This window comes from Gordonia alkaliphila (genome assembly GCF_023017165.1).
Taxonomy (GTDB): Bacteria; Actinomycetota; Actinomycetes; order Mycobacteriales; family Mycobacteriaceae; genus Gordonia; species Gordonia alkaliphila.
In genome coordinates this window covers 625,781-741,123 of record NZ_JALKBW010000001.1, presented here as the reverse complement: position 1 = coordinate 741,123, position 115,343 = coordinate 625,781, and the positions used below count along the sequence as shown (strand labels likewise).

Below are 115,343 nucleotides of genomic sequence, written 5' to 3'. Positions count from 1 at the left end.
TGCTCGATCTGGGCAAGCTCATCGCCACCGGTACTCCCGACGAGATCCGTGCCAACGCCGACGTGATCGGCGCCTACCTCGGCACCCCGGTGGCCGAAACGAACGAAGAGGTGCAGGCGTGAGCATGCTGACGTTGCAGAAGTTGGATGCGGGCTACCGGGAGGACAGCCCGGTGGTGCGCGGCATCGACCTGACCGTGGAGCGCGGCGAGATCATCGCGTTCCTCGGTCCCAACGGTGCGGGCAAGACCACCACGCTGGAGACGCTCGCGGGCCTGTACCCGCGGCTCGACGGCGAGGTGGAGGTCGACGGTGTCGCCGTGCGCTCCGGCGATCCGCGGTCCGCGGTGCGGGCCGGCCTCGTGTTGGTACCCGACGACCGGGCGCTGTTCCGCGGCCTGTCGTGCGAGCAGAATCTGCGTCTAGCGATCCGGTCGTCGCGTCGGGCGCCGGTCCGCGAGGGCCTGGACCAGGCGCTGGAATGGTTCCCGGCGCTCGGCAAGCGGATGAAAGTGGCCGCGGGGCAGACCTCCGGAGGCGAGCAGCAGATGCTCGCGATCGCCCGGGCCCTGCTGCAGAAGCCGAAGGTGCTGCTGATCGACGAGCTCAGCATGGGCCTGGCACCGGTGATCGTCGAGTCGATCCTGCCGGTGCTGCGCACCGTGGCGGAGGAGCAGGACACCGCGATGATCCTGGTGGAGCAGCACGTGCGGCTGGCGCTGGAAGTGGCCGACCGCGCGGTGGTGCTGGTGCACGGCAACGTCGCGATCGACTGTCCCGCAAGCGAACTCGCGGGCGACCTCGGCCGCCTCGAGTCCGCCTACCTGGGGGCCACCGCCTGACCCGAGCTCCATGAGGAAGGGGCCCGTCCACCGCATGAGCGGTCGGACGGGCCCCTTCTTGCTGCCGCGCGGGCGGCTACTTCTTCTTGTGCTGCTTGATCTGCTCGCCGAACATCATCGTCATCTTGGTGCCCAGCGGCCAGCCCACGTAGTAGCAGAGGAACAGGCCGATCTCGTTCAGCTCCTCCGGGGTGAGCTCACCGTTGCCGAGGGCGGCACCGGCCTGGATCTCGGCGACGTCGACCATGCCGTTGGCCGCGAGCGCCCCCAGCAGGATCAGGCGACGGTCCCGGTGGGACAGGCCCTCGCGCGACCAGACTTCGCCGAAGACCTGGTCGGCGGTGTGGGCGAAGAAGTCGCCCGGGCCGTCGGCCATCTCCCAGCCGTACACCTCCGACATCACCCGCAGGCCCTTCTGGCGCTGCGCGGACGGTCCGGTGGTCGATTCGGTCATGCCTGTTCTCCTTCGGGATGGGGGACGCCGAGGCCGGCGGCCAGGTCGCGCAGGGCGAGTTCGCCGAGCGGAAGGTCGACGCCGAGCTGCCGTCCGGCGGCGAGGGCGAGGCCGAGGTCCTTCTCGCCCAACTCGCGGACGTGGGTGAAGATCGAATACCAGAAGTCGTCCGGGTCGATCGGGGTGGTGGTCTCGCGGAGCATGATCGCGCCGGCGCCGCCGGTGATGGCATCGGTGTGCCGCACCACGCGGCCGAGCTTGGCCAGGTCGAGGCCGGAGGCCTCCGCGAGACGGGCCGCTTCGGTGGTCGCGGCGAACGAGATGAAGTGCAACAGGTTGCGCGCCAACTTCATTCGGGTACCCGCACCCACTTCACCGGCATGCACGAGCATGTCGCCGGCGAGTGTGAACGGCTCCTTGATCGACTCGTAGGCCGCGCGCGGGCCGCCGAACATGATCGCCAGGCGACCCTGTTCGGCGCCGGGCGCGCCGCCGGAGATGGGGGCGTCGAGCAGCGTCACGCCCCGTTCGGCGCAGACCGCGGCCAGCTCCACCGCGGTCTCCGGGGAGATGGTCGAATGCACGGTGAACACGGCACCGTCGCGGGCGGTGGGGAGCAGGCCGTCGACCACCGTGCGGACCTGGGCGTCGTTCACCACGCAGATGCCGATCACGTCAGCCGACGCGGCGAGCGCAGCGAGGTCGGCGGCCGCCGTCGCACCCTTGTCGACCAGCGCGGCGACGGCGTCGTCGTTCAGGTCGAAGACGTCCAGGCCGCCGGGCCAGGCGGCCAGCCGCCCGGCCATCGGAGCGCCGATGTTGCCCAGGCCGACGTAGCCGAGCCGAAGCGTGTCGTCGTTCATGAACGGATGACCTGCCCGCCGTCGACGTTGAAGATCTGGCCGGTGACCCAGTCGGCCTCGGCCGACAGCAGGAACAGGCACATGCCGACCAGGTCTTCCGGGGTTCCCAGGCGCTTGAGCGGCAGGCGGTTCACCATCTCCTGCACGATCTCCTGCGGGGTGCTGGTGCGGGTGGCCTCGGTGTCGATCGGGCCGGGGGCGATGGCGTTGACCCGGATGCCCTGCCCGCCGAGCTCGACGGCGAGTTGCTGGGTGAGGCCGTTCACGCCGACCTTGGCCAGACCGTAGAAGCCGCTGTAGAGCCAAGCGGCCGTGGAGGATTGGTTGACGATCGCGCTGCCGGCGGGCATGTGCGGGTACACCGCGCGGGTCACGTTGAGGGCGCCGTCGAGGTTCACCGACATGAACTTCTTGTAGTAGTCCCACGGCACGGTGATGAGGAAGTCGAGCTTCATGCCGCCGTAGATGGCGGCGTTGTTCACCAGCAGATCGATCTTGCCGTGGCGCTCGACGACGGCGGCCGCGAGGGCCGCCGCCGAGTCCGGGTCGGCGACGTCGGTGTGCACGTAGAGGCCGCCGATGGCGTCGGCCACGGCCCGGCCGGCTTCGTCGTTGACATCGGCGATCACCACGGCGGCGCCTTCGGCGGCCAATGCGCGGGCGTAGGCCTCGCCGATGCCGCCGGCGGCACCGGTGACGATCGCGACCTTGTCGGTGAAACGGCTCATGGGTGGGGTTCCTTTCGAAAGTGGTTGCAGCAGAAGGGGATTGGTGGGTCGGGATCAGGCGTCAGGCGGGGCGGGCGACGGCCTTGGTCTCCAGGTATTCGGCGAAGCCGGCGACGCCCATCTCGCGGCCGATGCCGGATTGCTTGTAGCCGCCGAAGGGCACGTCGGCGGAGTACCAGATGCCGCCGTTGATGCCCATGGTTCCGGTGCGGACGCCGTCGACCACGCGGTTGATCCGCGCCGGGTCGGTGCCCCAGACCTGGCCGGAGAGGCCGTAGGGGGAGTCGTTGGCGATCGCGATCGCATCGTCGTCGCCGTCGTGCGCCAGGATCACCAGCACCGGACCGAAGATCTCCTCCTGCGCGACGCGGGCGGAGTTGTCCAGGCCGGAGATCAGCGTGGGGGAGACGAAGTAGCCGTGCTCGCGGTCCGCGGGTCGGCCGCCGCCGGTCTCGACGGTGCCGCCCTCGGCCACCGCGAGGGCGATGTACTCCTCGACGCGGTCGCGTTGGCGCGCGGAAATCAGCGGGCCGCAAATGGTTCCGGGCTTGGTCGGGTCGGCGGCGGGCAGCCCGGCGAGCGCGGTGCGGGTCAGCTCGGTGGCTTCGGCGAGCTTCTCGCGCGGCACCACCAGGCGGGTGGTGATGGCGCAGCCCTGGCCGGCGTGGGTCACCACGTTGAACGCGGCCATCGCGCAGGCGGCGCCGAGGTCGGCATCGTCGAGCACCAGGAACGCGGACTTGCCGCCGAGCTCCAAGAACACCTTCTTCAACGACGCTGCGGCACTGGCCATCACCGCGCGACCGGTCGCGGTGGAGCCGGTGAACGAGATCAGGTCCACCCGCGGATCGGCGGTCAGCTGCGCGCCGAGCTCGTGGTCGGTGGAGGTGACGATATTGATCACGCCGGCCGGGATGTCGGTCTCCTCGGCGATCACCTTGCCCACCAGGGCCGCGCACCACGGGGTGTCCGGGGCGGCCTTGAGGACCACGGTGCAGCCGGCGGCCAGGGCGGGGCCGATCTTGGCGAAGTTGATCTGGTGCGGGAAGTTCCACGGGGTGATGGCGCCGACCACGCCGACCGCCTCGGACCGCAGCTCGCGATGGTTCTTGATGCCCATCGGCGACGCTTCGCCGAGGTCGACGGTCCAGTCGTAGCTCTCGGCGAGCCCGGCGAAGTAGTCGAGGTCGTTCATCGGGCCCTCCAGCTGCGGGCCGTGGGTGAGGAACACCGGGCACCCGACCTCGGCGACGGTCAGCTCGCGGAGCTCGTCGAAGTGGCCGGCCAGTGCTTCGCGGAGCTGGCGCAGGCACCGCGCGCGGAAGGCGTGGTCGCGGGACCAATCGGTGGTGTCGAAGGCGGCCCGGGCGGCGGCGATCGCGGCGTCCATATCGGCCGCGGTGGCCTGTGCCGCCTGGCCGATCACCTCCTCGGTGGCGGGGTTCACGACGTCGTAGGTGCCGCCGGAACCGGCGACGAGTTTGCCGTCGATCAGCAGGTCGGAGGCGAAATCAGGGCGAAGAGTCATGTGCTGGAACTCCATCTGGACAGGTGTCTGGACTCGAATCTGAACCTAGTGTAGCGTCGGTCACATGTCCAGCGCCGTGTCCCAGGAATCCACGCGTCGTCGTCTCACGCCGCAGCAGGCCGAGACGGTGGCCCGGCTCGCCGATGCCGCCGTCGAGGTGCTCAACGAGGACGGCTTCGACGGGCTGACGGTCCGAGCGGTGGCCAAACGCGCCGGCGTGGCGCCGGCCACCGCGTACACCTACTTCTCGTCGAAGAGTCACCTGGTGGCCGAGGTCTTCTGGCGCCGACTGGCCGACGGCGTGCCCGCGCCCGACCCGGACCTCGACCCCGTCGAGCGCGTCGCGCAGGTGCTGCGGGGGGTGTCGATGGTGGTGGCCGGGGAAGGTCAGCTCGGCGGCGCGGTGACCGTCGCGCTGCTCGGCGCCGACCCCGACGTCGAACACCTGCGACTGCGCGTCGGCGGCTTCATCCGGCAGCGCCTGGCCCAAGCCCTCGACACCGATCCGGCCGATCCGGGCCCCGTCGTCGACGCCCTGGAAATGCTCTACGCCGGTGGCCTGGTGCACGCCGGCATGGGCCACCTCACCTACGAGCAGACGTCCGAGCGGCTCGTCGCCGCCGCCCGACTGCTCTTGACCGATCAGCCCGCTCTCGATCAGGAGACCCGATGACCGCCGCAGCCGACCGGGGGATGCAGACGCGCATCCCGTTCGACCCCTACTCGTACGACCTGCACGAAGACCCGTACCCGACGTACGCGCGACTGCGCGCCGAAGCCCCGGTGTACTACAACTCCGACGGCGACTTCTGGGCGCTGGCCCGGCACGCCGACGTGGCCGCGGGCTTCCGCGACAACGTGCGCCTCTCCAACAGCTGGGGCGTGTCCATCGACCCGGCGTCGTACACCCCGCACGCGGAGAAGTCGATGAGCTTCCTGGCCATGGACGACCCGCGCCACCTGCGGCTGCGCAAGCTGGTCTCCAAGGGCTTCACGCCGCGCCGCGTCAGCGAACTGGCCGGGCGGATCGCCGAACTCACCGCGCAGCACTGGGATAAGTGCCTGCAGATGGGTCAGTTCGACTACGTCAACGACTTCGCCGGCCTGCTGCCGATGGACGTGGTCTCCGAACTGCTGGGTGTCGGCCCCGCCGATCGGGCGCACCTGCGCACCCAGTCGGACCTGCTGATCCACCGCGAGGAGGGCGTCACCGATGTCCCCGAGGCGGCGATCTACGCGTACCTCGAGCTGCACCGTTACTACACCGAGCTGCTCGCCGAACGCCGGAAGAACCTCGGCGACGACCTGGTGTCGGCGCTGATCGGAGCGGAGATGGTCGGCGACGACGGCGAACTCGCCCGGCTGACCGACGAGGAGATCATCGGCTTCATGATGCTGATGGTGGTGGCCGGCAACGAGACCACCACCAAGCTCCTGGCCAACTCGGTGTTCTGGGGCAACCGCAATCGCGGCGAGCTGGCCAAGGTGCTCGACGACCCGGGTGAGCAGCAGGTGAGCGACTGGGTGGAGGAGACCCTCCGCTACGACACGTCCACGCAGATGCTGCTGCGGCGCGTCAGCGAGGCCGTCGAGTTCGGCGGCCACCGGATCGAGGCCGGGCAGCGGATCCTGCTGCTGGTGGGCTCGGCCAACCGCGACGAAGAGGTCTTCGGGCCCGACGCCGGCCAGTTCCGCCTGGGTCGCGACGTGAGCCGCACCATCATGAGCTTCGGCCTCGGCACCCACTTCTGCCTCGGCGCGCACCTCGCGCGGCTGGAGACCAACATCGGCCTGGCCGAGCTGGCCCGGACCGTCCGCGGCTACGAGATCGACGAGGCCGCCGCCGAGCGCGTGCACTCGGTCAATGTGCGCGGCTTCGCCCACCTCCCGATGACGGTGCAGGCCCGCTGATGGCGCTGATTCCGCATCCGGAGCGTCGTCCCGTCCTGGTGGCCGGAGCGTCGTCGGGCATCGGTGCCGCCACCGCCGAATGGTTCGCCGCCGCCGGCTACCCCGTCGCCTTGGCCGCGCGTCGCCTCGACGTCCTCGAAGAACTCGCCGACAAGATCCGCGCGGCCGGCGGCGAAGCGGTCGCGGTCCGCATGGACGTGACCGACGACGCGTCGGTGGTCGACGCGGTGGCCCGTGCCAGCGAGGCGCTCGGCGGACTGGAGATCGTCGTCGCCGGTGCCGGCGACCTGGCGATCGGCCTGACCCACCAGATCACCCCCGACGAGTTCGCCGCGCAGATCGACATCCACCTCAACGGGGCCTTCCGCATCTACCGCGCGACCATCGGGCCGATGATCGAACGCGGTCGCGGCGACGTCGTCTTCATCGGGTCCGACGTCGCCAAGCGGCCCCGTCCGTGGTCGGCCGCGTACGTCGCCGCCAAGTCGGGCATCGACGGTCTGGTCGCCACCATCGGCATGGAGCTCGAGGGCACCGGCGTGCGCGTCGGCGTGGTCCGGCCCGGGCAGACGCTGACCGGGATGGGCATGAACCTCGACCAGAAACAGACCGAGGACATGCTCAACGACTGGATCAAGTTCGGGCTGGCCCGGCACGGGAACTTCCTGAGTCCCGAGCACCTGGCGCAGGGCATTCACGCGATGGTCACCATGCCGCGCGGCGCGCACCTGCGCGAACTGGAGATCGAAGCCGAAGGCGCCATCGCCAAGAAGGGAAACCACTGATGACCACGCTGCTCACCCCGCGTCGCGTTTCCGGCGGCGAGGAGTCCCACGGGCATTTGACCGAGTTGGCCACCGATCCGATCGCGCTGTTCTGGCGGGTCCGCGAGGAGTGCGGCGACATCGGCATGTTCCAGCTCGCCGACCGCGAGATCGTGCTGGTCTCCGGGGCCGCGGCGAACGAGGAGTTCTTCCGCGCGCCCGACGAGCTCCTCGATCAGGCGGCCGCGTATCCGTTCATGACGCCGGTCTTCGGGGAGGGCGTCGTCTTCGACACCAGCCCGGAGCGGCGCAGCGAGATGCTGCACAACCAGGCCCTCAAGGGCCCGCACATGAAGCAGCACGCGGTCACCATCCCCGCCGAGGTGGAGCGGATGATCGCCGACTGGGGCGACGAAGGCGAGATCGACCTGCTGGAGTTCTTCGGCGAGCTGACGCTGTACACGTCGTCGTCGTGCCTGATCGGACGCAAGTTCCGCGAGGAACTCAACGCCCACATCGCCGATCTCTACCACGATCTGGAGAAGGGCACCGACCCGATGGCCTACGTGGATGCTCACGCGGACATCGAGAGCTTCCGCCGTCGGGACGCGGCCCGCGCGGAGCTGGTGGAGTTCATCAGCGGCGTGATGGAAGGGCGGATCGCGAACCCGCCGGCCGACAAGGACGACCGCGACCTGATGGACGTCCTGGTGTCGGTCCGCAACGAGGACGGCACGCTGATGTTCAGCCCGGACACCGTCACCGGCATCTTCATCTCGATGATGTTCGCCGGTCACCACACCACCTCCGGCACCGCGGCGTGGACGCTGCTGGAACTGCTGCGCAACCCCGACTACCTCGATCAGGTGGTCGCCGAGCTCGACGACATCTACGAGGACAAGGGCGAAGGGCGCGCGGAATACTCCTTCGCCGCCATGCGCCAGATCCCGAAGCTCGAAGCGGCGCTGAAGGAGACGCTGCGCCTGCACCCGCCGCTCATCGTGCTCATGCGGGTGGTGCAGGAAGACTTCGTGATCGAGGGACATCAGGTGCGCGCAGGGCAGACCATCGCGGTCTCGCCTGCCGTCTCCAACCGTCTGCCGCAGGACTTCCCGAACCCCGACGCCTTCGACCCGGACCGCAATCTGGTTCCGCGCCAAGAGGATCTGGCCAACCGGTGGACGTGGATCCCGTTCGGGGCTGGCCGACACCGTTGCGTCGGTGCGCAATTCGCCATGATGCAGTTGAAGGCGATCTTCTCGGTGCTGCTGCAGAACTACGAGTTCGAGCTGGCGCAGCCGGCCGACTCGTACCGCAACGACCACTCCAAGATGGTGGTCCAGCTGGCCAAGCCGTGCAACGTGCGGTACCGCCGCCGGAGCGTCTGATGCGCGTCGAAGTGGATCTGGACCTCTGCCAGGGACACGGGATGTGCGAGATGGAAGCGCCGGATGTCTTTGCCGCGCACCGCGATCACGTGGAGATCCTCAACCCGAACCCCGACGAATCGCAGCGCGCCGCAGTGACCGCCGCGGTGCAGTACTGCCCCACGCAGGCACTGCGGATCGTCGAAGACTGACCCCGAAGACCGAGCCCCGAACACCCCTAAGACCTGAACACCTCAAGACTGGAGACAAGTGTGACTGACCACGGACCTTTCGATCGCGCTGAGCTCGACGAGATGGTGGAGCGCTGGCTCACGGCCAACGACGAGGCCGAGCGCGCGGGCGACTGGCGCCCGCTGTCCGAGTTCTACACCGAGGACGCCACCTACGGCTGGAACTACGGACCGCACAAGGACTTCATGGCCGTCGGCCGCGACGAGATCCGCGACCTGGCCCTCGGGCAGGAGATGGAGGGCCTCGAAGGCTGGACCTACCCGTACCAGGCGTGGGTGATCGACGAGAAGACCGGCGACATGCTCGGCCTGTGGAAGCAGGTTTACGAGGCCACCCGCGAAGACGGATCGCACTACGCGCTCAACGGCATTCAGGGCAGCTGGTTCAAGTACGCCGGGAACTTCCAGTTCTCCTGGCAGCGCGACTTCTTCGACTACGGCAACGTCAGCGCACTGTTCATCGAGCTGATGAAGGACAAGAAGATGAGCGACGGCATGCTGGCGCGCATCGAGAAGGCCGCTCCGGGGAACCTGCCCGGCTGGTACCCGATCGGCCAGGCGCCGGTCGCACTCTGGTGACCGGCATGACCGAGCGCACCACGCGCCGCGACGGCTACGCCGTCCTCGACCAGACGCAGCTCGCCACGTTGGTGCCGGAGCTGCTGCTGTCCGGACAGTTGATCGACCGCAGCGGAATGGCCCACCTGATCAGCGCGTTCGGTCGCGAGACCATGACCGCCGTCGCCATCGAGGAGTGGATGGCGTCGAGCCCGGTGTACACCAACCGGATGCGGGCCGCGCTCGGCATCGACGGCGACGGCGTCGAGGACATGTTCAAGGCCATCCAGCTCGACATCGGTGCGCCGCCGCAGTTCATGGACTTCCGCTACGAGGTGACCGACCACGACCACGGCGCCTTCGTGCTCGACCACTGCGGCGCGCTGATGGATGTGGAACCGCTCGGCGACGAGTACGTCACCGCCATGTGTCACGACATCGAGGATCCCACCTTCGACGCCACCGCGATCGCCACCAATCGGCGCGCGCGGATCCGGCCGATCCATCGGCCCCCGCGGGTGCCGACCGACCGGACCCCGCACTGCGCGTGGACCGTCACCATCGATCCGGAGCGGGCCGAGCTGCCGCTCCCGCCCGATGCCGAGCACGTGTTCACCACCCGCGCGGCGAGCGTGGAGCTGAGCCCGATCGATCCCGCCGACGCCGACGGCATGACCGACTACCGCGGCCCGCTGGTGCACGACCTCCAGTTCCGTGAGTTCTCCACCAGCGCCCTGGTGCGCATCGCCGAGGAGGTCGCGCTGCAGCACCAGCTGCTGGCGCTCGGCTTCCAGCTCAGCGTGCGACGTCGCGCGGAGAGCGAGGAGCAGGTCCGGGAGATCTTCGGCAAGCAGCTCACCGGCATCAGTGGCCTCACCGCCGAGCGGCTGCAGCGGGCGTTGGGCCTGGGGCGCGACGCGGACTCGGTGGCGCAGGTGCTGTCGCTGCATCCCATCCTCGGGCCGGCGCAGTACACCGGTGTCGAGGTGCGGGTCGACGGCGACGACGTCGTGGTCCACCTGCCCGCCGACTCGCCCGCGATGACCGACGGCGGCTGGCTGGCGCTGCTCACCGTCGACTATCTCGCACCGCTGCAGGCCATGGCCACCGCCCTCGACCCGTTCCTGGTGGTCTCCGCCACCGCGGCCGACGACGGCCTCCAGGTCCGCTTCACCCGCGGCGATCAGGAACTGCCCGAATCCGGGGAGGTGGCCATCACCCGCTTCTCCTCCGGCGCCGACTTCCGCTTCACCGACCGCGGCCCCTCCATCCCCATCACCCCCATCTGACCGCCGCTCCGGGTTCGCTCCCGCGAGAGCTCTCCGCTCCCGCGAAAGGCTTCCGTTCCCGCGGGTCACTGGAAGGCCCGCGGTAACCGAGACCTCTCGCGGGAGCGGACTCGTCTCGCGGGATGCCGACGGTGTCAGCGGCGGCGAGAGGCGGCCAGGTCGCGCCAGAAGCGGGCGCCGTCGGCGATCGCATCGAGCACCGGGCGCGGCTGCCAGCCCAGCTCGCGCTCGGCCTTGGCGTGGCTCATCGGGGGAAAGGCGTGCATGAGGCGCACCGAGTCCAGGCTGAGCTTCTGCGGCCTGCCGGTCGCCGCGGCGAACGCGGACCCGGCCGCGCCCGCGAGGTACAGCGTGGGCTTGTGCAGCACCAGGCGCGGCGGATCACGGTCGACGGCGGACGCCGCCGCGGCCACCACCTGGCCCAGGTCCAGGTAGCGCTCGGCGACGATGTAGCGCTCGCCGACCCGACCGCGCTCGGCGGCCAGCGCCAGGGCGGCCGCGGCGTCGTCGATCCCGACCGACTCGGTGCGCATGCCGCGGACGGTGAACGGCAACTTGCCCAGTGCCGCGGCGGCGACGAACGCGCCGTGCGGGGTCGGGGCCCAGTCACCGGCGCCGTAGGTGTTGGCCACGCACATCGCGGTCACCGGCACCCGGCCGTCGGCGGCGTAGCTCAGCGCCACCTGCTCGCCGGCCACCCGGGCGCGCACATAGTGCGGTGCGGACTCAGGCCAGTCGAAGGCCTGCGTTTCGTCCACCGCGGACCGGCGGTCGCCGCGCCCGATGGTCGCCAGGGTGCTGGTGAACACGAACCGCTCCAGGTCGCGGCGGGCGGCGACGTCGAGCACCGAGCGCAGCGCCTCGACGTTGGTCCGGTACAGCGGCGCGGGGTCGGTCAGCCAGGCCCGCGTATCCACCGCGCAGTGGTAGACCACCGAACATCCGTCCATTGCGGCATCGACGGCCTCGGCGTCGAACAGGTCGCCGGTGACATGCTCCACGTCCAGTCCGCCCAGCGTGCGAAGGTCGCTGGAGGCGCGAGTCAGGACGCGGACCTGCTGCCCGTCGTCGAGCAGGCGGCGCACCAGGTGCGAGCCGAGGAACCCGTTCCCGCCGATCACCAGGTGCACGGAGCAGCCCTCAGACCGCGGCGTACGACGTGGAGCGGGCGGGCCGGCTCCACAGCTGATCGTCGGTGGTCAGGCCCTGCTCCTTCAGCGTCCGCTTGAGGATCTTGTTGGTCGCGGTGGTCGGCAGATCGTCGGCGATCCGCACATGCGTGGGCCACGCCTTCGGCGACAGATCCGGTTGCGCGGCAAGGAATTCGGTGAGCTCGTCGGGGGTGAGCGAGGCGTCGTCGTTGAGGACGACGGCCGCCATCACCGCGTCGCCGACCACCTCGTCGGGCACCGCGTACACCGCGACCCGGTTGAGCGCGGGCAGCCGCTGCAGCACGCGTTCGATGGGTCCGGCGGCGAGGTTCTCCCCGTCCACGCGCATCCAGTCGCCGGAGCGGCCGGCCAGGTAGATCCAGTCGTTCTCGTCCACGTAGGCGAGGTCGCCAGACCAGTACATGCCGTCGCGGAGCCGCTCGCTGGTCGCGGCGTCGTTGTTGTAGTAACCGGTGAACAGGCCGCCGCCGTGGGTGTTCACCAGTTCGCCGGTGGCTGCTTCGGCGTTGGTCAGCGCGCCGTGCTCGTCGAACACCGCGCGCGGGCATTCGACGCCGGACTCCGGGTGGTACACGGCCACCCCGGGGAAGCCCTTGCCGATGGAGCCGGGCGGCGTCCCGGGCTCGCGCGTGATGATGATGGCCAGCTCGGTGGAGCCGAAGGCGTCCCAGACCGCGCAGTCGAAGCGTCGGGCGAACTCGTCGATGTCCCGATCGGTGGCCTCGTTGCCGAACGCGGCGCGCAGCGTGGTGTCCGCGTCGTCGGGCCGTTCGGGGGTCGCGAGAATGTAGGCGAGCGGTTTGCCGACGTAGTTCATGTAGGTCACGCCGTACCGTCGGACGTCGTCGACGAAGGTCGACGCCGAGAACGGCGTCGGCACCATCGCCGCCCCGCTCGCCAACGCCACGCAGTAGCCGCCGAGCAATGCGGCCGAATGGAACAGCGGCATCGACAGGTAGCAGACGTCGCGCTCGGTGACGCCGAACTTCTCCACCAGCGGCGGCCCCGCGAACGGAATCATCATGTGCGCGAACCGAACCGGCTTCGGCTCGCCGCTGGTGCCCGAGGTGAAGATCAGCATGAACGGGTCCATCGGCCCCGGAACCGCGTGCGGCACAAGGTCTCCGGCGGTGTCCAGCCGTTGCTGCCACTCCGGTTCGGAGACGTCGAGCACCGTGATCCCGGACAGGTCGAGGCCGTCGAGCAGTGGTCGGTGGGCAGCATCGACCAGCAGTACCTGGCAGTCCGCGCGCCGCAGATCGGCGAGCAGCTCGGCGCCGCGCCGGGTGTCGTTGACACCCACCGTCACATAGCCGCCGAGGGCGCCGGCGGCCAGCGCGATCAGCATCTGCGGCGAGTTTCCGAGGAGCACGCCCACGTGCACGGGGCGGCCGGAATCGGTCGCGCTCAGCACCGCGGCGGCGGTCCGGCGGGCGTCGGCCACGTACTCGCGCCAGGTCCACGTGCCCTGATCGGAGGCGATCGCGGTGCCGTCGTCGTCGGCGCGTTCGGTCAGCAGTCCGGTCACAGTCTCGGCCATGTCACCGAATCTAGGAGGTGTGCTGGGTCACTGCCGGTGAATCGGGTGTTTCGGGCCGGTCAGCGCCCGAACAGCGCCGCCGCGTTGTGGTGCAGCACCGAACGCATCCAGTCGTCGCCGAGTCCCAGACGCTCGCACGCCTGCAGCGCGTGGACGTAGCCGTAGGGGATGTTGGGGAAGTCCGAACCGAACAGGATCTTCTCCTGCAGCGCGGCGACCCGGGGGAGGAGCTCCGGCGGGTACGGAGCGTCTTCCTCGGAGAAGTCGGTGAAGCTCATCGTGGTGTCCAGCCGCACCTCGTCGTGCTCCTCGGCCAGCGCCAGGAACTCCTCGTACTCCGGGGTGCCCATGTGCGCGACGATCAGCGACAGCTTCGGAAAGCGTTGCAGCAGCTGGCGAATCGGCGCCGGACCGGTGAACTCGCCGGGTGCGGGCCCGGAGCCGCAGTGGATCACCACCGGGACCTGGGTCTGCTCCAGCACGCCCCACACGCCGTCGAGCAGCGGATCCAGCGGCGAGTAGGCGCCCACCTGAATGTGCGACTTGAACACCTCCGCACCGTTCTCGATCGCCTCGGCCACATAGCGCGCCGCGGTCGGCTCCGGATAGAACGTGGCGGTCTGCAGGCAATCCGCATGGCGCGCACCGAAATCCGCGCCCCAGCCGTTGAGCCATTCCGCCATGTCCGCCTTGTGCGGGTACAGCATCGAGGAGAACGTCGTGACGCCGAACGCCCGCAGCGCCGCCACCCGTCGTTCCTCGTCCGCGCGGTAGGCGATCGGCCACTCGCGGCCCAGCAGCGGGCCGGCCGAATCGAAGTACGCCCACACCTTGTCGAGCACCGGCTTGGGCATGAAGTGCGTGTGCACGTCGATCATGCCGTCGAGCCCGAGGCGCTCGGTGAACGCACGCACGGCGGCCGTTTCGGCCTCGCTGAACGGCGTCGTCGCACCGTGGCCGTCACACATCATCGGTCCAATCGACGGTCGGCAGGCGGCGGCAGAGCGTCGCCGGTGGGAAGGACGAAATCCTTGGGGCAGATCATGATCGCGTCGGCCTCGACGGTCACGCCGTCGGCGTCGGACATCGTGGCGTGCACAAAAGTCTTCCGACCTTCGCGGCCGGTCACCTCGGCCCGGGCGCTCAACGGACCGAGCGATGTGGGTCGCAGGTACTTCACCGTGAGGGTGCCGGTGAAGCTCGGCAGCCCGTCGGTGCTGGCGGCCTCGCCGACCAACTGGTCGAGCATCAGCGCCGCCACACCGCCGTGCACGCAGCCGCCCGGGCCCTCGTACGCGGCGCCGAGCACCATCTCGCATTCGGCCCGCCCGGGGGAGCGCTGGATGCGCAACGGCGGCGCCACCGCGTTGCGAGCCCCGACCGCGGCATTGCCCCACGGCATGCCGATGAATTCCTTGGTGTACCGCGTCCCGAAGCTGCCCGGCCGCTGCTGCTCGCGCAGGTCGGCGACGATCGCGTCGACCTTCTCCTTGGCCGCCGCGAGCCGCTCGTCGCTGACCTCGCTACGGATCACCGCATCGACCAGCTGCCGCACGGAATCGGTCAGCGGCTCCACCACGCTCAGGCGCCGGTCGATCTCTTCTTCGGTGATGTCTTCGATTCGGAAGTCCACGATGCGAACGATAGGGCATGCGATGCGGTGGCGGTGCCGGGGTGTTGATAGGACTAGGGGCATGACCAGCCTGACTGAGAACGATCCCTTCACCTCCTTCGGCATCGGCCGTCGCGCCGGAGCGCCGCTCGCCGACATGGTGCAGGCGCTCGGGCCGGGCGTGACCGACCACCGCGGCCTCATCGATCTGCCGGCGCTCACCGTGCTGTTCGACGACATCGGCGGCCTGTCGTTCTTCTACTCCGGGACCGGGTCGACGGTGCAGGCGCGACTGACGATGTCGATGATGGATCGGCCGACGGTCGACGAGGTGCTCGACGGCGCCTCCGAAGTGGCCATGGCGCAGGGCCCGTACGGCGTCTCGACGGTGCGCATCACCGGCGACGAGGGCCGACTGCTGTGCGCCGGTATCGCCCGCAGCGTGCGCGTCGGTCGCGAGATCGTGGTCGACGGCGACGCCGCGGAACTCCCCGAACCGGCGGCACCGGCGGCGGCCGGTGCGCTCCCGACTCCGGACCTGCAGCGCACGGGCCGGGAGATCGTCGCCGACATCGTCGACGGCACCGCGCCCATCGGCGAGCTCGGCCGCTTGCTCGGCGGCGCGGTGTCGGTCGACGACGACGGCGAGGTCCGCTTCGACAGCGTCACCGCACCGTGGATGGGCAACGTCATGGGCACCATGCACGGCGGCGTGATCGCGGCCGTCGTCGCCCAGGGACTGTCGTTCGCCGGTCAGGCCGCGGCCCCGGCCGGCGTCGAGTACCAGCTCGTCGACTTCAGTGTCGCCTTCCTGCGCTCGCCCGCGGTGGACGGGCGCACCCTGCAGGTCCGGACGAAGACCGCCAAGGTGGGTCGTCGTCTCGGGATCTTCACCGCCGAGCTGTACGACGGCGACGTCCTGCTCGCCACCGCCACCGGCGACGTTCGCTTCGACGCCTGACCGGGCAACATCCGGGGAAAACTCGGTAAACAATCAAGCGCGCTTGATTTTTTCTAGGGCCGGTGTGACACTCGTCGCATGGCTCTCATTGACGACCTGGTCTCCGCGCTCGACGCCGAATCGGACTCCCTCGACGAGCTCGTCGCGCCGCTGACCGCGGAGCAGTGGACCACGCCCACCCCCGCGGAGGGGTGGACCATCGCCCACCAGATCGGCCACCTGCTGTGGACCGACCGCGCCTCGCTGACGGCGATCACCGATCCCGATGGTTTCACCGCCGGGCTGGCCGACGCGATGGCCGACCCGGCGGGCTTCGTCGACAAGGGCGCCGCCGCCGAAGCCGAGCGCGATCCGGCCGACCTCCTCGCCGACTGGCGGGCCACCCGCGGTCGCCTGGCCGGTGCCTTCACCGCCGTCCCGGAAGGCACCAAGCTGCCCTGGTACGGCCCGCCGATGTCGGCGCCGTCGATGGCCACCGCCCGCCTGATGGAGACCTGGGCGCACGGCCTGGACGTGGCGGACGCGCTCGGCGTGGAACGCGCGAGCACCGACCGCATCCGCAACGTCGTGCACCTCGGCGTCCGCACCCGGAACTACGCGTTCATGGTCAACGGCCGGCCCGCGCCGGAATCCGAGTTCCGCTGGGAGATCACCGCGCCGTCGGGCGAGCTGTGGGTCTGGGGCCCGGTGGACGCCACCGACATCGTGCGCGGCCCGGCCGTCGACTTCTGCGAACTGATCACCCAGCGTCGGCACCTCGACGACCTCGCCCTCGAAGTGATCGGCGACGACGCCCGCCGCTGGGCCGACATCGCGCAGGTCTTCGCCGGTCCGCCCGGCGACGGCCGGCCCGCGCAGGGCTGAGCCCGGCCCGCACCACCAGACGCACCCCACCCGTCAGCAGACACACAGCAGTTAGGGACGCACATGACCGACGTCATTCGCATCGGCAATGCCTCGGGTTTCTACGGCGACCGCTTCAGCGCGGTGCAGGAGATGCTCGAGGGCGGTGAACTGGACTACCTCACCGGCGACTACCTGGCCGAGCTGACCATGCTCATCCTCGGCCGGGACCGGATGAAGGATCCGAGCACCGGCTACGCCAAGACCTTCCTGCGCCAGATGCGCGACAACCTCGCGCTGGCCCGGGACCGGGACGTCAAGATCGTCACCAACGCGGGCGGCCTCAATCCGCACGGGCTGGCCGTGGCACTCCACGAACTCGCCGCCGAACTGAACATCGACGCCCAGATCGCCTTCGTCTCCGGTGACGACCTGGTGAAGCAGGCCGCCGAACTGAACCTCGGCAGCCCGCTCACCGCCAACGCCTACCTCGGCGGCTTCGGCATCAAGACCGCGCTGACTCGCGGCGCGGACATCGTGGTGACCGGCCGCGTCACCGACGCCTCACTCGCCGTGGGGCCCGCGGCGGCCGCCTTCGACTGGGGCTACGACGACCTCGACGCCCTCGCCGGCGCCGTGGTGGCCGGCCACATCATCGAGTGCGGCGCGCAGGCCACCGGCGGCAACTACTCCTTCTTCACCGAGATCGAGATGGGGCACCTCGGTTTCCCGATCGCCGAGCTCTACCCCGACGGCTCGTCGGTGATCACCAAGCACGACGGCACCGGCGGCGCCGTGAACATCGGCACCGTCACCAGCCAGCTGCTCTACGAGGTCCGCGGCCCGCGCTACTACAACCCGGACGCCACCGCGCGCCTGGACTCGGTGCAGCTCACCCAGCAGGGCCCGAACCGCGTGCACATCTCCGCGGCCACCGGCGAGGCCCCGCCCACGGATCTCAAGGTCTCGCTGAACAACCTCGCGGGCCTGCGCAACGAGATCTCCGTGGTGCTGACCGGCCTGGACATCGAGGCCAAGGCCGAGCTGTTCCAGACGCAGTTCGAGGCCGAGCTGCCCGCCCGTCCGGCCGAACTCGAGTGGACGCTGGTGCGCCACGACCGGCCCGACGCCGACACCGAGGAACAGGCCAGCGCCATCCTGCACTGCGTCGCCCGCGACACGGACCCGAAGAAAGTGGGCCGCGCCTTCGCCGACACCGCGGTGCAGCTGGCCCTGGCCAGCTTCCCCGGCTTCACCATGACCGCCCCGCCCGGCCACGGCTCGCCCTACGGCGTCTTCGAGCCCGGTTACGTCGACGCCGCACTGGTGCGCCATCGCGTCACCCAGCCCGACGGGGTGTCGGTGGAGATCGAACCGTCGCCGGTGCGCGCGGCATTGGTGGTCGACGAGGACGCTCCGGCGCCGGCCGCGACCACCGACTGGGGGCCCACGGTGATGGCACCGCTCGGCACGATCATCGGGTCCCGCAGCGGCGACAAGGGCGGCAGCGCCAATGTCGGCGTGTGGGCGCGCGGCGACGACGAGTACGCCTGGCTCGACTCCCTGCTGAGCACCGACAAGCTCAAGGAACTGCTGCCCGAGGCCGCCGATCTGGTGGTGCATCGCTACCGGCTGCCCAACCTGCGCGCGATCAACTTCGTGATCGAGGAGATCCTCGGCCGCGGCGTGGCCGAGAACGTCCGCTTCGATCCGCAGGCCAAGGGCCTGGGGGAGTGGCTGCGCTCGCGGCACGTGCCGATCCCGCAGCGCTTCCTGGACCACTGAATCCCACGCAGCTCACGCCCCTGCGCTGACCCCCCGCAGCTGACCCTGCGAGAAGGAGACTCATGCCCATCCGCAACGCCGACTGGGAGACACCGGAACGGCTCGCCCTGCGCGAGTCGATCGCCGGCTTCGCCACCCGCCACATCCTCCCGTACCAGGATCGGTGGGAGGCCGACGGTGAGATCCCGCGCGAACTGCACGTGCAGGCCGCCGAACTCGGACTGATCGGCCTGGCCTACCCCGAGTCGGTGGGCGGTGCCGGCGGCGACGTGATCGACGCGTCCATCCTGTGCGAGGAACTGCACCAGCAGGGGGTGTCCGGCGGCGTCTTCGCCTCGCTGTTCACCAGCGGCATCGCGTTGCCCCACCTGATCGCCGCCGGTAACCCGGCGCAGATCGAGAAGTGGGTGCGCCCCACCATCGACGGCACCAAGATCGGCTCGCTGGCGATCACCGAGCCCAGCGGCGGCAGCGACGTGGGCCACCTGCGCACCAGCGCGGTGCGCGACGGCGACCACTACGTGGTCAACGGCGCCAAGACCTTCATCACCTCCGGTGTCCGCGCCGACTTCGTGGTGACCGCGGTGCGCACCGGCGGCCCCGGCGCGGCCGGTGTCTCGCTGCTGGTGATCGAGAAGGGCACGCCCGGCTTCACCGTGGACCGCAAGCTCGACAAGATGGGCTGGCGTGCCTCGGACACCGCGGAGCTGTCCTTCGTCGACGTCCGCGTGCCGGTGGAAAACCTTGTCGGCGTGGAGAACTCCGGGTTCGCGCAGATCGCGCAGGCCTTCGTCACCGAGCGCGCGGCGCTCGCCGTGCAGGCCTACGCGCAGGCGCAGCGGTGCCTGGACCTGACCCTCGACTGGGTGCGCAACCGGGAGACCTTCGGCCGCCCGCTGATCTCCCGGCAGAGCGTGCAGGACTCGGTCACCGAGATGGCGCGCAAGATCGACATCGCCCGCGTCTACACGCGCGGCGTCGTCGACCAGTACGCCGCCGGCGAGCAGGACCTCATCGCCGAGGTCTGCTTCGCCAAGAACACCGCCGTCGAGACCGGCGAATGGGTGGCCAACAAGGCCGTCCAGCTGTTCGGCGGCATGGGCTACATGACCGAATCCGAAGTGGAGCGGCAGTACCGCGACATGCGCATCATCGGCATCGGCGGCGGCACCAACGAAATTCTCCTCGGCCTGGCAGCTAAGCGATTGGGGTACCAGCAGTGACCGTCTTCACCAGCAAGATCGACACGGCGTCGGAGGAGTTCGTCGCCAACGTCGAGGCGATGAACACCAAACTCGCCGAACTCGACCTGGAGTTCCGCAAGGTGCTCGACGGCGGCGGCGAACGCGCCGTCGCCCGACATCGCAAGCGCGACAAGCTTCTTCCGCGTGAACGCATCGAGATGCTGATCGATGAGGACTCGCCGTTCCTGGAGCTGTGCCCGCTCGCGGCCTACGGCTCCCAGTTCGCGGTGGGCGCCTCCGTGGTGGCCGGCATCGGTGTGGTGGAGGGCGTCGAGTGCCTCATCGTGGCCAACGACCCGACCATCAAGGGCGGCACCTCCAACCCGTGGACGCTGCGGAAGATCCTGCGCTGCAACGACATCGCGATGGAGAACCGCCTGCCGGTGATCTCCCTGGTGGAGTCCGGTGGCGCCGACCTGCCCACCCAGAAGGAAGTCTTCGTTCCGGGTGGCCGGATGTTCCGCGACCTGACGCGCCTCTCGGCGGCCGGGATCCCGACCATCGCGTTGGTTTTCGGCAACTCCACCGCCGGCGGCGCGTACGTGCCGGGCATGAGCGACCACGTGGTGATGATCAAGGAACGCTCCAAGGTGTTCCTCGGCGGCCCGCCGCTGGTCAAGATGGCCACCGGTGAGGAGAGCGACGACGAGGAGCTCGGCGGCGCCGAGATGCACGCCCGCACTTCGGGTCTGGGCGATTACCTCGCCGCCGACGAGCAGGACGCGCTGCGCCTCGGCCGCCGCATCGTCGCCCGCCTCAACTGGCGCAAGAAGGGCCCCGCGCCCGCCGCGCAGGTCCGCCCGCCGCGGTACAGCGAGGAGGAACTGCTCGGCATCGTGCCGCCCGATCTGAAGGTGCCCTTCGATCCGCGCGAGGTGATCGCGCGCATCGTCGACGACAGCGACTTCGACGAGTTCAAGCCGGAATACGGTCCGTCCCTGTGCACCGGGTGGGCCACCATCCACGGCTACCCGGTCGGCATCCTGGCCAACGCGCAAGGCGTGCTGTTCAGCGCTGAGGCGCAGAAGGCCACCCAGTTCATCCAGCTGGCCAACCAGACCGACACGCCACTTCTGTTCCTGCACAACACCACCGGCTACATGGTCGGCAAGGAGTACGAGCAGGGCGGCATCATCAAGCACGGCGCGATGATGATCAACGCGGTGTCCAACTCCACCGTCCCGCACCTGTCGGTGCTCGTCGGCGCCAGCTACGGCGCCGGGCACTACGGCATGTGCGGCCGCGCCTACGATCCGCGCTTCCTGTTCGCCTGGCCCAGCGCCAAATCGGCCGTGATGGGCGGCGCCCAGCTGGCCGGCGTCATCTCCATCGTCTCCCGCGCCTCCACCGAGGCCCGCGGTGGCGTCGTCGACGAGGAAGCCGACGCCGGTCTGCGCGCCATGATCGAGGCGCAGATCGAAGCCGAATCGGTCCCGATGTTCCTGTCGGGCATGTTGTACGACGACGGGGTCATCGACCCCCGGGACACCCGCACCGTGCTCGGCCTCAGCCTGTCGGCGATCGCCGGTGCCCCGATCGAAGGCGCCGCGAACTTCGGCGTCTTCCGGATGTGAGGAACACATGACCGACCACATCACTTCCGTCCTCGTCGCCAACCGCGGCGAGATCGCCTGCCGCGTCTTCGCGACCTGCCGCGAGATGGGCATCGGCACCGTCGCCGTGTACTCGGACCCGGACGCCGATGCGCCGCACGTGCGCGCCGCCGACGCCGCCGTGCACCTGCCCGGCGCCACCTCCGCCGAGACCTACCTGCGCGGCGACCTGGTGATCGCTGCGGCCCAGCGGGCCGGGGCCGACGCCATCCACCCGGGCTACGGATTCCTGTCCGAGAACGCCGAATTCGCGCAGGCGGTGATCGACGCCGGGCTCACCTGGATCGGTCCGCCGCCCGCGGCCATCGTCGCGATGGGCTCCAAGGTCAACGCCAAGGAGGCCATGAAGGCGGCCGGCGTGCCGGTGCTGTCCGACCTCGACCCGAGCGCCGTCACCGCGGCCGACCTGCCGCTGCTCATCAAGGCCTCGGCCGGCGGCGGCGGACGCGGCATGCGCATCGTGCGGACGCTCGAGGAGCTCGACGACGCCGTCGCCGCGGCCCGCCGCGAAGCCGAGTCGGCCTTCGGCGACCCCACCGTCTTCTGCGAGCCGTACATCGAGCGTGGTCACCACATCGAAGTCCAGGTGATGGCCGACGAGCACGGCGGCGTGTGGGCGGTCGGTGAGCGCGAATGCTCCATCCAGCGCCGTCACCAGAAGGTGATCGAGGAGGCCCCGGCCCCGCTCGTCGAGCGCATCGGCGCCGACATGCGGTCGGCGCTGTACGACGCGGCGCGCACCGCGGCGTCGTCGATCGGCTACACCGGCGCAGGCACCGTCGAGTTCCTGGCCTCCGGCGACGGCCGGTTCTTCTTCCTGGAGACCAACACCCGCCTGCAGGTGGAGCACCCGGTCACCGAACTGACCACCGGCGTGGACCTGGTGGCCTGGCAGCTGCGCGTGGCGCAGGGCGAGCGGCTCGACGGCCCCGAACCCACCGCCGCCGGTCATTCGATCGAGGTCCGGCTCTACGCCGAAGACCCGGCGCAGGACTGGCAGCCGCAGTCGGGCACGGTGCACCGCATCGACATTCCGGCCGACGTGCACTTCGGGCTGCTGCATCGCCCGGGCGTGCGCGTGGACTCCGGCGTGGCAGACGGCAGTGAGATCTCCACCTACTACGACCCGATGCTCGCCAAGGTGATCTCGTGGGCGCCGACCCGCCCGCGGGCCGCCGCCATGCTGGCGCGCGCGCTCGCCGACGCGCAGATCCACGGCCTGGTGACCAACCGGGACCTGCTGGTGAACATCCTCCGCGAGCAGCAGTTCGGGTCCGGGGACACCGACACCGCCTACCTGGACACCGTTGGCCTGCAAGGGCTTTCGGCGCCGCTGGCCGACGAGCGCAGCGTGCAGGTGGCGGCCGCGGCCGCCGCGCTGGCGCAGTCGGCCGCCAACCGGCGGTCGGCCACCGTACTCGGCGGGCTGCCGTCGGGCTGGCGCAACATGGCGTCGGGCAACCAGCGCAAGACCTATCTGTCGACGCACGCCGGCGAGAGGACCGAAACCACGGTGCAGTACCGGATCGACCGCGGCGCCGTGGAACTCCCCGACCTCGAGGGCGTGCAGGCGGTGTCGTGGACGCCGACCGAGTCCGTCCTGCTGGTCGACGGCGTGGCCCGGCGCTACCGCGTGTCCGTGGTCGGCGAGCAGGTCTTCGTCGACTGGCCGGGCGCCGGTGTCGCGTTCACTCGTGCACCTCGCTTCGTCGATCCGTCGACGGTGGCCCGCCCCGGGTCGCTGCTGGCGCCGATGCCCGGCGCGGTGATCCGCGTCGCGGTGGCCGAGGGCGACCGGGTCACCGCCGGTCAGCCGCTGCTGTGGTTGGAGGCGATGAAGATGGAGCACACCATCAGTGCGCCGAGCGACGGCGTGGTGGCGGTGCTCGCCGTGACCGAGGGTAAACAGCTGTCCGTCGGCGACGTCCTCGCCGTGATCGCTGCCGAAACCGAAGAATCCACTCCCGAACAGAATGAGGCGTAAATGAACTTCGTCGAACCCGCCGAGCACGCAGAACTGCGCGCGGCAGTGGCCGCACTCGGCGCCAAATACGGACCGAAGTACTTCCAGGACTGCGCCCGCCAGGGCCGCAAGACCGATGAGCTGTGGAAGGAAGCCGGCGAACTCGGTTTCATCGGCGTGAACCTGCCCGAGGAGTACGGTGGCGGCGGGGCCGGCATGGCCGAGCTCGCGATCGTCATGGAGGAGCTCGCCGCCTCCGGCACCGGCCTGCTGATGCTGGTGGTCTCCCCGGCGATCTGCGGCAACATCATCGCCCGGTTCGGCACCGACGAGCAGAAGCAGCGGTGGCTGCCCGGCCTGGCCGACGGCACCATCACGATGGCCTTCGGCATCACCGAGCCGGACGCGGGCTCCAATTCGCACATGATCACCACCACGGCCCGCCGCGACGGCGACGAGTGGCTGCTGTCCGGTCAGAAGGTCTACATCTCCGGCGTGGACCAGGCCCAGGCCGTGCTCATCGTGGCCCGCACCGAGGACGCCAAGACCGGCAAGCTCAAGCCGGCCCTGTTCATCGTGCCCACCGACGCGCCCGGCTTCGAGGCCAAGGTCATCGAGATGGAGCTGGTGAACCCGGAGAAGCAGTTCGCCCTGTTCCTCGACGACGTCCGCGTGCCCGGCGATGCCCTCGTCGGCTCCGAGGACGCCGGACTGTCGCAGCTGTTCGCCGGTCTGAACCCGGAACGCATCATGGCGTCGGCCTCGGCGGTCGGCATGGCCCGCTACGCGCTCGACAAGGCCGTCGCATACGTCAACGACCGCACCGTGTGGAAGGCGCCGATCGCGACGCACCAGGCGATCTCGCATCCGCTGGCGAAGATCAAGATCGACACCGAGATGGCCAAGCTGATGATGCAGAAGGCCGCCTCGCTGTACGACTCCGGCGACGACTGGGGCGCCGCGGAGGCCGCGAACATGGCGAAGCTGGCCGCGGCCGACGCCGCGGTGGCCGCCGTGGATCAGGCCGTGCACTCGATGGGCGGCAACGGCCTCACCGTCGAATACGGCGTGGCGCCGATGATCGCGCTCTCGCGCATCGCCAAGATCGCTCCGGTGAGCCGCGAGATGATCCTCAACTTCGTCGCGCAGGCCAGCCTGGGTCTGCCGAAGTCGTACTGAGAGAAGCGGATTCGTCCATGTCCGAGACACCCGAACTGTTGGTCCGCACCGCCACCGAGGCGGCGGTCACCACCATCACGCTCGACTCACCGCACAACCGCAACGCCCTCAGCTCCACGCTGGTTCGGCAGTTGCGGGAGGCGATCGAAGCGGCAGGCGCCGACCCCGCCGTCCGCGCGGTGGTGGTGACCCACACCGGTGGAACCTTCTGCGCCGGTGCGGATCTGGGTGAGGCGGTGGGCCGCGGGCTCACGCCGGAGGAGGCCACCGCCGAGGTCGGCAGCTCCATGTCGTCGCTCATGCGGTCGTTCCTGGACCTGCCCAAGCCGGTGATCGCGATGATCGACGGCCACGTCCGCGCCGGCGGTTTCGGTCTGGTCGGGGCGGCGGACATCGCCGTCGCCGGCCCGCGGTCGACGTTCGCGCTGACCGAGTCGCGGCTGGGCCTGGCCCCGTCGATGATCTCGGTGGTGCTGCTGGCCAAGATGACCGCGCGCTCGGCGGGACGGTATTTCCTCACCGGCGAGAAGTTCGACGCGGCGACCGCGGTGGCGAGCGGATTCCTCACCGCCGCAGCCGATTCGGTGGAGGACCTGCAGGCGCAGGTGGCGGCGATCTGCGAGAGCGTGCGCAAGGCATCCCCGCAGGGCCTGGCGGCGTCGAAGAAGCTGACCACCGCCGACCTGCTCGACGGCTTCGACGAAGCCGTCGCGGCGCGGGCGGCCGAGTCGATGGCGTTGTTCGGCTCCGACGAGGCCCGCGAAGGCATGACCGCGTTCCTGTCCAAGCGGCGCCCGGCCTGGGACGCGAGCGCATCGTGACCGTCGCGCCGCGGGAACCCCGCCAGGAACGCTCGCGTCAGACGCGCGAGCGGTTGCTGGCGGCGACCGTCGACATGCTGGCCGTCAAGGGGTGGTCGGCCACGACGGTCACCGCGGTCGCCGAGGCGGCCGGGGTCTCCCGCGGTGCGGCCCAACACCATTTCCCCGCGCGCGAGGATCTGATCACCGCGGTGCTCGAGTCGATGTTCGAGGTGATGACCGCCGAGGCGGCGCAGACCCTGGAGCACCTGCCCGACGGCCCGGAACGGATCGACGCCGTGGTCGACCGCGCCGTCTCCATCTACACCGGCCGCCAGTTCAAGGCGGCGCTGCAGGTGTGGGCGGCGGCCGCCTCCGACGAGACCCTGCGCGAGCTGATCCTGCCGCTCGAAGCCAAGCTGGCGCGGGCCGCGCACAAGCTCACCGTGGCCGGACTCGACCCGACCGGCGAGCACGGGTCCACCGCGCACCGGCTGGCGCAGATCACCCTGGACCTGGCCCGCGGTTTCGGCCTCGCCGACACCCTCTCCGACGACTCGCAGCGCCGCGCCCAGGTCACCGCGGCGTGGGTCCAGCAAGTGAAGGCGGCGCTGGATGTCTGATACTCCCGCTGGACTCCTGGGTATCCGGGAGGACCTGCTCGCGGTACTGGCGCGTCGTGCCCTCACCGAGGATGCCGCCCGCCCGGACGCCGTCGCCAAGCTGCACCGACGCGGCGGCCGCACGGCGCGCGAGCACATCGCCGCCGTCGTCGACCCCGGCTCCTTCGTCGAGTACGGCCGGTTCGTGACCGGCGCCCAGGAGGATCGACGGTCGATCGACGAACTGCTCGACCGCACCGCCGCGGACGGCATCGTCGGCGGGATCGCGACCATCGACGGCCGCGGCTGCGCGGTGCTGTCCTACGACTACCTCGTGATGGCCGGCACCCAGGGCATGCGCGGGCACGTCAAGACCGACCGCCTGCTCGACGTGATCGCCCGCCTGCGGCTGCCGACCCTGTTCTTCGCGGCCGGCGGCGGCGGACGCCCCGGCGACACCGACATCCCGCTGGCCTCCGCCCTGGACACCCCGACCTTCGCCGCCTGGGCGCGGCTGTCCGGCACGGTCCCGCGGATCGCGGTGGTCGACGACAACTGCTTCGCCGGGAACGCCGTGATCGCCGGGTGCGCCGACCTGATCGTCGCCTCCGAGCGCAGTTCCCTCGGCATGGGCGGACCCGCGATGATCGCCGGCGGCGGCCTCGGTGAGGTGGCCTCCGCCGACGTGGGCCCGCTCGAGGTGATGGCCGCGGTCGGCGTCGTCGACGTCGCCGTCGACCATTCCGAGGTCGAAGCCGCCGCCCGCGAGCTGCTCGAGTACTTCCTCGGCCCGACGCCCGCGTGGTCGGCGCCGGACCAGACGCCGCTGCGTGACGCGGTGCCGGAGACCGAGAACGTCGCGTACGACCCGATCGGCATCGTCGAGACGCTGTGCGACGTCGACTCGGTGACCGTCCTGCGCCCCGACTTCGCCCCCGAACTGTTCACCGCGCTCGGCCGCATCGAAGGTCGGACCGTCGGCCTGCTCGGGAACGACACCCAGCACGTGGCCGGTGCGATCACCGCCGACGCGGGCGACAAGGCCGCCCGGTTCCTGCAACTGTGCGAGGCCAACCGCTTCCCGGTGGTCTCGCTGGTCGACACCCCGGGCATGATGGTCGGCCCCGACGCCGAGGCCACCGCGATCGTGCGGCACAGCTCGCGCCTGCTGATCGCCGGGGCGGCGCTGACGGTGCCGCTGATCGGCGTGGTGCTGCGCCGCGGCTACGGGCTCGGCGCACAGGCCATGCTCGGCGGCAGCACCCGCGAGCCGCTGATGACGCTGGCCTGGCCCGGGGCCCACCTGGGGCCGATGGGACTCGAGGGCGCGGTCCGTCTGTCCATGCGCGCGGAGCTGGCGGCCATCGCCGACGACGCCGAGCGCGAGCGCACCGTCGTCGAACTCACCGCGCACCTGCGCGAGCACGCCTCGGCGCTGAACGTGGCCCGCTACGGGGAGATCGACGACGTGATCGATCCGGCGCAGACGCGCGAGGTGATCGTCCGCCTGCTCGACGCCGCCGCCACGGAACCGCGGACGATGACCGGACGCCCCGTCGACGCCTGGTGATCGGGCTCGGGTCGATCAGTCGGCCGGGCCGAGCGGTGCCGTGCCGCCCGCTTCGGTCTGCCCGGAATCACTGAGCGGGGCAGGCTCCTTCAACTCCACGAACAGCACGCGGGTGGGGGAGTCGCCGATGTTCTCGCCGGCGTGCTCCTGCGCGGGCAGCCAGCCGACGAACCCGGCGGGCATGTCCACGTCGCGGGAGGTGTCGCCACTGATCAGTCGTCGTCGGAAACTGCTCAGGGTGTACATGACGCTGTCCGGGTGCCGATGGACCGTCGTGCGATGGCCGGGTCGATCGGTGTACTCCAGCACTCGAACCCGGTCGTTCTCGAAGACGACCTTGTAGACATCCCCATTGCTGACCGCCGGATCACTGGTCATTCTTCGACGATACGCCCGCCTTGACCTGCGAACAATGCCCCCGTCAGGCCGAATTTCGGCGGGGAGACCGGCGGGGATACCGTGGGGGCCATGCGAGTGGTGACCTGGAATGTGAACTCGGTGAAGCCGCGGATTCCGCGCCTGCTGCCCTGGCTGGACGAGCGTGCACCGGACGTGGTGTGCCTGCAGGAGACCAAGGCCACCGACGAGGCCTTCGCCGCTGAACTCGGCGACGAACTGGCCGCCCGCGGCTACGAGTTCGCCCACTTCGGGCAGGGCCAGTGGAACGGCGTCGCCCTCCTCAGCAAGGTGGGGCTCGACGACGTTCGCATCGCGTTCCCGGACGCCCCCGGCTTCCCCGATCCGGCATCCGCGCCCGAAGGGCGGGCGATCTCCGCGGTGTGCGGCGGCGTGCGCATCTGGTCGGTCTACGTGCCCAACGGGCGCGAGGTGAACTCCGACCACTACCGCTACAAGCTGAACTGGCTGAGCGCGCTGCGGGCCGCGGTGGCCGACGACGCCGCGCAGACCATGGTGTGCGGCGACTTCAACATCATCCCGGCCGACCAGGACGTGTTCGACCCGGCGGCGCTCGTCGGGCACACCCACGTCACCGAGGCCGAGCGCGCCGAACTGGCCGGCCTGTTGGATCTGGGCATGGTCGACGTGCAGCGCGCCCACTGGCCGGACGCACGCATCTACTCGTACTGGGACTACCGGGCCGGGATGTTCCACCAGGACCTCGGCATGCGGATCGACCTGATCGTCGTCGGCGAACCGATCGCCGAGCGGGTCCAGGCCGCGTGGGTCGACCGCAAGGCCCGTAAGGGCACCAAGCCGAGCGACCACGCGCCGGTCGTCGTCGACCTCGACGACGCGCCCGACGGCGACGCCGGCCCCATGGTCCCGCCGCCGTCCCGCCCGGCCACGGTGAAGCCCGGCGCGGTGAAACTGCCGCACACGATCGCCGACTGAACCGAAGGGGCGCGCCCACCGACCCCGGGGGCGGGTCGATGGGCGCGTCGGTGCCGAACCGGGGGGAGTTCGGCGGGCTGGGTCAGGAGGCGTGGTCGATGACGCCGCGGATGTTCTTGCCGTCGCGCAGATCCTGGTAGCCCTCGTTGACCTGGTCGAGCGTGTACCGCGTGGTGACGAGCTCGTCGAGCTTGAGTTCACCGGCGTCGTACAGGCGCAGCAGTTTGACGATGTCGTACTGCGGGTTCATCGACCCGAACAGCGTGCCCATGATCGTCTTCTGGTTCAGCGTGAGGTCGGTGCCGGAGACCTGCACGGTCAGCTCGGCCGGGTTCGCCAGGCCGGTGATCACCACGCGCCCGCCCTTGCCGATGACGGCGGTGGCGTTGCTGACCACGTCCTTGTCGACGGTGCCGACCAGAATGAGCGCCGCATCGGCGCCCTGGCCCCAGGTGAGCTCGTTGACCTTCTCCGCGGCCTCCTCGGCGGTGGCGAAGGCGTGGGTGGCGCCCATCTTCAGTGCGGCGTTCCGCTTGAGCTCCACCGGATCGACGACGACGACGTACTTGCAGCCGGCCGACACCGCGCCCTGGACGGCATTGATGCCCAGACCGCCGATGCCGTAGATCACCGCGGTGTCGCCGGGACGGAGGTTGCCCGCGTTGACGGCGGTGCCCCACCCGGACGGGACGCCGCAGCCGACCAGGACCGCGGTCTCCAGCGGCAGCCAGTCGTCGACCTTGACCACCGAATGCTGAGAGATGGTGGCCCGTTCGGCGAAGGTGCCGAGCATGCACATCGCGCCGAAATCCTCGCCGTCCGGGCCGTGGAAGCGGAAGGTGCCGTCGGGCATGGAACCTTCGAGGATCGTCGCGCCCATGTCGCACAGGTTCTGGCGGCCGGTGGAGCAGTAGCGGCAGGTGCCGCAGTTCGGGATGAAGCTGCAGACCACGTGGTCGCCGGGCTTCACCTTGGTGACGCCCGGACCCACTTCTTCGATGATGCCCGAGCCCTCGTGCCCACCGACGATCGGATAGCGCGGCGGCAGATCACCGTCGGTGAGGTGCAGGTCCGAATGGCACAGGCCGGCGGCGGTGTACTTGATGAGCACCTCGCCGGGGCCGGGCGGATCCAGCTCGAGCTCCATGATCTGGAACGGTTCGCCCGGGCCCAGCAGGACGGCGGCTTTGGTCTTCACGGTGATCTCCTTGTGTCGGTGTTCGGGTGGGGATATGCGGTGATACGGGTGGTGTTCGGTGCGGAAGGACGCGGGTTCTACAGTGCGATGTTGACGGCCTTGACCTGGGTGTAGGCGTCGATGGCGGAGTCGCCGAGCTCGCGGCCCCAGCCGGACTGCTTGAAACCGCCGAAGGGCAGCGCGGTGTCGAAGCCGTTGTACTGGTTGACCCAGACCGAGCCGGCCTGCACGGCGGCCGCGGTGCGGTGCGCCTTGGACAGGTCCTTGGTCCAGATGCCGGCGGCGAGTCCGTAGATGGAGTTGTTCGCCGCGCGTGCGACGTCGTCTTCGTCGTCGAACGGCAGCGCGGCCACCACCGGACCGAAGATCTCCTCTTCGACGATGGAGTAGCTCGGCTCCACGTCGACGAAGACGGTCGGCTCGATGAAGTAGCCGCGCTCGCCCCACCGGTTGCCGCCGGTCAGGGCGCGCGCGCCGGAGGCCAGGCCCTGCTGGATGTAGCCGTTGACGCGGTCGAACTGCTCCTGAGAGACCAGCGGGCCCAGTTCGGTGGTCGGATCCAGGCCCGGGCCGATCTTGGCGGCGGCGGCCGCGTCGGCGACCGCCTGCGTGAAGTCGTCGAAGATCTCCCGCTGCACGAACATCCGAGTACCGGCCACGCAGCACTGGCCGTGGTTGAACATCCAGGCGGCGACCGAACCGGCGACGGCGGCCTCCAGATCGGCGTCGGCGTAGACGATGTTCGGGCTCTTGCCGCCGAGCTCGAGGGTGACCTTCTTCAGGTTGACGGTGGCGGCCTGCACGATCTTCTTGCCGACCTCGGTGGAACCGGTGAACGCCACCTTGTCCACGTCCATGTGGGCCGAGAGAGCGGCGCCGGCGTCGCCGAAACCGGTGACGATGTTGACCACGCCGGGCGGGAAGCCGGCCTCTTCGAAGACCTCACCGAGCAGCAGGGCGCTGAGCGGGGTCTGCTCGGCGGGCTTGAGGACCACGGTGTTGCCCGCGGCCAGCGCGGGCGCCAGCTTCCAGGTGGCCATCAGGATGGGGAAGTTCCACGGAATGATCTGGCCGCACACGCCCAGCGACTCGCGACGGGTGTAGGCGTGGAATTGGCCGTCGGGCGCGAACGGCATGGACGGGGTGATCGACGCTCCGGTGATCTTGGTGGCCAGGCCGGCGTTGTAGCGCCAGACGTCGGCCGACCAGCCCACGTCCACGGCGGTGGCGATGGCCACCGACTTGCCGTTGTCGAGGGCTTCGAGCTGGCCGAAGATCTCGGCGCGCTCGGACAGGATGTCGCCGACCTTCCAGATCAGGCGTTCGCGCTCGTTGGGCTTCATCCGCGACCACGGGCCCTCGTAGGCGGCGCGGGCGGCGGCGACGGCGCGGTCGATGTCTTCGGCGGTGCCCTTCGCGACGCGGGTGATCACCTCGCCGGTCGCCGGGTCGACGGTCTCGAACTTCTCGCCGGAGGCCGCGTCGACCCACTGCCCGCCGATCAGCAGCTGTCGATCACGGGAGACGAAGTCGGCCACGGCGGGCAGGAGTGCGGGGGTCAGTACGGCGGTCATCGGATCCTCCTCCCGGCCGCCTCGGGGGCGGACCGGCGTTACGGGCATATGAGAGCTGCGCCACAGTGGCGCAGATCTCAGTGTGCTCCGATTCGCTGAGGTCGCGCTGTTCGGAAACTGAACAGCGCCGGTGGACAACCGTGAACAGCTGTGGATCGGGTGCGGTCAGTGCCCGATGTCGAGGGCCCGGATGCGGGCGTACAGGGTGGTGCGACTGATGCCGAGGGTCTTGGCGGCGTGACTCTTGTTGCCGCCGGCGGCGTCGAGGGCGTCGACGATCGCCAGGCGTTCGGCGTGCTCGAGACCCAGGAGGCGGGATACGCGCGCGGAACCGCGGTAGTCGTGCGGCAGATCGTGCACGTCCAGCGTGCGCGACCCGCGGGCGCGGGCCACCGCGGCGGCCTGCTCGAGCACCATCGCCAGTTCGGGGAAGTTGCCGGGCCAGTCCTGCGATGCCAGCGCGTCGGCGGCGTCCGCACCCAGTTCGAGGCTGTCGGCACGCAGGAACTCCTGCGCGAGCGCGGCCAGTTCGGTGCTGCGCTGGCGCAGCGGCGGAAGGGTGGTGCGGTGGCGGCAGCGCGCCACGAGGGCCGCCGCGCCGGGGCCGAGTGCGTCGGGTGGTCCGGTCACCACCACGATCGGCGGTTCGGCGCCGCTGCGGGCGCTCACCGCGGACTGCAGCAGCGCCAGGGAGCGTTCGTCGAGGAGGTCGGCGCCGTCGATCACCACGCCGTGGCCGCGGCTGCGAGCCAGGCGCAGCGCGGCGGCCAGGTCGATCGGGGCGTCGTCGATCAGCGCAGCCGGCACGTCGATCACCACCGCGGCCTCCCGGTCGGCCACCGTGAATGCGCGGGCGGTCCGGCCGGTGCCGGGCTCGCCGCAGATCGCTACCGTGGGCGCGCCGGCCGCAGTGCTGCGCGAGGGCGACGACGCCGGCGACAAGTCGGACAGCTGCGGACGGAGGCGGAACACCGCGGCGTGCCGGACGGACGGCACGCGCACGGCCTGCACCGCCACGGTGACCCCGGAGAGCAGAGTGATCGTCGGCGGCACGTCGTTCTGTTCCACCAGCAGTCGCAGGGTGCCGAAGTCGCCGGGCGCCAACAGTTGCGCGGCCAGGGAGTTGGACAGCTGGAGATCGTCGCCGAGGGCGGCGACCGCGGTGTCGCGTCGTTCGGCGGCCTTCTCGTAGGCCGCGATCACCCGGCGGTGGTCCGACGACGCGCGGGACAGCAGCCGATCGGCGATGTCTTCGACCACCCCGCGGACCAGTGGCACCGACAGTGGATTCAGGCGCGGCGCGGCCTGGGTCATGCACAGGATGCCGGCCACCCGGCGGGTGGTGGGATGGATGATCGGCTGCCCGAAGCAGCTCAGGAATCGGAACTGCTCCAGGTAGTGGTCCTCAGCGTTGATCACCACCTCGCCGCGCACCTCGGCGACGGTGCCCAGCGCGGTGGTACCCATCGCGGCCTCGGTGAACGTGGCGCCGGTGACCGCACCGGCGTCGGCGAGGGTGCGCTCCAGGGACGCGTCGGCACTCACCCGCGCCACCATCCGGCTGCGGTGGTCCACCAGCAGCAGCGCCGCCGGGGTGCCGTGCAACTGCTCGGCGGCGCGGGCGAGGATCGGCCGGGCCGCGTCCAGCAGCGGATCCGACGACGAGATGTCGGCGAGCACCGGATCGGGCCGGGCGTCGGGGGCCAGGCCGCAGTCCCGCGCCCGTTGCCACGAGGCGGCGATGACCTGTCGTTGGGGCAGCGAAGTGGTCACAGTCTCCACTGTTACACGGCGGGCAGGCTGTCCTCCAGGAATCGCGGTCGGCAGATCACGTAGCCGCCGATCAGCATCAGGCAGGTGGCGACGACGAGCAGACTCAGCGAGAGCCCCCAGCCGCCGCTCACCTCGCGCAGGATGCCGAACAGGAGCGGCCCGGCGCAGGCCAGCAGGTAGCCGAGGCCCTGGCCGAAACCGGACAGCGACGCCGAGCCCGCCGCGGTGCGCGTGCGCACGTTGATCAGCGTCAGGGCCATCGGGAACGAACTCACGCCCAGCCCGGCCAGCAGCACCCACGCGATGGTCCCGGTCAGCGGGGCCCAGTACAGCCCGGCGAGACCGCTGAGCATGCAGGCCGCGAATCCGACGATGAAGCCGTAGGGGTTGGCGAAGCGCAGGCACAGCCACGGCGCCACGAAGGTCGCCAGGAAGCCGACCCCGGCGAACGCAGCGACCGCCGCCCCGCCGAGGGCATCGTCGGCGCCGGCGTCGGCCAGCAGCTCGGGGATCCAGGTCAGCAGGGAATAGGTCATCAGCGACGTCATGCCGAACAGGAACACCAGGCCCCACGCGATCGGCGAGCGCCACACCGGAAGCCGCGGGGTCGCGGCGGTCTCGATCTCACCGGATGTCTCGGCGCGGCGTCGTCGTGCCACCGCGATCCACGGCACCAGGGCGAGTAGTGGAATCGCCGCCCAACCGGCGAGCGCCCACCGCCAGCCCGCGGCGTCGGCGGCCGGCACCGCCAGTGCGGCCGGAACCGTGGTGCCCAGCTGCACGCACAGGATGTAGGCGGTGCTGCTGGCCGCGATGCGGTGGGGGAAGTAGCGCTTCACCAGCGGCGGGATCAGCACGTTGCCCAGGCCCATGCCGAACAGCGCCACCGCGGACAACGCCATCAGACTCCACGTGTCGCCGGCCAGACCGCGCAGGCCGGTCCCCGCGGCCGTCACGATCACCGCGCCCACCGTGGCGATCTCCAGGCCGAATCGCCTGCCGAGTCCTGCGCCGACCAGTCCGGCGACACCGAACATCAGGGTCGGCAGCATGCCGATCGCGCCGATCGCGGCGTTGCCGAAACCGAGGTCGTCGGAGACGCGGCCCAGCAGCGGCGTCAGGGAGGTCACGGCCGCCCGCAGGGATAGAGCGAACACCAGGATCGCGAGCAGCACGAGGACTTGGCCGCCGCGGTGCGAACCGCGGGAGAGGGTGCGCATCAGCAGCGCGCCGGGAAGAGGTCGAGGGTCACCGGACACCTGTGTCATGGTGGCAGTCGACGGTGCGTCACGCGACCCGATAACGGTGCGATCAAACCCACGTCCATCATTTTGACCTGTCGAAACTCGGGCGGTAGAGTAGACCGTCGGTGTCCAGCACGCTGGATGCCGCCCGCCCGAAATCGGATTCACCTTCGGTTGCGGGGTGGGGGTCGTGAACACGTCGTACCCCGTACGACACGCCCGACTACGGGTGCAGAATAACTCATTGACCAGGGCGGAAGTCCTGGTGGGGCGAGTTGCGGAAGTTGCTCAGAGTGCCGTTTAGGTGCGGTGAGCTTCCTGCCCGGAGCACCAACCGCGACGAAAGACAGGCCGACACCACGTCGGCCACGAGGAGAAAGAACCTAGTGCCAACTATTAACCAGCTGGTCCGCAAGGGCCGCAAAGACAAGGCTTCGATCAAGAAGACCGCAGCCCTGAAGGGCAGCCCGCAGCGTCGTGGCGTGTGCACCCGCGTGTACACCACCACCCCGAAGAAGCCGAACTCCGCTCTCCGGAAGGTCGCCCGTGTGCGTCTGACCAGTGGCGTCGAGGTCACCGCTTACATCCCGGGTGAAGGCCACAACCTGCAGGAGCACTCGATGGTGCTCGTCCGCGGTGGTCGTGTGAAGGACCTCCCCGGTGTTCGTTACCGCATCGTCCGCGGCTCGCTCGACACCCAGGGTGTCAAGGACCGCAAGCAGGCTCGCAGCCGTTACGGCGCAAAGAAGGGGAACTGATCCATGCCTCGTAAAGGACCCGCACCCAAGCGCCCGCTGATCCAGGACCCGGTTTATGGTTCCACGCTGGTCACCCAGCTGGTCAACAAGATCCTGCTGGACGGCAAGAAGTCGACCGCCGAGCGCATCGTGTACCAGGCTCTCGAGCAGACCCGCGACAAGACCGGCACCGATCCGGTCATCACCCTCAAGCGCGCGCTGGACAACGTCAAGCCGACGCTCGAGGTCAAGAGCCGTCGCGTCGGTGGCGCCACCTACCAGGTGCCCATCGAGGTCAAGCCGGGCCGCGCCAACACCCTGGCCCTGCGTTGGCTGGTGACCTTCAGCCGTCAGCGTCGTGAGAAGACCATGGTGGAGCGTCTCGCCAACGAGCTGCTCGACGCCTCGAACGGTCTCGGCGCCGCTGTGAAGCGTCGCGAGGACACCCACAAGATGGCCGAAGCCAACCGCGCGTTCGCGCACTACCGCTGGTGACAACCCTGCGCAAGGCTGATCCAACGATTAGCCTTGCGCAGTGGCCACCGCCGCGGCTCGCCTGAACCGCCGGCCTTCTCCGCAGACCTCTTTCCGCTGACTCCCCGAAGGGAATCCCATGGCACAGGAAGTGCTGAACGACCTCACCAAGGTCCGCAACATCGGCATCATGGCGCACATCGACGCCGGCAAGACCACCACCACCGAGCGCATCCTCTACTACACGGGTGTGAACTACAAGATCGGTGAGACCCACGACGGTGCGTCGACCACCGACTGGATGGAGCAGGAGAAGGAGCGGGGTATCACCATTACCTCGGCCGCCGTCACCTGTTTCTGGGATAACAACCAGATCAACGTCATCGACACCCCGGGCCACGTCGACTTCACCGTCGAGGTCGAGCGCGCGCTCCGCGTGCTCGACGGCGCCGTCGCCGTCTTCGACGGCAAGGAGGGCGTCGAGCCCCAGTCCGAGCAGGTCTGGCGCCAGGCCACCAAGTACGACGTCCCCCGCATCTGCTTCGTCAACAAGATGGACAAGATGGGCGCGGACTTCTACTACACCGTGCAGACCATCATCGACCGTCTCGGCGCCACCCCGCTGGTGCTGCAGCTCCCGATCGGTGCCGAGGATGCCTTCGACGGCGTCGTCGACCTGATCGAGATGAAGGCCCTGCTGTGGCCGGGCACCGTCGCGATCGGCGCCGAGGCCACCGTCGCCGAGATCCCCGCGGATCTGCAGGAGCGCGCCGAGGAGTACCGCGAGAAGCTGCTGGAGAAGGTCGCCGAGTCCGACGAAGCTCTCATGGAGAAGTACTTCGCCGGCGAGGAGCTCTCGATCGATGAGATCAAGGGCGCCATCCGGAAGATGACCATCAACTCCGAGGTCTACCCGGTGCTGTGCGGCACGGCGTTCAAGAACAAGGGCATCCAGCCCATGCTCGACGCCGTCGTCTCGTACCTGCCGAACCCGCTGGACATCGGCGAGATCGAGGGCCACGTTCCGGGTGACGAGGAGGAAGTCCTCACCCGTAAGCCGAGCAAGGACGATCCGTTCTCGGCGCTGGCGTTCAAGATCGCCGCGCACCCGTTCTTCGGCAAGCTCACCTTCGTGCGCGTCTACTCCGGCCGGGTCGATCCGGGCACCCAGGTGCTCAACGCGACCAAGGGCAAGAAGGAGCGCATCGGCAAGCTCTTCCAGATGCATGCCAACAAGGAGAACCCGGTCGACGACGCGGTGGCCGGCCACATCTACGCGATGATCGGCCTGAAGGACACCACCACCGGTGACACCCTCTGCGACATCGCCAACCCGATCGTCCTGGAGTCCATGACCTTCCCGGACCCGGTCATCAACGTCTCGATCGAGCCGAAGACCAAGTCGGACCAGGAGAAGCTGGGCACCGCGATCCAGAAGCTCGCCGAAGAGGATCCGACCTTCTCGGTGCAGCTCGACGAGGAGACCGGCCAGACCGTCATCGGCGGCATGGGCGAGCTCCACCTCGACATCCTGGTCGACCGCATGAAGCGCGAGTTCAAGGTCGAGGCGAACGTCGGTAAGCCGCAGGTGGCCTACCGCGAGACGATCCGTAAGATCGTCGAGAAGCACGACTACACCCACAAGAAGCAGACGGGTGGCTCGGGCCAGTTCGCGAAGGTCCAGATCAAGCTCGAGCCGTTGGTCGACGCCGAGGACGGCGCGACCTACGAGTTCGACAACGCCGTCACCGGCGGTCGTGTCCCGCGCGAGTACATCCCTTCGGTGGATGCCGGTGCGCAGGACGCGATGCAGTACGGCGTCCTGGCCGGCTACCCGCTGGTCAACCTGAAGGTCACTCTGCTCGACGGTCAGTACCATGACGTCGACTCGTCGGAAATGGCCTTCAAGATCGCCGGTTCGCAGGCTCTGAAAGAGGCTGCACGCATGGCAAGCCCCGTCATTCTGGAACCGATCATGGCCGTCGAGGTCACGACTCCGGAGGACTACATGGGCGACGTCATCGGCGACCTGAACTCCCGCCGTGGTCAGATCCAGGCCATGGAGGAGCGCAGCGGTGCCCGCGTCGTGAAGGCTGCGGTGCCGCTGTCGGAGATGTTCGGCTACATCGGAGACCTGCGGTCGAAGACTCAGGGCCGAGCAAACTACTCCATGGTCTTCGACTCGTACGCCGAAGTTCCGGCGAACGTGGCGAAGGAGATCATCGCGAAGGCGACGGGCGAGTAATTCGCCCGCCCGCTTACGCGGCCCGCGCTGCGGCGCAATAAACTGTCAATCACTTCTGCCGAGATCGCCTCGGCAGACCAGAGTCCAGGAGGACACAAGTGGCGAAGGCGAAGTTCGAGCGGACCAAGCCGCACGTGAACATCGGCACCATCGGTCACGTCGACCACGGCAAGACCACCACGACGGCGGCCATCACCAAGGTGCTGGCTGACCAGTACCCCGACCTGAACGAGAGCTTCGCTTTCGATCAGATCGACAAGGCGCCGGAGGAGAAGGCTCGTGGTATCACGATCAACATCTCCCACGTCGAGTACCAGACCGAGAAGCGTCACTACGCTCACGTGGACGCCCCCGGTCACGCCGACTACATCAAGAACATGATCACCGGCGCTGCCCAGATGGACGGCGCGATCCTGGTCGTGGCGGCTACCGACGGCCCGATGCCGCAGACCCGCGAGCACGTGCTGCTCGCTCGCCAGGTCGGCGTGCCCTACATCCTGGTCGCCCTCAACAAGGCCGATATGGTCGACGATGAGGAGATCATGGAGCTCGTCGAGATGGAGGTCCGCGAACTGCTGGCCGCCCAGGAATTCGACGAGGATGCCCCGGTCGTGCCGATCTCGGCGCTGAAGGCACTCGAGGGTGACCCCAAGTGGGTCGAGTCGGTCCAGAAGCTGATGCAGGCTGTCGACGACTCGGTGCCGGACCCCGTCCGCGAGACCGAGAAGCCCTTCCTGATGCCCGTCGAGGACGTCTTCACCATCACCGGCCGCGGCACCGTGGTCACCGGTCGTGTGGAGCGCGGCGAGGTCAACGTGAACGAGGAAGTCGAGATCGTGGGTATCCGCGAGGGCTCGACCAAGACCATCGTCACGGGCATCGAGATGTTCCACAAGCTGCTCGACTCGGCACAGGCCGGCGACAACGCCGGTCTGCTGCTGCGCGGCCTCAAGCGTGAGGACGTCGAGCGCGGTCAGGTCATCGTGAAGCCGGGCACCACCACCCCGCACACGGAGTTCGAGGGCCAGGCGTACATCCTGTCGAAGGACGAGGGCGGCCGTCACACCCCGTTCTTCAACAACTACCGTCCGCAGTTCTACTTCCGTACCACGGACGTGACCGGCGTCGTGACCCTCCCCGAGGGCACCGAAATGGTCATGCCGGGCGACAACACCGAGATGCTGGTCAAGCTGATCCAGCCGGTCGCCATGGACGAGGGCCTGCGCTTCGCTATCCGCGAGGGTGGCCGCACCGTCGGTGCCGGCCGCGTCACCAAGATCATCAAGTGATCATCTGATCATCTGATTTTCTGATCCGAGGCACGCTCGCCGAGTCACTGGCTCCTGAGCTTGTCGAAGGGTCATTGAGAACCCGCTCCGCCGCAAGGCGGGGCGGGTTCTCTGCATCTCGGGCCGACCGTCTGGCGGGAATCGGGACGAGTGGATCAGTCGGCGACGCGATGCAACGCCGCGCGCAGATGATGGGTCATCGGCACGTCGGCGAAGGACATCCACATGTCGTAGGAGAGGGTGTCGCCGTTGAGCACGAAGCGGCGCCGCACCGCGTGCACGTCCTTCGCGTCGGGGGAGGCGCCGAGGATCACCTCGGTGAAGTCGAGGACGCCGTCGACGAGGGCGGCGCGCTGGATCTCGACGAAGCCGGTCGGTTGGGTGATCAGCAGTTCGACGGCGTCGCCGGCGGGACGCAGATAGCCGGTCTCGGTGTGCAACGGACGGCCGTCGTCGCCGGCCTTGGTGCGTGAGCGGTAGAACAGGAACGGCTTGCCCGGCACCGGGGAGAGTTCGATCTCCTCGGTGTAGGTGAAGTCGTCGATGGTGGGGTAGTGACCCTCGCCGGCGCCGCGCCAGAGGCCGGCGAAGGCGACGAGCGGGTCGGTGGGCGAGGGTGCGGACTGCGTGGGCTGGGACATGCCCCTGACGTTAGCGACTGCCACGGATGAAGGCGGAGTCAACGGGTCTCGAGGGTGTTGCCGGGTGCCGGGTCCCGAGGAATAGGGTGGTCGTCGTGCGTGTACTCGGTGGAAACGGCAGCGGCCCCGACCTCGCGGTGCAGATCGCCGGGCGAAGTCCGGGGTCGGCGGAGCCGCCGGTGCTCCTGGTGCACGGAATGGGCGGCGACCACACCACGTGGCGTCGACTGTCGGGTACCCTGACCGCTGCCGGGCGCGAGGTGATCGCGGTGGACCTGCGCGGGCACGGCCGCAGCGGCCGCGCACAGCGGTACCGCCTCAACGACTTCCGGGACGACCTGGCCACCGTGCTCGACGGTCTCGACCTGGACCGGGTGGACGTGGTGGGCCACTCCCTCGGCGCGCACTCGGCGCTGCGGCTGGCGATGACCCAACCCGAGCGTGTGCGGCGCCTGCTGGTGGAGGAGCCGCCGCCGATGCCCCGCGATGCCGCGGACCTGGCCGAAGCCATCACACCTACCTCGACGCTCGCGGGGCGCATCCGCGGACTCGCGATGCTGGCCGCCGATCCCCGGCCGTTCCTCCGGTTCGACCGCAGCATGCCCGAGGTGGTCGGCGTGCAGTTCGAGCAGGCGGATCCGCACTGGTGGGACGGCCTGCAGGCGGTGCCCGCGCCGACCCTGGTGATCTCCGGCGGCGACCGCAGCTTCCTGCCGCCGCGCCACCTGCGCAGCCTGTCCGAGGCGCTACCCCGCGGGGAGTTCGCCACCATCGACGCCGGCCACAGCGTCCACCGCGACCGACCGCGCGAGTTCCTGGCCGCCGCCACCGCACATCTGACCGCCCCCTGACCCTTCCCGCGGGGATCCGCGGCGGGTGCCGCGAGACTGTTGCGCTTGGTGTGCTGTGACCATCAAGTGCGTCGGTTTCGCGGCGCGGGGTAGCAGGTCGAGTTGGCGGCGTGCCGAATGCGCGAGTTCGCGGGCTTGTGATGGGTCGCGATCATGCGCGGGGCGCCTGATCCCCTTCTCGTCTTGTCGCTGGCGGTGGGTGCCTGATCTGTGTTGGGGCTCCGGGCGGCTTGCGTGTGCTTCCGGGAGGCGGCGGGGATCGGCGGAATCGTTCGGTCTCGCGCTGGTCGCCGGGATCCGGGGCGGGTGTCGCGAGACTGTTGCGCTTGGTGTGCTGTGACCATCAAGTGCGTCGGTTTCGCGGCGAGGGGAACCGGTCGGGTGGTTGCTGCGTCTAAAGCACATGGGGGAGAGCGGAGAACTGGCGCGGATCTTTGCCGACCAGGACGGGGTGATCACCACGGTGCAGGCGCTTGGGTGCGATCTGACCCGGAGCGAGATCCACGGGCGGGTGGCGCGCGAGGAGTGGCAGCCGGTGGCGCGCGGCGTGTATCGGTTGCAGTCACACGCCTACACCGAACACGCGATGGTGCGTGCGGCGGCGTTGGCGTGGCGGGGCGTGCTCGACCGCACCACAGCCGCGTGGTGGCACGGACTGCTCGAGCACCTGCCGCAGCCGCTGACCCTGTCGGTGCGCCACGCTGTCCGGGAAGACCCGTGGGAACACGGTGCCGCGGACGTGGTGCGCCGCCGCTTCTGCGCCGAAGACCTGACACAGGTGCGCGGCGTGGACGTCACCGCGAAGGAACTGACGGTGCTCGGGTGCGCGGGACTGGTCGAGGATCAGTCCCGCTTCCTCGACCGCGTGCTGCAGCGAGGCGAGGTGACGTTGACCGGGTTGCAGGCCTGCTTGGAGCGCAATCCCCGTGCACGGGGCATGACGTCGGCGCGGAAGCTGGTGGCAGTTCTGGATTCGGACACCGAGTCGGCGGCCGAGCGACTCTTCATCCAGCTGTTGCGCGCCGAGAACATCAGCGGCTGGGTGCAGCAGTATCCGTTCCAGGGCTGGTTCGTGGATGTGGCGTGGCCCGACTGGAAGGTCGCAGTCGAGATCGACGGCTGGGCCTTCCACCGCGATCACAAGAGTTTCCGGAGAGACGCGAGCAAGCGCAACGCGCTGGTTCGCGCCGGCTGGCTCCCGTTGAGCTTCACCTGGCACGACGTCCACGACGAACCGGCCGCCACCACCGAGACCCTGACGGCGGTGCTCGTCGACCGCGCCCTGGCGGCGGGATGACGCCGGGCGACGAACGGCGAGACGATCAGGCGGGCGTGTTGTGCAGCGGTCGGGGATCGATACCGGTGCGGGCCCAGCCCTCGAAGGCCCACGGCACGTACAGGACGCGCACCGGCAGCTTGTTGACCACCGGGTTCACCGCCCGCATGAAACGCGCGAAGCGGTCGTAGCGGCGCTGCTTGCGCTCGTCCCACGGCAGCTCGCACACCGCGCGCATCTCGGGCGGCAGGGTGCCGGTGATGACTGTCTGCAGGAACCCGTTGAGCGGAAGGGCCGCCACGCGCCACAGCGGCGCGGGCAGCCAGGCCGGGCCGGGCACCCCCTTCCGGAGATAGCCGGTCGCGTAGACGATGGTCCGCGTGGGCACGAACTTCTCGCACATCGACTGCCAGTAGTCGCAGAACTCCTCATACGTCTGCGGCTGGCTGCGCGGGCTCACCCCGTACAGCTGGTACCAGACCTTGCTCTCCTCGAAGATCTGGACCTTCTCCTCGTCAGAGAGCCGCCGGACGAAGGTGTCGGTCATGGTCAGGACCTGATCGACGAACGTCGCATGCGCCCAGTAGAAGAGCTCGGGGTTGAGCGCGTGATAGCGGGAGCCGTCGGCGATGGTGCCCTTGATATCGCGGTGGAAATCGCGCACCCGCCGCCCCCAGCGCTGGGGCTCGTCCGAGTACACGGTCCGCATCACCGGCGGCCCGGTGCGTCGCGCCCGACCGAGGAAGTCGCTGAAGATGATCGAATGGTCCTCCACTCCCTGGGCGAGCTGCTCGATGCAGTTCTCCGTCCCGGCGAGACGCTGGAATCCCAGGATCATGCGCACATCGCCGGCGTACTTCCAGAGCAGGGAGTCGGCACCGAGGCGCAGGGGCAGTGCGTCGAGATCGTCCTCGTCGACGATGCCGGGTTCGGCCTCGCGGACACCGGTGGAGAAGTCGGTCGTCATGGGGACAGCCTACTCAAGTTAGACACAAATGGAATAACTTGTGTCTAACTGGCCGGGGAGGTTCCCGCAGTAGGCTCGGGTCAGTGTGAGAGTGATGGCACCGCACCTGTTGCGGTGGTTGGATCCTGATCATCTGGTGTCTGGCTCATAGGCTCGGTGCCGCCCCCGTGCGGGGGGTTGGCGAGCATGCGTTTTGTCGGCATCAGATGTGACGGACCGGCCGGCGTGACTTGATAGGAGCGTGGCAACCGCCCCCACTGAGATGTGTCCGCCGACCGGCCCAACCGTCCAGTCACCTATCAGTGAAGGAGGGCAACCACCATGGTTGTTGTTGGCGCCGATGTACACAAGCGGTCACACACATTCGTCGCGGTCGTTGAAGTCGGCCGCGAACTCGGACACAAGACGTTCCCGGCGACCACGCCTGGGCACCAGGACGCGGTGCGCTGGGTGCGGCAGCGGTTTGGTGCGGAGGTGGTGTGGGCGATCGAGGACTGCCGGCACCTGTCGGCACGCCTGGAACGCGATCTGCTCGGTACGGGCCAGTCGGTGGTGCGGGTACCACCGAAGATGATGGCCGAGCAGCGTCGTGTCGCTCGGACTCGCGGCAAGTCCGACCCGATCGATGCGCTCGCGGTCGCCCGCGCGGCTCAACGTGATCCTGACCTTCCTGTCGCCTCTCACGACGCGACGTCACGGGAGTTGAAACTGCTGGTCGACCGGCGCGAGGACCTGGTCAAGGCCCGGACGGCGACGATCAACCGGCTGTTATGGCGAGTCCATGAACTCGACCCGTCGTGGGCGCCGCCGAGCAAGGGCCTGGACCTGGCCAAGCATCAGCAGAGGCTAGCTGACCATCTTGACGGCGTCGGCGGGATCGTCGCTGAACTCGCCCGCGACGAACTCGCCGAGATCATCGAGTTGACCGGGAAGATCAACGCCCTGGCCACCCGCATCGGCAAGCGTGTGGCGATCGCCGCCCCGACGTTGTTGGCCATGCCCGGCGTGGGTCCGATGACTGCGGCCAAGCTGGTGGGTGAGTCCGCGGGGATCTCCCGGTTCAAGTCCGAAGCAGCCTTCGCCCGCCATGCCGGGATCACACCGATCCCAGTGTGGTCGGGCAACACCGCCGGCCGAGTCCGTCTGACCAGATCAGGCAACCGCCAGCTCAATGCCGCAGTGCACCGGATCGCCGTGACCCAGATCCGCATGGACGGATTGGGCAAGATCTACTACCAGAAGAAGAAGGCTGAAGGCATGTCCACACCCGAAGCACTACGGTGCCTCAAACGACGCCTGGCCCGCGTCGTCTACAACCACCTGCACACCGATCAAGACGCTGCTCGGACTTGCCATCCGGTAGCCGCTTGACATAGGAGAAACACATGGTCTATCAGCCCGGCAACAACAATCCGTTCGCGATTCCGAGCAAGCACGGCGAGATGCCGACCTTCGTGGTGCGGGCGAGCAAGCCACAGTTGCCGCCCGTGGACGTGATCCTGGAAACCGCCGAGGTGGTGTCACTGCCGATGCGCACGCGGTTCCGCGGCATTGCGGTGCGGGAGGCGATGATCTTCCGCGGTCTCAAGGGTTGGGGCGAGTTCTCGCCGTTCCTCGAGTACGACGACGTCGAGTCGGCCAACTGGCTCGCGGCCGGCATCGAGGCGGCGTGGCAGGGACCGCCGCCCGCCGTGCGCGACACCGTGCCGGTCAACGCGACCGTGCCGGCGGTGCCTGCCGACCAGGTCGCCGAGATCCTGGCCCGCTTCCCGGGGGCGACGACGGCCAAGGTGAAGGTCGCCGAAGCCGGGCAGACCCTGCACGACGACGTCGAGCGCGTCGCCGCCGTCCGGGAACTGATTCCGCGCGTGCGGATCGACGCCAACGGTGCGTGGGACGTCCCGACCGCGCTCGAGGCGATCAGCGCCATCGGCGACGTCGAATACGTGGAGCAGCCGTGCGCGAGCATCAAGGAGCTCGCCGCGGTCCGGCGCGTGGTCGATGTGCCGATCGCGGCCGACGAGTCGATCCGCCGCGCCGAGGACCCGCTGCTGGTGGCCCGCGCCGAGGCGGCCGACATCGCGGTCCTCAAGGTGGCCCCGCTCGGCGGCATGCGCAAGGTCCTCGCGCTCAACACCGCCCTCAAGATGGACGTGGTGATCTCCAGCGCCCTCGACACCGCCGTCGGCATGGCGGCCTCGGTGGCGACCGCGGCCGCTCTCCCCATGCTCGACCACGCCTGCGGGCTGGGCACCGGCGTGCTCCTGGAGCGCGACGTGGCGCCCTCGTTCGTCCCGCGCCACGGCGCGGTGAGCCCGCGACTGGTGACGCCCGACGACGACCTGCCGCTGGCCGCGCCGGACCGCATCGCCTGGTGGGAGGCGCGGCTGCGCCGTTGCCACGCCGTCCTCATGGCCCGCTGACCGGGCCGGGGCACGCGCGGAAATCGGAGGGACTCTAGAAACAAAACAAAATATCTGTTCCAATGGAGTGAGCTGCGGCACTCGCGGCACGACTTCAGGAGGAACCATGGCCATGCCCGTGCTCGCTCAGCCGGAAGTCGGCAGCGACCTGCGTCCCGTCCCGGTCAGCACCCGCAACGGGCTGCTCGAGATCCTCACCATGCGTCGCGATCCGTTCGACTTCTCGCAGAAGCGGCTGGAACAGTACGGCGAGGTCTTCGCCATGAGTGCGCTCGGCACGCGATTCGTCACCGCCCACGGCGCGGAGGCGGCCAACGAGATCCTGATGAACAAGGACCGCGCCTTCGCCAACGCCCCGGCCTGGAGCTACTTCATCGGCCCGTTCTTCAACCGCGGCATCATGCTGCTCGACTTCGACGAGCACCGTCACCACCGGCACATCCTGCAGCAGGCGTTCGCGCCGAAGGTGCTCAAGGGCTACTTCGACGAGATGCAGCCGGTGATCGTCGACCGCGTCGCGAAGTTCCCCACCGGCGAGGTGAAGCTGTTCGAGGAGTTCAAGGAGCTCACCCTCGACATCGCGCTGGAGATCTTCCTCGGCCTGGAACTGAGCAAGCCCGAAGCCGACCGCCTCAACAAGGCGTTCATCGAAACCGTCCGCGCCGGCGTCGCCCTGGTGCGCAAGCCGGTGCCCGGCGGCCGATGGTGGAAGGGTCTGCGCTCGCGCAAGATCCTGGAGGAGTTCTTCTACAAGCACCTACCGGCCAAGCGGGCGACGGCCACACCGGACCTGTTCTCGGTGCTGTGCCACGCCGAGGGCGACGACGGCGAGCGATTCACCGACGAGGACGTGGTGAACCACATGATCTTCGTGCTGATGGCCGCCCACGACACCACGACCATCACCATGACCCAGATGGCCTACCGGATGGCCGAGCACCCGGGGTGGCAGGCCACGGCGCGCGCCCAGTCGATGGAGCTGAACGCCGAGCTGACCTACGACGACCTGGCCGGTATGACCGTGATCGACTCCATCATGAAGGAGTCCCTGCGGATGTGTCCGCCGGTGCCCGCGCAACCGCGCATGGCGATCAAGGACACGCAGATCCGCGGACACTTCATTCCGGCCAACACCATGGTCACCATCCCGCAGCTCGCGAATCACCGGGACCCGCGGTACTTCACCGATCCCGACGTCTTCGATCCGACCCGCTTCGGACCCGACCGCGCGGAGGACAAGGGTCACCGCATGGCGTGGATGCCGTTCGGCGGCGGCGTGCACAAGTGCATCGGTCTGTACTTCGGTCAGATGGAGATCAAGACGATCATGCACAACCTGCTGCGCGACTACGAATGGTCCGTGCCCGCGGGCTACCGTCTCCCCATGGACTACAGCGCGTTGCCGGTGCCGAAGGACAAACTTCCCGTGACGTTGGTTCGACGCTGATGGCGGCTGCGCGCAAAACCCGCGTCACCACCACTCCGGAGGAACAGGAAGCGGCGATCCTCGCCGCCGCCGCGGCCGAGTTCACCGCGGTCGGCCTGCGCGCCGCGAACATGGATCAGGTGGCCAAGGCCGCGGGGGTCAGCCGATCGACGCTGTATCGGCGCTTCCCGAGCAAGGACAACCTGGTGATCGCGCTCGCGAACGCCACCTTCGAGCGCGGCATGGCCGAGTTGGAGGAAGCGGTGGCCGGACAGAGTCCGGCCGACGCCGTGGTCGAGGCGTTCGTCACCGGCGCCACGCTGATCGACACCGATCCGCTGCTGCACCGCATGGTGATCGAGGACGAGGAGATCCGCAGTCTCACGTCGTCGATCACCTCGCTGTTCATCGACATGGTGATCGAGCGGGTCGCCGGCGCGCTCCGCACCTGCGGCGCCACCATGCCCGACGAGTTGCTGCGCCGCGCCGTGGACATCCATGTGCGCCTGGTGATCTCGTACCTGGAGGTCCCCGCCTCCGACGACTCGCTGCGCACGCCCGAAGCGGTGCGCAGCTTCGCCGCCACCTTCCTGGCGCCGATGGTCTACTGACCCACAACTTTTCGCACGCGAGGGAGCAAGCGATGCTGTCCACTCTTCTGTCGTCCCGTCGTGCCCGCGCCGATCGTCGTCTCGCCGACGTCCGGAAAGCGTTGGCGGGCAAGGTCATCGCCGTCACCGGCGGTGCGCGCGGGATCGGCTTCGAGACCGCGACGGCATTGCTCGCGGCCGGAGCGCACGTCGTGCTCGGCGACATCGACGCCGACGCGGTCGGCAAGGCCGCCGCCGATCTGGGCGTGGAGGGCATCGAGTTGGACGTGACCGACGCCGCGTCGTTCACGGCCTTCCTCGACGAGATCGAACGCCGCGTCGGACCGCTCGACGTGCTGGTGAACAACGCCGGGATCATGCCGGTCGGCTCCTTCCTCGACTACAGCGAGGCGCTGATCCGGCGCACGGTGGAGATCGACCTGATCGGCGTGATGCTGGGCAGCCAGGCTGCGGCGCGAAGGATGGTCGACGGCCGCGGCGGACAGATCGTGAACATCGCCTCCGTCGCCGGGCGACTGCCGAATCCGGGCCTCACCGTCTACAACGGCGCCAAGGCCGCGGTCATCGAGTTCTCCGAGGCGCTCGACGCCGAACTCGCGCCGCGCGGCGTACGCGTCAGCACCGTGCTGCCCACCTTCACCACCACCGGGCTGATCGACGGCCTGGAGACCAACGCCATGGTCGCGGCGGTCGGACCCGAGCAGGTCGCGGCCCGCGTGGTGGAGGTGATCGCGCACCCGCGCGTCCGCGTCACCGCGCCGCGGTCGATGGGCTGGGTGGGCGTCAACACGATCCTGCCGCACCCGGTCAAGCAGGCGCTGCGGCGACTGATCAAGACCGACACCATCTTCCTGAACCCCGATCACGACGCGCGATCGGACTACAACACGCGCATCGGCCAGTAGCCGGCCACCGCGCCCCGCGTAGGGTCGAGCCGTGGCAAGAGGTGCGGATCCGGCGGTGACGCGATGGCGGGCGGCGCGTGCTGCCCGCAAACAGGCGTATGCGCGATTGGCGGAGGCGGAAGTCGATGCCGGTGTGCGCGAAGGGCTGACGCGCAGCGTCCGGCTCACCCTGGCGGTGGTCGCCGTGCTGGCGGTGGTACTGGCCGGGCTCGCGGTGTGGCAGGCGCAGGAGCGGGGAAACGGGTACAGCGACGCTGAGCTCGTCGACGCCGCGACCGCACGCGTGCAGGTGCTGCTGACCGCCGACGCCGACAACGAGAATCGGGTGCGGCAGATCCTGGCCGGCGCGACCGGCGAGTTCTACGACGAGTTCTCTCGATCGGCGGAGGCCTACAGCGAGTTCGTGCGGGAGCAGGGCAGCGACGGCCGCGCCTGGGTCGACGGCGCCGGCCTGGCGGGTCGCAGCGGCGACCGCGGCGTGGTCCTGGTGGCCGCCGCCGTCGCGGTCAAAGCCGACGGCAGCTCGGGCAAGATCCGGCGCCCATTGCGTTTGCGGGTCGTCGTCGAACCGGACGACGGCCGGCTCAAATTGTCGGGGGTGGCCTTCCTGCCATGACCGAACGTACGGAAACCCCGAGGAAGCAGAAACTGATCGACCGCCTCGAGGCGCCGCTGAGCCCGCGGGCCGCTGTGGTGCGCGGCCTCGTCACCGTGCTGCTGTTCGCTGCCGCGGCGACCGCGTTCGGCGTGGCCGAGGAGCGGCGGGCACCGGTCGTCGAACGCGTCGACACCACTGCGCAGCTGCAGGAGCAGGCCGGTCGGATCGTCGCCGACGTGTTCTCCGCGCGGGCCGCCAGCTGGGAGCAGGACCGGGCGCACGCGCGCACCCTCATCACGCCGTCGTTGGCCGCATCGGTGGCCACCGCGCTGTCGGCGCAGCCGCCGGCGGGTACGCGGTCGGTGCGCTGGGAGCCGCGACAGGTGGGCGTGGTCGACGCGCACGAGGACTCCGGGACCGCGCTGGTGGTGGTCGACGTGGTGGTGACCTCGGATCGCGGGGAGCCCACGGTGCGCACAAAGTCGGTGAACGCCGAGTTCCGGCGCTCCGGCGATCGCTGGCTGTTGAACGGATTGGACGAGTTGCAGTGACGGGCACGACGGAGACGGCGACGGGGGAGAAGGCGGCGCGGGAGCAGAGCACACGGCTCACCGCCGCGCGGGAGGCCTATGCCGCGGCCGAGCGCGCCGAGCGGGAGGCGCGGATCGAGGCGGCGCCGGGGTTGCGGCGCGTGGCCCGACGTCGTCGCGCCGGGCTCCGGCTGCTGATGATCGCGGCTCTCGTGGTGGCGGTCGCCCTGGTCGCGGCCGCCGTGTGGGCGTCGGTCGATCGCACCTCGGCGCAGGAGACGCTGAATCGGGATGCGGCTGTGCGCACCGCCGCGACCGAGGCCATCGAGGTGATGCTGTCGGCCGATCCGCGGGCGGCCGACGAATACGTGGACCGGGTGCTCGCGTTGAGCACCGGCGCTCAGCACGACCGGCTCTCGAAGGCCCGCGACGACCTGCGCGCCGCCGTCGCCGGCTTGGGCGCTCCCAGCACCGGACGGGTGATCTCGGCCGGCGTGCAGCCCGAGTCCGGGGACACCGTCCCGGTGCTGGTGGTGGCGCAGGCGACCGCGCCGGAGCTGGTCGGCGGCGCCCCCGGTACCGATCGGGTCGCGGTGCGCGTGCTGATGACCCGCTCCGGCGACCGGTGGCTGGTGCAGGACACGGAGCGGGCCTCATGATCGCCCGTCGACTCACCGTGCCCGCGGATCGTCGTTTCGTGTCGATCTGGGCCGTGGTGACCAGCGTGGCGGTGATCGTGGCCGTGGTGGCCGGCGTCCTCGCGTGGCGCGGCACCTCGGTCGACGATGCCGCCGCACCGATCCGGCAGGCCGCGGCGATCGCCGTCACCGACCTGATGAACTTCAGTCCCGATGACGACGCGGCCGATCGCGCACGGGTGGCCGAACGGCTGACCGGTGCGCTGGCCGCCGACTATCTGACGCGCGGACCGGACGTGGTGTTCCCCGCGGCCACCACCTCGCGCGTGGAGATGGCGGCGGTGGTCCTCGACGTCGGCGTCACCGAGCGGACCGGCAGCCGGGCGCGGGTGCTGGTCTTCGTCGATCAGTCGATCGCCCTGCAGGGCGCGCCCGGTGAGCCGGAGCGGATCGGCGTCGCGCGCTGGGCGACGATGACCGCCGAGAACGGCCGCTGGCTGTTGGCACGGTTGGAGCCGGTCTCGCCGCAATAGGGACGACGACCGTCAGTAGACTCGTCCCATGCTGATCGATCGGATGGCGAAAGCACTCTCGGGACTGCTGATCTTCATGGGCGTGCTGCACTTCGTGGCGCCCAAACCCTTCGACGGGATCATCCCGAAGGAGATCCCCGGAGATCCGCGGCAGCTGACCTATGCGTCGGGCGCGGCGGAGATCGGCATCGGCGCGGCACTGCTGCCGACGCGGACCCGGCGCGGGGCCGCGGCGGCGGCCGCTGCGCTGATGATCGCGGTGTTCCCGGCGAACCTCAACACGGTGCGCCTGGTGGCGGACCGTAGCCCGGCGGTCAAGACCGTCGCCTGGGCTCGGCTGCCGCTGCAGATCCCGCTGATCGCCGCCGCGATCACCGTATGGCGCAAGAGCCCGGGGACGGGCGCCGACTGACCGAACGGTCCGCCGACGGCGTGGGTCAATGCGGGCTGCGTAGTGCTCGGTACCGGGTGCGCTGCTGGGCGCTGAGGTGCTCGGTCGCGTAGCTCAGCGCGGTGCGGCCCATCGCGTGGGCGTGCGCATCCAGGTAGCCGAGCAGCAGGCGGCGGTCGACGCGTTTGCCGAGTTCACGCAGCATCCAGCCGAAGGCCTTCTGGATCAGGTCGCGGCGGTCGTCGATCACCAGCGGCGCCACGTCCAGAAGTGCGTGCGGCTGTTGGGCTTTGAGGAAGGCGAAGGTGCCGAGGAGGCCGACCCGGCGTTCCCATAGGTTCTCCGAGCGGGCCCACGTCAGCAGCTCCCGGTGGTCGCCCTGCTCCACCAGCCAGGCGCCGAGGATCGGGTCGGCGGAGAGGTCGACGAGGTCCCAGTTGTTCACGCGCCCGGCCCGCACCGCGTCCCGGTACAACTGCACCCAGGCGGCGCGCCCGGCCGGATCGGCCGCGGCGAAGTTCGCGGTCGCGGTGAACAGCGCGACCTGTCGCACCTCGTGCACCGGATCGTCGAGCAGCGTGCGCACCACGTCGACGGGCAGCCCGCGCAGCGATTTCGTCAGCGCGCGGAGCTGCGGCACCCGGACGCCGACGAATACGTCGCCCTCGCCGTATTCCCCGGGGCCGGTCTTGAAGAACCGGCTGTTCCCGACGGCCCGCTCCGGGTCGCCGAGGGCATGGACCGCTGCGACGACTTCGGCGGCGGTGGCCGTCGAAGTCACGTGCGGGCCAACGCCGTTCACCCCAGCAGGTCGGCGATCGGCGTCTCGGTGAGCAGGTGCGGTCGCGTCTTCATCAGCTTCCCGACACGGCCGGCGCCGACGACGCCGGTGAGGAGGCCGTCGCGGCTGTAGTAGGCCAGGAACTTGCGGCCGTCGTCGTCGACCACGTGCACCTCGTCGTCCGGCCGCGGGGAGCCGAGCAGCTGGACCTTGAGGTCGTACTGGTCGCTCCAGAAGTACGGCACGGTCGGCGCCGGCAGCGCGTGCTCTTCGATCTCGGCGGCCACCGTGACCGCCTGCTCCACGGTGTGGTTCCAATGCTCCACGCGCTGGCGATCGCCGTGCGCGTCAGCCCAGTTCGCGGCGTCGCCGATCGCGAAGACGTTCGGTGCACTGGTGTGGCCGAGGTGGTCGCACGCGATACCACCGCCGGTGGCGCGGTCGGCCAGCGCGATGTCCGAGCCCTCCAGGTAGGTCAGGTCGGGGTAGCCGCCGATGCCCACCACTACGAGATCGGTCTCGAGCACGGTGCCGTCGTCGAGTTCGGCCGCGGACACCCGGCCGTCGGTGCCGAGCAGGCGCGTCACGCCGACCCCGGTGGTCATCTTCACGCCGGCCTCGGTGTGCAGGCGCGCCACGAACTGTCCGATGACCGGGCCGAGGGCGGCGGCCAGGGGAGTGGGCGCGGGTTCGACCACGCTCACGTCGAGGCCGCGCTTGATCAGACTGGCAGCGGCCTCGCAGCCGATGAAACCGGCGCCGATCACCACGGCGGTGCGGGCACCGCCGATCTCTTCGCGGAGGGCCACGGCGTCGTCGAAGGTGCGGATCACGTGCACGCCGGCCAGGTCGCCGCCCTCACCGGGGAATGTGCGTGGGCGCAGGCCGGTGGCGAGCACCAGGGTGCCGTAGGGAACCTCGGAACGCTCGCCGTCGAGCGTTTCGACGACGACGTGCCGGTCCGCGGTGTCCACGGACACCACACGTGCGCCGAGGCGGACGTCGATGTCGGCGTCGGTGTAGAACTCGGCCGGCTTGAGGTCGACGCGATCGGCGTCGTCGGTCAGCGTGACCTTGGACAGCGGCGGGCGGTCGTACGGCAGGTGCGCCTCGGCCGACAAGATGGTGATGGGCGCGGCGAACTGGTTCCCGCGCAGGTTCTCGGCGAGGCGGGAGGCTCCCAGTCCGCCACCGACGATGACGACGGAATCGCGCATCAGATCAGAACTCCACGGAGAGGTTGTCGCTGGTGGGCCGGGCCTGGCAGCCCAGGATGTAGCCGTCGGCGATGTCGTCGGGATCCAGGGCGCCGGAGTTCTCCATCTCCACCGTGCCCTCGACGAGCGTGCACGCGCACGATCCGCATTCGCCTTCCTGGCAGGAGTACGGCGCGTCGAGACCGGCGGCCAGCATCACGTCGACCAGGGTGCGCGAGCGCGGCCACTTCAACGTGTGCGTCTCGCCGTCCAGCTCCACCTCGACCTCGGCGGCCGCGGCGGCCTCCTCGTCGCTGACCTCTTCGAGTTCGATGTCGACGAACGGGTCGCCGGCGAGGGAGTTGTAGACCTCGGTGTGCACGTTGTGGTGGTCGAACTTGGCCTTCGCCAGTCCGGCGTGCACGGCGTCCATGAACGGGCCGGGGCCGCAGATGTAGGCGCTGTGCGTGGTGGCCATCGACGCGAAGCTGGTGGCCAGCGCCTTGGCGGTGGGACGGCCCTGCAGCGACTCGAGCCAGTGGATCACGGTGAGGCGGCCGGTGTGCTTGGCGGCCAGGTCGCGGAGCTCGGCCGCGAAGATCACGTCGTTCTCGCCGCGGTTGGCGTAGAAGAAGGTGATCGGACCGGTGCCCTTGGCCAGGGCGGTCTTCAGAATCGACATCACCGGGGTCACGCCGGATCCGGCCGCGATCAGCAGCAGCGGGGCGTGGATGTTGGCCGGGATGAAGACGCCCGACGGCGGCAGCGATTCGATCTGGACGCCAGCGGCGAGGTTGTCGCAGATCCAGTTGGAGCCGTAGCCGTCGGCGGTGCGCTTGACGGTGACCTTGGGCAGTTCGTCGGCGCCCGGCGCCGACGACAGCGAGTAGCAGCGGGCCACCGAGCCCGTCTGGTCGCTCGGGATGCGCAGCGTGAGGAACTGTCCCGATTCGTAGTCGGTGAACTTGTCCGCGTGCACGTCCGGCACGTGGAAGACGATGCTGCGGGCATCGGGCGTCTCGTCGATCACCTCGGCGACCGTGAGGATCGCACTGCGTGCGGAGTGCGGCGTCAGATCCGTCATCGTGGACTCTCTGTGGAATGGGCCCGGCGTCGCCGCCGGGAAACTAGAACAGGTTCTAATACAGAATATCAGGACTCGAGCGCGAGTCTAGTTGCGCCCGGTGTGCAGCTCGACGGCCTCCGGTGGGAGGCCGTGGGTCACCACGGTGCAGCCCTCGTCGAGCAGTTCGAGGAGGTCGGTGGACGGGTCGGCCAGCCACTGCTCGTAGGCGGCGAGCGAGGCGCCGAGCAGTTGCCACGCGATGGTCTGCGGCAGGTGTGCGGTCGCCGGCAGGCCGAGGCGTTCGGCGACGTGCTCGGCCACGATCTGCCGCCATTCGCCGTACATCAGCATCGAATGCGCCTGTAGCGCAGGAACTTCCAGAAGCAGTTGCATGCGACGTCGGTGGTGTTCGTGCTCCACCTCGGGGACCTCGTTGAACGCGATCAGCGCCAGGCGCAGGCCTTCGCCGAGCGGCTGGTCCGGGTGGGCGCGCAGCTGTAGGCGCATCTTGGCCAGGTGGCCGTCGAAGTCGCCCCAGGGGATGGAGTTCTTGGAGGGGAAGTAGCGGAACAGGGTGCGGCGGGCGATGCCGGCCGCGGCGGCGATGTCGTCGACGTTGGTCTGATCGAAGCCGTTCTCGGTGAACAGGTCGATGGCGAGGGTGCTGAGTTCGGCGCGCGTGGTCGATTGTGGTCGCCCGGCACGCGTCATCCTGCTCATCTCCTGCGGTGTTCTGGCCGCGGTCGGCGGTGTCGCCGGGCCCCCTTGATTTTGCACCTGGTGCCATTATAGTGTGTCGTGAACCACAAACAAACTCGAAGGAGGTTGGTTCACATGGCAGAGGACACTCAGGAACTCGTCACGGAATCGCTGGTGGAGGAAGTCTCCATCGACGGGATGTGCGGCGTCTACTGATGACCACCGCGTCGACTAGTGCTTCCGGTGACCTCGCGGTCACCGGAAGCACGTCCTTTTCTCTCACGCTGCCCTGGCGGCTCAATCCGTCGGTGGCCCTGCGGCCGGAACCGTTCGGTGCGCTGCTCTATCACTTCGGGACACGCAAGCTGTCCTTCCTCAAGAACCTCGTCGTCGTCGACCTGGTGCAGTCGCTGGCCGATCAGCCCAGCGCGGAGGCGGCCCTGATCGCCGCCGGCATCGCCGACGCCGACCGTCCGATGTACGTCCAGGCGCTGACCGCGCTGGCCGACTCCGGGATGATCACCGCCCGCGACCAGGAGTGAACTCATGACCACCCTTGAACCCCGGATCGACGACCTGCCGTCGACCACCCCCCGCCTCGACCTCCCGACCGTCGCCGCGGCGCCCCCGAAGGTGGGTCGGCTGGTGGACCAGTTCGAGCGTGGTCTGGACGCGCCGATCTGCCTCACCTGGGAACTGACCTACGCCTGCAACCTCGCGTGCGTGCACTGCCTGTCGAGTTCGGGCAAACGTGATCCGCGCGAGCTGAGCACCGAGCAGTGCAAGGCGATCATCGACGAACTGCAGCGCATGCAGGTCTTCTACGTGAACATCGGCGGCGGCGAGCCGACCGTCCGCCCGGACTTCTGGGAGCTCGTCGACTACGCCGTCGACCACCAGGTGGGCGTCAAGTTCTCCACCAACGGCCTGCGCATCAGCCCGGAGGTGGCCCAGCGCCTGGCCGCCACCGACTACGTGGACGTGCAGATCTCGCTCGACGGCGCGACCGCCGAGGTCAACGACGCCGTGCGCGGACCCGGCTCGTTCGACATGGCCGTGCGCGCCCTGCAGAACCTGTCCGACGCCGGCTTCGCCGACGCCAAGATCAGCGTGGTGGTGACCCGCCAGAACGTGACCCAGCTGGACGAGTTCAAGGCGCTGGCCGACCGCTTCGGCGCCACGCTGCGCATCACCCGGCTGCGTCCGTCCGGCCGTGGCGCCGACGTCTGGGACGAGCTGCATCCGCTGCCGGAGCAGCAGAAGGAGCTCTACGACTGGCTTGTCGCGCACGGCGATCGGGTGCTGACCGGCGACTCCTTCTTCCACCTGTCGGCCTTCAGCAGCGGCGGCGGCAGCGGTCTGCCCGGCCTCAACCTGTGCGGCGCCGGACGCGTGGTCTGCCTCATCGACCCGGTCGGCGACGTCTACGCCTGCCCGTTCGCGATCCATGAGAACTTCCTGGCCGGCAACATCACCGAGACCGAGGGCGGCTTCCAGGAGATCTGGCAGCGCAGCGACCTGTTCACCGAACTGCGCGAGCCGCAGAGCGCCGGCGCATGCAACTCGTGCGCGCACTACGACGCCTGCCGCGGCGGCTGCATGGCGGCCAAGTTCTTCACCGGACTGCCGCTGGACGGCCCCGACCCCGAGTGCGTGCAGGGCTACGGCGAACAGTTGCTGGCCGGCGAGCGCAGCAAGCCCACCGCCAACAAGGACCACTCGCGCGGCACGCCGCTGACCCTGATGACTCGCCCGCCCTCGCGCGACTGCGACGAGAACCCGCTGGCCGGCTTCATGCCGACGACGGCCACCGGCTGCTCGTCGTCGAACTGCTGTTCCTGACATCCGCCGGTCGGTCCGTCGTCGACGATGGGAACGACCGTCGAGTCTTCACCACCCCAATTGATCGAGAGTTAGAAACATGTCCAAATTCTCTGAGCTCGCGGAAAAGAATCCGTGGCGCCGCAACCCGTGGTTCGAGACCGTGGGCGAGGCCCAGCGGCGCGCCAAGAAGCGCCTGCCGAAGACCATCTACTCGTCGCTGGTCGCCGGCACCCAGGCCGGTATCACCGTCAACGACAACGTCGACTCGTTCGGTGAGCTCGGCTTCGCGCCGCACGTCATCGGCGCCACCCCCGAGCGCAACCTGAGCACCACCGTGATGGGACAGCACCTGCCGTTCCCGGTGATGATCAGCCCGACCGGCGTGCAGGCCGTGAACCCGGACGGCGAGGTGGCCGTGGCCCGCGCCGCCGCCGCCCGCGGCACCGCGATGGGCCTGTCGAGCTTCGCGTCCAAGCCGGTCGAAGAGGTCACCGCCGTCAACGACAAGGTGTTCTTCCAGATCTACTGGCTGGGCAGCCGCGAAGACATCCTGGCGCGCGCGAACCGCGCCAAGGAGGCGGGCTGCAAGGGTCTCATCGTCACCACCGACTGGGTCTTCAACGTCGGCCGCGACTGGGGCAGCCCGGAGATCCCGGAGAAGGTCGACTTCAACGCCGTCGCCAAGCTGGCGCCGGAGATGATCACCAAGCCGCGTTTCGCAATGAGCTGGTTCCGCGACGGCAAGCTGCTGATCCCGGACCTGAGCGCCCCGAACATCGCCCACAAGGGCGAGCCCGGGCCCACCTTCTTCAACGTGTACGGCCAGTGGATGAACACCCCGCCGCCCACCTGGGAAGACCTGCAGTGGCTGCGTGAGCACTGGGACGGCGAGTTCATGGTCAAGGGCATCACCCGGCTCGACGACGCCAAGCGCGCCGTCGACATCGGCGCCACCGCCATCTCGGTCTCCAACCACGGCGGCAACAACCTCGACGGCACCCCGGCCACCATTCGCGTGCTCGGCCCGATCGCCGACGCGGTAGGCAAGGACCTCGACGTGCTGCTCGACGGCGGCATCCGCCGCGGCAGCGACGTGACCAAGGCCCTGGCGCTCGGCGCCAAGGCCGTGATGATCGGCCGCGCCTACCTCTGGGGCCTCGCCGCCAACGGGCAGACCGGCGTGGAGAACGTCCTCGACCTGCTGCAGATGGGCCTGGACTCCTCGCTCATGGGCCTGGGCAAGTCCGACATCGCCGACCTGAGCCGCGACGATCTGATCATCCCCGAGGGTTTCGAGCAGTCCTTCGGCGGCTGATCGTCACCGCCCGAACACGGTTCCCCGTCCGGGGTCGGCCGCGCTGTCACCAGCGTGCCGACACCGGGCGGGGAACCGTTTCGCATCCCCCACCGTGGGGGACGGGAAGAGGCGTCGGGCGCGACCGTCGCCCAGACTAGAACGTGTTACAGTTCGGCGACTACGTGTGCTCTAGAAAGGCGTTTCGGTAATGGGACAGTTCGACGGTCAGGTTGTGTACATCACGGGTATCGCCCGTGGTCAGGGGCGTAACCACGCCATTCGTTTCGCGCGCGAGGGTGCGTCGATCATCGGCATGGACATCGCCGACCGCGTCGCCGACCACACGACCTATCCGCCCGCGACCGCCGACGATCTCGCCGAGACCGTCCGCCTCGTGGAAGAGGCCGGCGGCACGATTCTGGCGCGCCAGGGCGACACCCGCGATCTGGAGTTCCAGCGGCAGCTGCTCGCCGACGGCGTCGAGCGGTTCGGGCGCCTCGACCACGTCATCGCGAACGCCGGCATCCTCACCTGGGGCCTCACCTGGGAGATGACCGAGGAGCAGTTCACCGACGTGGTCGACGTGAATCTGGTCGGCACCTGGAAGACGCTCAAGGCCGCGATTCCGGTGATGCTCGAGGCAGGCAACGGCGGCAGCATCGTGATCGTCTCGTCGTGTGCGGGCATCAAGGCGATGCCGGTGCAGGCGTCGTACTCGGCGTCGAAGTTCGGCTTGCGCGGCCTGGCGCAGACCGCGGCCAAGGAGCTCGGCCCGGAGAAGATCCGCGTCAACACCGTGCACCCCTACGCCGTGCACACGGCGATGGGCCTCGAAGACACCGAGGCGATCAAGGCCTTCCAGAACTGGGGCCGCCACTTCCCGTCGATGATGGACCACTACCCGGTCGCCAGCGTCGACGACCTCACCGACGCCGTCTTCTACCTGTCGACCGCCGCCGCCATCACCGGTTCGGAGCTCGAGATCGACATGGGTGCGACCAAGGTCTAGCACTTCGCTAGTGCCCCGTATGACACCGGAAAGGCCCGGACCGCGTCGCGGTCCGGGCCTTCCTGGTCGATCAGTCCGTGCGTCAGTCCTGCCAGACGGTGGCCGGGTCGGTGGCCTCGCGTGCCGGGGCCTCGGGGGTCTCGGTGGCCGAGCGGCCGAAGCGCGGGGCCACCTGGGCCTGCATCACGCCGTCGATCTCCACCAGCGAGCCGCGGGCGGCCAGGTGCGGATCGTTCGGGGCCTCGGTGAAGTCGAGGATGGCCGAGACGCAGGCATCGGTGCCGTCGAAGATCGCCGCCCACTCGTCGCGGGTCTTGGTGGCGAAGACCTCGATGAACTTCTCCTTGAGCTCCGGCCAGCGCGACATGTCGAGCTGATTGGGCAGCGACTCCGGATCCAGTTCGAGGCCGGCCAGCAGCTGCGCGTAGAACTGCGGCTCGATCGCGCCGACCGCCATCCACTTGCCGTCCGAGGTCTCGTACACCTCGTAGAACGGTGCGCCGGTGTCGAGCAGGTTCACGCCGCGCCGGTCCTGCCAGAGGCCGGTGCCGCGGAAGGCCCACATCATCTGGCCGAGCACCGAGGCGCCGTCGACCATCGCGGCGTCGATCACCTCGCCCTTACCGGAGATGCTGCGTTCGACGAGCGCGGCCAGGACGCCGACCACGAGGAACATCGAGCCGCCGCCGAAGTCGCCGACGAAATTCAGTGGGGGAGTGGGCTTTTCGTCCGCGCGGCCGATCGCATGCAGCATGCCGGTGAGCGAAATGTAGTTCATGTCGTGGCCGGCGAGCTCGGCGCGCGGGCCGTCCTGGCCCCAGCCGGTCATGCGGCCGTAGACGAGGCCCGGGTTCACCGCGGCGAGGTCGTCGGGCCCGAAGCCGAGACGTTCCATCACGCCGGGGCGGAAGCCTTCGATCACCACGTCGGCCTTGGCCACGAGGTTCAGGATGGTCTCGCGGTCGGCCGGGTTCTTCAGGTTGGCCTCCACCACGCGGCGACCGCGCAGCAGGGCGTCGGCCTTGCGGCCTTCCTTGGGGAGTTCGCCGGGACGCTGGACGCGGATCACGTCGGCGCCGAGGTCGGCCAGCAGCATGGCCGCGTGCGGGCCCGGGCCGATGCCGGCGAACTCGATGACGCGAATGGCGGCGAGGGGGCCGGAACGACCCGAGGAAGGACGGCTGGGCGTAGTCACTGCGAAGTACCTCCGAATTGTCACAAGCGAATTCTCACGAGCGGTGCGGGTCATCTGACCGTTGACTTCAGCATTACACAACTGTGAGGCAGGCAACTCCTGTGGTCTCTGGTTCTGGCGGTGCGCGCAGCGGGGCGAACATTGGACGGTGGGGTTCACCGGGGGCGGGCGCGTCGGTAGAGTCGGTGCAATGAATGCCGTCCCGCGACTCGCCTCGACGGTGTGGCCCGACCTCGCCGGTGCCGCGGTGACGCTCGTGGTTCCCGTCGGCTCGTTCGAACAGCACGGGCCGCACCTGCCGTTGGACACCGATTCCCGCATCGGCGAGGCGGTGGCCGCCCGCGCGGTGGCGGCACTCGGTACGGCCGCCCCCGCGGCGCCGCGGGTCCTGCTGGCGCCGACCGTGGAGTACGGGGCCTCGGGCGAACACGAGGGCTTCCCCGGCACCATCTCGATCGGCACCGAGGCGCTGACCCTTCTGCTGCTGGAGTTCGGGCGCAGCGCGTGCCGGTGGGCGCAGCGTCTCGTCTTCGTCAACGCGCACGGCGGCAACGGCGCCGCGGTGGTGGCGGCGGTGGCGCAGCTGCGCGCCGAGAGTCGGGACGCAGCGTGGTTCCCGTGCGCCTTCCCGGGTGCCGATGCACACGCCGGACGCACGGAAACCGCTGTGCTGCTGGACATCTCGCCGGAGCGCGTGCGGATGGATCGGGCCGAGGCGGGGAACACCGCGCCCATCGTCGAACTGCTCGACGACTTGCGGGCCGTCGGCACGGCCGGGGTCAGTCCGAACGGGGTGCTCGGTGATCCGGTCGGCGCCGATGCGGCGCACGGGGCGCGGGATCTCGAGGAGGTCGCCGCGACGTTGACTCGCGCGCTGACCGAGTGGACCGTCGACGACGCGGGGCGGCTGCGGTGACCGGGCCCGCCGAGACGGCGCTGCCGGACGGCTTCGAGGTGCAGATCGACCGGCGGTGCGTGCGCAACGGCGACCTGCGCTACCTGGTCGGGGGCTCACCCACCCGCGTCCTCAAGCTCTCCGATGCGGCGCTGGGCATGACCTCGGCGGACGGCCGGATCTCCGTGTACGACGCCGCCACCCGCGGGCTCGCGCGCACCCTTCTGGACTCCGGTATCGGCTTGCCGCGCCCGATGAACGGACCGAACACCGATGCGGTGACCGTGGTGATTCCGGTGCGCGACAACCAATCCGGCGTCGACACCATGCTGGCGGCCCTCGCCGACCGACGGGTGATCGTGGTCGACGACGGTTCCGCGGTGCCGCTGCGGGTGCCCGACGGCGTGACGCTGATCCGCTTCGACGTCAACCGCGGCCCGGCCGCCGCGCGCAACGCCGGACTGGCCGCCGCGCAGACCGAGTTCGTCGCCTTCCTCGACTCGGATACCGTGCCCACGCGGGACTGGCTGATCATCCTGCTCGGGCACTTCTCCGATCCTAAGGTCGCCATCGTGGCTCCCCGCGTGGTGGGCCGCCGCCTGCCGTCGGGCGGTTCGGTGGTGGCCCGCTACGCCAACGCGCACTCCTCCCTGGACATGGGGCCGACCGAGGCGCCAGTCGCACCCGGCACGGCGCTCGCCTACGTCCCCAGCGCGGCCATGGTGGTCCGTAGGTCCGCCTTCCTCGGCTTCGACGAGTCGTTGCGAGTGGCCGAGGACGTGGACCTCTGCTGGCGCACCCACGCCGCCGGGTGGCGCGTGTACTACGACCCGATCGCGCACGTCCGCCACGATCATCGCGAGTCGCTGCGCGAGCTGCTGAACCGTCGGCGCTACTACGGGACCGGTGCCGCCCAGCTGGCCGGCCGGCACGGCACCACGGCGGCACCGGTGATGGCGACGGCAGCGATGGCGCTCGCGGTGGTCGGCCTGATGACTCGCACGCGGATCGGCCTGCTGCTGGCGTCGGTGGTGGCGCTGTACTCCATGTACCGCACCCGGCAGCTGCTCGCCGGGGTCCCCGGGCGCGACGTGATCGCCGCGTCCGCGACCGGCCGCGGCATCGGGTGGGGCCTGCTGCAGGCCAGCCAGGCCCTGTTGCGGCATTACTGGCCGCTCACTCTGCTGGCGGCACTGGTGATTCCACGCTTCCGTCGGGTGGTGCTGCAACTGGCGGTGGCCGAGGGCGCCGTCTGGTGGCTGCGCGATCAAGTGCTGCAGTCGAGGCCCCCGGCGGTGGGACCGCTCGGCTTCGTCCTCATGCGCAGACTCGACGACCTGGCCTACGGTGCGGGCCTGTGGCAGGGCGTGCTGACCGCAGCCAGTCCGGCGGCCCTGGTTCCGGTCCTGAGGCTCTGACCGATGGCCGCGCAACCGCCGGCGTCGGTGGACGTGGTGGTGGTCGGTGCGGGTACCGCGGGCGCCATCGTGGCCGGTCGGCTGGCCGCGGCCGGGGATCGGTCGGTACTGCTCGTCGAACGCGGCCCCGGGCGGCTGCCGGATCCGTCGATCACGGCGCTGACCCGGCTGCCCCTCGATGATCCGGAACGCAGTGCACCGGTGGCCGAGATTCGTCGTCGACCGGTGGTCCGCGGCCGCGGGCTCGGGGGATCGGCCGCGATCAACGGCGGCTACTTCCTCCGGCCCCACCTCGTGGACCTCGACGAGTGGCCCTCGTGGTGGACCACCGAACGGTGTGCCGCGGCCTTCACCGCGCTCGACGGCGGTGACGTCGGGGGCGGGGCCATGAGCGTCTCGTCCTTCGCCGACGACGAACTCGGCGACGTCGCCGCGGCCTTCGAACAGTACTGGACGCCGCGGCTGGGCCCGCCGACACGCGGCGCCTGGTCGCGCCCCGGACTGGTTCGCGTACGGAGCAATCGGCGCGCGGGCCGCCGGTTCACCGCCGCCGACGCCTTCCTGTCGTCGCCGACGCCCGGGCTCACGGTGCTCGGCGAGACGACGGTGGCGGAGATCGTGCACGACGGCCGGCGTGCGCACGGGGTACGGATCGGCGGCGAGACCGTCGCGGCCGGTGAAGTGATCCTCGCCGCCGGCACTCTCGGCACCGCGGACCTGCTGCTGCGCAGCGGGGTCCTGCACGCCCTCGGGCTGCCGCGCTTGCCGACCCACGAGCATGCGGAGCGGCTGGTGCGGTTCACGCCACGGCGGAGCCTGCGGGCGCCGGCGCTGCTGCAGTCGGTGGTGCACACCGACGACGGCCTCGAGATCCGGTGCTACAGCGGCGATTTCGCGCGTTTCCTCGGCGGGCACGCGGAGCGCGGGGTGCCGATCGGCGTGACCGACATGCTCGAGCCGACCCGCGGTGCGGTCGACCAAGTAGGTCTGGATCTGGGTGCGCCGACCCCGGAGTCGCTGGCCCGGATGGACCGCGGCGCAGCGCAGGTCGCGCAGATGTTGGCGGCGGCGGAGTTCGCCGAACTCGTGGTGCCCGGCTCGATCGAGATCGATCCGACGATCGGCATGTCCCAACATGCGACGGGCACCCTGCCACTCGGTGGACCGGACGTGGACCACCTCGGGAGCTTCCGCGCACTGCGCGGGCTGCGTGTGGTGGACGGGTCGGTACTGCCCGGGCCCGTCCACAGCGGCCCCCACGCGACCAACGCGATGGTCGCGTGGGCGATCGCTGAAGGACTAACCGGTCAGAACAGAGTCTTCCAGTAGTACCAGAACCGCTCACCGGCGGCGATGATGACGATCAGGTACCAGGCGGCCAGCACGATCCACGAGGCATCGCGCACCAGCGACAGGCGCGGGCCGTCGCCGAGGGCGCGCGAGAGGCTCAACACCAGAATGATCGGGGTGACCGTCCAAACCACCATGCAGTACGGGCAGAGCGCGCCGATGCGGTAAATGCTCTGGAAGGCAAGGTAATTGACGAACACGAAGCCGACCGCGGTGATCAGGGTCTGGCCGATCCAGTACCAGCGAGGCAGCGCGATCTTGCCGAGCGAGAGCAGCGCCGTCACCAGGATCACCGCGAACGCCGGGAGTCCGAGGAACGGGTTCGGGAAGTTCAGGAACTCGGCCTGCTCGGTCTTCATCACCGACGTGCACGACAGCACCGGGCTGAAATTGCACGACGCCGAGTAGGCGGGGTTCTTGAACAGTTCGACGCGCTCGATGGAGAGCGCCGCGGATCCGGCTATGCCGAGGATGCCGCAGACCAGCATCACCCACGAGGCGACGGCGCCGATCGGGCGCAGCTCCAGCAGCTTCTGCGTGACGGACGCGTCGGGCTGGGCGACCGGAGCGGGGTCCGCTCCGGGGTCGCCGCCGGTGTCGGCGTCCACCGTGGTGGTCACTTAGCGCCCTCGAGGATGGCGTCCACCTTGGCCTGCAGGTCGTCGGGGGTGCTCAGCTGCACCACGTCGCCGTTGATGCGGACGCTCGGGGTGCCTTCGAAGCCGGGCTGGCTCATCGCCTTCGCCGAGGTGTCGTCGATCCAGTTGCGGTACTCGACGTTCTTGATGCAGCTGTCGATGCCCTCGACGCCGGACTCCTTGGCGATCGAGATGATCTGCGAGTCGGACAGGCCGGCGCCGCCCTCGGCGGGCTGCGAGACGAACAGCGCGTTGTGGAACTTCATCCAGGTGGCGAAGTCGCCGTCCTTGCCGGTCTTCTCGGCAACGCACATCGACGCGTTGGCCGCGCGCGTGGAGTACTCGGTCGACGACATGCTGTCGAGCATGTTGATCGTCACGTAGTCGACGGCGACCTTCGGGTTGTCCGTGAAACCGTTCAGCGTCGGTCCCATGAGCTCTTCGAAGCTCTTGCACGCCGGGCACTGGAAGTCCTCGGTCACGGTGATGACGACCGGCGGAGTGCTGCCCGCCGGTGCAGCGGAGATACGGATGGCGTTGTCGGTGGTGACCCCCGTCGTCGGCACCGCGGTCCCGCCGCTGCCGCTGTCGCCGCGGTTGACCGCCCAGATGATCACACCGGCGGCGATCACCACGAGCGCCATGACGGCGGCGAAGGTGATGAGGAGGGAACGGCGCTTTTCAGCAGCGCGCGGATCGATCACACGGTTGGCACTCAAGGCATTGGTCCTTCGTCACGTGTACGCCCCGCGGAAACGACGGGGGAATTGTCGCGCATAACACTACTTGTCGTACCTGAGAGCAGCGTAGGGCCGGGGTCAGGCGCGGGTGACCCACGTGGTGATGTCGGCGTGGACCACTTCGGCGCCGCCGGTGTCGCAGATTCGAATGCTCACCACCACCTCGGCGCCGTCGTCGATCGCCGCGAAGTCGATGGGCTCGGCCAGCTCGGCGTGCGCGGTGAGCCGGGTCTTCGCCTTGGCCAGGTACTGCACGTTCATCGCCTTGGGGATCCAGCGGTGGCTGGTGGGCGTCGTCGCCTCCATCAGCATGCCCATCGCGGCCTCGGCGAGGTTGCAGGCGGCGATGGCGTGGAAGGTGCCGAGGTGGTTGTGCACGCCGAACCAGTTCGGCGACGACACGCGGCAGTAGCCCGGCCGCATCTCCTGGACCATGGGCAGCACCGTGCCGAAGTAGGGCACCCGCGCGACCATGCCGAGCGAGAACAGGGTGTTGCCGAGACGATTCGCGGGCAGGCGCTTACGCAGGGAGTACGTCGGGGATTCGGTAGCCATGGGCCTACCTTACCGGTCAGTCAGGTCGACGGCGGAAGGCCGCGCGCACAGCCTCCCGATTCACCGCGGCCACCGCGGACAGGTCGATGTCCGCCGGGCAGACCTGCGCGCATTCGCCGAAGCTCGAGCACGGGCCGAAATCGTGGTCGAGGCTGCCGGCGACCGCGCGGGCGCGGCGACCGCGCTCCTGCTTGCCGTAGCTCAGCTGCGACAGGTGGAGCAGTTTGGCGCCGGCGAACAGGTGGGCCGAGCCGTTCGGGCACGCGGCCACGCACGCGCCGCACCCGATACAGGCGCCGAAGTCGAGGGCCCGCTCGGCGGTGTCGTGGCCGATCAGTTCGGCGTCGGCGTCGGCGGCCTGCCCGGTCATCACGTCCACGTGGCCGCCGACCTGGATCACCCGGTCCAGTGCGGATCGGTCCACCGCCAGGTCGCGCACCACCGGAAAGGCGTGGGCGCGGAACGGCTCCACGCGCAGGTGCGTGGTCTCCGGGAACTGCGCGAGGTGCTGCAGGCACGTCGGCGTGTTCGGCACCGGGCCGTGCGGCCGGCCGTTCACGGTGATCCCGCACGCGCCGCAGATGCCCTCCCGACAGTCCGAGTCGAAGGCGACGGGCTCGTCGCCCGCGGCCACCAGCTGGGAGTTCAGCAGATCGAGCACATCGAGCAGCGACATCTGCGGCGTGACGCCCGTGACCACGTAGCTCTCGAAGCGGCCGGGGGCGTCCGGGCGGTCCTGGCGCCAGGCTTCGACGGTGATGTCCACGGGGCGTCCTATCGGTAGTTGCGGGTGGTCAGGCCGACGGCGTCGAAGGTCAGTGGCTCGCGGTGGCGCACCGCGGTCCCGTCCGGCGTGGTCTCCCAGGCCGAGGCGAAGCACCAGTCGTCGTCGTTGCGGAGGGCCTCGCCGTCGGCCGTCTGATGCTCGGTGCGGAAGTGTGCGCCGCAGGACTCGTCGCGGTCGAGCGCGTCCAGGCACATCAGTCGCGCCAGTTCGAGGAAGTCGGCGACGCGGCCGGCGTGCTCGAGCTGCTGATTGAACGCGCCGGTGCCGCCGGTGACTCGCAGGTCCGACCAGAAGCGACGGCTCAGCGCGTCGATCTCGTCGAGGGCGGTGCGCAGGCCGGCGGCGCTGCGGGCCACGCCGCAGCCGCGGTAGAGGATCTCGCCGAGCTCACGATGGAACACCGCGGGCCCGGTGGTGCCGCCGATCCCGGTCAGCGCCTCGATCCGTGCGTGCACATCGGTCGCGGCCTGCCGCACGGCGTCGTGGTCGGACGCCAGCACCGGCTCGCCGAGCAGACCGGCCAGATAATTCGGCACCGAGTAGGGGAGCGTGAACCAGCCGTCCACGCACGCCGACAGCAGCGAGTTGGCGCCGAGCCGGTTGGCGCCGTGATAGCCCCACCCGGCTTCGCCGCCGACGAAGAGCCCGGGGATCGACGTCATCAGGTCGTAGTCCGACCACAGTCCGCCCATGGTGAAGTGCGCCGCCGGCGCGATCCGCATCGGCACCTCGTAGGGGTCCTCGCCGGTGGCGTCGCGGTACATGTCGAACAGGTTGCCGTAGCGCTCGGCGAGCACGGCCTTGCCGAGGCGGGCGCGGGCGTCGGCGAAGTCGAGGTAGACGCTGTTGCGCAGCGGCCCCACGCCGTGCCCGGCCTCGATCTGCTCGCGTGCGGCCCGCGACGCCACGTCGCGCGGGGTGAGGTTCCCGTACGTCGGGTACTTGCGTTCCAGGTAGTAGTCGCGCTCGTCTTCGGAGATGGTGTTCGCCGGGCGGTCGTCGCCGGCGCGGCTGGGCACCCAGATCCGGCCGTCGTTGCGCAACGATTCGCTCATCAGCGTGGTCTTGGTCTGCCACGGTGCGTTCACCGGCAGCGCCGTGGGATGGAACTGGACGAACGACGGCGAGGCCAGCAGCGCCCCGCGCCGGTGCGCGCGCCAGGCGGCGGTGGCGTTGGAGTTGCGTGCCAGCGTCGACTGGAAGAAGACGGTGCCGTAGCCGCCGGTGGCCAGCACTACGGCGTGCGCGGTCTGCGCGCCGATTTCTCCGGTCACCAGGTCGCGCACCACGATGCCCTGGGCGCGGCCGTCGGCGACGATCAGGTCGAGCATCTCCTGCCGAGTGTGCAGGGTGACGTTGCCCGCCGCGACCTGGCGCTGCAGGGCGCCGCTCGCGGCCACCTGCAGCTGCTGGCCGGTCTGCCCGCGCGTGTAATACGTGCGCGAGACCTGCACGCCGCCGAAGCTGCGGGTGGCCAGCGCGCCGCCGTACTCGCGCGCGAAGGGCGCACCGAGGGCGTTGAGGTGGTCGATCACCCGCACCGACTCCTCCGCCAACCGGAAGGCGTCGGCCTCGCGGCCGCGGAAGTCGCCGCCCTTCACCGTGTCGGCCACGAAGCGCCGCACCGAGTCGTTGTCCACTTTGCGGGCGCGTGCGGCGTTGATGCCGCCCTGCGCGGCCACGCTGTGCGCGCGCCGCGGGGCGTCGTGGAAGGTGAAGGCATGCACGCGGTAGCCGAGCTCGCCCAGTGCAGCGGCGGTGCCGGCGCCGGCCAGTCCGGTGCCGACCACGATCACCGAGAACTTGTGGCGGTTCAGCGGGCCGACGAGCCGGTAGTCGTCGCGGCGGCGGGCCCAAGCGGTGGCCGGGTCGCCCGCGGGTGCGCCGGAGCGGAGCAGTTCGTCCATGTCAGCCCACCCACCCGGCCAGGACGGCGATCGGAATGCTCAGGTCGCCCAGTGCCACCGCGCCGGCGACGACCAGCGCCACCAGCGCCCACACCTGTCGGGTGCGTTGGCCGGTGACGCCGAAGTCGTTGGCGAGGGTCCACAGTCCGTGCACCAGATGCAGAAACAGCATGGCCATCACGAACAGGTAGAACACCGCCATCGGCCAGCGCTGCAGACTCTCGGTGAGGTTCTGGTAGGCGTCCGAGGAGGTCTGCGTGGGGTCGACGAACCCGGCCGGGGCCACCGGTCGGGTGCCGGTGGTCAGGTCGAGGATGTGCACCACGATGAAGACCAGCAGGACCAGCCCGGTGTACGGCATCAGGGTGGCCGGGATCCGTCGCCAGCCCATGCCGGTGCGCCGCACCCGGCCGCGCGCGCGGCGGGCGCGCACCACGATCAGCGCCGAGGCGCCCACGTGCGCCACCAGGCAGGCGAGGAGGACCACGCGGAAGATCCACAGCGCGCCCTCGTAGGGCAGCAGGGGTTCGGCCAGCGTCCGCAGCCAGTGCGCGTAGGCGTCGAAATGCTCGGCCCCGGTGTAGACCTTCAGGTTTCCGATCATGTGCACCAGGACGTAGAGCGCGAACACGGTGCCGGTGAGCGCCATCGTCACCTTGAGGGTCACGGTCGACGGCCGCGGCGCGCGCCGCCGCGGCGCCGGCGTCGTCGACCGCGGTGCCGGCACCGCTACCGGCGGCAAAGACGTTCCCATGTCGCCGACGCTAGCCGACCGCGCGCGCTCGCGGGCGAGCCCGCGCCGTTCCCGCGAGACGAGTCCGCTCCCGCGGGTGCCGTGGGCACCCGCGGGAGCGGGAATCTTTCGCGGGAACCGAGTCGACTCGCGGGAGTCAGGCCTCCAGCGGGCCGGTCGGCAGGAGGCGGCGGACCAGCTTGCCCGTCGGGTTGCGCGGGAGATCCTCGATGTAGACGACGTCGCGCGGCACCTTGTAGCGCGCCAGGTTGGCCTTCACATGGGCGCGGAGAGCGTCCGGATCCTCCGGTGCACCCTCGGCCAGGACGATGAAGGCGCGCAGGCGGGTGCCGTACTCGTCGTCGTCGACGCCGATCACCGCGACGTCGTCCACGTGCGGGTGCTCGGCGAGCAGGTTCTCCACTTCCAACGGGTACACGTTCTCGCCGCCGGAGACGATCATGTCGTCGTCACGGCCGGCGATGAACCACAGGCCGTCGTCGTCGACGTAGGCCATGTCGCCGCTGGACATGTAGCCGTCGATGAAGTCCTTGTTGCGGCCGTCGGTGTAGCCCTCGAAGGGGGCTCCGGTGCGGACGAACAGGCGGCCCTTGGTGTTGGTCGCGGTGATGCGCCGGCCGTCGTCGTCGAAGAGGGCCATGTGGCTGGTCACCGGCGGCTTGCCGATGGTGCCCGGCGCCCTGCGCAGCTCGGCGGGTTGCGCGACGGTGGCGACGCCGACCTCGGTGGAGCCGTACAGGTTGTACAGAACGTCGCCGAAGGCGTCCTGGAACTCCTCGCACAGCGTGGGGGAGAGCGCCGAGCCGGCCACCACGACCGTCTCCAGGCTGCTCAGGTCGTACTTGCCGATCACCTCCGGGCCGAGGGCGATCATCCGGTGCAGCATGGTCGGCACTGCGACCAGTGCCTGCGAACGGTGCCGCTCGATCGCGGCGAGCGTCTTCTCGGCGTCGAACCGCCGCATCAGGACCGTCTCGTTGGCCAGTCCCAACCCGACGCCCCAGAGCGCGAAGCCGGTGGAGTGGAAGATCGGGGACACGATCACCATGGAGCCGTTGCGCGGGAGCGGGATGCGATCGAGGATCAGGGCGCTGGCGAACGGGGCGAACTTGTTGCGGCTGGCGCCCTTCGGCAGGCCGGTGGTGCCGCTGGTGAGGATCACCATGCCGCCGAAGGCCTCCGGCATCGGCGGCGGCGTCGGATCGCCGGCGGCCACGATGTCATCGAGGGTGCGCGCGTCGGCGCGGATCGGCTGCTCGCCGTCGGTCCAGGTGACGATGCGGAGCAGGTCGTCGGGCAGGGTGTCCGCGAGCTCGCTGAACTCCTCGTCGTAGAGAATCGCCTCGACCCCTTCGCGGGTGGCGACCTCCGCGAACTGGGTAGCGCCGAAGCCGGTGTTCATCATGGCCAGGCGCACCCCGCTGCGTCCGGCGGCGCACAGCGCCATCGGCACGGCCCGATGATCGCGGGCGATGATGCCGACCACCGAGCCCGGTCGCAGGCCCGCGCCCAGGAAGGCGTTGCCGAGCATGTTGACCTGCGCGTCGAACTCCGCCCAGGTCAAGGTGCCGTGCTCGTCGCTCACCGCGGGGGCATCCGGGATGTCGATCGCCTTGTGTGCCAGCACGGTGGCGGTGGGGCCGATCAGCTTGTTGGACTTGACCATGCCGATCACGCGCTTCGGGTTGCTCAAGTCGATGGCGCCGGAACCGCTCATCACCTTCACCGCCCCGACGGCGTCCGACAGTGACTCGATGATCGTTCCGAGCTTCGACATGGATCCCCTGACTCCCGGCTCACGCCGCGTCTCATTGTTTGCACCTAGTTGTGTGCTGGCTCACGTTACTGTGACCGCGCGTCGCGCACCAGGGCCTTCGTCGGATTCTTCCGTTGTGGTGCGGCAACGCTGTGCGACCCTGAATGGCATGGCCGACAAGGAATCTGACCTGTACGCCTTCTTCGCTCGACTGCACGCGGGCTTGCCCCGGCAGGCGCCCGGCTCGGCGGCGACCACCGACCTGCTGCTGCGCCTGGCCGGGCCACTGGCGCCGCGCCCGTCCTCGACATCGGCTCCGGGCCGGGGTCGTCGACGATCCGGCTCGCCGAGCTCACCGGTGGCACGGTGACCGCCGTCGACACGCACCGGCCGTTCCTCGACGAGTTCGCGGCACAGGGCGTCGACGACGATCTGCTGGCGTCGGCGCGGGCGGAGATAGCGGTGCGCCGCGACTACGGTGGGGAGTACGGCTACACCGCCTACGTGCTGCGGCGGGTGTGACGCAGTCGACCCGATTCCGCTCCGGCAGGGATTTGTGCAGGCTGGCGGCGTGGTGCATACTAGTCAGGTTGCCTCCTCGCGAGGCGATGACACTTCTCCGGGACACGAAACGTGGACCCGGGCGTGTAACGCGTGCTTCGTCTCGAAGCTACGGACCGACACGCCCGACCGCGGGTGCCGGGGAAACCGGCTGGTGAATCACCAGCGTCGGACCTTCGGGTCCGGCAGCGTACAACGACGAAAAGAACAGCGTCGATCGCGCCCAAGTCAAACGGGTGTTGGTCATGTGTGGCTCCGTTGCCGCCCGCATCGATATGAGCGGGTGTTGAGTCCACGCGGTGTTCTGTTCGTCGAGAGACATAGAGACGGAAGAGGACACAAGCGTGGCGGGACAGAAGATCCGCATCAGGCTCAAGGCCTACGACCACGAGGCGATCGACGCTTCTGCGCGCAAGATCGTCGAGACCGTGACCCGTACGGGTGCACGCGTGGTCGGCCCGGTGCCGTTGCCCACCGAAAAGAATGTGTACTGCGTTATCCGTTCGCCGCATAAGTACAAGGACAGCCGCGAACACTTCGAGATGCGCACGCACAAGCGACTCATCGACATCCTCGATCCGACGCCGAAGACGGTCGACGCGCTGATGCGCATCGACCTCCCGGCCAGCGTCGACGTCAACATTCAGTGACGGGGGATTAGACAATGAGCAACCAGATTGCAAAGAAGGGTCTGCTGGGCACCAAGCTCGGTATGACTCAGGTATTCGACGAGCAGAACCGGGTCGTCCCGGTGACGGTCATCGCGACCGGCGGCAACGTCGTCACCCAGCTCCGCACCGACGAGCGCGACGGCTACAGCGCCGTGCAGCTCGCCTACGGCGCCATCGACCCCCGCAAGGTGAGCAAGCCGGTCGCCGGCCAGTTCGCCAAGGCCGGTGTCACCCCGCGTCGCCACCTCGCCGAGATCCGCGTCGCGGATGCCGCGGCGTTCGAGGTGGGTCAGGAACTGGGCGCCGACCTGTTCGCCGACGGTGTCAAGGTCGACGTGACCGGCACCTCGAAGGGCAAGGGCTTCGCCGGCGTCATGAAGCGTCACGGCTTCGCCGGCATGAATGCCACCCACGGCGCGCATCGCGTGCACCGTGCACCCGGCTCCATCGGTGGCTGCGCCACCCCGGGCCGCGTGTTCAAGGGCATGCGGATGGCCGGTCGTATGGGTAACGACAAGGTGACCACGCAGAACCTCACCGTCTACAAGGTGGACGCCGAGGCCGGTCTCCTGCTGATCAAGGGCGCGATCCCCGGCCGCAAGGGCGGCATCGTGGTGGTTCGCGACGCAGTGAAGGGTGGCGACAAGTGAGCACCGAAACCGCAACCAAGCTGACGCTGGACGTCCGCGCTCCGGGCGGTGCCACCAACGGCACCGTCGCGCTGCCGGCCGCCCTGTTCGATCAGACCGCCAACATCGCGCTGATGCACCAGGTCGTCATCGCCCAGCAGGCCGCAGGCCGCCAGGGCACGCACTCGACCAAGACGCGCGCCGAGGTCCGCGGCGGCGGCGTGAAGCCGTACCGCCAGAAGGGCACCGGTCGCGCCCGTCAGGGTTCGATCCGCGCACCGCAGTTCGTCGGCGGCGGCATCGTGCACGGTCCGCAGCCGCGCGACTACACGCAGAAGGTCAACAAGAAGATGAAGGTCGCCGCACTCCGCGGTGCTTTGTCTGACCGTGCGCGTAACGAGCGGATCCACGTGATCACCGAACTGGTGGCCGGCCAGGTGCCGTCGACCAAGTCGGCACGCACCTTCCTCGAGGAGCTCAGCGCTCGCCGCAAGTTCCTCGTGGTCATCAGCCGCGAGGACGACGCTGCCCGCAAGAGCATCGCGAACCTGAAGAACGTGCACGCGATCGCTCCGGATCAGCTGAACACCTACGACGTCCTGGACGCCGACGAGATCGTGTTCAGCGTCGAGACGCTGAACGCCTTCATCGAGGCGAACACCAAGAAGGAGGCCTGAGAATGGCGACCCACGCTGATCCGCGTGACATCATTCTGGCACCGGTGATCTCGGAGAAGGCCTACGGCCTGCAGGAAGACAGCCAGTACACCTTCCTGGTCCACCCGGATGCCAACAAGACCCAGATCAAGATCGCGATTGAGAAGATCTTCGATGTGAAGGTCGACAGCGTCAACACCGCCAACCGCCAGGGCAAGCGCAAGCGCACCCGCTCGGGCTACGGCAAGCGCAAGGACACCAAGCGCGCCATCGTGACGCTGCGTGACGGCAGCAATCCCATCGAGATCTTCGGGGGCCCGGTCTCCTGACCGGCGCGCTCTGAGAGAGGGACTTAAGACAAATGGCTATTCGTAAGTACAAGCCGACAACGCCGGGCCGTCGTGGCTCCAGCGGTGCCGACTTCTCCGAGGTCACCCGTGACCATCCGGAGAAGTCGCTGATCCGCCCGCTGCACAGCACCGGTGGTCGTAACGCACACGGCCGGATCACCACCCGGCATCGCGGTGGCGGGCACAAGCGTGCCTACCGCCTGATCGATTTCCGTCGTAATGACAAGGACGGCATCAACGCCAAGGTCGCTCACATCGAGTACGACCCGAACCGCACTGCGCGGATCGCGTTGCTGCACTACGTCGATGGCGAAAAGCGCTACATCATCGCCCCCAAGGGCCTGACGCAGGGCACCATCGTCGAGTCCGGCCCCAACGCCGACATCAAGCCCGGCAACAACCTGCCGCTGCGCAACATCCCGACCGGTACCCAGATCCACAACGTGGAACTGCGCCCGGGCGGCGGTGCGAAGATGGCTCGCAGTGCCGGCGCCTCGATCCAGCTCCTCGGCAAGGAGGGTCCGTACGCGACCCTGCGTATGCCGTCGGGCGAGATCCGTCGCGTCGACGTGCGCTGCCGCGCCACCGTCGGCGAGGTCGGCAACGCCGAGCAGGCGAACATCAACTGGGGCAAGGCCGGCCGTATGCGCTGGAAGGGCAAGCGCCCGACCGTGCGTGGCGTCGTGATGAACCCGGTCGACCACCCGCACGGTGGCGGCGAGGGCAAGACCTCGGGTGGTCGCCACCCGGTCAGCCCGTGGGGTCAGAAGGAAGGCCGCACCCGCAAGAACAAGGCCAGCGACCAGATGATCGTCCGTCGTCGTCGTACCGGCAAGAACAAGCGATAACTAGGAGGAGGTAAGAAATGCCACGTAGCCTGAAGAAAGGCCCGTTCGTCGACGACCACCTTCTGAAGAAGGTGGATCTGCAGAACGAGAAGGGCACCAAGCAGGTCATCAAGACCTGGTCCCGCCGTTCGACCATCATCCCCGACTTCATCGGTCACACCTTTGCGGTCCATGACGGTCGCAAGCACGTGCCCGTGTTCGTGTCGGACTCGATGGTGGGCCACAAGCTCGGCGAGTTCGCCCCTACCCGCACCTTCAAGGGTCACATCAAGGATGACCGGAAAGCGAAGCGCCGGTAATCATGAGTACTCAGACTGAAAACGAAGTGCAGAGCGCACGCGCAGTTGCCAAGTTCGTGCGTGTCACGCCGATGAAGGCTCGTCGCGTGATCGACCTGGTCCGCGGCAAGAACGTCGACGAGGCACTGGACATCCTGCGGTTCGCTCCGCAGGCCGCCAGCGAGCCGGTCGCCAAGGTGCTCGCCAGCGCCGTCGCCAACGCCGAGAACAACCTCGGCCTGGACCGTCGCACCCTGGTGATCACCGAAGCGTTCGCCGACGAAGGCCCGACCATGAAGCGGTTCCAGCCGCGTGCTCAGGGTCGTGCTTTCCGGATCCGCAAGCGGACCAGCCACATCACCGTGGTGGTGTCGAGCGTCGGCGAGGTCGCCGATCGCAAGCGCTCGCGTCAGCAGAAGAAGAAGGGAGCCTGAGCATGGGCCAGAAGATCAACCCGCACGGCTTCCGCCTCGGCATCACCACCGACTGGAACACCCGGTGGTACGCCGACAAGCAGTACGCCGAGTACGTCAAGGAAGACGTCGCGATCCGCAAGCTCCTGAACACGGGCCTCGAGCGCGCCGGCATCTCCGGTGTCGACATCGAGCGCACCCGTGACCGGGTCCGCGTCGACATCCACACCGCCCGTCCGGGCATCGTCATCGGTCGCCGCGGCGCCGAAGCCGATCGCATCCGTGGCGAGCTGGAGAAGCTCACCGGCAAGCAGGTGCAGCTGAACATCCTCGAGGTCAAGAACCCCGAAGCGGATGCGCAGCTCGTCGCCCAGGGTGTCGCCGAGCAGCTGAGCAACCGCGTGGCGTTCCGTCGCGCAATGCGCAAGGCCATCCAGTCCGCCATGCGTCAGCCGGGCGTCAAGGGCATTCGTGTCCAGTGCTCCGGTCGTCTGGGCGGTGCCGAGATGAGCCGCAAGGAGTTCTACCGCGAGGGACGCGTGCCGCTGCATACGCTGCGCGCCGACATCGACTACGGCTTCTTCGAGGCGAAGACCACCTTCGGTCGTATCGGCGTCAAGGTGTGGATCTACAAGGGCGACATCGTCGGTGGACGTCGCGAGCAGGCTGCGGCCGCTCCGGCAGCCGAGGACCGTCGTTCGCGTCGGCCGAGCCGCCCGCGTCGCAGCGGTGCGTCCGGCACCACCGGTACCAGCACCGAGGCCGGCCGCGCTGCGGTCACCGCGGAAGCCACCGCGCCTGCTCCCGAGCAGGCCGAGAACCAGGAGGGCTGAGGCATGTTGATCCCTCGTCGGGTCAAGCACCGCAAGCAGCACCACCCGAGCCTCAAGGGTCGGGCCAAGGGCGGCACCAAGGTCACCTTCGGTGACTACGGTATCCAGGCACTGGAGAGCGCCTACATCACCAACCGTCAGATCGAATCCGCTCGTATCGCGATCAACCGCCACATCAAGCGAGGTGGCAAGGTCTGGATCAACATCTTCCCGGACCGTCCGATCACGAAGAAGCCGGCCGAGACCCGCATGGGTTCCGGTAAGGGTTCGCCCGAGTGGTGGGTCGCCCCCGTCAAGCCGGGTCGCATCCTGTTCGAGATGACCTACCCCAATGAGGAGACCGCTCGCGAGGCCCTGCGTCGCGCACAGCACAAGCTCCCCATGAAGACCCGGATCGTGACCAGAGAGGAGCAGTTCTGATGGCACTCGGAATCGCTGCTGGTGAGCTCCGTGAGCTCAGCGACACCGATCTGGTCGACCGCCTGAAGGAGTCGAAGGAAGAGCTTTTCAACCTTCGTTTCCAGATGGCCACCGGCCAGCTCGACAACAACCGCCGCCTGCGGACCGTGCGTCGCGAGATCGCACGTATCTACACCGTCATGCGCGAACGTGAGCTGGGCTTGGCGTCCGGTCCGGAAGGTGACGACGCATGAGTGAGGACCAGAACGTGAACGTGGAAGAGCGCAACCGCCGCAAGGAGCGGATCGGTTACGTCGTCAGTGACAAGATGGACAAGACCATCGTGGTGGAGCTCGAGGATCGCGTGAAGCACCCGCTTTACGGCAAGATCATCCGCACCACCAGCAAGGTCAAGGCGCACGACGAGCAGGAGACCGCCGGCATCGGCGACCGTGTTCGTCTGATGGAGACTCGTCCGACGAGCAAGTCCAAGCGCTGGCGCCTGGTCGAGGTGCTGGAGAAGGCCAAGTAAGGTCGTTTTCCAGCAGTCTCTGTTGAGTAGTCTGAGAGGCTCGGTTCCCTGTTTGGGGCGCCGAGCCTCTCGGCGTTCGCGCCTCTCGGTGCACGCTCGGGATGTGTTTGGACAGCGGTCCGATTCGGGTGACGTCGTGGTCCGCGAGGTCCCCAGGGAACTGTTGCCCTCATTTGAGTGTCACTTGAACGTAGGAATCTTCCTCAATTGAGCCTTCGTGATTATTTCGTGTCATGACCGTCCCGGTAACGTAACCTTTCAATGAAGACGGATCTGTGCGAGCTAGTTGCGGCATACGATCGATGATTGAGAGTGGGCTTCGATGAAATCTACGCTACGAGTGCTGCTGCGCCGGGTGGTCCTGATCGTGTTGGCCGTGGTGGTTGCGCTTCCGTTTGCGCAGGGAGTCGCCCGTGCCGAGCCCGACGGCGCAGTACGGGCTCAGGCGGAGCGCCATGAGGACAGTGTCGAGTTCACTGTCAGCAATGGCAGCGTTGCGGTCGAGGACGGTTACCTGGTCGTCAAGAATCGCGCGGGAAAGACCGTCGACAAGTACAACCTCACCTTCGTCGCCCCGGACAAGTCCGAGTACGACGTCGCCGCGATCGTCAAGGGCAAGACTGCCACGCTGACTCCCTCGCGTGTGGCGCGCACCCAGGTGGCCAAGAAGCGCAAGCCGGGCCAGATCGTCTGTGGGCCGGCCACCAAGGCGCAGCGCGACCATGAGGCATTGGAGACGCTCAATAGCGAACTGGCCACCTCGGTCACTATCGGAGCGCTGGTCGGCGCTATCATCGGCGCCGTTATCGGAATCGTCGGAATCGTGACCATCCCGATCGGCGGTGCCATCGGTGGGCTCATCGGTGCCGGAATCGGACTTGGTGGGGCGGCAGCGAACGGCGCGTTCGCGCGATACTTCGCGACGGTCAATTCGAAGTTCACGCCGAAGTGGTGCTGACACAATCGTCACGGCCGGAAGTCGGTTGACACCGCACGGTGACTCACAGGGGTGGGCCTGCCTTCCGGGCGCGCTAGATGCGTGACCACGCGGCGACATGTCATCTGATCAGTCTCAACTTCGACACCGATGGACAGCGGGTGCGCAGGTGTCGATAGCCTCACATGAGGGAGTGGTTCGCGCTCCCTTTGCTCGGTGTGCACCCGAACGCGCTGAAACCGGCCCCTGCAGCTGACAAAGGACGACATGACTGACCGCGACCAATCGCCCACTGCAGGGACACCCGCTCGTGCCGCATTCGACCAGGACGCGGCGGCGGTCAAGCCTGCGGAGCCGGACGACTCGGTGCCGACTCGATCACGCTCTGCCGGGGCGCATCGGCTCGAACGGTCATCGCGAGAGGTCGCAAAGCCCTGGGTGCCGAGTGATGACCCGACGCTCGCGCAGTTGCGGGCGTGGCGAAGTGAACTCGACAGTGAGACCGGAGGTTCCGCTCGTGCGGAGCGAGCCGGCGGGCATCGCCTCACCCGTAATGCTGAGCGTGAGGAATTGAGCCGGTGGGTGATTCCGGGTTCCGCGCGGCCGCGCGCCATGCCCGAACCGCTCGTCGAAGAGCGCGCCCCAACCGTGCGCCGGATGCCGGCTCCAGAACGCATCGGCTGGGACATTGCAACGGCAGCGGTCGCCAACCCGCCCGCTCCCATCGGATCGCAGGCTGAATTCGAAGCCACACAGGTGGAGACGACCTCGTTCGCTGCGCTCGACGCGGTGCCGATCCCCCCGGCCGAAGACCTCGAAGTCGCGATCGAGGCCCGCGGATTGAGGAAGGAGTTCAAGGGCTTCACCGCAGTCGATGACGTGAGTCTGCGGGTTCACAAGGGCCGGATCGTCGCGCTTCTGGGACCGAATGGCGCCGGCAAGACGACGACGGTCAACATGCTCACCACCTTGCTGAAGCCCGACAGCGGGACCGCCTCGGTGGCCGGATACGACGTAGTTCACGAAGCGCCCGCCGTACGCCGGGCAATCACGCTGACCGGACAGTTCGCTGCGCTCGATGAACAGCTCAGCGGGCGGGAGAACCTGGTGATGTTCGCCCGGCTGCTTGGGCTCAGCAAGAAGGCGGCGCGCGCGCGTGCGGCCGAGCTGCTCGAGTCGTTCGGATTGGTTGCGGCGGCAGAGAAAAAGGTGCGCGAGTATTCGGGAGGTATGCGCCGACGAATCGACATCGCCTGCGGGATGGTCACCATGCCCGAGGTGGTGTTCCTGGACGAGCCCACAACCGGTCTGGATCCGCGCAGCCGCCAGGATGTGTGGGCGTTCGTCGAAGAACTGCGGTCGCAGGGTGTCACGATCCTGCTGACCACCCAGTACCTCGAAGAAGCCGACGTGCTCGCCGACCGGATCGTCGTGATCGACAAGGGCAAGGTGATCGCGGAGGGGACCTCGGACGAGTTGAAGGCTGCTACGGGTGCCGCCTATTGCGAGGTGACACCCGTGCACCCGGCGTATGTGCCTCGGCTGCGCGCTGCGCTCAGCGATCTTCTCGGCTCGGCAGCCAGCGACGAGGCTGCGCCGGATGGGACACTGTCGGTTCCCGCGCCGAACGGCCCGGAAACCCTTGCGGAGGTCCTCCGGCGCACCGAGCGGGCACAGATTCCCCTCTCGGACGTCATGCTGCGCCGGCCGTCGCTCGATGAGGTCTTCTTGAGCCTCACCGAACCGCGAAACAAGGACGCCGAGGGCGCCGTCGAGGAGGGGAGCCGATGACGGCGGTCGCGGAGACGCCGCGATCGATCGTTGCGCCTGAGACGCAGCCGCAGCCTCAGGGGTTCCGGCAGTGGTGGGTGCTGACCGCGCGCGGAATCCTGAATGCCTACCGGAACGGTGAGTTCATCTTCGCGTTCGTGTCGCCGGCGATGCTGGCGATGTGTTTCTATCTTCCGCTCCGCAAAGTCGTCGATGGCGTGACGGGTATCGACTATGCGCAATTCTTGATGCCCATAATCATGCTGCAGGCGATGGCGTTCGTGGCATCCTCCGCGGCACTGAAATCGGCGATGGACGGCCACGCCGGGGTGCACGACCGCTTCCGCTCCCTGCCCATGCCTGCGCTCGTCCCGTTCCTGGCACGCACCGCCACCAACACGGTGCTGCTGTTCGCCGCGCTGGTCTTCGGTTTGATCTCGTGCCTCCTGATCGGGTGGCGCCCGGTATCGGTCGCCGACGGCGGGGGAGGATGGCAAGGGGCTCTGTTCTCCGTGCTCATCGTCGGCGCGATCGGTGCCGCACTGGCCTTCGTCTCCGATGGCATCGGCATGGTCAGCGACAGTCCGACGATCACCAGTCAGCTCGTCGCCTTCCCGACCCTGATTCTCGGCATGCTCTCCAACGGTTTCATGCCGCTCTCGCAGTTTCCATCCTGGATTCAGGGGTTCGTCAGGAACCAGCCGATCTCCCAGGTGGTACTCGCCATGCGCGGAGCTACCGATGGAAACCTGACGTGGCAGATCCTGGCTCCCACGGTCTGGTGGATCGTCGGCTTGGTGGCTGTCGGTGTAGTGCTGTTCGCGATCGCGTCGAGGAAGAGCCGGTAATGAGGGTCAATACTGAACTCGCTGCCATACGACCCGATGAGATCGTCGCGCTGCCTGAGCGATCTTTCGCGGCGTGGTTCCGGCAGACCTCGGTGCTCGTGGGGCGCCAGCTGCTCGTCGCCTTCCGGGATCCCGCGACCGTGATCCAGGTGGTGATCTTCCCTGCGTTGACGCTGCTGATGTTCAAAGTGGTCCTCGGGGACGTGGTGAGTAAAGCGACCGGCCACGACAGCGTGTACGGCACGGTCCCACTGGTGTTGCTCACCAGCACCATGTTCGGCTCGGGCGTCGCGGCGATCCGGCTGGTGATCGAACGCGGCTCCGGGTTGCTGAGTCGGCTCTATGTGCTGCCGATCAATCGCATTGCGGACTTCTCGGCCCGCGTGCTCTCGGAATCCCTCCGCGCGCTCCTCACGTCAATCGTGTTGGTAGGAGCGGGATTCACCATCGGCTTCCGCTTCACTCAGGGGATCGGGCCGGCTATCGGACTGTTCGCGGTCGCCGTCATGTACGCCACGGCATTCGCCATGCTGACGCTCGCTACTGCGGTGATCTCCCGCCCGGGCCTGCCCCTGGTCGCCTACATCGGTCTGCTGACGACGTTCATGATGTTCTTCAACTCGGGATTCTCGCCGATCGACGGTTATCCGGGGTGGCTGCAGCCGATCGTCGCCAACCAGCCGATGACCCCGGCCATCGAAGTGATGAGGTCGCTGGCCCAGGGCGGCCCGATCGCCGCCGACTTGATCAAGGTGATCGTCTGGACCGTCGTGATCATGGTGCTGTCGGCCTATCCGGCTTTGCGCGGCTATCGAAGGGCGGCGGTCGGCGCATGAGATGTCCTCCGAACGGATGTATTTATTCCGACAAGGTCACAGGGGCCACAGCAGGATTCCCTGGTCACCTGGAGTCGATGGGTGGTGGCAGACAGCAGCGTAGTGCGATGTGGTTCGCCAAACCGATTTGAACGGTCACAATGGAGGTTGTTCCCGTCGCCCAACAACCAGGCGCATGGTCGGAGCCGCTGTCGGCGCAACGGGATGAAATGTAACGAAACCGGCGGTGAAAGAGACTTAAATGGGAGGAGGTTCGGTGGTGCAGCGAGAAGTTGAGTCGGGTGGCGAAGGCGACGAATCCGCCGAACCCAGTGCGCGACACGAGTTGCTGCCGTTGACCCCTGCTCAGCGCGGGATCTGGTTCGCCGAACAGCTCACGCCCGACTACTCCGTCTGTATCGCGCAGTACATCGACATCCGTCATGCCCCCGGAGACCTCGACTTCGATCTGCTCGCAGAGTGCACGGAGGTCGTGGGGCGGGAGATCGAGTCTCCCTATCTTCGGATCACGGAGGTCGACGGCGTTCCGATGCAGTACTACGACAGCGAGTACGACCAGACGGTCGAACGCGTTGATCTCCGCGCACACCCCGAACCTCTCGTTGAAGCGAAGCGCTGGATGCTCGCCGAGCACCGACGCACGATCGACGTACTCGATGAACCGCTGGCAGCCGCTGCCGTGATCAGGGTCAGCGACGACCACACGATCCTTTACCAGCGTGCGCACCATCTCATCATTGACGGCTATGGCGCGCTGACGATGCTCAAGAGAGTGCTGCGGCGGTACAACGCACTCCGTGCCGGTGAGGAGCTCAATGGCAAAGCGGCGGCGACGCTGGCAGAAATCGTCGACTACGCAGCCTCTTACGAGACGAGTTCGAGGCGGGACAAGGATCGGCAACACTGGCTCGAGCGAGCAGACGATCTTCCTGAGGGAGTGACCCTCGCCAGCCGCAAGGCGGCGGCCACACCGTCCTTCGACAACGTAGTCAGCGAACGAATCCTGCCTTCGGACCTGCAGAATCGCATCGAGGCGGTGGCCCGAGCGCATTCGACCTCTCCCGCCGTTGTCGTCACCGCAGCATTCGGCGCCTACTTGGCGCGGGTGTCCGGCAGCGGTGACGTGGTCTTGAGCCTTCCGGTGACCGGGCGCCTGAATGCGAAGCTCAAAGACTCCGCCGGCATGGTGTCCAATGTGGTGCCCATTCGGTTGCAGGCCGGTGCGGCCGTCACCGGTGCGGACCTAGTGAAGGCGGCGCAACTGGAGTTGACCGGAGCGCTCCGTCATCAGCGCTACCGGTCCGACGACATCCGGCGGGATGCAGGCTTGTCGAGCGCCGCTATGTCGTTCGGACCGACCGTCAATATGATCTTCTTCGACGAGCCGCTGGCCATCGAAGGCGGCGAACTGGAATATCACATCCTCGCAGCAGGTGCGCTCGAGGATCTGCTGGTCATGCTCTATCAAGCCGGCCCGGATGCTCCGCTGTCGGTCGACCTGCACGGGAATCCGAGTCTCTACAGCGAGTCGGATCTGGCATCGCATCACGAGCGATTCACCGGATTCCTCGACCGCTTCGTCGAGATGATGCTCGACGACCCAGATCGTCCCCTCGCGACCCTCAGCCTGCAGCCAGGCCACGAGAGTGATGCAGTGGCCGTGTCTGCGCGCGGGGCAGCGCCATCGACGTTGCGAGAGATTCTGCTGGACGGCGAGCGCCAGCGAGTCCCTGGCTCTGTCGCAGTGAGCGGTGATCGGATGGTCACTCAGCAGGAATTCGAGCAGACTACCAATCGCCTGGCCCGTGAGTTGATCGCCAAGGGTGCGGGTCCGGGATCCGTCGTCGCCGTGGACATGGCTCGGTCTGCCTGGTCGGTGATAGCGTGCGCCGCAGTCGCGAAGAGTGGGGCAGCCTTTGTCAGCGTCGATCCCCGGCACCCGTCCGAACGTCGCGAGTTGCTGCTCGCGGACGCCGGGGCCGTGCTCGGACTTGCGCTCAGTGGAGTCGGTATCGAATACCACGCGGGGACCGAGTGGATCGTCCTTGATGATCCGCAACTGGAAGTTACGCTCAGTGGACGCAGTGCTGCGCCGATCGTCGAACATGAGCTGCGGAGGACACCTCATCTGGACGATCCGGCGTATCTGATCTACACATCCGGTTCGACGGGAACGCCGAAGGCGACCGTTGTTCCGAATCGCGGTATCGCCAATCTCGTCGCGAATCAGCAGCGGTTGCTCGGGCTGTCTCCCGAGTCGAGGGTCCTGCACGTGGCGTCGCCGAGCTTTGATGCCTCGGTCTTCGAACTGCTCATGGGTCTTGCGTCGGGGTGCCGGATCGTTGTCGCCGACAGCGATACCTACGCCGGTCCGGATCTCGAACAGCTCATCGTCGAAAGCGGCGTGACGCACATCGTGATGACACCGGCGGCATTGCAGACGATCAACCCGGACGCAGTTCCGTCCGTCGAGATGACCCTGAGCGCCGGTGAGACGTGCCCGCCAGAACTTATGCGCCAGTGGGTGGACGCCGGCCGGTCGTTCTTCAACCTCTACGGCCCCACTGAAGCGACGATCTGGGCGACCGCCGACGGCCCCTACCAGCCAGCGGATGAGATCACCATCGGTCGTGCGCTCGACGGTGTCGGCGCACTGGTGCTTGATGCTGCGCTGCATGAGGCGCCGGTCGGTGCTGCGGGAGACCTCTACCTCATCGGTGAACAGGTAGCTCTCGGATATCTTCATCGCCTGGGACAGACGGCAACGGCCTTCGTGGCGTGTCCGTTTGTGTCGGGCACGCGGATGTACCGCACAGGTGATCGCGCAGTGCGCCGGGCCGACGGGCGACTCGACTTCCTCGGCCGAAGCGATTTCCAGCTGAAGATTCGCGGAATCCGGATCGAACCCGGTGAGGTGGATTCGGCACTGGTGGCGCACCCGGCGGTCGCCAATGCGATGAGCCTTGGGGTGAAGGGGCCCGCCGGTGAGATGGTGCTGGTCTCGTACGCGAGCCTGACTGGGGGCGCGCAGGCCACCGGTGACGAACTGGTGGAATTCCTTGCCGAACACCTCCCGACGCACATGGTGCCTAGCAGCATCGTGGTGATCGATGAGTTCCCGACCACTCTGGTGGGCAAGATCGACCGCCGAAGGCTGCCGGCCGTGGAATTCCGGCCGTCACGGTCGGAGTACGTCGCGCCGCGTCCCGGGCTGGAGGAGACGATCGCCCGGAGCTTTGCCGAGATCCTCGAAATCGATCAAGTCAGCACCGAAGACAGCTTCTTCGAGTTGGGCGGCACCTCGCTGTCCGCAGCCCGGCTGGCTGCTCGGCTCTCCGAGGTTATCGGCCGCAAGGTCACCGTCCGGACCATCTTCGACGGCGACAGTGTGACCGGGATTGCCGCCGAGGTGGAGAAACTAGTCGAGGTTGAAGACGGTCCGGAGTTGGTTGCCCTCGACCACACCGGACCTGTTGAGATCTCTGAGGCCCAGCGTGGGATGTGGCTGCTGAATCAGGGCGATACCGGATCGGCCGCCTACAACCTGCCGCTGGTACTCCAACTGAGCGGTCCGCTGGACCTGCCGGCATTGAGATCTGCTGTCGCGGACGTGCTGGAGCGGCAGGCAGTGCTCCGCACCCGGTACCCGATGGTCGACGGCGAACTGATGATGGTCACCGATTCGGTCGCGGATGCGATGGCTGGATGGGACATGGAACCGGTCGCCGTCCTCGGTTCGGTCGAGGATGCGGTCCGCGAGGTCACCGATCTCGGCTTCGATGTCTCGGCTTCGGTACCGGTTAGCATTCGTCTCCTGCGTGTCGCTGCGGATGAACACATTCTTGCCTTGGTAATCCATCACATCAGCGCCGATGGGGCCTCTATGGTTCCGTTGGCCCACGATCTCATGGTGGCGTACAGCGCACACCACACCGGTCAGACAACGCAATGGCATCCGCTGGCGGTGCAGTATCGGGACTTTGCGGTCTGGCAGCAAGGGCGCCTTGCCGTCGTCGACGACAGCGGCCTGGCGATGCGTGACCGGCAGCTCGACTACTGGCGATCGCGGCTATCAGGGGCACCGGAGTCGATCGATCTGCCCATCGATCGTCCTCGGCCGGCCGAGCCGAGTGGTCGAGGAGGGACGGTGCACTTCGTCCTGCCCTCCGATCTAGTCGTGAGTCTGGAGAAGATCGCACGCCAACACAATTCGACGCTGTTCATGGTCACCCATGCGGCGTTGGCGATACTGTTGGGCCGTTTGAGCGGCGCACAGGACGTGGTGGTCGGCACGCCGCATGCCGGACGCGGCCTTGCTGCCCTTGACGAACTCGTTGGCATGTTCGTGAATACTCTCGCGCTGCGCACCGCCATCGATTCGGCGATTCCGTTCTCCAGCTTCCTCGAGCAGGTCCGCGATGAAGATCTGGCGGACATGGCAAATGCAGACGTGGCTTTCGAATCGGTGGTTGCTGCAGTAGACGCACCGCGGTCGAGGGCGTTCAACCCGGTCTTCCAGGTCGTCTTCTCGTTCCAGAACCTGGAGTTCCCTGCGATGACGCTCGACGGCCTGACCATTAGCGCCGTGCCCGAAGCGGACACCCCCGCGAAGGTCGACCTGCAGCTGACGCTGTTTCCCAACGATCCTATCGCGCTTGGCGCACATGCTGTCGATGACTCAATCCGGGCAGAGTTGCTGTATTCGGCCGACCTGTTCGATAGGGACACCGTTCAGGTGTTCGCTGATCGGTACCTCAGCGTATTGCGTGCAATTGCGGAGGATCCGGAGGCGATTCTCGCTGATCTGTCTATCGCCACCGTTGACGAGGTGAACCGTGCGAAGGCAGAGGAGTCCGACGTGGAGACGGCGTTGTGCGACCTCGTGGCCGATGCCGCGGTCGCTGCACCCGACAAGATCGCGGTCGACGCGAACGGCGCCGTCATCGATTTTTCGACCCTTTGGGGAATGGCCTCGGTGATGGCCGTGTCTATGACCGACGCTGATTCTGCGCTGACGACGGCTCTCCTGGCGCTCGCCCCCGGTGTTGCAACGGCTGGCCCGGAAGTGCTGGGCACAGTGTTGACGGAGCTGCGGCACCGGGCTCTGGAGGCCACCGGAGTTATGGAACCGGAGGAGTCTCGGACGATATGACGATCCCAGTTGGCACAACTGAGTTCGTGCGGGTCTGGGGCAGTTCACCGAGCGTTATCGACCAGATCGCGTACGTCGCGGCAATCGATCCTGCGCGAGTAGCAATAGACCGTCCGGATTCGCCGGTCACCTTTGCTGAACTGCACGCGCAGGTGTCGTCGACCGCCGCCGTACTGGCTGTGCAGGGGCTCGACGCGGGAATATCAGTCAACGCGGCAATCACCAGTGCGTTGCCGGTGTCCGAATTGGCTCCGGCCGAGATCGCTGCGCGTTCGGAAGCGGTGATCGTGGGCATCGAGCGTGCGGTGCACGAGGTCGCAGGTACCGAGGATCTCGGGACTCTGCCGGGGATCCTCCGCAGCGTCAGCCGGCGCGAGCCGGATCGCATCGCCGTGAACGATCTTGACGGAGGCCGGCTCACCTACCGTGAACTCGACGAGCGCTCCGACGCGCTGGCCGCGGGACTCATCGCGGCCGGTGCCGGACCGGAGCAACGGGTGGGTGTGGCACTGCCGCGCACCGTGGACCTGATCGTCGCGTTGGTTGCAACGGTGAAGACCGGTGCGGCATACCTGCCGTTGGACAGTTCCCACCCGATCGACCGGATCCGGTCGATCGTGGACGAGGCGGTGCCGGTGCTGATCCTTGCCGAGCCGGCGACCATCGACCGCTGGGAGGAACTCGGATCATCGCTGGCCACTCCCGGCGAGACGGCGGGGAATGCGACGGAGTCGACACGCACGGCGCTGCCGCGCCGCATCGATCCGCGACATCCGGCTTACGTCATCTACACCTCTGGTTCCACCGGAAAGCCCAAGGGCGTCGTCGTGACTCACGACGATGTCGTCACCCTGTTGTCGGCGATGGCGCGCGAGTACGACTACTCGCCCGACGACGTGTGGACGATGTTCCAGTCGTACGGCTTCGACCTTTCCGTCGGAGAGGTCTGGGTGGCCCTCGCCTTTGGTGGGCGGCTGGTCGTACTCGACTACCTGACCACCCGGGCACCGGACGAGTTCGTCGATGTGCTCGATCGGGAACAGGTGACAGTCGTCAATCTGACGCCCTCTGCCTTCTACCAGCTGGCTGCGGCGGTGCGTGAGCCCGCGCCGGGTCGACTCTCGCAGTCGCTGCGGTCGATGATCTTCGTCGGTGAGGCACTCGACTTCGCACAGGTACGTCGGTGGTTCGAGGACCGCCGACGATACGACGGCAACGACGGCCCGCAACTGAACAACATGTACGGCCCGACCGAGGCGACGGTCTATCTCACGCGCCGGGAGCTCACACCGGAGTTCGTCGATTCGACACTGGCCAGCGATATCGGCACCGAACTGGCGCAGTCGCGGTTGTACGTCCTCGACTCACGGCTCAAGAAAGTTCCTGACGGGGTCCCGGGCGATCTCTACCTCGCCGGCGGTCAGCTTGCGCGGGGGTACGACGGACGCTTTGGACTCACCGCTTCCCGTTTCGTTGCCGACCCCTTCGGTGCTCCGGGCGACCGGATGTATCAGTCCGGGGATCTGGCGATTATCCGCGGCGGGGGGCTGGAGTTCCTCGGGCGCGCAGACGACCAGGTGAAGGTCCGTGGTTACCGCATCGAACTCGGCGAGGTCGAGTCGGCGCTGGAGACGGCCGAAGGCGTCAACGCCGCCGCCGCGGCAGTGAAACAGCGCGACGGATTCCCCGAGCAACTCGTCGGTTACGTTGTCGGCGCGATGCCGGACGGCAGCCCACTGGACGTGGCGCATGTGCGGAGCGCCGCAGCGTCGAAGGTTCCGGACTACATGGTTCCGGACGTCGTGATGGTTCTCGAGCAGATGCCGCTGAACGCCAGTGGCAAGCTCGATCGGCGCGCGCTCCCCAAACCCGTGCTCGCCTCGCAGGCTCGGTATGTCGCACCGGAGAACGAGACCGAGGAACAGCTCGCGAAGATCGTCACCGAAGTGCTGGGCCTCGAGCGGGTCAGCGTGACCGAGTCGATCTTCGAACTCGGCGGTAATTCGTTGCTGGCCGCGAAGATCGTGGGCCGTGCTAGCGACACCCTCGGCGTGTACGTCAACATGCGCGATATCTTCGCCGCGCCCACGGTGCGTGCGCTGGGCGCGAGGCTCGGCGAGTTGGGGTCGGCGTTGCCGGCGTTGACCGCGCCGGAGACCCGGCCGGACCTGCTGCCGCTCTCGCTGGCGCAAGAGCGGATGTGGTTCATCAACCAGTTCGATCGTGACGATGCGGCGTACAACATCCCCATGACGTTGCGGGTCAGCGGTGACCTGGACCTCGACGTGCTCCGCGTCGCTGTCGGTGATGTGATCGCCCGGCATGAGGTGCTGCGAACGGTGTTCGCCGACGTCGACGGTGTCGCGGTGCAACGGATCTCTCCGGCATCGGATATCGCCGCGAAACTGGATTGGCGTGTCCTGGACTCGGAGGGACAGTTCGCCCGAGCTGCCGCCGAGGGCTTCGACGTCACGACGTCGTGGCCGATCCGTGTGCTCGTCTGGCAGACGGCGTCCGACGAGCACATCCTTGGGCTGATCACCCATCACATCGCCGCCGACGGTGAGTCCCTGCTGCCACTGGTGAGCGATTTGGTTACCGCGTACACCGCGCGCCGCAGTGGGAAGGCCCCGCAGTTCGCGCCCCTGGAGATCCAGTTCGCCGACTTCGCACTCTGGCAGCGTTCCGCTCTGGGCAGTCCCGACACCCCCGGCACAGTGCTGGGCGATCAGCTCGCCTACTGGCGTGAGCAACTCGACGGACTCCCGGACGTCCTCGAACTGCCTGCCGATCATCAGCGGCCCGCGCGAGCTACGCATCACGGCGAGCAGATCGACTTCGGGATCACCCCCACTGTGGCCGATCGGCTGACCGCTCTTGCACGCGAGGCGGACGCGACGCCCTTCATGGTGGTGCATGCCGCGCTGGCAGTGTTGCTCGCTCGTTTGTCGGCGACCGATGACATCGCGATCGCAACGCCTACTGCAGGTCGAGGGCAGGACGTACTCGAGCCGCTAGTCGGCATGTTCGTGAACACGCTCGTGCTTCGCGCGCGGGTGGATCCGGCGATGTCGTTCCGGGAGCTCGTGGAGCAGGTGCGCGCCGACGACCTCGATGCCTACGCGAATGCGGACATCCCGTTCGAGGCGCTGGTCAATGCCTTGGACCCGGTTCGCAGCGAGGCGTTCTCCCCGCTCGCACAGGTCATGCTGTCGTTCGATCCGGCGGCTTCCGCGGCTACCGCCGGCCTCGAAGTCGCCGGGCTGACGATCGCCTCGGTGCCCTCGCCGGTGATTCCGGCCCAGGTCGACCTGACGGTGACCATCGCAAGTGCCCCGGAGTCCGAGCCGTGGTCGGGTGCGGTCGTCTACGCAACCGATCTGTTCGCGCCGTCGTCGGCGCAGCGGCTCGCCGACCGATTCGTTCGCCTCCTCGGAGAATTGACTGCTGCGCCGGATCGGCCCGTCGGTGACGATCCGATACTGCTCGACGGAGAGCTCGCGTCGCTCAAGGAGCTCTCGTCTGGTCCGACGGTCGATGTCGCGGTTGGATCGATCGCGGATGCTGTTGCGGCGCACGTCGTTTCGACACCGGAAGCCGTGGCGGTCGTATTCGATGGTCGTGAGGTCACCTACGCCGAGTTCGGTGCGCGGGTCGCGACGCTGGCGCGCGAGTTGATCGCTGCCGGGGTGGGCCCGGAGACGGCTGTCGGCGTGTGCATCGACCGCAGCGTTGAATTGCTGGTGGCAGTACACGCGGTGACCGCTGCGGGAGGCCAGTACGTGCCGGTCGATCCGGGTGCTCCAGCCGAGCGCACGCGTGTGATGCTGGAGACCGCGGACGCAGAGTTTGTGCTGGTGGCCACTGGAGTCGTGCCCGCGCCGGTATCGGGTTTGCCGGGTGTGCGGGTGGTTGAGGTCGACGCTTCCGGCGAGGTGGCAGCGGCCGCGGCTGCGGTCACCGATGCCGACCGCTTGGCGCCGGTGAGTGCGGACAATGCGCTGTACACACTGTTCACGTCGGGATCTACCGGTGTGCCGAAGGGCGTCACGGTCTCGCACGGGGCTGCTGTTAACCTGCTGGAGTGGATCTGCGGTGCGGCGATCTCACCGGACAGCCGAGTGTTGCTGAAGACCCCGGTCACGTTCGATGCGTCGGTGTGGGAACTGTTCGCGCCGTTGATGGCGGGGGCGACGACGGTCGTTGCGCGGCCGGATGGTCATCGCGATCCGGAGTATCTGGCGCAGGTGATCGAGGCGCAGCAGATCACGGTGGTGCAGTTCGTTCCATCGTTGTTGGCGATCTTCGTCGAAGATCCTTCAGCGAGTCGGCGGCTCGATTCGCTGCGCATTGTGCTCAGTGGGGGCGAGGCGTTGCCGCAGACGGTGTTCGAGCGGATCGCTTCGATCGCACCGAAGTCACAGATCATCAATCAGTACGGTCCGACTGAGGCCACGGTCGATTCGGTGGTCGCCTTCCTGGAACGGGGCCGCCGGGTGGGGATCGGCCTGCCGACCCCGAACACGCAAGCTTATGTGCTTGATGACCGGCTGCAATTCGTGCCCGAGCAGGTCCCGGGAGAGTTGTATCTGGGTGGCGCACAGCTCGCGCGCGGATACGCTGACGCGCCCGGGTTGACCGCTGAACGGTTCGTCGCCGACCCGTTCGGGGCGGAGGGTTCGCGGTTGTACCGCACCGGTGACCTGGTCCGGCGGCTGGCCGACGGTTCGCTGGAGTACCTGGGACGTACCGATTTCCAGGTGAAGTTGCGGGGTCAACGCATCGAGCTCGGCGAGATCGAGTCGGTGATCGCCGCTGGCGCGGGTGTGGTGCATGCGGCGGTGACCGTCACGCAAGCACCGACGGGTGGCGAGTTCCTCGTCGCTTATGTCTCGCCGGCGTCGGTGGATGTCGAGGCGTTGCGGGAGCATGTGGCGGCGGCGTTGCCGGAGTACATGCAGCCGTCGGTGTGGACGGTGCTGGACGAGGTGGTGCTCAATACCGCGGGCAAGCTTGATCGGCGGGCGCTTCCGGCTCCGGACTTCAGTGCCGCCGAGGGTGAGTATGTGGCTCCGGTGGGTGCGGCAGAGGAGCAGCTGGCAGCCATCGTGGGTGGTCTGCTCGGTGTCGACCAGGTATCGGTGACGGAGTCGTTCTTCGCGCTGGGTGGCGATTCGATCATGTCGATCCGGTTGGCGTCGGCGGCGCGGGCAGCCGGCTGGGAGCTGTCGCCGAAGGATATCTTCGAGAGTCGCACCGTGCGCAAGATGGCGGTGATGGGCGCCGACCCGAACCGCGGCGTGTCGCTGCTCGAAGAACCGCCGGGTGGTGGTGCGGGACCGTCGGTCATCCGGCCCGCGGTGTCCTGGATGGTGGAACTCTCCGACACCGCGCACGACTTCGCCGACTTCTCGCAGTCGGCGGTGCTCGTTGCGCCCGAAGAACTCACCGCACAATCGCTCAGTGAGGTGCTGGGCGCCGTGGTCGACGTGCATCCGATGCTGTCCGCGCAGCTGCGCGAGGTGGACGGCGAGTGGTCGCTAGACGCCGGCACCGGTTTCGACGTCGACGGTGCGGTCATCGAAGTCACCTCGCCGCACCGGATCGAGTCCGCCGACTTCGATGCGGACCTGCGTACCGCATTCGACACGGTCGCGGGGAGGCTCGACCCGTCGCGCGGGCGACTCGTTCAGGCGGCGTTGGTTCGCGACGCTGACGACCGCGCCCGGATCGTGCTGGTGATTCATCACATCGGGGTTGACACGGTCTCCTGGCCGGTGATCATCGAGGACCTGATCACCGCCTGGGCCCAGTGGCAGGACGGTGTTCCATTCGGGCTTCGCGCCGAGGAGACCAGTGCGCGGGCCTGGGCGGCCGCGGTCGCGCGCCGCGTGGACACCTTTGCGGACCAATATGGCTACTGGCTTCAGCGACTTCCGGAGCGGCCGACCGATCTCGGCGCCGAGTTCGATCGCGACAGGGACCGGGACAGGACCGCGTCCACGGTCCTGCACCACGTCGCCGCCGATGTCACCGACGCCGTTCTCGCTTCGGCGACCCAATCGTTCCAAGGCAACGTCAACGACGTCCTCCTCGGCACCTTCGCGCGTGCCGTGCGACGTTGGCAGGAGTCGTGCGGGATCGCCGACGAGGCGCCGGTGTCGGTGCTCGTCGAGGGTCACGGCCGCGATGAGGAGATTCTCGAGACCGGTCCCGAGCCGGTCCGTGCCGACCTGTCGCGCACGGTGGGCTGGTTCACCACCCTGATCCCGATGAGCCTCGATCCCGCGGGCGATGTGGTGCACGCGATCAAGGCGGCCAAGGAAGAACGCCTCGGGATCCCTGACCATGGCGTCGGCTTCGGTGAACTGCGGTACCGATCCGGCGGCGAGTTGGCCGCGCGGCCGCTGCCGACCATCCTCTTCAACTACCTCGGCTCGGTGGCTGAAAGCCGCAGCGAGACCGAGCTTCCGCTCACCCCAGTGGGCCAGGCGCTGGAATTCCCCGTGTCGCCGGCCGGCAGGATGGCCATGGCCGCAGGACTGGTGATTGACGCGGTAGCCGTCGCGGACGGAGGCAGTAGGCAGCTGCGGATCCGTTTTCGGTTCGCCGAGGCACTGCTGTCGCCTGCCGAGGTGCAGGATCTTGCCGAGCGTTGGACGAGTGAACTCGCTGACGCGGTGACAGCGGCCGACGCCGGAGTCGGCTTGTCGCCGTCGGACGTGCCGGGGTCGGGAATCACACAGCAGGAACTCGATCGGATCGCGGTGGAGGTTCCGGACGCTCAGGTCTGGCCGTTGACTCCACTGCAGACTGGATTGTTCTTCCAATCCGGGATGGTTCGCGACGGCGAGCTGGATGCCTATCACGTTCAGGTGCGCGTGCAGTTCGGCGGTCAAATCGACGGCGATCGTCTGCGAGCGGCGATGGAAGCTCTGGTGGGCCATCACGACGTACTGCGGTCGGGCTTCCGGCAGATCAGTGCCGGGGTGGTGGCGGTGGTCCCCGGGGAAGTCTCGGTGCCGTTGCGCGAGGTGGATCTCACCGACCGGGATGACCTCGCCGCGCACAGGTGCCTGGAGGAGATCGCGGAGGCTGAGCGTGCGGCGCGGTTCGACTTGTCGTCGCCGCCGCTGATGCGGGCGGTCCTGGTCCGCCACCACGACGGCGCCGACCTGGTGGTCACCTCGCATCACATCCTGTTTGACGGCTGGTCCGGTCCGCTGGTGCTCGCGGATCTTCTCGCCGTCTATGCCACGGGGACGCCATACACTCCGGTACACGAGCACGGCTTCGCCGATCATGCGCGCGCCGTTGCGCGCACCGATGCCGCTGCCAGCGCCGCCGCTTGGCAGGAGACGCTGGCACCGGTGGACGGTCCGACGCGGATCGCACCGGCCGGAAGCACCGGGATAGATCAAGCGCCGCGCGAGGTCGCCTTCGCCCTGTCCGAACATACGTCCGCGGAGATCCTGCGCTTGGCACGGGAATCCGGGGCCACCCTGTCGACTGTCTTGCAGGCGGCCTGGTCCGTGCTGCTGTCCCGTCTGACTGGCAACCGCGTGGTTACCTTCGGTGAGACGGTGTCCGGGCGGTCGGCCGATCTCGATGGTGTCGACACCATGGTCGGCTTGTTCATCAACACCCTGCCTGTGGTCGCCGACGTCGATCCGTCGGTGACGTTCAGAGAAATGCTCGCGGCGCTGCAGCGCGACAAGGTCCGGGTGCTCGATCACCAGCATGTTGGGCTGCCGGACCTTGCCCGAATCTCACCGCAGGCGCTCGAATTCGACACGCTGTTTGTCCATGAGTCGTACCCCGTCGATACTGAGTCGATCTCGGCGGTCCGGTCGGATGGACTGGAGTTGCGTGGGCTCTCGATGCGGGACGCCTCCCACTATCCGGTCGGCTTCATCACCGAAGAACGCGACGGGGTGATTCGCGGGCATCTGAAGTACCTGCCGGGTGCGTTCGACGAAGCGCAGGTTCAGGTCTTTGCCGATGCGATCACCGAGATTCTCCGGGCCGGTGCTGCGGCGCCGGACCAGGTAGTGGCCGACCTGCCACTGCTCGACTCCGATGAGCGCGATCGGGTTCTGGCGGCGTCGTCGGGCCCGGTGACCCCTCGACAGGCGCGGGGAGCGGGAGGCGCCGCCCTTGCGGATGCTGTTGCGGCGCAGGTGATTGCTTCTCCGGAAGCTGCGGCTCTGGTGTTCGAGGGTCGGGAGGTGTCGTACCGCGAATTCGGTGCGCGCGTGGCGACGTTGGCGCGTGAGTTGATTGCTGTGGGCATCGGCCCGGATGTTGCGGTGGGTGTGTGTATCGATCGCTCGGTGGAACTGTTGGTGGCGATTCATGCGGTGACTGCGGCTGGTGGTCAGTATGTGCCGGTCGATACGGTGGCGCCGGCCGAGCGTGCGCGGGTGATGTTGGCGACTGCCGGCGCCCAGGTCGTGCTGGTTGCTGGCGTGGCACCCGAGGCGGTCGCTGGGTTCGAAGCCGTGACTCTCATTGAGGTGGATGCCTCGGGTGAGGTGGATCTGGCTGTCGCTGCGGTGACTGATGCTGATCGGCTTGCTCCGCTGCACGCCGACAACGCGCTGTACACGTTGTTCACGTCGGGTTCGACCGGTGTGCCGAAGGGTGTGACGGTCTCGCGTGCTGCCGCAGCGAACCTTCTCGAGTGGATCAGTGCTGCGGTGGTGTCACAGGACAGTCGTGTTCTTTTGAAGACTCCGGTGACCTTCGACGCGTCGGTTTGGGAGTTGTTTGCCCCGTTGATGGTGGGGGCGACGATGGTTGTTGCTCGCCCTGATGGTCATCGTGATCCTGCGTATTTGGCGCAGGTGATCGAGGCTGCTGCGGTGACGGTGGTGCAGTTTGTTCCGTCAATGTTGGCGGTCTTTGCCGATGATCATGCGTTGGGTGAGTACCTCGGTTCGTTGCGGACTGTGTTGTCTGGTGGTGAAGCGCTGCCAGAGGCAGTGTTCGAGCGGATCGCGGCGCTCACACCGAATGCTCAGATCATTAACCAGTATGGCCCGACCGAAGCCACGGTTGATTCGACTTTCTCGGTGTTGGAACGCGGCCGTCGTGTCGGTATTGGCTATCCGGCTCCGAACACGTGTGCATACGTCCTCGATGATCGATTGCAATTGGTGCCAGAAGGTGTGCCGGGCGAGTTGTATTTGGGTGGAGTCCAGGTGGCGCGGGGTTATGCGGCTGCGCCTGCGTTGACTGCGGAACGTTTCGTCGCGGATCCGTACGGTGAGCCGGGTTCGCGTCTGTATCGCACCGGTGACCTGGTCAAGCGCCAGGCCGGTGGCGATCTCGAGTACTTGGGTCGTACTGATTTCCAGGTGAAGTTGCGTGGTCAGCGTATCGAGCTGGGTGAGATCGAGTCGGTGATCGCGGGTGCTCCGGGTGTGGTGCATGCGGCCGCGATGGTCGCTGCGGCTGCGGCTGGTGGGGAGTTCCTGGTCGGTTATGTCTCGCCGGCGTCGGTGGATCTGGATGCGGTGAAGGCTCATGTGGCTGGGGCGTTGCCGGAGTACATGCGCCCGAGTGTGTGGACGCTGCTCGATGAGGTGACGCTCAGCAGTTCGGGCAAGCTGGATCGCCGGGCGCTGCCCGAACCCGACCTCTCGTCGGCGGCAGTGGAGTATGTGGCACCCGAGGGGGAAACCGAAGAGGTCCTCGCTGCGGTGTTCGCTGATGTGCTCGGTGTGGAGCGCGTGGGTGTCACTGAGTCGTTCTTCGATGCGGGTGGTAACTCGCTGTCGGCGATGCGGGTGGTCGCTCGGGCCGGTGAAGTGCTCGGTGTGGACCTGTCGATCCGCGACCTTTTTGACCACCCGACGGTTCGGGAACTCGCCGCGGCGTCGGTTGGCCGCGCGGCAGCTCTGCCTCCGGTGACGGCGGTGGTGCCGCGCCCGGACCAGATTCCGTTGTCGTTTGCGCAGCAGCGGATGTGGTTCATCAACCGTCTGGAACCGGACGCGCCGACGTACAACATTCCGGCGGTGTTGCGGCTGGCCGGCGATGTCGACATTGCTGCGTTGCGCGCTGCTGTTGTGGACGTGGTTTCGCGTCACGAGGTCCTGCGGACGACGTTCCCGGACGTTGCCGGTGCACCAGTCCAGCTGATTGCGCCCACATCTGCAGTGGCTGCGAACCTTGCCTGGACCGACGCTGCGTCCATTGACGACTTCCAGTCTGCAGTTGCGGCCGGCTTCGATGTATCGACCCAGTGGCCGATCCGTGCTGTGGTTCACCGTGACGGTGATGACGTTCTGTTCGCGGTGGTGGCGCACCATATCGGTGCGGATGGCGAGTCGATGCTGCCGTTCATTACCGACGTGTTGGTCGCATATGCTGCCCGCGCGGCCGGTGAGCTCCCGGTGTTTGCGGACCTGCCTGTGCAATTTGCCGACTACGCAATCTGGCAGCATCGGGTGCTCGGCGAACCCGACGATCCAGACTCGGTGGTCGGTCGCCAGATCGGCTTCTGGACCGAGCAGTTGGCTGGGATGCCAGATGTGTTGGAGTTACCGGCAGATCGCCCTCGCCCGGCAATCGCCTCCCACGTGGGTGATGAGGTTGGCTTCACGATCCCAGCTGATATCGGTGCGCGGATTCTGGGCCTAAGCCACGAGTCCGGCGCGACGCCGTTCATGGTCTTGCACGCCGCGCTGGCGGTGTTGTTGGCGCGTCTGACTGCGACCGAAGACATCGCTATCGCTACGCCGACGGCTGGTCGTGGTCAGGCTGAGTTGGACGCACTGGTGGGCATGTTCGTCAATACCTTGGTGTTGCGGACCCAGGTGGATTCGGCGGAGTCGTTCGCGGATCTCCTCGCCCAGGTACGGGCGACCGATCTGAATGCGCTGGCGCACGCCGATGTGCCGTTTGAGTCGGTGGTCGAGGCTGTCGATCCGGTGCGGTCGGAGGCGTTCTCGCCGTTGGCGCAAGTGATGCTGTCGGTGGATGCCGCCGCGTCGGTGGCGCACGCAGACCTGCAGATCGCCGGGATTACTGCGCAGCCGCTTCCGGCTCCGGTGATCCCGGCGCAGGTGGATGTGACGTTTAACGTGTATTCGGCTCCGGTCGACGCCGATTGGGTCGGCGCTGTGACCGTTGCTGTCGACCTGTTCGACCAGTCGACCGCCCAATCGCTGGCTGATCGTTTTGTCGCCCTGCTCGATGCGTTGACCGCTGACCCGCGGGCAGCAGTCGGCGACGCGGCACTTCTGTCGTCGGCGGAGTGGGCGGCGGCGATTGAACTGTCGGCCGGTCCGGTGGTCGCTACGCCGGCGGGGTCGGTTGCTGATGCGGTGGCTGTGCAGGTGGCTGCGACTCCGGATGCTGCGGCGTTGGTGTTTGCCGGTCGTGTGGTTTCGTACGGCGAGTTCGGTGCCCGGGTTGCGGTGTTGGCGCGTGAGTTGATTGCTGCGGGTGTGGGCCCGGATGTTGCGGTGGGTGTGTGTATCGACCGCAGTGTGGAGTTGCTGGTGGCGATTCATGCGGTCACTGCCGCGGGTGGTCAGTATGTTCCGGTAGATACCGGCGCTCCTGCTGAGCGTGCCCGCGTCATGCTTGAGACCGCCGGTGCTGGTGTGGTGCTGGTGGCTGCTGGAACCAGCCCGGAGCCGGTTGCTGATCTCGTTGGGGTGCGTCTGCTGGAGGTGGATGCTTCCGGTGAGGTCGACCTGGCGGTTTCTCCGGTGGCTGATGTTGAGCGTTTGTCGCCGGTGCGGCCGGAGTCGGCGTTGTACACGTTGTTCACGTCGGGTTCGACGGGTGTGCCCAAGGGTGTGACGGTGTCGCATGGTGCGGTGCTCAACCGACTGCGGTGGGGCTTGGCTGCTTTCCCGTGGACATCCGGTGATCGAATCATTTTAAAGACGCCGTACACCTTCGATGTGTCGGTGCCCGAACTGTATGCCCCGTTGATGGCCGGTGCGACCGTGGTGATTGCGAAGCCGGATGGTCACCGCGATCCGGGCTATATCGCTGACCTGATTGTCGAGTCGCAGGCGACGTCGGTGCACTTTGTGCCGTCGATGTTGTCGGTGTTCCTGGATGTGGTGGATCGGGAGAAACTTGCGTCGTTGACGTCGCTGCGGTGGTTGTTTGCTTCGGGTGAGGCGTTGCCGCCGGCGACGGTGAAGGCTGCGCACGAGATCTGGCCGGGCATCGGGATTCATAACCTGTTTGGTCCGACCGAGGCTGCTGTGGAGGTGGGTTGGGCTGATGTGTCTGACGCACCCGATGTGGTGACGATCGGGCGTCCGGTGTGGAACACCTCGATGCTGGTCTTGGATGATCGTCTGCGGCCGGTCCCTGATGGTGTGCCGGGTGAGTTGTATTTGGGTGGTGTGCAGGTGGCGCGGGGTTATGCGGCTGCGCCTGCGTTGACTGCGGAACGTTTCGTCGCTGATCCGTTCGGTGAGCCCGGTGGACGTTTGTACCGGACCGGTGACCTGGTGAAGCGTCTGCCGGGCGGGGACATCGAGTATTTGGGTCGTACTGATTTCCAGGTGAAGTTGCGTGGTCAGCGTATCGAGCTGGGTGAGATCGAGTCGGTGATCGCGGGTGCTCCGGGTGTGGTGCATGCGGCCGCGATGGTCGCTGCGGCTGCGGCTGGTGGGGAGTTCCTGGTCGGTTATGTCTCGCCGGCGTCGGTGGATCTGGATGCGGTGAAGGCTCATGTGGCTGGGGCGTTGCCGGAGTACATGCGCCCGAGTGTGTGGACGCTGCTCGATGAGGTGACGCTCAGCAGTTCGGGCAAGCTGGATCGCCGGCCGCTGCCCGAACCCGACCTCTCGTCGGCGGCAGTGGAGTATGTGGCACCCGAGGGGGAAACCGAAGAGGTCCTCGCTGCGGTGTTCGCTGATGTGCTCGGTGTGGAGCGCGTGGGTGTCACTGAGTCGTTCTTCGATGCGGGTGGTAACTCGCTGTCGGCGATGCGGGTGGTCGCTCGGGCCGGTGAAGTGCTCGGTGTGGACCTGTCGATCCGCGACCTCTTTGACCACCCGACGGTTCGGGAACTCGCCGCGGCGTCGGTTGGCCGCGCGGCAGCTCTGCCTCCGGTGACGGCGGTGGTGCCGCGCCCGGACCAGATTCCGTTGTCGTTTGCGCAGCAGCGGATGTGGTTCATCAACCGTTTCGACCCGTCGGCGCCGACCTACAACATTCCGGGCGCATTTCGCTTGCGCGGACCGGTCGATCTGGATGCCTTGCACAGTGCCTTCGTCGACGTGGTTCAGCGACATGAAGTATTGCATTCGGTGTTCCCCGACATCGACGGCCGACCGTTCCAATCCATCACGCCTATCGAGGGTGTTGAGCGTGCGCTCGATTGGCAGATCGTGGACACCCCGGAGGCCGTGGCCGCCGATCTGAGCCGCGGCTTTGACGTCACCCTCGACCTGCCATTGCGTGGGCGCGTCCTACGCGAGGCCGAGGATTCGTTTGTGCTCGCGGTGGTGGCACATCACATCGCCTTCGACGGACAGTCGTTTGCGCCGATGGTGGCCGATGTCTTGGCCGCGTATGCAGCCCGGACCGCGGGCGAAACGCCGGTGTTTGATCCGCTGCCGGTGCAGTACGCCGACTATGCAAGCTGGCAGCACGACGTCCTGGGTGCCCCGGAAGATTCCGAGTCGGTGATCGGCGGTCAGCTCGACTACTGGCGGAGTGCGTTGGCCGGTGCGCCGGACGTCATCAACCTGCCGATCGACCGTCCGCGGCCACCGGTGTTCTCGTCGCACGGCGATCACGTGCAGTTCCCGATTCCCGCGGAGTTGGGCTCGCGCATCGACGAGTTTGCCTCGCGCTCGGGTGCAACGCGCTTCATGGTGCTGCACGCCGCGTTCACGGTGCTCCTCTCCCGGATTACCGGTTCGGACGATGTGATGATCGGTACCCCGATCGACGACCGCGGACGACGCGATCTGGGCGCGTTGGTCGGCATGTTCGTCAACACCCTGGTGCTGCGGAACCACGTGGATCCGGGTGAGTCGTTCACCGATTTCCTGACGCGTGCCCGTGCGGCAGACTTGGAGGCTTTCGCTCACGCGGATGTGCCATTCGAGTCCGTTGTCGAAGCCGTTGATCCGGTCCGCAGCGAAGCTTTCTCGCCGCTGGTTCAGGTGATCTTCTCTGTTGATCCGCTGAGTACCCCGTCGCAGGGTTCGATTGCCGGAGTCACGATTGAGGCCGTCGATCCACCGGAGACCCCGGCGCAGATGGATCTGAACCTGACGATTTCGGCCGGTGAACCGTCGCAGGATTGGTCGGGCGCATTGACGTACGCCACTGCGATCTTCGACCGATCGACGATCGAGAAGCTGGGCGAACGATTTGTTGCTCTGCTAGGCGATCTGCTTTCCGCGCCGGAACGGCCCGTCGGCGACGTGGCGGTGGCCGGTGCGGAAGAGCTTGATCGGGTGATGGCCGAATCCGTGGGGTCGGTGGAGCCGACCCTGGACGAGACGATCGCCGATGCGGTCTTGGCTCAGGTCGAGGCCCGCCCGGATGCGCTGGCTTTGGTGGCAGGGGAGCGCGAGTTCTCGTACGGCGAGTTCGGTGCTCGGATCGGTGAGTTGGCGCGGGCGTTGATCGGTGCCGGGGTTGGCCCGGAGACCGCGGTTGGTTTGGTGATGGACCGCAGCGTCGAGTTGGTGACCTCCGTCCACGCCGTCCTGGCTGCCGGTGGCCAGTACGTGCCGATTGCGATGGATTCGCCGGCCGAGCGTGCCGAGTATGTGGCGACCACCGCGGGCGTGAAGCTCGTGTTGGTTGCCAAGGGTGCCGCGGTTCCTGAATTCGTGGCCGGCCTGAACGTCCCGGTACTTGAGGTCGATTGCTCGACCGAGCTGCCTGACAAGGTGAAGCCGCTGGATCCGTCCGAGCGCCTCGCGCCATTGCGGACTTCCGATGCGGCGTACACGCTGTTCACCTCGGGTTCGACGGGCCTGCCGAAGGGTGTGACCATCCCGCATGGTGCGGTGCGCAACTTTGTGGCGTGGTTCGACCAGACCGTTCCGACCGGCGATCAGCGTTTGTTGTTCAAGACTCCTCACACGTTCGACGCGTCGGTGTTGGAGTTGTTCTGGCCGTTGGTGGCGGGCCAGACGATGGTGATCGCTGATGCCGGGGGCGAACGCGATCCGCAGTACCTCGCTGACGTGATGAACGCTGCCGACGTGAGCGTTGTGCAGTTCGTCCCGTCACTGCTGGCTGCGTTCTTGGACATCGTCGGCGATGAGTCGCTGTTGCCGAAGCTGCAGGTGTTGTTCTCCGGTGGTGAGGCGTTGCCGCCGGCGGTGGCGAAGGATTTCCGTCGCCGGGTGCCGCAGGCGAAGGTGGTGAATCTGTTCGGTCCGACCGAGGCTGCGGTGTACACGATGTCGGCAGTGCTCGATGAGGTCGGTCAGGTGGTGCCGATCGGTGCGCCGATGGCCAACACCACGGCTTTCATCTTGGATTCGCGTCTGCATCCGGTTCCTGATGGTGTGGCCGGTGAGTTGTATCTGGGTGGTGTGCAGTCCGCACGCGGGTACGCCTCGCGTCCGGATCTGACCGCCGAACGCTTCATCGCAGACCCGTTCGGCGGGGACGGCGCGCGTCTGTATCGCACCGGTGACGTGGTCAAGCGCAGCACTGCTTCCGGTGAGCTCGAGTATCTGGGCCGTACCGACTTCCAGGTGAAGCTGCGAGGCCAGCGACTCGAGCTCGGTGAGGTCGAGTCCGCGATCGCCGGAGTCGGCGGCGTGGTGCATGCCGCGGCCCGCGTGGTTGAGGGTCCGGCCGGTGACCAACTGGTCGGCTATGTGGCGCCCGCATCGGTCGATACCGGGCAGGTGGCAGTTGAACTCGCGAAGCATCTGCCCGAATACATGGTGCCGACCGCCTGGGTCGCTCTCGAGCAGATGCCCCTTAATGCTGCGGGCAAGGTGGATCGCCGCTCGCTGCCCGATCCGGAGCTCGCAGCCGCCGAGTATGTGGCTCCGGAAACGGCGGAGGAAGAGACCGTGGCAGCGGTCTTCGCCGATCTGTTGGGCGTCGATCACGTCTCGGTGATCGAGAGCTTCTTCGATGCTGGTGGTAACTCGCTGGCCGCGATGCGACTGGTCGCCCGTGTCGGCGACGCACTCGGTGTGCAGGTATCGGTGCGTGATGTCTTCGATGCGCCGAGCGTGCGGGAGCTGGTCGCCGCCGTCGCCGGCCGTGCCCCGGCATTGCCTCCGGTTGCCAAGGTTGAGCCGCGCCCGTTGCATATCCCGTTGTCGTTTGCGCAGCAGCGCATGTGGTTCATCAACCAGCTCGATGGTGCCGCGGCCACGTACAACATTCCGCTGCTGCTCCGTTTGCGCGGCGAGGTCGACAGCGCTGCGCTGGAGGCCGCGTTAATCGACGTCGTCGCCCGCCACGAAGTGCTACGCACCACGTTCCCGGCCATCGATGGTGTGCCGACACAGCGCATCCATTCGGCCGATGACGTGCGCGGCCGACTGGACTGGGCGGTCACCTCGGATTCCGCCGAGCTCGAGCGTTCGGTTGTCGAAGGATTTGACGTCACCACCGAATTCCCGGTGCGTGCACGCCTGCTGACCGTCGACGACGATGAATCGATCATCGCGGTGGTGGTGCACCACATCGCCTTCGACCGCGAGTCGATGACACCGTTCGCCACCGATCTGCTGGCCGCCTACGCTGCTCGGGTTGCAGGTTCCGAGCCGGTGTTCGGCGAGTTGCCGGTCAGCTTTGCCGACTATGCGATCTGGCAGCACCAGACGCTCGGCTCGGTGGGCGACACAGCCTCGATAGTGTCGTCGCAGCTCGACTACTGGAAGACCCAGCTCGCCGGACTCCCGGACGTTCTGGAACTTCCGGCCGACCGGCCGCGACCGCAGCATGCCAGCGGATCCGGTGCAACGAGGCCCTTTGCGATCCCGTCTGAGCTCTCGGTGGCGATCAGCGAGCTGGCTGCTCGCCAGCAGGTCACTCCGTTCATGGTGTTGCATGCGGCATGGAGCGTCGTACTCGCTCGCCTGAGTTCCACCAACGACATCGCCGTCTCGACTCCGGTCGCCGGCCGTGGTCAGGCCGAACTCGATGCGCTGATCGGCATGTTCGTGAACACCCTGGTGCTGCGGACGCAGATCGACTTGGACGAGTCGTTCGAGGCGCTCGTGGATCGCGTGCGGGACATCGACTTGGCGGCCTTCGGAAACGCCGATGTGCCGTTCGAGTCGGTGGTCGAGGCGGTGAGCCCGGTCCGTTCCGAGGCCTTCTCGCCGCTGGCGCAGGTCTCGCTGACCTATCAGGATGTGCGCGCCGACGCCGACCGGCCCACGGTCATCGGCGGCATCGAGGCCTCGGCCGTCGATGTGCCCAATCCCCCCGCGCAGCGTGACCTCGCGCTCACGATTCAGAGTCGGGGCGATGATGACTGGTCGGGTTCGATCCTGTTCGCCACGGACCTGTTCGATGCGGAGTCGGTGGCCATTCTGGCGGAGCGCTTTGTACACCTGCTGCAAGAAGTGGTGGACAACCCGCAGCGCGCGGTCGGCGATGCCGATCTGCTGACCGCGGCCGAGCACGCGCTGCTGGATGCCGATCTTTCCGGGGAATCCTGGGTGGCCGGTGCGGACGTGGAGGTCGGCGCACCGGACACCGGAGCCGACCTGGTCGCCATCGCGGCAGCAGCCAGCCCGGAACAGACCGCCGTTCTGTACGACGGGGCGGAGATCACCTACCTAGAGTTCGCCCATCGCGTCGCCGAGCTCGCCCGAACTCTGATTGCTCACGGTGTCGGCCCGGAGACGGCCGTCGCGGTGCGCATCGATCGTTCCGTTGAGCAGTACCTGGCCGTTCATGCGGTGGTCGCTGCCGGTGCCCAGTACGTTCCGGTCGATCCCGCCTTCCCGGCGGCCCGGGTCGACTACCTGATCGGCACGTCGCAGGCCCAGGTCGTGTTGGTCGCTGCCGGGAGCGAGCCGTTCGAGGCCTCCGACGAGAGCCTGCTGGTTCTGACTGTGGACGCATCATCGGAGCTTCCCTCCGACGCCGCGCCGCTGGCTCCGTCCGAGCGGCTGGGTGAGGTGCTCCCGGAGAGCGCCGCCTACACGATCTTCACGTCGGGTTCGACGGGTCAGCCCAAGGGCGTGACCGTGACCCATCGCGGTCTGCGGAACATGCTCGGCTGGTTCACCGAATCGAACGGCGACCAAGCTCATCGTTTCCTGCTGAAGACGCCGTTCACCTTCGACGCTTCGGTGTGGGAGCTCTTCGGCCCGGTGTTCGCTGCCGCGCCGGTGGTGATTGCCGAAGCCGGCGGACACCGCGATCCGCGCTACCTGGCCGAACTGATCCGCGACAACGCGGTGACGACGGTGAAGTTCGTGCCGTCGATGTTGGCCGCGTTCCTGGACGGCGCCACCGGTGTCGACGTCACGAGCATCGGCTCGCTGCGACGCATCTTCTCCGGCGGCGAGGTGTTGACGCCGGCACTCGCCGCGGGCCTGATCGACGCTGTCCCCGAAGCTCACGTGATCAACCAGTACGGCCCCACCGAGGCCGTCGTCGACATCACCTACCGGCGGGCCTTCGGCACCGAGGACACCATTCCGATCGGTTCCCCGGTGTGGAACTCCACCGTGTACGTGCTCGACGACCGTTTGAACCCGGTACCCGAAGGGGTCGTCGGCGAGATGTACCTCGGCGGAGAGCAGATCGCCCGCGGATACGCGTCGCGACCGGGCCTGACGGCAGGCACGTTTGTGGCGAACCCCTTCGGGCCGCTCGGCTCGCGGCTGTACCGCACTGGTGACCGTGCCAAGTGGACTGCCGGCGGTGAACTCGAGTACTTCGGCCGCGCCGACTTCCAGGTGAAGCTTGGTGGTCAGCGCATTGAACTCGGTGAGATCGAGGCGGTCGCCGCGACGGTTCCCGGTGTGTTGCTGACTGCGGTCGTGGTGGCGAAGGCGCCCGGCGGAGTCGACCAGTTGGTTGGCTATCTGTCTGCGCGTAGCGGCGAGACCGTCGACGTCGACGAGGTCCGCGTGACGATGGCCCGGTCGGTGCCCGAGTTCATGCGGCCGCGCACCTGGATGGTGCTCGATGAGCTCCCACAGACCACGTCGGGCAAGGTCGACCGCCGTGCGCTGCCCGCCCCGGTGTTCGCCGAGCAGGAGTATGTGGCACCGGAAACTCCGGAAGAGGAGGCCGTTGCTGCGGTCTTCGCCGACCTGCTGGGCCTCGACCAGATCGGTGTCACCGACGACTTCTTCGACGTGGGCGGTAACTCACTGAGTGCGATGCGTCTGGTCGCACGGGTGTCCGACGCACTCGGCGTGGAGGTGTCGGTGCGCGATGTGTTCGCGGCACCGAGCGTGCGTGCGCTGATCGAGGAGACTCGCGGACGGATGCCGGCGTTGGCCCCGGTGACCGCGGTGGAGCCGCGGCCGGAACGGATCCCGCTGTCCTTCGCGCAGCACCGGATGTGGCTGATCAACCGACTCGATCCGACCACACCGATGTACAACCAGCCGACAGTACTGCGCGTGACCGGCGACCTGGACGTGGACGCGCTCCGCGCCGCCATGGTCGATGTGGTGGTGCGGCACGAGGTGCTGCGGACCACATTCCCGACGCACGGTGCCATGCCGTACCAGCAGATCGGCGACGTCGACTCGGTGCCGGACCAGCTCGACTGGAAGGTGGTCGATTCCGAAGACGAGATTCGGGCCGCGGCTACCACCGGCTTCGATCTGGTGCGCGAACGCCCGATTCGGGTTCGCGTGTGGGAAGCGGCCCCCGGCGAGTTCGTCGTCGCACTCGTAACCAACCACATTGCCTCCGACGGTGAGTCCAGGCTGCCGCTCGTCACCGATCTGTTCGTCGCCTACTCGGCCCACACCGGCGGTGCGGCTCCACAGTTCTCGCCGCTGCCGGTGCAGTTCGCCGACTACGCGATCTGGCAGCACGAGGTTCTCGGATCTCCGGACGACCCGGAATCGGTGGTGGGGCGTCAGCTCGACCACTGGAAGTGGGCACTCGCCGGATTGCCCGATCTGGTGGAACTGCCGGCCGACCGACCGCGCCCTGCGGTCGCTAGTGGTGTGTCTCAGTTTTGATTGGTTACTTCGGTGAGCGTTGCTCGTGCGCGGGCGACTTTGGCGAGGATGGATTCGGCGGTGGCGGTCCAGAGATACGGTTTCGGATTGGCGTTGCTGGCGGCGAGGTAGCTTTCGATGCTGGCGATCAGGTCTGGCACGGAGCCGAAGATCCCACGACGCAGATTCTTGTCGGTGAGGTCGCGGAACCAGCGTTCGACCTGGTTAAGCCAAGATGAGGAGGTCGGCGTGAAGTGCAGGTGGAACCGCGGATGTTTGGCGAGCCAGGCGGCGACGTCTTTGTGTTTGTGGGTGCTGTAGTTGTCCAGAATCAGGTGGATCTGCAGGTCGGTGGGGACTTCACGGTCGATGGTCGTCAAGAACTTGAGGAATTCCTCGTGACGATGTCGCGGCAGGCATTGGCCGATCACCGTGCCGGTCAACACATCTAATGCAGCGAACAGTGTGGTTGTGCCGTTGCGTTTGTAGTCGTGGGTCATGGTTCCGGCGCGGCCGCGGATCATCGGCAAGGTGGCCTGGGTGCGATCGAGCGCCTGAATCTGAGACTTCTCATCCATGCACAGGACGACGGCTTTCTCGGGAGGGTTCAGATACAGTCCGACGACGTCGATGACCTTGTCGGTGAACTTCGGATCGTTGGACACTTTGAACGAGTTCACCAGGTGCGGTTTCAGTCCGAGGTCAGACCAGATGCGTTGCACGGTAGCGGGACTGACGCCGACCTCGGTGGCCATCGACCGGCACGACCAGTGGGTTGCGCCAGCCGGCCGGGACTTGGTGGTCAACTCGACGATCCGGGCGACGGTCTCGGCAGGGATTGTTGATTTGCGGCCGCGCCCGGGCGCGACCTTACCCCAGTTCGCAAGCCCTTCTTTCTCGAATGCTTTGCGCCACAATCGAACTGTCGTAGCACTGACACCGTGCCGGGTCGAGATTGTCTTGTTGCCCACCCCGTCGGCGGCAGCAAGGAGTACCGCGGCGCGAACGACTTCACGATGAGCGGCTACCTGCGATCGACTGATTCGCAAGAGGACTTCCCGATGCTGGTCAGACATGGTTAAGGCTGCGGCAGGAGCGGACATGCCCCAGTCTAACTCATAACGGATCAATCATTTGCGAGACACACCACTAGCCGGCGTGGCGACTCGGTCGAGGCGGTCATTCCCGCGGCCACGGCCAGGCGCATCGGCGAGCGGGCCCGCGAATGGGATGCGACCTCGTTCATGGTGGTCCACGCCGCCCTCGCCGCGCTCGTCTCGCGACTGACTGCGTCCGACGACATCGCGATCGGCACCCCGATCGCTGGTCGCGGTCAGCAGGTGCTCGATCCGCTCATCGGCATGTTCGTCAACACCCTGGTGCTGCGCACCGGGGTGGATGCGGGAGCACCTTTCACCGATCTTGTCGCGTCGGCGAAGCAGTCCGACCTCGCCGCGTTCGCTAACGCGGATGTCCCGTTCGAGATCGTGGTCGACGCAGTCGATCCCGCGCGGTCCGAAGCGTTCGCGCCGTTCACCCAGATCTGGTTGACCTTCGATCAGCGGGCGGTACCGGAACTCGGTGGCAGCGATCTGCACGCCGGCGAGGTCGCCGGACTGCAGGTGGCGCCCTTCGAAGCGGGGCCGCCGCCGGCCCGCGTCGACCTGCTGGTGAGTGTCGTTCAGGGCGAAGGTGACGACGATTGGCAGCTGTCATTCGTTTATGCGACAGACCTCTTTGATGCCTCCACCATGGAGACTTTCGCCGGGTATCTCGTTGGTATGCTGGCCGCTGCCCTCGAAGACCCGACCGTCGCGGTCGGTGATCTGCCCCTGCAAGTAACGGAGCGTGAGCCCGTCATGGACCCGATCGCAGGCGAGCCGTCGGCTGCTATCGAGTATGCGGTCATCGACCCGCTCGACGGAGTCGGCGACGAGGTGGTGGTCAGTGGTCCCACTACTGAACCGGTCCTGTTGCGGGACCTGTTTGGCGAGGCTGCCACTAAGTGGCGTCCACGACAGGCCGTCGTCGACGCCTCGGGTGCGATGCTCACCTACGGTCAGCTCGATGAGAAGTCCAACCAGTTGGCGCGCTGGCTGATTGCGCAAGGAATCGGAGCCGAGTCGCTGGTGGCGCTGGCCATCGGACGGTCGGCATCCCTGCTCACCGCGATCTGGGCGGTTGCCAAGACCGGTGGCGGCTATGTGCCGATCGACCCCGACTATCCGGCCGACCGCATCGCCGCCATGGTCGAAGACTCCTCCGCAGTGCTCGGATTGACGAGCGGGGACACCGGCGAGCTGCCGGAACGCGGTTTCGACTGGGCAAAGCTCGACGACCCTGCGGTGCAGGCCGAGATCGACGCACTGAGTGCCGAGACGATCCCGGAGAGCGAACTGCTGCAGCCGGTGCGTGTGCACAACACCGCCTACGTGATCTTCACGTCGGGTTCCACGGGCCGCCCCAAGGGTGTGGCCGTGACCCACACAGGTCTGGCGAACTTCGCAGCTGAGGAACGTCGTCGGTCGAGCGCCGACGAATACTCGCGCGTGCTGGGCTTCGCGTCGCCGAGCTTCGACGCATCCGTGCTGGAGTACCTGCTTGCCACGGTGAGTGGCGGCGTCCTGGTCTACCGACCTTCGGAGGCGGTGGGCGGCCCGGTGCTGCAGCAGTACATGATGGCGCAGGCCATCACCCACACCTTCCTGACCCCGACCGTGCTCTCGACCCTTGAGTCCCCGGGACTGCCCGCGCTGCGCGTGGTCTACGCCGGCGGTGAAGCCGTACCGCAGGCACTCAAGGACGAGTGGGCGGTGATGCGGCGCATCCAGAACCTGTACGGGCCGACCGAGACGACCATCGGCATCACGATCAGTGAGCCCATGCAGATCGGTGCCCCGGTCTACCTGGGCGGACCGATCAACGGTGTCGGTCTGCTGGTGCTCGATCAGCGACTCAAGCCCGTTCCGCCGGGAGTGCCGGGCGAACTGTACGTGGTCGGCTTCGCCGCGTCGCGCGGCTACCTGTCGGATGCGGCACTGACCTCGGTCAGATTCGTCTCGAATCCGTACGGCATTCCGGGTGACCGGATGTACCGGACCGGCGACATCGTTCGCTGGCGTACCGACGATCTGGGTCAGCCTGTGCTCGAATACGCGGGCCGCAGCGACGATCAGGTGAAGCTGCGTGGCTTGCGCATCGAGCTCGGTGAGATCGAGGCCGCGCTCGCCTCGCATCAGCAGGTGAGTTCGGCGGTGGTCATCGGTGTCGGCGGCTCGGTCGCGACGGCGCTGGCCGGTTACGTTGTCGGCGACGCCGAAGCTATTGACGTCGGCGAATTGAAGTCCTTCCTGGCAGAACGGCTGCCGGCGCATATGGTGCCGGCGACGATTCAGGTGCTCGACTCGTTGCCGCTGACCCCGGTGGGCAAGCTGGATAAGCGCGCCCTGCCCGAGCCGGTGGTCGAAGTGGGCGAGTACGTCGCTCCGGAGGGGCCGGAGGAGACGGCGCTCGCCGAGGTGTTCGGCGAGATCCTCGGCATGGACGAGGTCTCCGTCACCGAATCGTTCTTCGACCTCGGCGGCAACTCGCTGTCGGCCATGCGCGTGGTCGGGCGTATCGCCGAGGTTCTCGACGTCGAGTTCTCCATCGCCGACGTCTTCGCAGACCCGACCGTCCGCGGCCTCGCCGCGGCGGTGGCCGACCGTGCGCCGGCGTTGCCTCCCGTGCTGCCTGCCGCCCCCCGACCCGACATGGTGCCGCTGTCGTTTGCGCAGCAGCGCATGTGGTTCATCAACCGTCTGGACCCCGCCGCGGGAACCTACAACATCCCCGCTGCCTTCCGGCTCCGCGGCGACGTGGACCGCGAGGCGTTGCGTGCGGCACTGCTGGATGTGGTGACCCGTCACGAGGTGCTGCGGACGGTGTTCCCGGATAGCGATGGTGTGCCGTACCAGTCGGTGACCCCGGTCGAGAAGGCGGCGGAGCTGCTCGATTGGCGAGTCGTCGACTCCGTGGAAGAGGTGTTCGCGGACCTGCGGACCGGCTTCGACGTGACCACCGAATTGCCGTTGCGGGTACGGCTGCTTGAAGAGAGCAGTGACTCCCTGGTGATGGCCGTGGTGGTCCACCACATCGCCTTCGACGGCCAGTCCTTCGGTCCGATGGTGATCGACCTGCTGACGGCGTACGCGGCACGCAGTGATGGGCAGCAGACGCCAGAATTCACTGCGCTGCCGGTACAGTACGCCGACTTCGCGGTGTGGCAGCACGAAGTGCTCGGTTCACCCGACGACGAGGCGTCGATTCTGGGACGGCAGCTGGCGTACTGGGACCAGGCCCTGGCCGGTGTGCCCGATGTGATCGAGCTGCCGACCGATCGTCCGCGGCCGCCGGTGTTCTCCTCGCGCGGCGACCAGGTGCAGTTCGCGATTCCCTCGGAGCTGGGAGCTCGGTTCGACGAGTACGCGGCACAGACCGGTTCCTCTCGCTTCATGGTGCTGCACGCGGTGTTCGCGGCGTTGCTGGCGCGGATGTCTGGTTCCACCGACGTTGTGTTGGGTACGCCGATCGACAGTCGTGGTGCGCGCGGCCTGAACGCACTGGTGGGCATGTTCGTCAACACGTTGGTGTTGCGGACCGAGATCGACCCGTCCGAATCGTTCGACGTGTTGATGGCTCGGACCCGCGAGGCCGATCTGGGTGCATTCGCGCACGCCGATGTGCCGTTCGAGTCGATCGTGGACGCGATCGATCCGGTGCGCAGCGAGGCGTTCTCACCGCTGGTGCAGGTGATCCTGTCGGTCGACCCGATCACCGAGGCTACGGACGAGGCGACCGTGGCGGGTGTGACGATCGAACCGTTGGAGTCGGTGGAGACCCCGGCGCAGATGGACTTGAATCTGACGATCTCGGCGGATGAGGGTGACTGGACGGCGCTGCTGACGTACCCGACGGCGCTGTTCGATCGCTCGACGATCGAGGCTCTGGGCGAGCGCTTCATTCGCCTCGGCGACGGCCTGCTCACTGACCCGGCAGTCCCGGTCGGTGACGTGGACCTCGCTGATGAGGCCGAGGCCGATCGCCTTCTGGCAGCTTCGGCGGGTCCGAGCGAACCGGTCCTGAACGAGTCGATCGCGGACGCGGTCTTGGCTCAGGTGGCGGCCAAGCCGGACGCGGTTGCCCTGGTGACGGGCGACCGGGAGTTCTCGTACGGCGAGTTCGGTTCCCGGGTCGGTGAGTTGGCGCGGATTCTGATCGCTGCTGGGGTGGGTCCGGAGACCGCGGTCGGTGTGGTGATGGACCGCTCCGCAGAACTCGTGACTTCAGTCCATGCGGTGATGGCCTCCGGTGGCCAGTACGTGCCGATTGCGACCGATTCGCCGGCTGAGCGCGCCGAGTACGTGGCCTCAACCGCTGGTGTTCAGCTCGTACTGGTTGCCAACGGTGCCGAGGTCCCCGAGTTCGTCGCCGGATTGAACGTCCCGGTAATCGAAGTCGATTGCTCGAGCGAGCTTGCTGCCGACGCCAAGCCGTTGGATCCGTCCGAGCGTCTTGTTCCTCTGCGTGCTTCGGACGCCGCCTACACGTTGTTCACTTCGGGTTCGACGGGTCTGCCGAAGGGCGTGACGATTCCGCATGGTGCGGTGCGCAACTTTGTGGCGTGGTTCGACCAGACTGTTCCGGCCGGCGATCAGCGTCTGCTGTTTAAGACTCCGCATACGTTCGATGCGTCGGTGTTGGAGTTGTTCTGGCCGCTGGTGGCGGGCCAGACGATGGTGATCGCTGATGCCGGGGGCGAACGCGATCCGCAGTACTTGGCGGACGTGATGAACGCTGCGGACGTGACCGTTGTGCAGTTCGTCCCGTCACTGCTGGCTGCGTTCTTGGACATCGTCGGCGATGAGCCGCTGTTGCCGAATCTGCGGGTGTTGTTCTCCGGTGGTGAGGCTTTGCCGCCGGCGGTGGCGAGGGATTTCCGTCGCCGGGTGCCGCAGGCGAAGGTGGTGAATCTGTTCGGTCCGACCGAGGCTGCGGTGTACACGATGTCGGCGGTGCTCGACGAGGTCGATCAGATCGTCCCCATCGGTGCGCCGATGGCCAACACCACGGCCTTCATCTTGGATTCGCGATTGCATCCGGTTCCTGATGGTGTGGCCGGTGAGTTGTATCTGGGTGGTGTGCAGTCCGCGCGTGGTTATGCTTCGCGTCCGGATCTGACGGCTGAACGCTTCATCGCCGATCCGTTCGGTGAAGCCGGTTCGCGTCTCTACCGCACCGGTGACTTGGTGAAGCGCAGCAGCGCCACCGGCGATCTCGAGTACCTGGGTCGTACTGATTTCCAGGTGAAGTTGCGTGGTCAGCGTCTGGAGCTCGGTGAGGTCGAGTCCGCGATCGCCGGACTCGACGGTGTGGTGCATGCCGCGGCTCGTGTGGTCGAGGGCCCGGCGGGTGATCAGCTGGTCGGTTATGTCGCGCCGGCGTCGGTCGATACCAACGCCATCGCCGTTGAGCTGGCCAAGCAGCTGCCGGAGTACATGGTGCCCACGGTGTGGGTGGCGCTCGAAGCGATGCCGTTGAATACGGCGGGCAAGGTCGATCGGCGTTCGCTGCCGGATCCGGCGTTCGAGGCCGTGGAGTATGTGGCTCCCGCAACGCGGAACGAGAAGACCGTGGCCGCGGTGTACGCCGACCTACTCGGCGTCGATCAGGTCTCGGTGACCGAGAGCTTCTTCGACGCCGGCGGTAACTCGCTGGCTGCGATGCGCTTGGTCGCGCGCGTCAGCGATGCGCTGGGAGTGCAGGTCTCCGTACGCGATGTGTTCGACGCGCCGTCGGTGCGGGAACTCGTTGTGGCGGTGGCTGATCGGGCTCCGGCGTTGCCACCGGTGACGGCGGTCGTGCCGCGCCCAGCTCAGATTCCGCTGTCGTTCGCGCAGCAGCGGATGTGGTTCATCAACCGGTTCGATCCGGACGCTCCGACGTACAACATTCCGGCGGTGCTGCGGATCAGCGGCGGCTTGGACGTGGCGGCGTTGCGGGCGGCGTTCGCCGATGTGGTGGCCCGCCATGAGGTGCTGCGGACGACGTTCCCGGATGTCGACGGCGTCCCCGTCCAGGTGATCGCTCCCGACTCTGCGGTGGATCAGGACCTGCCGTGGTCGCAGGTCGATTCCGAGGCGAAACTGTTCGCTGCTGTCAGCGAGGGCTTCGATGTGTCGGCTCAGTGGCCGATTCGTGCGGTGATCTGTCCGGTCGGCGGGGATGAGTACTTGTTTGCTGTGGTGGCGCACCATATCGCTATCGATGGTGAGTCGATGGGCCCGCTGGTAGCCGATGTGCTGACCGCGTATGTGGCTCGGGCGGCCGGACAGCAGCCGCCGTTTGTGCCGTTGCCGGTGCAGTTCGCGGACTTCGCGATCTGGCAGCGTGAGGTCTTGGGTTCGCCGGAGGACGCCGAGTCGCTGCTGGGTCGTCAGCTGACCTTCTGGCGGTCACAGTTGGCCCAGCTGCCGGATGTGCTGGAGTTGCCGGCCGATCGGAAGCGTCCGGCGGTCGCCTCGTACCGCGGTGCGGAACTGGGCTTCGAGATTCCGGTGCCGGTGGCCGAGCGGGTTGCCGCAGTGGCTGCCGAGCACGACGTGACCCCGTTCATGGTGGTGCACGCCGCTCTCGCGGTGCTGCTGGCGCGCCTGTCGGCCACGAGCGATATTGCGATCGCGACGCCGATCGCTGGCCGAGGTCAGGCCGAGCTGGATGCGCTGATCGGTATGTTCGTCAACACCCTGGTCTTGCGGACCCAGGTCGAGTCCGGGGTGTCGTTCACCGATTTCCTGCACCAGGTGCGTCGGGTTGATCTGGATGCGTTCGGGCATCAGGACGTGCCGTTCGAGGCCGTGGTCGATGCGGTCGATCCGGTCCGCAGTGAGGCGTTCGCGCCGCTGGCTCAGGTGATGCTCTCGTTCGATCCGGGCGCCTCGGTGCGCGGGATCGACGCGCAGGTCGAAGGCTTGCGGGTCGCGGGTGTTCCCGATCCGTTCGTGCCGGCTCAGTTCGACCTGACCTTCCGCGTGACGACGAGTCCGGACACGGGATGGTCCGGCAAGGTCGTGTACGCAACGGATCTGTTCGATCCGGCAACGGCCACGTGGCTCGGTGATCGCTTTGTGTCAGTGCTTGATGAGTTGACTGCGCAGCCGACGGCCGCTGTCGGGGACGTTGCGCTGCTGGGCGTTGGCGAACGAGCCGCGGCATTGGCTGCGTCGTCGGGTCCGGTGACCCCTCGACAAGCTCGGGGAGCGGGAGGTGCCGCCCTCGCGGATGCTGTTGCTGTGCAGGTGGCTGCGACTCCGGATGCTGCGGCGTTGGTGTTTGCCGGTCGTGTGGTTTCGTACGCCGAGTTCGGTGCCCGGGTTGCGGTGTTGGCGCGTGAGTTGATTGCTGCGGGTGTGGGCCCGGATGTTGCGGTGGGTGTGTGTATCGACCGCAGTGTGGAGTTGCTGGTCGCCATTCATGCGGTCACTGCC

Annotated in this window: 91 protein-coding genes and 1 pseudogene (2 of these 92 running past the window's edge); 64 read left to right on the top strand and 28 right to left on the bottom strand. The window is 67.9% G+C overall.

The annotated features are described in order from the left end of the window. Both MUG78_RS03140 and MUG78_RS03135 read left to right on the top strand, forming a co-directional pair. Nucleotides 1-122 carry the 3' portion of a branched-chain amino acid ABC transporter permease/ATP-binding protein gene (locus MUG78_RS03140; RefSeq protein WP_246992117.1) on the top strand. It extends 2,617 nt beyond the left edge of the window, so 122 of the gene's 2,739 nt are visible here — the last part of the coding sequence; its start codon lies beyond the left edge, outside the window; it ends in the stop codon at nt 120-122. Next, nucleotides 119-841, top strand: a complete 723-nt coding sequence (locus MUG78_RS03135; protein ID WP_246992116.1) for an ABC transporter ATP-binding protein — start codon at nt 119-121, stop codon at nt 839-841. The genes MUG78_RS03140 and MUG78_RS03135 overlap by 4 nt, the downstream gene beginning before the upstream one ends. A 76-nt stretch (nt 842-917) precedes the next feature. Here MUG78_RS03135 and MUG78_RS03130 read toward each other — a convergent pair whose 3' ends face one another. From MUG78_RS03130 to MUG78_RS03115, 4 genes are all read right to left on the bottom strand, one after another. Then, nucleotides 918-1,295: a carboxymuconolactone decarboxylase family protein gene (locus MUG78_RS03130; RefSeq protein WP_246992115.1), complete on the bottom strand. Its 378-nt coding sequence runs from the start codon at nt 1,293-1,295 to the stop codon at nt 918-920. Beyond that, on the bottom strand, nt 1,292-2,158 hold the full coding sequence (locus tag MUG78_RS03125) for an NAD(P)-dependent oxidoreductase (protein WP_246992114.1): 867 nt from the start codon (nt 2,156-2,158) through the stop codon (nt 1,292-1,294). The genes MUG78_RS03130 and MUG78_RS03125 overlap by 4 nt, the downstream gene beginning before the upstream one ends. Beyond that, nucleotides 2,155-2,886, bottom strand: a complete 732-nt coding sequence (locus MUG78_RS03120; RefSeq protein ID WP_246992113.1) for an SDR family oxidoreductase — start codon at nt 2,884-2,886, stop codon at nt 2,155-2,157. The genes MUG78_RS03125 and MUG78_RS03120 overlap by 4 nt, the downstream gene beginning before the upstream one ends. 61 nt (nt 2,887-2,947) lie before the next feature. After that, complete coding sequence (locus MUG78_RS03115) at nt 2,948-4,414, bottom strand: aldehyde dehydrogenase (protein WP_246992111.1); 1,467 nt, start codon at nt 4,412-4,414, stop codon at nt 2,948-2,950. Between the two features lie 64 nt (nt 4,415-4,478). Between MUG78_RS03115 and MUG78_RS03110 the strand changes: the two genes are divergently transcribed. From MUG78_RS03110 to MUG78_RS03080, 7 genes are all read left to right on the top strand, one after another. Further along, nucleotides 4,479-5,087 (top strand): TetR/AcrR family transcriptional regulator, encoded by a 609-nt coding sequence (locus MUG78_RS03110; RefSeq protein WP_246992109.1) that lies wholly within the window; start codon nt 4,479-4,481, stop codon nt 5,085-5,087. Then, the gene (locus tag MUG78_RS03105) at nt 5,084-6,325 is read left to right on the top strand and encodes a cytochrome P450 (protein WP_246992106.1); all 1,242 of its coding nucleotides are present in this window, start codon (nt 5,084-5,086) and stop codon (nt 6,323-6,325) included. Before MUG78_RS03110 ends, MUG78_RS03105 begins: the two co-directional genes overlap by 4 nt. Continuing rightward, on the top strand, nt 6,325-7,110 hold the full coding sequence (locus MUG78_RS03100; RefSeq protein ID WP_246992104.1) for an SDR family oxidoreductase: 786 nt from the start codon (nt 6,325-6,327) through the stop codon (nt 7,108-7,110). The genes MUG78_RS03105 and MUG78_RS03100 overlap by 1 nt, the downstream gene beginning before the upstream one ends. After that, nucleotides 7,110-8,477 carry a cytochrome P450 gene (locus MUG78_RS03095; RefSeq protein ID WP_246992102.1) on the top strand — a complete coding sequence of 456 codons (1,368 nt, stop codon included), beginning with the start codon at nt 7,110-7,112 and terminating at the stop codon, nt 8,475-8,477. The genes MUG78_RS03100 and MUG78_RS03095 overlap by 1 nt, the downstream gene beginning before the upstream one ends. Then, the gene (locus tag MUG78_RS03090; RefSeq protein ID WP_246992100.1) at nt 8,477-8,668 is read left to right on the top strand and encodes a ferredoxin; all 192 of its coding nucleotides are present in this window, start codon (nt 8,477-8,479) and stop codon (nt 8,666-8,668) included. The genes MUG78_RS03095 and MUG78_RS03090 overlap by 1 nt, the downstream gene beginning before the upstream one ends. A 102-nt stretch (nt 8,669-8,770) precedes the next feature. Then, entirely contained in the window at nt 8,771-9,286 is a 516-nt protein-coding gene (locus MUG78_RS03085) for a nuclear transport factor 2 family protein (RefSeq protein WP_246996778.1), read from the top strand. Nucleotides 9,287-9,291: 5 nt separating this feature from the next. Further along, nucleotides 9,292-10,554 carry a hypothetical protein gene (locus tag MUG78_RS03080; RefSeq protein WP_246992098.1) on the top strand — a complete coding sequence of 421 codons (1,263 nt, stop codon included), beginning with the start codon at nt 9,292-9,294 and terminating at the stop codon, nt 10,552-10,554. A 134-nt stretch (nt 10,555-10,688) separates the two neighbouring features. Here the strand turns inward: MUG78_RS03080 and MUG78_RS03075 are convergent, their stop codons facing one another. Genes MUG78_RS03075 through MUG78_RS03060 form a run of 4 tightly spaced genes read right to left on the bottom strand, consistent with a single transcriptional unit; the run spans nt 10,689 to nt 14,899 of the window. Continuing rightward, nucleotides 10,689-11,684, bottom strand: a complete 996-nt coding sequence (locus MUG78_RS03075) for an NAD-dependent epimerase/dehydratase family protein (protein ID WP_246992096.1) — start codon at nt 11,682-11,684, stop codon at nt 10,689-10,691. 10 nt (nt 11,685-11,694) lie between these two features. After that, nucleotides 11,695-13,266 (bottom strand): fatty-acid--CoA ligase FadD1, encoded by a 1,572-nt coding sequence (fadD1, locus tag MUG78_RS03070; RefSeq protein WP_246992095.1) that lies wholly within the window; start codon nt 13,264-13,266, stop codon nt 11,695-11,697. A gap of 59 nt (nt 13,267-13,325) precedes the next feature. Further along, nucleotides 13,326-14,234: an amidohydrolase family protein gene (locus tag MUG78_RS03065; RefSeq protein ID WP_246996777.1), complete on the bottom strand. Its 909-nt coding sequence runs from the start codon at nt 14,232-14,234 to the stop codon at nt 13,326-13,328. After that, nucleotides 14,234-14,899, bottom strand: coding sequence for a PaaI family thioesterase (locus tag MUG78_RS03060; protein WP_246992093.1), 666 nt, complete (start codon nt 14,897-14,899; stop codon nt 14,234-14,236). Before MUG78_RS03060 ends, MUG78_RS03065 begins: the two co-directional genes overlap by 1 nt. A gap of 61 nt (nt 14,900-14,960) precedes the next feature. Between MUG78_RS03060 and MUG78_RS03055 the strand changes: the two genes are divergently transcribed. From MUG78_RS03055 to MUG78_RS03010, 10 genes are all read left to right on the top strand, one after another. Next, complete coding sequence (locus tag MUG78_RS03055; protein WP_246992091.1) at nt 14,961-15,839, top strand: PaaI family thioesterase; 879 nt, start codon at nt 14,961-14,963, stop codon at nt 15,837-15,839. 78 nt (nt 15,840-15,917) lie between these two features. Continuing rightward, nucleotides 15,918-16,703 carry a TIGR03084 family metal-binding protein gene (locus MUG78_RS03050; RefSeq protein WP_246992089.1) on the top strand — a complete coding sequence of 262 codons (786 nt, stop codon included), beginning with the start codon at nt 15,918-15,920 and terminating at the stop codon, nt 16,701-16,703. Between the two features lie 63 nt (nt 16,704-16,766). After that, the gene (locus MUG78_RS03045; protein WP_246992087.1) at nt 16,767-18,467 is read left to right on the top strand and encodes an acyclic terpene utilization AtuA family protein; all 1,701 of its coding nucleotides are present in this window, start codon (nt 16,767-16,769) and stop codon (nt 18,465-18,467) included. A gap of 62 nt (nt 18,468-18,529) precedes the next feature. Further along, complete coding sequence (locus MUG78_RS03040) at nt 18,530-19,690, top strand: acyl-CoA dehydrogenase family protein (protein WP_246992085.1); 1,161 nt, start codon at nt 18,530-18,532, stop codon at nt 19,688-19,690. Beyond that, nucleotides 19,687-21,285 carry an acyl-CoA carboxylase subunit beta gene (locus MUG78_RS03035; RefSeq protein ID WP_246992082.1) on the top strand — a complete coding sequence of 533 codons (1,599 nt, stop codon included), beginning with the start codon at nt 19,687-19,689 and terminating at the stop codon, nt 21,283-21,285. The genes MUG78_RS03040 and MUG78_RS03035 overlap by 4 nt, the downstream gene beginning before the upstream one ends. A 7-nt stretch (nt 21,286-21,292) precedes the next feature. Continuing rightward, nucleotides 21,293-23,308 (top strand): ATP-binding protein, encoded by a 2,016-nt coding sequence (locus MUG78_RS03030; RefSeq protein ID WP_246992080.1) that lies wholly within the window; start codon nt 21,293-21,295, stop codon nt 23,306-23,308. Next, on the top strand, nt 23,309-24,466 hold the full coding sequence (locus tag MUG78_RS03025; protein WP_246992078.1) for an acyl-CoA dehydrogenase family protein: 1,158 nt from the start codon (nt 23,309-23,311) through the stop codon (nt 24,464-24,466). It abuts the gene before it with no gap. 17 nt (nt 24,467-24,483) lie between these two features. Then, nucleotides 24,484-25,287: an enoyl-CoA hydratase family protein gene (locus MUG78_RS03020; protein ID WP_246992076.1), complete on the top strand. Its 804-nt coding sequence runs from the start codon at nt 24,484-24,486 to the stop codon at nt 25,285-25,287. Next, nucleotides 25,284-25,889 carry a TetR/AcrR family transcriptional regulator gene (locus tag MUG78_RS03015; protein ID WP_246992074.1) on the top strand — a complete coding sequence of 202 codons (606 nt, stop codon included), beginning with the start codon at nt 25,284-25,286 and terminating at the stop codon, nt 25,887-25,889. The genes MUG78_RS03020 and MUG78_RS03015 overlap by 4 nt, the downstream gene beginning before the upstream one ends. Further along, nucleotides 25,882-27,438 (top strand): acyl-CoA carboxylase subunit beta, encoded by a 1,557-nt coding sequence (locus MUG78_RS03010; protein ID WP_246992071.1) that lies wholly within the window; start codon nt 25,882-25,884, stop codon nt 27,436-27,438. Before MUG78_RS03015 ends, MUG78_RS03010 begins: the two co-directional genes overlap by 8 nt. Before the next feature lie 15 nt (nt 27,439-27,453). Here MUG78_RS03010 and MUG78_RS03005 read toward each other — a convergent pair whose 3' ends face one another. Continuing rightward, on the bottom strand, nt 27,454-27,816 hold the full coding sequence (locus tag MUG78_RS03005) for a cupin domain-containing protein (protein ID WP_246992069.1): 363 nt from the start codon (nt 27,814-27,816) through the stop codon (nt 27,454-27,456). 90 nt (nt 27,817-27,906) lie between these two features. Here MUG78_RS03005 and MUG78_RS03000 point away from each other — a divergent pair, with 90 nt between their 5' ends. Then, nucleotides 27,907-28,791 carry an exodeoxyribonuclease III gene (locus MUG78_RS03000; protein WP_246992067.1) on the top strand — a complete coding sequence of 295 codons (885 nt, stop codon included), beginning with the start codon at nt 27,907-27,909 and terminating at the stop codon, nt 28,789-28,791. Between the two features lie 82 nt (nt 28,792-28,873). On the opposite strand, the gene MUG78_RS02995 is transcribed toward MUG78_RS03000, so the two are convergent. The 4 genes from MUG78_RS02995 to MUG78_RS02980 form a co-directional block, all read right to left on the bottom strand. Then, nucleotides 28,874-29,989, bottom strand: a complete 1,116-nt coding sequence (locus MUG78_RS02995) for an NDMA-dependent alcohol dehydrogenase (protein ID WP_246992065.1) — start codon at nt 29,987-29,989, stop codon at nt 28,874-28,876. Nucleotides 29,990-30,066: 77 nt separating this feature from the next. Continuing rightward, nucleotides 30,067-31,563: an aldehyde dehydrogenase family protein gene (locus MUG78_RS02990; protein ID WP_246992063.1), complete on the bottom strand. Its 1,497-nt coding sequence runs from the start codon at nt 31,561-31,563 to the stop codon at nt 30,067-30,069. A 165-nt stretch (nt 31,564-31,728) separates the two neighbouring features. Next, nucleotides 31,729-33,336 (bottom strand): sigma-54-dependent Fis family transcriptional regulator, encoded by a 1,608-nt coding sequence (locus MUG78_RS02985; RefSeq protein WP_246992061.1) that lies wholly within the window; start codon nt 33,334-33,336, stop codon nt 31,729-31,731. Nucleotides 33,337-33,347: 11 nt separating this feature from the next. Further along, nucleotides 33,348-34,604, bottom strand: coding sequence for an MFS transporter (locus tag MUG78_RS02980; RefSeq protein WP_372493098.1), 1,257 nt, complete (start codon nt 34,602-34,604; stop codon nt 33,348-33,350). Between the two features lie 362 nt (nt 34,605-34,966). Between MUG78_RS02980 and rpsL the strand changes: the two genes are divergently transcribed. The 4 genes from rpsL to tuf all read left to right on the top strand — a co-directional run bounded on the left by rpsL (nt 34,967) and on the right by tuf (nt 39,325). After that, nucleotides 34,967-35,338: a 30S ribosomal protein S12 gene (gene rpsL, locus MUG78_RS02975; RefSeq protein ID WP_246992059.1), complete on the top strand. Its 372-nt coding sequence runs from the start codon at nt 34,967-34,969 to the stop codon at nt 35,336-35,338. Nucleotides 35,339-35,341: 3 nt separating this feature from the next. Next, nucleotides 35,342-35,812, top strand: a complete 471-nt coding sequence (rpsG, locus tag MUG78_RS02970) for a 30S ribosomal protein S7 (protein ID WP_246992057.1) — start codon at nt 35,342-35,344, stop codon at nt 35,810-35,812. 118 nt (nt 35,813-35,930) lie between these two features. Next, nucleotides 35,931-38,036, top strand: coding sequence for an elongation factor G (gene fusA, locus MUG78_RS02965; protein ID WP_246992055.1), 2,106 nt, complete (start codon nt 35,931-35,933; stop codon nt 38,034-38,036). A 98-nt stretch (nt 38,037-38,134) separates the two neighbouring features. Then, complete coding sequence (tuf, locus tag MUG78_RS02960; protein ID WP_246992053.1) at nt 38,135-39,325, top strand: elongation factor Tu; 1,191 nt, start codon at nt 38,135-38,137, stop codon at nt 39,323-39,325. 155 nt (nt 39,326-39,480) lie between these two features. Here tuf and MUG78_RS02955 read toward each other — a convergent pair whose 3' ends face one another. After that, nucleotides 39,481-39,966: a heme-binding beta-barrel domain-containing protein gene (locus MUG78_RS02955; RefSeq protein ID WP_246992051.1), complete on the bottom strand. Its 486-nt coding sequence runs from the start codon at nt 39,964-39,966 to the stop codon at nt 39,481-39,483. Nucleotides 39,967-40,061: 95 nt separating this feature from the next. Between MUG78_RS02955 and MUG78_RS02950 the strand changes: the two genes are divergently transcribed. Both MUG78_RS02950 and MUG78_RS02945 read left to right on the top strand, forming a co-directional pair. Continuing rightward, nucleotides 40,062-40,817 carry an alpha/beta fold hydrolase gene (locus tag MUG78_RS02950; protein WP_246992049.1) on the top strand — a complete coding sequence of 252 codons (756 nt, stop codon included), beginning with the start codon at nt 40,062-40,064 and terminating at the stop codon, nt 40,815-40,817. A gap of 403 nt (nt 40,818-41,220) precedes the next feature. After that, nucleotides 41,221-42,114, top strand: coding sequence for a type IV toxin-antitoxin system AbiEi family antitoxin domain-containing protein (locus MUG78_RS02945; RefSeq protein WP_246992047.1), 894 nt, complete (start codon nt 41,221-41,223; stop codon nt 42,112-42,114). A 25-nt stretch (nt 42,115-42,139) separates the two neighbouring features. Here the strand turns inward: MUG78_RS02945 and MUG78_RS02940 are convergent, their stop codons facing one another. Further along, complete coding sequence (locus MUG78_RS02940; protein ID WP_246992045.1) at nt 42,140-43,060, bottom strand: oxygenase MpaB family protein; 921 nt, start codon at nt 43,058-43,060, stop codon at nt 42,140-42,142. Between the two features lie 321 nt (nt 43,061-43,381). Between MUG78_RS02940 and MUG78_RS02935 the strand changes: the two genes are divergently transcribed. The 10 genes from MUG78_RS02935 to MUG78_RS02890 all read left to right on the top strand — a co-directional run bounded on the left by MUG78_RS02935 (nt 43,382) and on the right by MUG78_RS02890 (nt 51,136). Further along, a complete protein-coding gene (locus MUG78_RS02935; RefSeq protein ID WP_246992043.1) occupies nt 43,382-44,431 on the top strand; it encodes an IS110 family RNA-guided transposase in 1,050 nt (349 codons plus the stop codon). Nucleotides 44,432-44,445: 14 nt separating this feature from the next. After that, complete coding sequence (locus MUG78_RS02930) at nt 44,446-45,483, top strand: o-succinylbenzoate synthase (RefSeq protein ID WP_372493097.1); 1,038 nt, start codon at nt 44,446-44,448, stop codon at nt 45,481-45,483. A 106-nt stretch (nt 45,484-45,589) separates the two neighbouring features. Next, complete coding sequence (locus MUG78_RS02925) at nt 45,590-46,930, top strand: cytochrome P450 (RefSeq protein WP_246992042.1); 1,341 nt, start codon at nt 45,590-45,592, stop codon at nt 46,928-46,930. Further along, complete coding sequence (locus MUG78_RS02920) at nt 46,930-47,520, top strand: TetR/AcrR family transcriptional regulator (RefSeq protein WP_246992040.1); 591 nt, start codon at nt 46,930-46,932, stop codon at nt 47,518-47,520. Before MUG78_RS02925 ends, MUG78_RS02920 begins: the two co-directional genes overlap by 1 nt. A 32-nt stretch (nt 47,521-47,552) precedes the next feature. Beyond that, nucleotides 47,553-48,425 (top strand): SDR family NAD(P)-dependent oxidoreductase, encoded by an 873-nt coding sequence (locus MUG78_RS02915; RefSeq protein WP_246992038.1) that lies wholly within the window; start codon nt 47,553-47,555, stop codon nt 48,423-48,425. A gap of 31 nt (nt 48,426-48,456) precedes the next feature. Continuing rightward, nucleotides 48,457-49,041 (top strand): Rv1363c family protein, encoded by a 585-nt coding sequence (locus MUG78_RS02910; RefSeq protein ID WP_246992036.1) that lies wholly within the window; start codon nt 48,457-48,459, stop codon nt 49,039-49,041. Further along, nucleotides 49,038-49,574: a hypothetical protein gene (locus tag MUG78_RS02905; RefSeq protein ID WP_246992034.1), complete on the top strand. Its 537-nt coding sequence runs from the start codon at nt 49,038-49,040 to the stop codon at nt 49,572-49,574. Before MUG78_RS02910 ends, MUG78_RS02905 begins: the two co-directional genes overlap by 4 nt. After that, complete coding sequence (locus MUG78_RS02900) at nt 49,571-50,212, top strand: Rv1363c family protein (RefSeq protein WP_246992032.1); 642 nt, start codon at nt 49,571-49,573, stop codon at nt 50,210-50,212. The genes MUG78_RS02905 and MUG78_RS02900 overlap by 4 nt, the downstream gene beginning before the upstream one ends. Next, on the top strand, nt 50,209-50,724 hold the full coding sequence (locus MUG78_RS02895; RefSeq protein ID WP_246992030.1) for a hypothetical protein: 516 nt from the start codon (nt 50,209-50,211) through the stop codon (nt 50,722-50,724). The genes MUG78_RS02900 and MUG78_RS02895 overlap by 4 nt, the downstream gene beginning before the upstream one ends. Nucleotides 50,725-50,752: 28 nt before the next feature. Next, a complete protein-coding gene (locus MUG78_RS02890) occupies nt 50,753-51,136 on the top strand; it encodes a DoxX family protein (protein ID WP_246992028.1) in 384 nt (127 codons plus the stop codon). Between the two features lie 25 nt (nt 51,137-51,161). Here the strand turns inward: MUG78_RS02890 and MUG78_RS02885 are convergent, their stop codons facing one another. The 4 genes from MUG78_RS02885 to mftR form a co-directional block, all read right to left on the bottom strand. Continuing rightward, a complete protein-coding gene (locus MUG78_RS02885; protein WP_246992026.1) occupies nt 51,162-51,896 on the bottom strand; it encodes a DNA alkylation repair protein in 735 nt (244 codons plus the stop codon). Nucleotides 51,897-51,913: 17 nt separating this feature from the next. Then, nucleotides 51,914-53,113: an NAD(P)/FAD-dependent oxidoreductase gene (locus tag MUG78_RS02880; RefSeq protein ID WP_246992024.1), complete on the bottom strand. Its 1,200-nt coding sequence runs from the start codon at nt 53,111-53,113 to the stop codon at nt 51,914-51,916. Between the two features lie 4 nt (nt 53,114-53,117). Beyond that, entirely contained in the window at nt 53,118-54,176 is a 1,059-nt protein-coding gene (locus tag MUG78_RS02875) for a ferredoxin--NADP reductase (protein WP_246992022.1), read from the bottom strand. A gap of 87 nt (nt 54,177-54,263) precedes the next feature. After that, entirely contained in the window at nt 54,264-54,869 is a 606-nt protein-coding gene (gene mftR / locus MUG78_RS02870) for a mycofactocin system transcriptional regulator MftR (RefSeq protein WP_246992020.1), read from the bottom strand. Nucleotides 54,870-54,992: 123 nt separating this feature from the next. On the opposite strand from mftR, the gene mftA reads away from it, so the two are divergent. From mftA to MUG78_RS02845, 5 genes are all read left to right on the top strand, one after another. Beyond that, entirely contained in the window at nt 54,993-55,073 is an 81-nt protein-coding gene (gene mftA, locus MUG78_RS02865; RefSeq protein ID WP_246996771.1) for a mycofactocin precursor MftA, read from the top strand. After that, complete coding sequence (gene mftB, locus MUG78_RS02860; protein ID WP_246992018.1) at nt 55,073-55,399, top strand: mycofactocin biosynthesis chaperone MftB; 327 nt, start codon at nt 55,073-55,075, stop codon at nt 55,397-55,399. The genes mftA and mftB overlap by 1 nt, the downstream gene beginning before the upstream one ends. A gap of 4 nt (nt 55,400-55,403) precedes the next feature. Continuing rightward, a complete protein-coding gene (gene mftC / locus MUG78_RS02855) occupies nt 55,404-56,699 on the top strand; it encodes a mycofactocin radical SAM maturase (RefSeq protein ID WP_246992016.1) in 1,296 nt (431 codons plus the stop codon). Between the two features lie 79 nt (nt 56,700-56,778). Next, nucleotides 56,779-57,996, top strand: a complete 1,218-nt coding sequence (gene mftD / locus MUG78_RS02850) for a pre-mycofactocin synthase MftD (protein ID WP_246992014.1) — start codon at nt 56,779-56,781, stop codon at nt 57,994-57,996. Nucleotides 57,997-58,186: 190 nt separating this feature from the next. After that, nucleotides 58,187-58,987 (top strand): mycofactocin-coupled SDR family oxidoreductase, encoded by an 801-nt coding sequence (locus MUG78_RS02845; RefSeq protein ID WP_246992012.1) that lies wholly within the window; start codon nt 58,187-58,189, stop codon nt 58,985-58,987. 82 nt (nt 58,988-59,069) lie between these two features. Here MUG78_RS02845 and MUG78_RS02840 read toward each other — a convergent pair whose 3' ends face one another. Further along, a complete protein-coding gene (locus MUG78_RS02840; RefSeq protein ID WP_246992009.1) occupies nt 59,070-60,182 on the bottom strand; it encodes a CaiB/BaiF CoA transferase family protein in 1,113 nt (370 codons plus the stop codon). Between the two features lie 190 nt (nt 60,183-60,372). Here MUG78_RS02840 and mftE point away from each other — a divergent pair, with 190 nt between their 5' ends. From mftE to mftG, 3 genes are read left to right on the top strand one after another with little or no spacing between them, the layout of a single operon-like run. Then, nucleotides 60,373-61,098 (top strand): mycofactocin biosynthesis peptidyl-dipeptidase MftE, encoded by a 726-nt coding sequence (gene mftE / locus MUG78_RS02835; protein WP_246992007.1) that lies wholly within the window; start codon nt 60,373-60,375, stop codon nt 61,096-61,098. After that, nucleotides 61,095-62,495 carry a mycofactocin biosynthesis glycosyltransferase MftF gene (gene mftF / locus MUG78_RS02830; RefSeq protein WP_246992005.1) on the top strand — a complete coding sequence of 467 codons (1,401 nt, stop codon included), beginning with the start codon at nt 61,095-61,097 and terminating at the stop codon, nt 62,493-62,495. Before mftE ends, mftF begins: the two co-directional genes overlap by 4 nt. Before the next feature lie 3 nt (nt 62,496-62,498). Continuing rightward, nucleotides 62,499-63,824 carry a mycofactocin system GMC family oxidoreductase MftG gene (mftG, locus tag MUG78_RS02825; RefSeq protein WP_246992003.1) on the top strand — a complete coding sequence of 442 codons (1,326 nt, stop codon included), beginning with the start codon at nt 62,499-62,501 and terminating at the stop codon, nt 63,822-63,824. On the opposite strand, the gene MUG78_RS02820 is transcribed toward mftG, so the two are convergent. The 7 genes from MUG78_RS02820 to MUG78_RS02790 all read right to left on the bottom strand — a co-directional run bounded on the left by MUG78_RS02820 (nt 63,803) and on the right by MUG78_RS02790 (nt 71,003). Then, nucleotides 63,803-64,465, bottom strand: a complete 663-nt coding sequence (locus MUG78_RS02820) for a vitamin K epoxide reductase family protein (RefSeq protein ID WP_246992001.1) — start codon at nt 64,463-64,465, stop codon at nt 63,803-63,805. The genes mftG and MUG78_RS02820 overlap by 22 nt on opposite strands. Next, nucleotides 64,462-65,202, bottom strand: a complete 741-nt coding sequence (locus tag MUG78_RS02815; protein ID WP_246991999.1) for a DsbA family protein — start codon at nt 65,200-65,202, stop codon at nt 64,462-64,464. The genes MUG78_RS02820 and MUG78_RS02815 overlap by 4 nt, the downstream gene beginning before the upstream one ends. A 99-nt stretch (nt 65,203-65,301) precedes the next feature. Further along, on the bottom strand, nt 65,302-65,778 hold the full coding sequence (locus MUG78_RS02810) for a hotdog fold domain-containing protein (protein ID WP_246991998.1): 477 nt from the start codon (nt 65,776-65,778) through the stop codon (nt 65,302-65,304). Between the two features lie 16 nt (nt 65,779-65,794). Next, complete coding sequence (locus tag MUG78_RS02805) at nt 65,795-66,544, bottom strand: succinate dehydrogenase/fumarate reductase iron-sulfur subunit (RefSeq protein ID WP_246991996.1); 750 nt, start codon at nt 66,542-66,544, stop codon at nt 65,795-65,797. An 8-nt stretch (nt 66,545-66,552) separates the two neighbouring features. After that, entirely contained in the window at nt 66,553-68,472 is a 1,920-nt protein-coding gene (locus MUG78_RS02800; protein ID WP_246991994.1) for a fumarate reductase/succinate dehydrogenase flavoprotein subunit, read from the bottom strand. 1 nt (nt 68,473) lies between these two features. Beyond that, entirely contained in the window at nt 68,474-69,226 is a 753-nt protein-coding gene (locus tag MUG78_RS02795; protein ID WP_246991993.1) for a succinate dehydrogenase cytochrome b subunit, read from the bottom strand. A 136-nt stretch (nt 69,227-69,362) separates the two neighbouring features. Next, nucleotides 69,363-71,003 (bottom strand): acyl-CoA synthetase, encoded by a 1,641-nt coding sequence (locus MUG78_RS02790; RefSeq protein WP_246991991.1) that lies wholly within the window; start codon nt 71,001-71,003, stop codon nt 69,363-69,365. Nucleotides 71,004-71,151: 148 nt separating this feature from the next. Here MUG78_RS02790 and MUG78_RS02785 point away from each other — a divergent pair, with 148 nt between their 5' ends. From MUG78_RS02785 to MUG78_RS02695, 19 genes are all read left to right on the top strand, one after another. Continuing rightward, nucleotides 71,152-71,352: a hypothetical protein gene (locus tag MUG78_RS02785; protein ID WP_246991989.1), complete on the top strand. Its 201-nt coding sequence runs from the start codon at nt 71,152-71,154 to the stop codon at nt 71,350-71,352. Beyond that, nucleotides 71,349-71,504 carry a hypothetical protein gene (locus MUG78_RS02780; protein ID WP_246991987.1) on the top strand — a complete coding sequence of 52 codons (156 nt, stop codon included), beginning with the start codon at nt 71,349-71,351 and terminating at the stop codon, nt 71,502-71,504. The genes MUG78_RS02785 and MUG78_RS02780 overlap by 4 nt, the downstream gene beginning before the upstream one ends. A 383-nt stretch (nt 71,505-71,887) precedes the next feature. Beyond that, nucleotides 71,888-72,193 (top strand): 30S ribosomal protein S10, encoded by a 306-nt coding sequence (gene rpsJ / locus MUG78_RS02775; RefSeq protein WP_003938093.1) that lies wholly within the window; start codon nt 71,888-71,890, stop codon nt 72,191-72,193. Nucleotides 72,194-72,207: 14 nt separating this feature from the next. Beyond that, entirely contained in the window at nt 72,208-72,864 is a 657-nt protein-coding gene (gene rplC, locus MUG78_RS02770) for a 50S ribosomal protein L3 (protein ID WP_246991985.1), read from the top strand. After that, on the top strand, nt 72,861-73,520 hold the full coding sequence (rplD, locus tag MUG78_RS02765) for a 50S ribosomal protein L4 (RefSeq protein WP_246991983.1): 660 nt from the start codon (nt 72,861-72,863) through the stop codon (nt 73,518-73,520). The genes rplC and rplD overlap by 4 nt, the downstream gene beginning before the upstream one ends. Before the next feature lie 2 nt (nt 73,521-73,522). Next, entirely contained in the window at nt 73,523-73,828 is a 306-nt protein-coding gene (gene rplW / locus MUG78_RS02760; protein ID WP_246991981.1) for a 50S ribosomal protein L23, read from the top strand. Nucleotides 73,829-73,860: 32 nt separating this feature from the next. Beyond that, nucleotides 73,861-74,697: a 50S ribosomal protein L2 gene (rplB, locus tag MUG78_RS02755; protein ID WP_246991979.1), complete on the top strand. Its 837-nt coding sequence runs from the start codon at nt 73,861-73,863 to the stop codon at nt 74,695-74,697. 17 nt (nt 74,698-74,714) lie between these two features. Further along, nucleotides 74,715-74,996: a 30S ribosomal protein S19 gene (gene rpsS, locus MUG78_RS02750; protein WP_246991977.1), complete on the top strand. Its 282-nt coding sequence runs from the start codon at nt 74,715-74,717 to the stop codon at nt 74,994-74,996. Nucleotides 74,997-74,998: 2 nt separating this feature from the next. Further along, complete coding sequence (gene rplV / locus MUG78_RS02745; RefSeq protein ID WP_246991975.1) at nt 74,999-75,409, top strand: 50S ribosomal protein L22; 411 nt, start codon at nt 74,999-75,001, stop codon at nt 75,407-75,409. A gap of 2 nt (nt 75,410-75,411) precedes the next feature. Next, nucleotides 75,412-76,221, top strand: a complete 810-nt coding sequence (gene rpsC, locus MUG78_RS02740; RefSeq protein ID WP_246991973.1) for a 30S ribosomal protein S3 — start codon at nt 75,412-75,414, stop codon at nt 76,219-76,221. Between the two features lie 3 nt (nt 76,222-76,224). Beyond that, nucleotides 76,225-76,641 carry a 50S ribosomal protein L16 gene (rplP, locus tag MUG78_RS02735; RefSeq protein WP_246991971.1) on the top strand — a complete coding sequence of 139 codons (417 nt, stop codon included), beginning with the start codon at nt 76,225-76,227 and terminating at the stop codon, nt 76,639-76,641. Then, nucleotides 76,641-76,874: a 50S ribosomal protein L29 gene (gene rpmC / locus MUG78_RS02730; protein WP_005936737.1), complete on the top strand. Its 234-nt coding sequence runs from the start codon at nt 76,641-76,643 to the stop codon at nt 76,872-76,874. The genes rplP and rpmC overlap by 1 nt, the downstream gene beginning before the upstream one ends. After that, the gene (rpsQ, locus tag MUG78_RS02725; RefSeq protein ID WP_246991969.1) at nt 76,871-77,152 is read left to right on the top strand and encodes a 30S ribosomal protein S17; all 282 of its coding nucleotides are present in this window, start codon (nt 76,871-76,873) and stop codon (nt 77,150-77,152) included. The genes rpmC and rpsQ overlap by 4 nt, the downstream gene beginning before the upstream one ends. A gap of 340 nt (nt 77,153-77,492) precedes the next feature. Continuing rightward, a complete protein-coding gene (locus MUG78_RS02720) occupies nt 77,493-78,110 on the top strand; it encodes a DUF8020 domain-containing protein (RefSeq protein WP_246991967.1) in 618 nt (205 codons plus the stop codon). A gap of 246 nt (nt 78,111-78,356) precedes the next feature. Then, nucleotides 78,357-79,880, top strand: a complete 1,524-nt coding sequence (locus MUG78_RS02715) for an ATP-binding cassette domain-containing protein (RefSeq protein ID WP_246991965.1) — start codon at nt 78,357-78,359, stop codon at nt 79,878-79,880. Beyond that, on the top strand, nt 79,877-80,707 hold the full coding sequence (locus tag MUG78_RS02710) for an ABC transporter permease (RefSeq protein WP_246991963.1): 831 nt from the start codon (nt 79,877-79,879) through the stop codon (nt 80,705-80,707). Before MUG78_RS02715 ends, MUG78_RS02710 begins: the two co-directional genes overlap by 4 nt. Beyond that, complete coding sequence (locus MUG78_RS02705) at nt 80,707-81,543, top strand: ABC transporter permease (RefSeq protein WP_246991961.1); 837 nt, start codon at nt 80,707-80,709, stop codon at nt 81,541-81,543. The genes MUG78_RS02710 and MUG78_RS02705 overlap by 1 nt, the downstream gene beginning before the upstream one ends. Before the next feature lie 256 nt (nt 81,544-81,799). Next, a complete protein-coding gene (locus MUG78_RS02700; RefSeq protein WP_246991959.1) occupies nt 81,800-86,695 on the top strand; it encodes a non-ribosomal peptide synthetase in 4,896 nt (1,631 codons plus the stop codon). Next, nucleotides 86,692-106,839, top strand: coding sequence for a non-ribosomal peptide synthase/polyketide synthase (locus MUG78_RS02695; RefSeq protein WP_246991957.1), 20,148 nt, complete (start codon nt 86,692-86,694; stop codon nt 106,837-106,839). The genes MUG78_RS02700 and MUG78_RS02695 overlap by 4 nt, the downstream gene beginning before the upstream one ends. On the opposite strand, the gene MUG78_RS02690 is transcribed toward MUG78_RS02695, so the two are convergent. Beyond that, nucleotides 106,830-107,921, bottom strand: coding sequence for an IS630 family transposase (locus MUG78_RS02690; RefSeq protein WP_246991954.1), 1,092 nt, complete (start codon nt 107,919-107,921; stop codon nt 106,830-106,832). The genes MUG78_RS02695 and MUG78_RS02690 overlap by 10 nt on opposite strands. A gap of 48 nt (nt 107,922-107,969) precedes the next feature. Here MUG78_RS02690 and MUG78_RS02685 point away from each other — a divergent pair. Beyond that, nucleotides 107,970-115,343, top strand: a pseudogene (locus tag MUG78_RS02685) (non-ribosomal peptide synthetase); its annotated part runs 2,856 nt beyond the window's last position; the annotation flags it as partial.

Excerpts from the sequence above, each read along its gene's own strand:
- fusA (WP_246992055.1), top strand. The coding sequence starts at position 35,931 with ATGGCACAGGAAGTGCTGAACGACCTCACCAAGGTCCGCAACATCGGC.
- MUG78_RS02845 (WP_246992012.1), top strand. The coding sequence starts at position 58,187 with ATGGGACAGTTCGACGGTCAGGTTGTGTACATCACGGGTATCGCCCGT.
- MUG78_RS03105 (WP_246992106.1), top strand. The coding sequence starts at position 5,084 with ATGACCGCCGCAGCCGACCGGGGGATGCAGACGCGCATCCCGTTCGAC.
- MUG78_RS03010 (WP_246992071.1), top strand. The coding sequence starts at position 25,882 with ATGTCTGATACTCCCGCTGGACTCCTGGGTATCCGGGAGGACCTGCTC.
- MUG78_RS02810 (WP_246991998.1), bottom strand. The coding sequence starts at position 65,778 with ATGGCTACCGAATCCCCGACGTACTCCCTGCGTAAGCGCCTGCCCGCG.
- MUG78_RS02945 (WP_246992047.1), top strand. The coding sequence starts at position 41,221 with ATGGGGGAGAGCGGAGAACTGGCGCGGATCTTTGCCGACCAGGACGGG.
- mftE (WP_246992007.1), top strand. The coding sequence starts at position 60,373 with ATGAATGCCGTCCCGCGACTCGCCTCGACGGTGTGGCCCGACCTCGCC.
- rpsS (WP_246991977.1), top strand. The coding sequence starts at position 74,715 with ATGCCACGTAGCCTGAAGAAAGGCCCGTTCGTCGACGACCACCTTCTG.
- MUG78_RS03095 (WP_246992102.1), top strand. The coding sequence starts at position 7,110 with ATGACCACGCTGCTCACCCCGCGTCGCGTTTCCGGCGGCGAGGAGTCC.
- rplP (WP_246991971.1), top strand. The coding sequence starts at position 76,225 with ATGTTGATCCCTCGTCGGGTCAAGCACCGCAAGCAGCACCACCCGAGC.
- mftG (WP_246992003.1), top strand. The coding sequence starts at position 62,499 with ATGGCCGCGCAACCGCCGGCGTCGGTGGACGTGGTGGTGGTCGGTGCG.
- MUG78_RS02925 (WP_246992042.1), top strand. The coding sequence starts at position 45,590 with ATGGCCATGCCCGTGCTCGCTCAGCCGGAAGTCGGCAGCGACCTGCGT.
- MUG78_RS02785 (WP_246991989.1), top strand. The coding sequence starts at position 71,152 with ATGGCCGACAAGGAATCTGACCTGTACGCCTTCTTCGCTCGACTGCAC.
- MUG78_RS03025 (WP_246992078.1), top strand. The coding sequence starts at position 23,309 with ATGAACTTCGTCGAACCCGCCGAGCACGCAGAACTGCGCGCGGCAGTG.
- MUG78_RS03055 (WP_246992091.1), top strand. The coding sequence starts at position 14,961 with ATGACCAGCCTGACTGAGAACGATCCCTTCACCTCCTTCGGCATCGGC.
- rpsQ (WP_246991969.1), top strand. The coding sequence starts at position 76,871 with ATGAGTGAGGACCAGAACGTGAACGTGGAAGAGCGCAACCGCCGCAAG.
- MUG78_RS03020 (WP_246992076.1), top strand. The coding sequence starts at position 24,484 with ATGTCCGAGACACCCGAACTGTTGGTCCGCACCGCCACCGAGGCGGCG.
- MUG78_RS02895 (WP_246992030.1), top strand. The coding sequence starts at position 50,209 with ATGATCGCCCGTCGACTCACCGTGCCCGCGGATCGTCGTTTCGTGTCG.
- MUG78_RS02875 (WP_246992022.1), bottom strand. The coding sequence starts at position 54,176 with ATGACGGATCTGACGCCGCACTCCGCACGCAGTGCGATCCTCACGGTC.
- MUG78_RS02905 (WP_246992034.1), top strand. The coding sequence starts at position 49,038 with ATGACCGAACGTACGGAAACCCCGAGGAAGCAGAAACTGATCGACCGC.
- rpsC (WP_246991973.1), top strand. The coding sequence starts at position 75,412 with ATGGGCCAGAAGATCAACCCGCACGGCTTCCGCCTCGGCATCACCACC.
- MUG78_RS03045 (WP_246992087.1), top strand. The coding sequence starts at position 16,767 with ATGACCGACGTCATTCGCATCGGCAATGCCTCGGGTTTCTACGGCGAC.
- MUG78_RS02695 (WP_246991957.1), top strand. The coding sequence starts at position 86,692 with ATGACGATCCCAGTTGGCACAACTGAGTTCGTGCGGGTCTGGGGCAGT.
- MUG78_RS03050 (WP_246992089.1), top strand. The coding sequence starts at position 15,918 with ATGGCTCTCATTGACGACCTGGTCTCCGCGCTCGACGCCGAATCGGAC.
- fadD1 (WP_246992095.1), bottom strand. The coding sequence starts at position 13,266 with ATGGCCGAGACTGTGACCGGACTGCTGACCGAACGCGCCGACGACGAC.
- MUG78_RS02930 (WP_372493097.1), top strand. The coding sequence starts at position 44,446 with ATGGTCTATCAGCCCGGCAACAACAATCCGTTCGCGATTCCGAGCAAG.
- MUG78_RS02955 (WP_246992051.1), bottom strand. The coding sequence starts at position 39,966 with ATGTCCCAGCCCACGCAGTCCGCACCCTCGCCCACCGACCCGCTCGTC.
- mftC (WP_246992016.1), top strand. The coding sequence starts at position 55,404 with ATGACCACCCTTGAACCCCGGATCGACGACCTGCCGTCGACCACCCCC.
- MUG78_RS02800 (WP_246991994.1), bottom strand. The coding sequence starts at position 68,472 with ATGGACGAACTGCTCCGCTCCGGCGCACCCGCGGGCGACCCGGCCACC.
- MUG78_RS02940 (WP_246992045.1), bottom strand. The coding sequence starts at position 43,060 with ATGACGACCGACTTCTCCACCGGTGTCCGCGAGGCCGAACCCGGCATC.
- MUG78_RS03115 (WP_246992111.1), bottom strand. The coding sequence starts at position 4,414 with ATGACTCTTCGCCCTGATTTCGCCTCCGACCTGCTGATCGACGGCAAA.
- MUG78_RS03000 (WP_246992067.1), top strand. The coding sequence starts at position 27,907 with ATGCGAGTGGTGACCTGGAATGTGAACTCGGTGAAGCCGCGGATTCCG.
- MUG78_RS03090 (WP_246992100.1), top strand. The coding sequence starts at position 8,477 with ATGCGCGTCGAAGTGGATCTGGACCTCTGCCAGGGACACGGGATGTGC.
- MUG78_RS02920 (WP_246992040.1), top strand. The coding sequence starts at position 46,930 with ATGGCGGCTGCGCGCAAAACCCGCGTCACCACCACTCCGGAGGAACAG.
- mftR (WP_246992020.1), bottom strand. The coding sequence starts at position 54,869 with ATGACGCGTGCCGGGCGACCACAATCGACCACGCGCGCCGAACTCAGC.
- MUG78_RS02710 (WP_246991963.1), top strand. The coding sequence starts at position 79,877 with ATGACGGCGGTCGCGGAGACGCCGCGATCGATCGTTGCGCCTGAGACG.
- mftB (WP_246992018.1), top strand. The coding sequence starts at position 55,073 with ATGACCACCGCGTCGACTAGTGCTTCCGGTGACCTCGCGGTCACCGGA.
- MUG78_RS02990 (WP_246992063.1), bottom strand. The coding sequence starts at position 31,563 with ATGACCGCCGTACTGACCCCCGCACTCCTGCCCGCCGTGGCCGACTTC.
- MUG78_RS02715 (WP_246991965.1), top strand. The coding sequence starts at position 78,357 with ATGACTGACCGCGACCAATCGCCCACTGCAGGGACACCCGCTCGTGCC.
- MUG78_RS03085 (WP_246996778.1), top strand. The coding sequence starts at position 8,771 with ATGGTGGAGCGCTGGCTCACGGCCAACGACGAGGCCGAGCGCGCGGGC.
- rplV (WP_246991975.1), top strand. The coding sequence starts at position 74,999 with ATGAGTACTCAGACTGAAAACGAAGTGCAGAGCGCACGCGCAGTTGCC.
- MUG78_RS03120 (WP_246992113.1), bottom strand. The coding sequence starts at position 2,886 with ATGAGCCGTTTCACCGACAAGGTCGCGATCGTCACCGGTGCCGCCGGC.
- MUG78_RS02790 (WP_246991991.1), bottom strand. The coding sequence starts at position 71,003 with ATGTCGAAGCTCGGAACGATCATCGAGTCACTGTCGGACGCCGTCGGG.
- MUG78_RS03080 (WP_246992098.1), top strand. The coding sequence starts at position 9,292 with ATGACCGAGCGCACCACGCGCCGCGACGGCTACGCCGTCCTCGACCAG.
- mftA (WP_246996771.1), top strand. The coding sequence starts at position 54,993 with ATGGCAGAGGACACTCAGGAACTCGTCACGGAATCGCTGGTGGAGGAA.
- MUG78_RS02890 (WP_246992028.1), top strand. The coding sequence starts at position 50,753 with ATGCTGATCGATCGGATGGCGAAAGCACTCTCGGGACTGCTGATCTTC.
- MUG78_RS03110 (WP_246992109.1), top strand. The coding sequence starts at position 4,479 with ATGTCCAGCGCCGTGTCCCAGGAATCCACGCGTCGTCGTCTCACGCCG.
- mftD (WP_246992014.1), top strand. The coding sequence starts at position 56,779 with ATGTCCAAATTCTCTGAGCTCGCGGAAAAGAATCCGTGGCGCCGCAAC.
- MUG78_RS03130 (WP_246992115.1), bottom strand. The coding sequence starts at position 1,295 with ATGACCGAATCGACCACCGGACCGTCCGCGCAGCGCCAGAAGGGCCTG.
- MUG78_RS02880 (WP_246992024.1), bottom strand. The coding sequence starts at position 53,113 with ATGCGCGATTCCGTCGTCATCGTCGGTGGCGGACTGGGAGCCTCCCGC.
- rpmC (WP_005936737.1), top strand. The coding sequence starts at position 76,641 with ATGGCACTCGGAATCGCTGCTGGTGAGCTCCGTGAGCTCAGCGACACC.
- rplB (WP_246991979.1), top strand. The coding sequence starts at position 73,861 with ATGGCTATTCGTAAGTACAAGCCGACAACGCCGGGCCGTCGTGGCTCC.
- MUG78_RS03005 (WP_246992069.1), bottom strand. The coding sequence starts at position 27,816 with ATGACCAGTGATCCGGCGGTCAGCAATGGGGATGTCTACAAGGTCGTC.
- MUG78_RS02980 (WP_372493098.1), bottom strand. The coding sequence starts at position 34,604 with ATGACACAGGTGTCCGGTGACCCTCGACCTCTTCCCGGCGCGCTGCTG.
- MUG78_RS03125 (WP_246992114.1), bottom strand. The coding sequence starts at position 2,158 with ATGAACGACGACACGCTTCGGCTCGGCTACGTCGGCCTGGGCAACATC.
- MUG78_RS03040 (WP_246992085.1), top strand. The coding sequence starts at position 18,530 with ATGCCCATCCGCAACGCCGACTGGGAGACACCGGAACGGCTCGCCCTG.
- MUG78_RS02915 (WP_246992038.1), top strand. The coding sequence starts at position 47,553 with ATGCTGTCCACTCTTCTGTCGTCCCGTCGTGCCCGCGCCGATCGTCGT.
- MUG78_RS03065 (WP_246996777.1), bottom strand. The coding sequence starts at position 14,234 with ATGTGTGACGGCCACGGTGCGACGACGCCGTTCAGCGAGGCCGAAACG.
- MUG78_RS02935 (WP_246992043.1), top strand. The coding sequence starts at position 43,382 with ATGGTTGTTGTTGGCGCCGATGTACACAAGCGGTCACACACATTCGTC.
- MUG78_RS02690 (WP_246991954.1), bottom strand. The coding sequence starts at position 107,921 with ATGTCCGCTCCTGCCGCAGCCTTAACCATGTCTGACCAGCATCGGGAA.
- rpsG (WP_246992057.1), top strand. The coding sequence starts at position 35,342 with ATGCCTCGTAAAGGACCCGCACCCAAGCGCCCGCTGATCCAGGACCCG.
- rplC (WP_246991985.1), top strand. The coding sequence starts at position 72,208 with ATGAGCAACCAGATTGCAAAGAAGGGTCTGCTGGGCACCAAGCTCGGT.
- MUG78_RS03030 (WP_246992080.1), top strand. The coding sequence starts at position 21,293 with ATGACCGACCACATCACTTCCGTCCTCGTCGCCAACCGCGGCGAGATC.
- MUG78_RS02705 (WP_246991961.1), top strand. The coding sequence starts at position 80,707 with ATGAGGGTCAATACTGAACTCGCTGCCATACGACCCGATGAGATCGTC.
- rplW (WP_246991981.1), top strand. The coding sequence starts at position 73,523 with ATGGCGACCCACGCTGATCCGCGTGACATCATTCTGGCACCGGTGATC.
- MUG78_RS02795 (WP_246991993.1), bottom strand. The coding sequence starts at position 69,226 with ATGGGAACGTCTTTGCCGCCGGTAGCGGTGCCGGCACCGCGGTCGACG.
- MUG78_RS03100 (WP_246992104.1), top strand. The coding sequence starts at position 6,325 with ATGGCGCTGATTCCGCATCCGGAGCGTCGTCCCGTCCTGGTGGCCGGA.